This is a genomic window from Spirosoma sp. (assembly GCF_026391055.1).
In the GTDB taxonomy this organism is placed as follows: domain Bacteria; phylum Bacteroidota; class Bacteroidia; order Cytophagales; family Spirosomataceae; genus Spirosoma.
The window spans coordinates 461,371-576,713 of record NZ_JAPLET010000015.1 but is presented as its reverse complement, the minus strand read 5'-3'; the positions used below and the strand labels follow the sequence as shown (position 1 = coordinate 576,713).

The 115,343-nt window shown below is 51.6% G+C and carries 78 protein-coding genes and 1 pseudogene (2 of these 79 only partly in view); 61 read left to right on the top strand and 18 right to left on the bottom strand.

The window, feature by feature from the left end:
* On the top strand, positions 1-415 hold the end of the coding sequence (locus tag NT073_RS07895) for a TonB-dependent receptor (RefSeq protein WP_297371374.1). 2,060 nt of this gene lie to the left of the window's left edge; the window shows 415 of its 2,475 coding nt (coding positions 2,061-2,475); its start codon lies beyond the left edge, outside the window; it ends in the stop codon at positions 413-415.
* A 171-nt stretch (positions 416-586) separates the two neighbouring features.
* On the opposite strand, the gene NT073_RS07890 is transcribed toward NT073_RS07895, so the two are convergent.
* The 4 genes from NT073_RS07890 to NT073_RS07875 form a co-directional block, all read right to left on the bottom strand.
* Positions 587-2,224: a hypothetical protein gene (locus tag NT073_RS07890; protein ID WP_297371368.1), complete on the bottom strand. Its 1,638-nt coding sequence runs from the start codon at positions 2,222-2,224 to the stop codon at positions 587-589.
* Between the two features lie 47 nt (positions 2,225-2,271).
* Positions 2,272-2,973 carry a hypothetical protein gene (locus NT073_RS07885; RefSeq protein WP_297371365.1) on the bottom strand — a complete coding sequence of 234 codons (702 nt, stop codon included), beginning with the start codon at positions 2,971-2,973 and terminating at the stop codon, positions 2,272-2,274.
* Positions 2,974-3,334: 361 nt separating this feature from the next.
* Positions 3,335-3,850 (bottom strand): YdeI/OmpD-associated family protein, encoded by a 516-nt coding sequence (locus NT073_RS07880; RefSeq protein WP_297371361.1) that lies wholly within the window; start codon positions 3,848-3,850, stop codon positions 3,335-3,337.
* A gap of 98 nt (positions 3,851-3,948) precedes the next feature.
* The gene (locus NT073_RS07875) at positions 3,949-5,034 is read right to left on the bottom strand and encodes a WYL domain-containing protein (RefSeq protein WP_297371358.1); all 1,086 of its coding nucleotides are present in this window, start codon (positions 5,032-5,034) and stop codon (positions 3,949-3,951) included.
* A gap of 204 nt (positions 5,035-5,238) precedes the next feature.
* On the opposite strand from NT073_RS07875, the gene NT073_RS07870 reads away from it, so the two are divergent.
* The 5 genes from NT073_RS07870 (at position 5,239) to NT073_RS07850 (ending at position 9,505) form a co-directional block, all read left to right on the top strand.
* Positions 5,239-5,634: a hypothetical protein gene (locus tag NT073_RS07870; protein ID WP_297371355.1), complete on the top strand. Its 396-nt coding sequence runs from the start codon at positions 5,239-5,241 to the stop codon at positions 5,632-5,634.
* 77 nt (positions 5,635-5,711) lie between these two features.
* Positions 5,712-7,052 carry an ADP-ribose polymerase gene (locus NT073_RS07865; RefSeq protein ID WP_297371351.1) on the top strand — a complete coding sequence of 447 codons (1,341 nt, stop codon included), beginning with the start codon at positions 5,712-5,714 and terminating at the stop codon, positions 7,050-7,052.
* Between the two features lies 1 nt (position 7,053).
* Positions 7,054-7,302: a hypothetical protein gene (locus tag NT073_RS07860; protein ID WP_297371348.1), complete on the top strand. Its 249-nt coding sequence runs from the start codon at positions 7,054-7,056 to the stop codon at positions 7,300-7,302.
* A gap of 216 nt (positions 7,303-7,518) precedes the next feature.
* Entirely contained in the window at positions 7,519-7,971 is a 453-nt protein-coding gene (locus NT073_RS07855) for a hypothetical protein (RefSeq protein ID WP_297371345.1), read from the top strand.
* Between the two features lie 505 nt (positions 7,972-8,476).
* The gene (locus tag NT073_RS07850; protein WP_297371342.1) at positions 8,477-9,505 is read left to right on the top strand and encodes an ATP-binding protein; all 1,029 of its coding nucleotides are present in this window, start codon (positions 8,477-8,479) and stop codon (positions 9,503-9,505) included.
* Here NT073_RS07850 and NT073_RS07845 read toward each other — a convergent pair whose 3' ends face one another.
* Entirely contained in the window at positions 9,506-11,950 is a 2,445-nt protein-coding gene (locus tag NT073_RS07845; RefSeq protein WP_297371339.1) for a S8 family peptidase, read from the bottom strand. It lies immediately after the preceding gene.
* A 135-nt stretch (positions 11,951-12,085) separates the two neighbouring features.
* Here NT073_RS07845 and NT073_RS07840 point away from each other — a divergent pair, with 135 nt between their 5' ends.
* The gene (locus tag NT073_RS07840) at positions 12,086-12,940 is read left to right on the top strand and encodes a DUF3037 domain-containing protein (RefSeq protein ID WP_297371336.1); all 855 of its coding nucleotides are present in this window, start codon (positions 12,086-12,088) and stop codon (positions 12,938-12,940) included.
* A gap of 10 nt (positions 12,941-12,950) precedes the next feature.
* Here NT073_RS07840 and NT073_RS07835 read toward each other — a convergent pair whose 3' ends face one another.
* The 4 genes from NT073_RS07835 to NT073_RS07820 all read right to left on the bottom strand — a co-directional run bounded on the left by NT073_RS07835 (position 12,951) and on the right by NT073_RS07820 (position 17,453).
* Positions 12,951-13,514 (bottom strand): Uma2 family endonuclease, encoded by a 564-nt coding sequence (locus tag NT073_RS07835; protein ID WP_297371333.1) that lies wholly within the window; start codon positions 13,512-13,514, stop codon positions 12,951-12,953.
* A gap of 86 nt (positions 13,515-13,600) precedes the next feature.
* Complete coding sequence (locus NT073_RS07830; RefSeq protein ID WP_297371331.1) at positions 13,601-14,974, bottom strand: neutral/alkaline non-lysosomal ceramidase N-terminal domain-containing protein; 1,374 nt, start codon at positions 14,972-14,974, stop codon at positions 13,601-13,603.
* 162 nt (positions 14,975-15,136) lie between these two features.
* Positions 15,137-16,504: an ATP-binding protein gene (locus NT073_RS07825; RefSeq protein ID WP_297371328.1), complete on the bottom strand. Its 1,368-nt coding sequence runs from the start codon at positions 16,502-16,504 to the stop codon at positions 15,137-15,139.
* A gap of 1 nt (position 16,505) precedes the next feature.
* A complete protein-coding gene (locus tag NT073_RS07820) occupies positions 16,506-17,453 on the bottom strand; it encodes an acyl-ACP desaturase (RefSeq protein ID WP_297371325.1) in 948 nt (315 codons plus the stop codon).
* A 191-nt stretch (positions 17,454-17,644) separates the two neighbouring features.
* Here NT073_RS07820 and NT073_RS07815 point away from each other — a divergent pair, with 191 nt between their 5' ends.
* Positions 17,645-18,385: a lysophospholipid acyltransferase family protein gene (locus tag NT073_RS07815; RefSeq protein ID WP_297371322.1), complete on the top strand. Its 741-nt coding sequence runs from the start codon at positions 17,645-17,647 to the stop codon at positions 18,383-18,385.
* 100 nt (positions 18,386-18,485) lie between these two features.
* Here the strand turns inward: NT073_RS07815 and NT073_RS07810 are convergent, their stop codons facing one another.
* Positions 18,486-19,856 carry a sigma-54 dependent transcriptional regulator gene (locus tag NT073_RS07810; RefSeq protein ID WP_297371319.1) on the bottom strand — a complete coding sequence of 457 codons (1,371 nt, stop codon included), beginning with the start codon at positions 19,854-19,856 and terminating at the stop codon, positions 18,486-18,488.
* Positions 19,857-20,071: 215 nt separating this feature from the next.
* Here NT073_RS07810 and NT073_RS07805 point away from each other — a divergent pair, with 215 nt between their 5' ends.
* The 4 genes from NT073_RS07805 (at position 20,072) to NT073_RS07790 (ending at position 26,557) form a co-directional block, all read left to right on the top strand.
* On the top strand, positions 20,072-21,826 hold the full coding sequence (locus NT073_RS07805) for a glycosyltransferase family 39 protein (protein WP_297371315.1): 1,755 nt from the start codon (positions 20,072-20,074) through the stop codon (positions 21,824-21,826).
* Positions 21,827-22,010: 184 nt separating this feature from the next.
* Complete coding sequence (locus tag NT073_RS07800; protein WP_297371312.1) at positions 22,011-23,258, top strand: efflux RND transporter periplasmic adaptor subunit; 1,248 nt, start codon at positions 22,011-22,013, stop codon at positions 23,256-23,258.
* Positions 23,259-23,391: 133 nt separating this feature from the next.
* Entirely contained in the window at positions 23,392-24,069 is a 678-nt protein-coding gene (locus tag NT073_RS07795) for an ABC transporter ATP-binding protein (protein WP_012929072.1), read from the top strand.
* Between the two features lie 100 nt (positions 24,070-24,169).
* Positions 24,170-26,557, top strand: coding sequence for an ABC transporter permease (locus NT073_RS07790; protein WP_297371305.1), 2,388 nt, complete (start codon positions 24,170-24,172; stop codon positions 26,555-26,557).
* Positions 26,558-26,659: 102 nt separating this feature from the next.
* On the opposite strand, the gene NT073_RS07785 is transcribed toward NT073_RS07790, so the two are convergent.
* On the bottom strand, positions 26,660-27,103 hold the full coding sequence (locus NT073_RS07785; protein WP_297371302.1) for a hypothetical protein: 444 nt from the start codon (positions 27,101-27,103) through the stop codon (positions 26,660-26,662).
* A gap of 36 nt (positions 27,104-27,139) precedes the next feature.
* Here NT073_RS07785 and NT073_RS07780 point away from each other — a divergent pair, with 36 nt between their 5' ends.
* The 10 genes and pseudogenes from NT073_RS07780 to NT073_RS07735 all read left to right on the top strand — a co-directional run bounded on the left by NT073_RS07780 (position 27,140) and on the right by NT073_RS07735 (position 41,826).
* On the top strand, positions 27,140-29,557 hold the full coding sequence (locus NT073_RS07780) for an ABC transporter permease (RefSeq protein WP_297371299.1): 2,418 nt from the start codon (positions 27,140-27,142) through the stop codon (positions 29,555-29,557).
* 48 nt (positions 29,558-29,605) lie between these two features.
* Positions 29,606-32,044, top strand: coding sequence for an ABC transporter permease (locus NT073_RS07775; RefSeq protein ID WP_297371296.1), 2,439 nt, complete (start codon positions 29,606-29,608; stop codon positions 32,042-32,044).
* 57 nt (positions 32,045-32,101) lie between these two features.
* Entirely contained in the window at positions 32,102-34,504 is a 2,403-nt protein-coding gene (locus tag NT073_RS07770) for an ABC transporter permease (protein WP_297371293.1), read from the top strand.
* Between the two features lie 49 nt (positions 34,505-34,553).
* Positions 34,554-36,995 carry an ABC transporter permease gene (locus NT073_RS07765; protein ID WP_297371290.1) on the top strand — a complete coding sequence of 814 codons (2,442 nt, stop codon included), beginning with the start codon at positions 34,554-34,556 and terminating at the stop codon, positions 36,993-36,995.
* 141 nt (positions 36,996-37,136) lie between these two features.
* Entirely contained in the window at positions 37,137-37,307 is a 171-nt protein-coding gene (locus NT073_RS07760; RefSeq protein WP_297371287.1) for a hypothetical protein, read from the top strand.
* 42 nt (positions 37,308-37,349) lie between these two features.
* A pseudogene (locus tag NT073_RS07755) lies at positions 37,350-37,639 on the top strand (FtsX-like permease family protein); the annotation flags it as partial.
* Between the two features lie 86 nt (positions 37,640-37,725).
* The gene (locus tag NT073_RS07750; protein ID WP_297371284.1) at positions 37,726-40,161 is read left to right on the top strand and encodes an ABC transporter permease; all 2,436 of its coding nucleotides are present in this window, start codon (positions 37,726-37,728) and stop codon (positions 40,159-40,161) included.
* A gap of 51 nt (positions 40,162-40,212) precedes the next feature.
* On the top strand, positions 40,213-40,740 hold the full coding sequence (locus tag NT073_RS07745) for a hypothetical protein (protein ID WP_297371281.1): 528 nt from the start codon (positions 40,213-40,215) through the stop codon (positions 40,738-40,740).
* Positions 40,741-40,745: 5 nt separating this feature from the next.
* Complete coding sequence (locus NT073_RS07740; protein ID WP_297371277.1) at positions 40,746-40,919, top strand: hypothetical protein; 174 nt, start codon at positions 40,746-40,748, stop codon at positions 40,917-40,919.
* Positions 40,920-41,052: 133 nt separating this feature from the next.
* A complete protein-coding gene (locus NT073_RS07735) occupies positions 41,053-41,826 on the top strand; it encodes a DpnI domain-containing protein (RefSeq protein ID WP_297371274.1) in 774 nt (257 codons plus the stop codon).
* Here NT073_RS07735 and NT073_RS07730 read toward each other — a convergent pair.
* Positions 41,815-42,108 (bottom strand): hypothetical protein, encoded by a 294-nt coding sequence (locus NT073_RS07730; protein WP_297371271.1) that lies wholly within the window; start codon positions 42,106-42,108, stop codon positions 41,815-41,817. The two genes, NT073_RS07735 and NT073_RS07730, sit on opposite strands and share 12 nt — an antisense overlap.
* Positions 42,109-42,561: 453 nt before the next feature.
* Here NT073_RS07730 and NT073_RS07725 point away from each other — a divergent pair, with 453 nt between their 5' ends.
* Complete coding sequence (locus NT073_RS07725; protein ID WP_297371268.1) at positions 42,562-44,916, top strand: ABC transporter permease; 2,355 nt, start codon at positions 42,562-42,564, stop codon at positions 44,914-44,916.
* Positions 44,917-44,986: 70 nt separating this feature from the next.
* On the opposite strand, the gene NT073_RS07720 is transcribed toward NT073_RS07725, so the two are convergent.
* Complete coding sequence (locus tag NT073_RS07720) at positions 44,987-48,076, bottom strand: PAS domain-containing protein (RefSeq protein ID WP_297371265.1); 3,090 nt, start codon at positions 48,074-48,076, stop codon at positions 44,987-44,989.
* Between the two features lie 377 nt (positions 48,077-48,453).
* Here NT073_RS07720 and NT073_RS07715 point away from each other — a divergent pair, with 377 nt between their 5' ends.
* The 5 genes from NT073_RS07715 (at position 48,454) to NT073_RS07695 (ending at position 54,384) form a co-directional block, all read left to right on the top strand.
* A complete protein-coding gene (locus NT073_RS07715) occupies positions 48,454-48,855 on the top strand; it encodes a heme-binding protein (RefSeq protein ID WP_297371262.1) in 402 nt (133 codons plus the stop codon).
* Between the two features lie 91 nt (positions 48,856-48,946).
* Positions 48,947-50,137 carry a formaldehyde dehydrogenase, glutathione-independent gene (gene fdhA, locus NT073_RS07710; protein ID WP_297371260.1) on the top strand — a complete coding sequence of 397 codons (1,191 nt, stop codon included), beginning with the start codon at positions 48,947-48,949 and terminating at the stop codon, positions 50,135-50,137.
* 663 nt (positions 50,138-50,800) lie between these two features.
* Positions 50,801-51,298 carry a hypothetical protein gene (locus tag NT073_RS07705; protein ID WP_297371257.1) on the top strand — a complete coding sequence of 166 codons (498 nt, stop codon included), beginning with the start codon at positions 50,801-50,803 and terminating at the stop codon, positions 51,296-51,298.
* 721 nt (positions 51,299-52,019) lie between these two features.
* On the top strand, positions 52,020-52,418 hold the full coding sequence (locus tag NT073_RS07700) for a response regulator (RefSeq protein WP_297371254.1): 399 nt from the start codon (positions 52,020-52,022) through the stop codon (positions 52,416-52,418).
* Positions 52,393-54,384, top strand: a complete 1,992-nt coding sequence (locus tag NT073_RS07695) for a response regulator (protein WP_297371251.1) — start codon at positions 52,393-52,395, stop codon at positions 54,382-54,384. Before NT073_RS07700 ends, NT073_RS07695 begins: the two co-directional genes overlap by 26 nt.
* A gap of 156 nt (positions 54,385-54,540) precedes the next feature.
* Here the strand turns inward: NT073_RS07695 and NT073_RS07690 are convergent, their stop codons facing one another.
* Positions 54,541-56,067: a right-handed parallel beta-helix repeat-containing protein gene (locus NT073_RS07690; protein WP_297371249.1), complete on the bottom strand. Its 1,527-nt coding sequence runs from the start codon at positions 56,065-56,067 to the stop codon at positions 54,541-54,543.
* Positions 56,068-56,799: 732 nt separating this feature from the next.
* On the opposite strand from NT073_RS07690, the gene NT073_RS07685 reads away from it, so the two are divergent.
* Complete coding sequence (locus NT073_RS07685) at positions 56,800-59,235, top strand: ABC transporter permease (protein WP_297371244.1); 2,436 nt, start codon at positions 56,800-56,802, stop codon at positions 59,233-59,235.
* 147 nt (positions 59,236-59,382) lie between these two features.
* Positions 59,383-61,785: an ABC transporter permease gene (locus NT073_RS07680; protein WP_297371239.1), complete on the top strand. Its 2,403-nt coding sequence runs from the start codon at positions 59,383-59,385 to the stop codon at positions 61,783-61,785.
* 50 nt (positions 61,786-61,835) lie between these two features.
* Here the strand turns inward: NT073_RS07680 and NT073_RS07675 are convergent, their stop codons facing one another.
* Positions 61,836-63,371, bottom strand: a complete 1,536-nt coding sequence (locus tag NT073_RS07675; protein ID WP_297371236.1) for a DUF5916 domain-containing protein — start codon at positions 63,369-63,371, stop codon at positions 61,836-61,838.
* Positions 63,372-63,479: 108 nt separating this feature from the next.
* Positions 63,480-64,043 (bottom strand): carbohydrate binding family 9 domain-containing protein, encoded by a 564-nt coding sequence (locus NT073_RS07670; protein ID WP_297371232.1) that lies wholly within the window; start codon positions 64,041-64,043, stop codon positions 63,480-63,482.
* A gap of 323 nt (positions 64,044-64,366) precedes the next feature.
* Between NT073_RS07670 and NT073_RS07665 the strand changes: the two genes are divergently transcribed.
* From NT073_RS07665 to NT073_RS07600, 14 genes are all read left to right on the top strand, one after another.
* Positions 64,367-66,772, top strand: a complete 2,406-nt coding sequence (locus NT073_RS07665) for an ABC transporter permease (RefSeq protein ID WP_297371229.1) — start codon at positions 64,367-64,369, stop codon at positions 66,770-66,772.
* A gap of 117 nt (positions 66,773-66,889) precedes the next feature.
* The gene (locus NT073_RS07660; RefSeq protein ID WP_297371226.1) at positions 66,890-69,328 is read left to right on the top strand and encodes an ABC transporter permease; all 2,439 of its coding nucleotides are present in this window, start codon (positions 66,890-66,892) and stop codon (positions 69,326-69,328) included.
* Between the two features lie 52 nt (positions 69,329-69,380).
* Positions 69,381-71,804, top strand: coding sequence for an ABC transporter permease (locus NT073_RS07655; RefSeq protein WP_297371223.1), 2,424 nt, complete (start codon positions 69,381-69,383; stop codon positions 71,802-71,804).
* A 61-nt stretch (positions 71,805-71,865) separates the two neighbouring features.
* Complete coding sequence (locus tag NT073_RS07650; RefSeq protein ID WP_297371220.1) at positions 71,866-74,244, top strand: ABC transporter permease; 2,379 nt, start codon at positions 71,866-71,868, stop codon at positions 74,242-74,244.
* Positions 74,245-74,315: 71 nt separating this feature from the next.
* Positions 74,316-76,721, top strand: a complete 2,406-nt coding sequence (locus NT073_RS07645) for an FtsX-like permease family protein (protein ID WP_297371218.1) — start codon at positions 74,316-74,318, stop codon at positions 76,719-76,721.
* 107 nt (positions 76,722-76,828) lie between these two features.
* Positions 76,829-78,973, top strand: coding sequence for an ABC transporter permease (locus NT073_RS07640; RefSeq protein WP_297371215.1), 2,145 nt, complete (start codon positions 76,829-76,831; stop codon positions 78,971-78,973).
* Positions 78,963-79,388, top strand: a complete 426-nt coding sequence (locus tag NT073_RS07635) for an FtsX-like permease family protein (protein WP_297371212.1) — start codon at positions 78,963-78,965, stop codon at positions 79,386-79,388. The genes NT073_RS07640 and NT073_RS07635 overlap by 11 nt, the downstream gene beginning before the upstream one ends.
* A 108-nt stretch (positions 79,389-79,496) precedes the next feature.
* Positions 79,497-81,947 carry an ABC transporter permease gene (locus NT073_RS07630; RefSeq protein ID WP_297371209.1) on the top strand — a complete coding sequence of 817 codons (2,451 nt, stop codon included), beginning with the start codon at positions 79,497-79,499 and terminating at the stop codon, positions 81,945-81,947.
* Positions 81,948-82,008: 61 nt separating this feature from the next.
* On the top strand, positions 82,009-84,432 hold the full coding sequence (locus NT073_RS07625) for an ABC transporter permease (protein WP_297371206.1): 2,424 nt from the start codon (positions 82,009-82,011) through the stop codon (positions 84,430-84,432).
* Positions 84,433-84,630: 198 nt separating this feature from the next.
* A complete protein-coding gene (locus NT073_RS07620) occupies positions 84,631-85,200 on the top strand; it encodes a DJ-1/PfpI family protein (protein ID WP_297371203.1) in 570 nt (189 codons plus the stop codon).
* Between the two features lie 21 nt (positions 85,201-85,221).
* The gene (locus NT073_RS07615) at positions 85,222-85,347 is read left to right on the top strand and encodes a hypothetical protein (RefSeq protein WP_297371200.1); all 126 of its coding nucleotides are present in this window, start codon (positions 85,222-85,224) and stop codon (positions 85,345-85,347) included.
* A 64-nt stretch (positions 85,348-85,411) separates the two neighbouring features.
* Positions 85,412-86,032, top strand: coding sequence for a hypothetical protein (locus NT073_RS07610; protein ID WP_297371197.1), 621 nt, complete (start codon positions 85,412-85,414; stop codon positions 86,030-86,032).
* A gap of 110 nt (positions 86,033-86,142) precedes the next feature.
* Entirely contained in the window at positions 86,143-88,530 is a 2,388-nt protein-coding gene (locus NT073_RS07605) for an ABC transporter permease (protein ID WP_297371194.1), read from the top strand.
* Positions 88,531-88,720: 190 nt separating this feature from the next.
* Complete coding sequence (locus NT073_RS07600; protein ID WP_297371191.1) at positions 88,721-91,111, top strand: ABC transporter permease; 2,391 nt, start codon at positions 88,721-88,723, stop codon at positions 91,109-91,111.
* A gap of 59 nt (positions 91,112-91,170) precedes the next feature.
* Here NT073_RS07600 and NT073_RS07595 read toward each other — a convergent pair whose 3' ends face one another.
* Complete coding sequence (locus tag NT073_RS07595; RefSeq protein WP_297371187.1) at positions 91,171-91,986, bottom strand: class I SAM-dependent methyltransferase; 816 nt, start codon at positions 91,984-91,986, stop codon at positions 91,171-91,173.
* 370 nt (positions 91,987-92,356) lie between these two features.
* Between NT073_RS07595 and NT073_RS07590 the strand changes: the two genes are divergently transcribed.
* From NT073_RS07590 to NT073_RS07515, 16 genes are all read left to right on the top strand, one after another.
* Complete coding sequence (locus NT073_RS07590) at positions 92,357-94,801, top strand: ABC transporter permease (protein WP_297371184.1); 2,445 nt, start codon at positions 92,357-92,359, stop codon at positions 94,799-94,801.
* A gap of 159 nt (positions 94,802-94,960) precedes the next feature.
* Positions 94,961-95,536 carry a hypothetical protein gene (locus NT073_RS07585; RefSeq protein WP_297371181.1) on the top strand — a complete coding sequence of 192 codons (576 nt, stop codon included), beginning with the start codon at positions 94,961-94,963 and terminating at the stop codon, positions 95,534-95,536.
* Positions 95,537-95,740: 204 nt separating this feature from the next.
* Positions 95,741-96,286: an RNA polymerase sigma factor gene (locus NT073_RS07580; protein WP_297371663.1), complete on the top strand. Its 546-nt coding sequence runs from the start codon at positions 95,741-95,743 to the stop codon at positions 96,284-96,286.
* Positions 96,261-97,100, top strand: coding sequence for a HEAT repeat domain-containing protein (locus NT073_RS07575; RefSeq protein ID WP_297371178.1), 840 nt, complete (start codon positions 96,261-96,263; stop codon positions 97,098-97,100). Before NT073_RS07580 ends, NT073_RS07575 begins: the two co-directional genes overlap by 26 nt.
* A gap of 88 nt (positions 97,101-97,188) precedes the next feature.
* Positions 97,189-98,055: a DUF4097 family beta strand repeat-containing protein gene (locus NT073_RS07570; protein WP_297371176.1), complete on the top strand. Its 867-nt coding sequence runs from the start codon at positions 97,189-97,191 to the stop codon at positions 98,053-98,055.
* Positions 98,055-98,987, top strand: a complete 933-nt coding sequence (locus NT073_RS07565; protein WP_297371173.1) for a DUF4097 family beta strand repeat-containing protein — start codon at positions 98,055-98,057, stop codon at positions 98,985-98,987. Before NT073_RS07570 ends, NT073_RS07565 begins: the two co-directional genes overlap by 1 nt.
* 11 nt (positions 98,988-98,998) lie before the next feature.
* The gene (locus NT073_RS07560) at positions 98,999-100,495 is read left to right on the top strand and encodes a beta-lactamase family protein (protein ID WP_297371170.1); all 1,497 of its coding nucleotides are present in this window, start codon (positions 98,999-99,001) and stop codon (positions 100,493-100,495) included.
* 45 nt (positions 100,496-100,540) lie between these two features.
* Positions 100,541-102,019 carry a serine hydrolase gene (locus tag NT073_RS07555; protein ID WP_297371167.1) on the top strand — a complete coding sequence of 493 codons (1,479 nt, stop codon included), beginning with the start codon at positions 100,541-100,543 and terminating at the stop codon, positions 102,017-102,019.
* Between the two features lie 224 nt (positions 102,020-102,243).
* Entirely contained in the window at positions 102,244-103,416 is a 1,173-nt protein-coding gene (locus tag NT073_RS07550) for a serine hydrolase domain-containing protein (RefSeq protein WP_297371164.1), read from the top strand.
* Between the two features lie 201 nt (positions 103,417-103,617).
* Positions 103,618-106,005 carry an ABC transporter permease gene (locus NT073_RS07545; protein WP_297371161.1) on the top strand — a complete coding sequence of 796 codons (2,388 nt, stop codon included), beginning with the start codon at positions 103,618-103,620 and terminating at the stop codon, positions 106,003-106,005.
* Between the two features lie 30 nt (positions 106,006-106,035).
* Positions 106,036-106,332: a hypothetical protein gene (locus NT073_RS07540; protein WP_297371157.1), complete on the top strand. Its 297-nt coding sequence runs from the start codon at positions 106,036-106,038 to the stop codon at positions 106,330-106,332.
* A 52-nt stretch (positions 106,333-106,384) separates the two neighbouring features.
* Positions 106,385-108,925, top strand: coding sequence for an ABC transporter permease (locus tag NT073_RS07535; RefSeq protein ID WP_297371154.1), 2,541 nt, complete (start codon positions 106,385-106,387; stop codon positions 108,923-108,925).
* 262 nt (positions 108,926-109,187) lie between these two features.
* Positions 109,188-111,593, top strand: a complete 2,406-nt coding sequence (locus tag NT073_RS07530) for an ABC transporter permease (RefSeq protein WP_297371151.1) — start codon at positions 109,188-109,190, stop codon at positions 111,591-111,593.
* 80 nt (positions 111,594-111,673) lie between these two features.
* Positions 111,674-112,759 (top strand): PA14 domain-containing protein, encoded by a 1,086-nt coding sequence (locus NT073_RS07525; RefSeq protein WP_297371147.1) that lies wholly within the window; start codon positions 111,674-111,676, stop codon positions 112,757-112,759.
* 66 nt (positions 112,760-112,825) lie between these two features.
* Complete coding sequence (locus tag NT073_RS07520) at positions 112,826-113,878, top strand: DUF4097 family beta strand repeat-containing protein (protein ID WP_297371144.1); 1,053 nt, start codon at positions 112,826-112,828, stop codon at positions 113,876-113,878.
* 72 nt (positions 113,879-113,950) lie between these two features.
* Positions 113,951-114,301, top strand: coding sequence for a hypothetical protein (locus tag NT073_RS07515; protein WP_297371141.1), 351 nt, complete (start codon positions 113,951-113,953; stop codon positions 114,299-114,301).
* A gap of 171 nt (positions 114,302-114,472) precedes the next feature.
* Here NT073_RS07515 and NT073_RS07510 read toward each other — a convergent pair whose 3' ends face one another.
* Positions 114,473-115,012 carry a biopolymer transporter ExbD gene (locus tag NT073_RS07510; protein ID WP_297371138.1) on the bottom strand — a complete coding sequence of 180 codons (540 nt, stop codon included), beginning with the start codon at positions 115,010-115,012 and terminating at the stop codon, positions 114,473-114,475.
* Positions 115,013-115,112: 100 nt separating this feature from the next.
* Between NT073_RS07510 and NT073_RS07505 the strand changes: the two genes are divergently transcribed.
* A protein-coding gene (locus NT073_RS07505; RefSeq protein WP_297371135.1) for an FAD-binding and (Fe-S)-binding domain-containing protein crosses the window boundary here: on the top strand, positions 115,113-115,343 show its 5' end (the start). The gene runs 2,793 nt beyond the window's last position; only the first 231 of its 3,024 coding nucleotides appear in the window; it begins with the start codon at positions 115,113-115,115; its stop codon lies beyond the right edge, outside the window.

Sequence of the window (115,343 nt, the reverse complement as noted above, 5' to 3'; positions counted from 1 at the left end):
TACGGATGCGGGCGTCAACGGCGAGTACCTGCCGTTTATTCCACCCCTGCGCGTGACCACTGGCATTAGCCAGACGCTCCCGCTGAAACGCAGGTGGTTGTCAGACCTTACCCTGAAAGCGGATGTTGAACACAACGCCCGGCAGGACCGTTTCCTTGGGCTGAACGATACAGAAACGGCTACGGCTGGCTTCACCCTAGTCAATGCCGGTGCTGATGCGCAGCTACATGTCAGCAAAGACAAACCCGCGTTGCACGTCATATTCCAGGTCAATAACCTGTTCGATGTGGCGTATCAGTCGAACCTTAGCCGGTTAAAGTACTTCGAGTATTTCAACCAATCGCCCAACGGACATCTGGGCATGTACGGCATGGGCCGGAATATTTGCCTAAAACTGGTGGTGCCGTTCAATTAAAATGTCTTTAGATAAACATACCAGCACAAAAAAACTCAACTCCCCCCGTTAAGGTAGTAAGTTGAGTTTTTTTATGCTGTTCAGATACGATAAAGTCCGGAGCAGCGTCGTCGTTTGGCAAAAAGCCAGCGCTTTAGATTGTCCGCAGCAGCAAGCCCGGCCTTAGGTTAATTACTGATTACAGACGCTAACGTTGTCCTTCAAAACGTACATCAGGGTTCGGTCAGAATCGGCTGGTCCGGAGTTAAAGCTTTCGGAGAAAGTCCCTTCGTAGTAAACAATTGCGTTGTAGTTCGTATTAGGTTTCAGCCCTGTCAGCGTTCCTTTCCCATCGACAAACGTTACACCTGCCTTATCGGTCGAATTGCTCCCTGCTTCCTGGTAGTATACAGTTGTGGTTGGATACACTTCAATGTTCTTTCCATTTTCACAAACGGCCTTTACCGTAAAGTGGGCGTTGATTCTATCGGTAGGCGGTGTAATAATAATGGAGCTGACAGCACTGGCTCCACCACTACAGGCATTTGTAAACTGTCCTGAACGACCAATTATAGTACCACTCAACGGGTCCAGAATAGCCACCTCATAGCGCTGACTGTTATCGAGTGTCAGCGCAAACTGATCGCCCAACAAAGAACCTGTCCGCTCAAGAACCAGTGCATGGTCCTGATTAGCACCATCGTAGACAATCAATTCAGCTATATATGAATAATTGGCCGGAAGATTAGCAATCTTAAATACTTGACTACAGCCATCGGCAGGGCGTTCGGTTGTCAGGGCATAGCCGGATAGATGCGTGATCGGGACATCGGCAACCAGTGAACTTCCTTGCTGACGAACACTTGCATTACGCTCATACGTCCAGTCGCCAGTATTTTCGTTGTAGCTATACACCTCCAGCTCATCACCGCTTTTTAGCGCCTGTTTGGTTTGCGGGTTATAAACGCCCGAAGGTATACCCATCTGCACAGTTACCGGCTGGCTAAAGGTCGATACGACCTGTCCGCTGCTGTTTCTGATCTCGATAAATACGAAACTTACCGGGGCAAATCGGCCGATAACATTACTGGCTCCCTGTGCATTTTTAACGACGGGTGCCGATAAACCGCCCGGAAAGGTTTGTAAAGCATCCTGACTTTGACCAGAGTAAGCCACTACAGAAGCTGTAATGCTTCCTTTCACTGGCTGGCCTTTATCATCTTTCATTACTGTGTTTGCCGACAGCGAAACACTCATTGGCAGGGTCGATGCTGTTGCAGCTGCTGGAACAGTTACCTCGATAAGCTTATTGGTCGTTAACGCTCCTGATGTTGAAGCGGTGGCGGTGGCAGTCTGGGCGGCTACGCCCGCTGGCGTTGCATTGAGCTTCACCAGCCGAATGGTAAACGGATTGTTCAGCGATTTAGTAAGTGTCAGGTTGATGCTGGAGGCTACATAACCATCGGCATTTACAACCACCCGTAGTTCGGCCGGAGCGGACACAGTCGGCTCTGCTCCTTTCAACCCGATAAACAAGTCCCCTTTCGGGGCCGTATAAACAGTCTGCGCTTTACCGGCAAAGGTGATTGTACGACCAGCATCCTTGCCCAGAATAGCCACTTTAATCGGAATTTGCAGCGGCTCGTTCGTTTTCGCATCCAGCACTAGCCCCTGTACCTGCGTTTTGGCGGGCTGGTAGTTCAGCTTATAGACAATCCCATCAAATGGTTTGACATTGCCAATATCTTTTATGGCCTGGCAGCCCATAACCATACCCAGGATGGCCAGAAGCAGCAAATTCCTGGAGAAAACGTGTGCAGACTGATGCATAACTTTTTTCATGGTATTCTTTTGAAGACTGATGATGTAAAATGTGTTTACAGCTTGTAGGAAAGGCCCAGATTCACAACAGGATAGTATTTTAGTGGCTCAAGATTTTTTTGAATCACCGCTCCCTGGTCGGACGAGGGTTCGAGCATGCCGGTCGTTCTGAATGTTACCTGGGGCGATTGCTGATAAAAGAACCCGATATCGACCATGAATTTCAGTCGTTTGCGTGTGTAGGGATTGCCAAAACCCAGGCCAACATAAGGCGCCACCTTATTGAAATCTGCTTTACCATCCAGCGTGCCAACCTCATCGATCGTGAAGACGGTATCGTTGAACTTTACGTCTTTCGTTGGTTTTCCAAAAAAAGTAACCGTGTTAATATTGTAATAGGCCCCGCCTGTTATCCGGAATCCCGACCGTTTAAACGGATACAGATCAACCATCAAATCGGCGTTCTTCAGCTTAACACTATAGTCGAAACCAATTTGTATGTCGTCCGTGTCTTTCCCGCTTTTCAACGTACCGTCGTAATTAAACAGATTTGCCCCAACCCGAACGGCGACTGATCGATTGATTGAATAACCCACAGCAACTCCTCCTCCCGTAGACCCTGCCGAGAACATTAAGGCAAAACCAGGTCTATAAGGTGGTAAGGGGCGAGTCGCCTGGGTAGCACCAGCGAGGGAACCATTCTGGGCTGTGGCAACAACTGGCAATGCCAGCAGTAACATGTATAAGAGGTGTTTCATAAAAAGAATTGGATTGATTAGCTAAGCGTTTAGTTATAGGGTGCTGTATAGTTGAGTACATAGCTGTCAGTTACTCATCATATCAATCATACCTATATAGCTAATAGATTTATAAAAAATGGAAGCGGGAATGAATTATGCTGAAATTGGTCTGTGAATAAGTACAAATCCCCTGTTAGTAGGTTGTTATTATAGATATAAAAATATGTGTATTTGTTTTGTTACGTATACTATTAGTTAACTTTTTTATTTATCGGTAAACAAATTTTAGTAACTAATGAGATTTTAGTCCAAGCAGATAAATGCCATATAGATTCATACAGCTGGAAACAGAGACTGCAAAATCGTCAACTTTTAAGCTTTACTTCTTGAAATACCGGATCATTTCTCCGAATCCTAAACCCATGCTCAATCCCATGACGGCCTGGGTTAAGCGTTTTGTTTTTGTTGTGATGGTTTTTGCGTCTTCGATCCAGTTGCTGAAATACACCTGATGGCCTCTGGCTAATGTCTGAAAGAACGCCTTTGCAGCCGGGTCGTCGTCCAGGCAGGCCAGCAGATCGGCGGAGAGGGGCATGGGCGAGTCGTCGACGGCCAGCGTTACGCGAACCGTTGCACCCGCTTCTTTGCGAATACCCCGGCGCATGGTGGCGTTGATGGGCATGATGAACCCGCCCTCACGGTCGCCTGATTTTCCCATGGGCAGCAGCGCAACCAGGGCAATAGCGTACTTGTCCAGACTTCCCTTGACACGGAAGGACGTTTTTTGGCCGGGCTTGAGAGTTTCCGTAACATCGAGCGGGATGTCGATGTAGGTCCATCCGGTTTTCTCGCCTTTCTCGTCAAACTTTTGAAGGATGGTAGTGAATGTGTGCATGGTCAAATATAGCACGCTGATTGTACAGATTAAACGGACTTCATCGATCTAAATCCTTAGTAATCCGCTTAATCTGTATGATCCGCGTGCCATTTATTTTATAAAGAATAGCGGCTCAGCGTGGCCTCCAGCGATGCCTTGATTTCCTGCACCAGACTGGCGGGCTCCAGCACCGTTAAGTGTTCACCGTAGCTACGCAGGTGCATGAGCAGATCTCGGTTGGGAGCCAAACGCAACCGCACAACACATTCGGTTTCGGTATCGCTCAGGACTTCCTGCGTCTGGTGAATCGGTTTGGCTTTCACGTATTGACCGAACAAAGGCGAAAACGACAGCACAATGTTCTCGACCGGGCCGTGGCTGTCGGTGATGCCGTAGATGTGTTCGAACAGGTCGCTCACGTTGGCGAGAATGGCTGGGGGCACATCGCAGGGATCGTCCAGCAGCTCGAGTTCGCTCATGCGGTCGAGGGCGAAGGTTTTCTCGCCACCGCTCACGGCATCATACCCAATCACATACCAGCTGTCGGCCACTTCGCGCAGCAGGATCGGGTGAAGGATACGTAACTTAGGGCGTTCGGCCGGAATAACCGATGCGCTGGTGGCTTTGCTTTTGCGGGGTGTCTTTTTATTCGTGGCCTGCACCACATCCTCGTATTTCAGATAACGAAACGCTACCTGTCGGCTCTGGTTCACAGCCCGAATCAGGATCGGTACAAACTGACGGTTTCCGCCCAGAATCTTCTCTTCGACATACACAATCCGACGCGATGCCGCCGGGCCACCCCGGTCGTCGCTTCGTACCTCGTGGATAATGTCCAGACTCTGCCGCACTTTTTGTAGGGCATTGGTCAATTCATCGGCAACGGTGGCCCCCTGCGTAGCCGCCAATACTTCGCGGGCGTAGTCGAGCGCTTCCATGTCCTCGGGGGCCAGCATCAGATTCAGCAGCCGAAACTGCGGATTGCTGTAATAATAGCCGTTCGCGCGTTTGTCGTATTCGATGGGTGCATCGTGGTCTTCGCGCATCCGCTGAATGTCTTTTTCGAGCGACGAAATGGACCGGATGCCGCACTTATCCTGGCACAGTTCAAACAGCCGTTGTTTGGAATACCGGCGGGGGTATCGGCTGATGATCTCATCAATGAGCCGGTAGCGCTGAAAAGCGGAGCGGGTTATAGGCATGGGAATATTTTTTCAACACAGTGAAGACGGAGGCTCACACAAGTACACGCAGAAAATACCTTTGTACCCTCTGTGCGAATCTCCGTGTGCCCCATGTTTAGATGAGCAAAGTAGAGGAAAATATTTTTCAAATAAAAAGAAGACCGTAAATAGATTACGTTTTGATGGATATAGTTTTGAACCGGACAATACATAGACTATATCATGACTCATACACAGCGTCCCGACTCAAACACCCCGGCTTACACGCCCCGCCCGTCGCTCTCGACCCGGCAATTAGTTGACCTCGAACTGGGTCTGTTTCTGCTTCAGCAGGTACAGCCCTCCGCTTCGCCAACGGAGCTACCGGCCCTGCTCCGGCATGATGACACCCGCTGGCCCAGCCTGTCGCCCAAGCAAAAGAAATACCTCAACCGGGGACGACTTTTATTGTCTCACTTCGCCAATAGTCTACACTGGGAAGCCCTTTTAGATGCCTATGCCGCTGCGCCGACCCATCGTCTGGCCTTCGACCTCAGCCGCGATTACAGTCATTTCTCCGAAAAGACCGTGGGTTTCTCGCGGAATCGGCTCGGCGTTTTACGCAAAATGCTGGCTTAAACTCAACCCTAACCCTTCATTCAGGGTCTGATCCGGTACCGTCTGGGTCTGTTAACCCTCCCTGACTACTTTTCACGATGACCATGCTAAATCAGTTGTTACAACGGGTGTGGGGGCAGTCTGCACCAGCCGCTCTCCTGCAAACCTCCCGCCCTATGCCCTCTACGGCCGAACCCGTTTTGGCTTCGCAGCCAATCCGGCACCTGCGTACCATAAAACTCATGATGGTAACGGCCGAGAACAACAACAAATACTATGAAATGCGGGAGAAGGAAAATGGCACCTTCGAAGCCCACTATGGCCGCGTAGGTGGTTTCCGAAGTAAATCGGTTCATCCAATGGCGCAGTGGGAACGGAAAGTCCGCGAGAAAAAATCGAAGGGCTACACCGACCAAACCCACCTCTTTGCCACCACCCGGCTCGAAACGGATGCCAGCACCATTGCCAATCCGGAGGTCCGGAGTCTGATGGCACGGCTTCTGGATTTAGCGAAACAGTCTATTTTCCAGAACTATGTCGTTACGGCTCAGGAGGTAACCCGCAAACAGGTTGAAAACGCCCAGCAACTGCTCGACGAACTGGCCGACCTACTGGCGGTCAATATGGATACGGCGGCCTACAACGTCAAATTGCTTGAGCTATTCAGGGTTATACCCCGTCGGATGAGTAAAGTAGGGGAGCATCTGGCCGGGGCATCGCCCCAGTCGGCCGAAGAGCTACAACCCCTCCGCGACCACCTCGCCGAAGAGCAGTCTACCCTCGATGTAATGCGCGGTCAGGTTGAGCTGGCCCCCGAAGAAACCTCCGCTGACCAGCCCCAGCCAACACTGCTGGACAGTCTGAACCTGGCCATCGAGCCGGTAACCGATGCGCATGTCATCAAGCTGATCAAGCGTATGATGGGCACCGACGTTTTCAAGTTTGAAGCCGCCTTCAGCGTCCGCCACGCGGCTACCGATGCCGCTTTCGACGCCTATGTGCGTCAACAGACGAATCGGAAAACCATGGCACTCTGGCACGGAAGCCGCAGCGAGAACTGGCTGTCTATTCTGAAAACGGGGCTGTTGCTGCGTCCGGCCAATGCCGTCATTACGGGCAAGATGTTTGGCTACGGCATCTACTTCGCCGACCAGTTCAGCAAATCGATCAACTACACCTCGCTGAACGGCTCGGTATGGGCCAACGGTCGGCAGTCAGAAGGGTATCTGGCTATTTATGAAGTACATGTCGGTGAGCAGCTGGAGCTGACGAAACACGAACCCAGCCACATGCAACTGGATGGCAACGCCCTGAAGCAACTCGGCCCGCAGTATGATTCCGTATTTGCCAAACAGGGGGTCAGCCTGCAGAAGAACGAATTCATTGTGTACAACCCGGCGCAGTGTACGGTTCGGTACATTGTCAAAATCAAGGGGTAAGATGGAATTACAACGCAAAAAACTAGACCCGCTGGTCGTGCGGTTCACCGCCACCTCGCTTATTCTGGCCGAAGGCAGTACGACTACTCTGGCCGTGAAGAATGCCCTGCGCCGACGTGGCTACGAAGCCCGCCAGGCCGACGTATCACAATGGCTGTTCGTCATCAGTTTGTGGGAGAACTGGACCATCGACGACAATGGCACGTATCGGATATTTCGTTTTCCCAGAGCCGCCTTTTCGATGCAGTGATGCGACTCGCTATCGTCCTTTTTCTGGCAGATGCAGGCAGGCGAACTATTCGGACCTGCCTGCATCTGTTTTTGTTTTTTGTGAAAGTAGGAGCGAAAGTGAAGCCCGGAAATAATTTGAAATATTTTTGAGAAAAAGAGAACAACGTAAAAAGGTTACGTTCTTGTAGTAGTAAATTTGATTCAACAACAGGAACAGTAAACAACTACTACGACAATGAACACTCTTCTCTCCGCCCCCCGTGTTACCCGCCCGGCCCTTGCCAGTCTTCTTCACTGGCAGGAGCCGCTGGCAACCCGGCTGCGCTTTCGGCATGCGCTACCCGGCATGGTAGCCAACCGACTGCTCAATGTGGAGCTGGGACTTTATTTACTGGCCGAGCTGGTGCCGCTGGCTCCACCCCAGGTCCTCCCCGACCTGCTGACGGGTCACGGCGCTGTTTACCGGAACCGGCCTATCTGGTCGCCCCGGCAGCACCGGGCGTTGAGCCAGGCGCGTATCCTGCTGGCCCCCTACATGGACCGCACCGCCTGGTACAACGCGCTGGCCAAATACGCCACCCTGCCCTCCGAGTTAAAAGCCTACAATTCGCAAGGCACCCTCCGCACCGACGTAAGCGGCTATTTGCTGCGGGAGCGGCTGGGCATGTTTGCCAAGGCGGTGGCATAGAGAGAAGAGAACTGTGTAAAAAAGGAGTTAGCGGGCGTTAAGGCGTCCGCTTTTTTTGTGGGTTGTAGCTGAACATACCTTACCTATGCTATTCTGGACGATAAAGCCCTTCCAGTCAACGCAACCAGCTATAATGTCAAAACGCTATCTTAGCGAATCGAACGGATATCAAGATGAAAATTGTGACTAAACCCAGCAAAGCTTCTTCAGATAAAACACCCAAATCAAATTTAAAAGCGGCTTTGGGTAAGTATAGGAGCATTATTATAGAGAAGAATGGTTGTTGGCATGAAGACTTGAGGAAGACTATTTCTGATTGATGAAGTATTAGCTGGATGTCTAGATCTTAATCGAATATTTTAAGCTAGTTGCTAACATTTGAATTATAGTGTATCGATTTAACTAGACACTTAAACACTTTGCCTAATAAATAAGTATCCGTGTTGGGTACATGCTAGTATAATACACACGATAATCTTTGTTATTTTGCGTAATTTACAGGATAATGCAACAGATAGATTACATTAAGGAAATAGCAAAGTATGGCTTGGAGAACGACCAAGAGAAGCTTCTATTTACCCTTAATGAACTGATTGAGCACTCGAAGCAAACAAAGAAAGTCAATTTTGCCCTCCAGCTTCAATCGATTTTAAAGGATGCTATTCGCTTGCAACAGACGAATGGAATTGTCAAGCTAGGGTCTCCCAAACATATATTAAGAGAAGAAGACCGCGAGGTGAGCGATTTTATACTCGAAAAGCTCACGTCTGATTATCGGTTCTCTAATCTAGTCTGTTCAGAAACCGTCCAGTCAGAGTTAGCTTATTTTATCGAGGAACATCGTTCAATCGATCTGCTCCGTCAATATGCTTTACCTGTATCAAACAAGGTATTATTCTACGGCCCATCTGGATGCGGCAAGACATTAGCAGCCTATGTACTGGCGGGAGAGTTAGAGAAAATGATGATTGTCATCAACTTGGGAGCCATTGTGTCCTCGAAGTTGGGAGAGACGAGTAAAAACCTAGCTAAAATATTCCGGCGGGCAGCTACTGAGGATTGCATCGTATTCATGGACGAGTTCGATACCCTCGGTAAGGTAAGAGATTATAGTCAGGACCACGGAGAGATGAAGCGAGTTGTTAATACAATCCTACAACTCTTTGATTACCTACCTCAGAGTAGTATCGTTATTGCCGCTACGAATCAGAAAGATATGATAGATGACGCACTGTTGCGTCGCTTTGATTTATCCTTAAAATTGGAATTACCTGACGAAGAGCACATTAATGAACTCATTGGCAAAACACTTGCTACCTCAACTTTTACTTTCGACAATCAAACCAAAGCACAGAAAGTAATTAAAGAGTCATTAGGACTATCTTATTACACCATTCAGAAAACGCTATTGACTGCTATAAAACGAAGCTTGTTCTCGAAACATGATAAACATCATAAAGCCCAGAAAATACAAACATCTGTATGGGCTGATCTTATAAACCAAGAGCGTAGGACTTTATTAGGAGCATCTTAATTATTCAGCATCAGCTTCCGCTTCCAAATCTGCATCCAAATCAATCAAGGTGCTCAAATTATTGACTAATCGAAGTCCTTCATAAAGCGAGTCAATATATTCCCCTCTAGCTGGTCGCTCATGTACCCGAATAACTATTGTGAACTTGTTTTCCTGAGCATATTCTGCTTTCTGAGCTTCAGTTAATAGTTTACTAAATTGAGATGACAAAGCTATAACAAATGTGTTTTGCTCATCAATCAGTTCCTTTTTACCAACTACAAAGGTAGTTTTTTGTGTATTACAAAGTAGTTTACCACGATAATAAGGGTCTTGCGACCAACCAGACCTTAGCCGATGGCCTTTACTAACACGTTCTTTGCTTTCTGTATCGTATTGGTCATCTAGCTTCCCTGAAGATATCTGTTCCAACTCAGCATTTCTAAAAACGCCAAATCCAATATGTATAGGACAATATGTGCTCTGACTATGCTGAATGGGTTTAAACTTAAAGCATAGGCTTACCTGAAATTCAAGTAAGCCTGTAGCTTTCTTTGAAACTAATAAGTAGTCGGGTAATTTCAAGGAGTATGTTTGAATCTGGCCCGGCAGAATGCCATCTTCTAGAATAATTGTTGCTGTATGATCAGTGGATTTGAGGCAAATTGATTCAGATGGAATACCTTTTCCTAGAACGTTATTTAGAACCTGTTTTGAAACAGGAGCAAAAGTATCATCTAGCTTTGGTAAAGTTGCTGAGTTGATAATTATAGCCTTAACTGTCTGCATGGACAGATTCGGGTACTCCCCCAAAATTCGTGCGGCCAAATTAGCCACGAAAGGAGCGGCATAGCTAGTCCCAGTTTCCCGGACAAAGTATTGCCCAACTTTTGGCGTGAGAACACTGATACCTGTTCTACTTTTATCGCCAGTGATCTCGTGATCACCACCATAATATAGTATGTCAGGTTTAACTAGCTGTTTGTTAGCTTGATTTTGGGTCAGCATAGCGGAGTCCAAATTGATATGAAATTTGGATGAGTAGATAGCAGGAGCCGCTTTATCATTAGCAATTCCCGCAACAAATAGGTTAGCCTCCAGATTGTCGGCTATAGCACCTATTGTTAGATTATTCATACTCTCAGCTGGACTATGAATATTATTATCCGCGTCTGAGAAATGCTTTGGATAAGGCAGCATTTTTCCTGATGCATCGATCATATCCCGACGCATATTTCCGGAAGCTATGCAAATTAAAATGTCTAATTCATAAGTAAGCAAATCTAACTCATATGCTAAAGCTGAAACGGATTCATTATCATCTTTGATATTTTCGGATATCGTCAATACAAAAATCCGTACTCCTAACTGCTGATTTGCCCTACGAACTGCTTGACAAATTGCGTTATCCGAAACACGAGGATTACGAGGGCTTAAAGCTTTTATTGATAGTAATCGAGCATCTGCTTGTATTTGTCCACTGATGCGCGAATGTAACTTATGACCAAAAGCTGCTATACCTGCAACGCCGGTTCCGTGCCCCCACGTACTGTCCCAATTATCGACTCGGGCGTTTGTTCGAGTCAGATCGTATGGATCATTTTCTCTTGGATTCACAATCAATTCAGCCAAAGGCGTTTGATCACTAATACCTGTATCAATGATCCCAATTATGGGAATTTCACTGTCTGGCAAAACTGGTTGGAACCCAAAACTTCGTGATGCGATCCCGTAACGATCTGGTGAAATTACCCCAAACGCATTAGGACGCACAGACGTTACAACATCAAAATTATTGACTATTTCTATTAGTTCGGCAGATGTAACATCCCATAATTGAATGGTACTATTGCTAGTTATAAACTCATAAAGAATCTCATTTGACTCTAGGTAATTAGACAATACGCCATTAATTACCTCACGATTTGAAGCAATATCTGACTGATTATCAACCAAATTCAGTATAACAGCAGAAGGTACGCTAATTGTGGGCAGAATATCAGTTGAAGTTAATAGCTCAAATTCCTTTATAAATAGCAAATCGCTGTTGTATGGCCGTTGATCTTTCTCATGCTGCTCTGCATTGATAAAGTTCAAAATTTCATTGTGGAAATTTTGAAAGCGCTCTTCGTAGGCAATCGCAAATAATATTCGTTGATTGAATTCATCAGATAAAACTGGAACTAACCCAAAATTTGTTCGGTAACGTGATTCAAATTTGGCATTGTCGAACACGCTAAAGAAGCGAATCCGAATATAGTCTATATGGGAGGGGACGGGTAATGTACGGCTTTCTACCCGACGAGCACGATCAAGATTGAACTTCGCCAAAGACGCACTAAAGTCCTGCTGCATTGGTGCATAGTTTGGAGCAGTATTGTCTTTAGGCTTTTCGCCGGGAGCACGATTGGGTTGGATAAATTTACCAACTTGGGGAGGATTAGTATAAATTAAGTGTGGATACATTACCTTGATTAACGTCTGAACTCATGGCAATTAACAAAAAATAATCCTTTATTTATATTTGGCAACTTGACAATTATTGTCACAGTCTAAAGCATGCTCCGGGGAATTCTGCAAATGCTTAACAACACTAATCGCGTGAACTCAGTCTTTTACTATAGCGTCCTGCAATATCGGTACGCCCAGTCGCTGGGTGAGGTACTGAATATTGGCGTGTTTCTACTGTTCACTGAGCAACGCACCGCCGTTTTTCTCCACCCCGAGCGGTTAGGACGTATTCGAAAGCTGTATCCTAAATTCTCTGAAAAGGTCATCCGGTCCTATTTCAAGGGTATCGTCGCCCGTACCAATCAACTAACCAAACAGCCGGAGGTCTTTGCTGATTACGAAGCGCATCCACGTCAATTGATTGACAACGAAATTCTGATTCGGGATAGCAGTGCGCTACAGTTTAGTGAGGTGAAGACATCGGTTCTCTACACAGATGATTTGTCGGCGATAAGCGATCAATTCTATAAGCTGTATCTTTCCTTTTATGACGAAGACCAGTATCAGTCACGTCATGACGAAACCTACTTACTAAAAGAATACAAACAACTACTTCGCCAGCGGCTGGACGGTCTGTTGTCTCGCGAGGCTTTTGAACAGCCAATTACCGTTAAGCCGGAAGGAACAAGCTTTGCGTATCAGTTCCCCTTTGCCTGGCAAAATGGTAGTTATAATCTGGTGAAGCCCGTTAGTTTCGACCTGAAGTTAGAGCAGTCGATCAACGAAAAAGCAACGCTTAACGTAGGGCAATTTACAGTCCTTAATGATTATGCAGAGCAACGCAATGCCCGCTTCGATGTGCTGGTCGCCCGTCCGAAAGACCGAAAACTGTACAAGCCTTACGACCAGGCTATTCATTTACTGGCCAATCAGCCCCGCGTGAACATCGTTGAGGAAGAGAAGCTGGACGACTATTCTCAGAAAACGGCTGAAGCCTTGCGGTAGATATTTAACCTCACGCAAACATATCCGCCACTACAAACTGCAACTCGGGCACGACGGGAGCCGCCGAAATGATATCTTGCCCTTTGTAGGTCTTTGACTCGTCGGGGGAGGTGTAAGCGAAGATCTTTTGTCGTTTGGGCGCAATGTACCAGACCAACTGCGCTCCACCGTCGAAATAGTCCTGTAGCTTATCCAGAACATCATCGTACGATTCCGAGTCAGATAATAGCTCGATTGCGAAACGTGTATTAACCCGTTCTCCCCGGCGAATAGCTTCTTTTTGTTCCGTATCGATATATGTGAGATCAGGTATTCGCTTCCGGTTTTGGTCTACATAGGAGTCCATTTCAGGCAGCAGTTCATTGCCTTGGCGGAATGATTCTGTTTGAACAAATAAGCGAATGAGAAAGCTGGCAATAAATAGTTCGTCTTGTTTCATGGCGGGTTTAGGAATGATACGCCCATGCACAAACTCATAACTTCCTTCGTGCGGGTAGTGACGTTCCCACTGCTCAAACTCACCTACAGTTTGCAGATTTGTTGGTAAGGCTGGTATTGCTGGCGTTGCGATCATAACGGGTCATTCGCTTAGTTAGTCAAATTTACAAAATAGGCGGCACTAAGTCCACATCGTATATCTCTCGCTACCCACTACCCTCATCACGGCTTTAACTGAAGGCTGGCATACATCATGTCGAGCAGGCCGTTGACGATCGCATTTTCGGCAAAACCCGGTTTGAGCCTCGACGAAACGACTTCGAAGGTGTAGGTGCCAAACGCAGCATCGTGGGGAATGTAGCCCGAGCGGGCATAGCCGTTGGTCAGGGTAGTCATCAGGGTGTTGGCAAAGGGCGATTCTTTTTTTAGCCGGGTCGAAATGGGGTTGAACACTTCGCCGTTGACAGCCGTCAGGGCAATATCGCCCAAGCGGATTAACCCAAGCCGAAGGGGAATCGAGTCGGCATCGGCATAGGTACCGGCGTAACCCGCCCGACCCTCGTCCAGCCGCTTGCGTCCGGGGCAGGTGATGATGCGTTGATCGGCCTGAATAATCGGGTTGCTTACCTTCCGTTTGGTGCCCCGCATCACGTGCAGCACCTCTTCGCCCAGCAGTTGTCCCATCGACAGCAGCATCTGCTTTTGCTGCTCCATTAACTTGATCACTTTCGGGTCTTTCCGATCCAGCCCTTCGCCACCGGGAGGCATTTTATTGCTGATGTCGATTCCCCGTTTGGCATACTCCTTAACGCGAATCTCGCGCAAATCGTAGGTTTGCTGATAGTAAATGGGGTTCTGATCCCCACAAGCACCGGTCGACCAGAGGACCACGGCTTCATTGTCGAAGTTGTTTTCCAGATACCGGGAAGTGGCTCCGGGCACATCCCCGCTGATCTGATCGAACATACCGGAAATAACCCCGTGCATGGCATAGTTGTAATAGACGGCAATGGGTTTGCCGTCCAGCGATTCAAACGTGACTACGGCTACCGTTTTGTCGGATGGCCCATCGTAGTTCGGGCCTTCCCACCACCGGCGGGTTTCGGGGTCAATGATATTGCGGTTCACGTTGATGTACGACACCCCTTCGCCGTAGCCAACTCGGGCGGGCTGTAACTTATCTTTCGCCAGTTTGACGGCACTCGCAATTTTAGACTCAAAGGCGTCACCACTAATCCCGAACGGCACACTATGCGTATGGGTGGCGGTCAGCAGGATGTTTCGGGTAGGGATGCCCGCTGTGGCCGTGATTTTAGCGAGAATACGATCCGCCATTTCGTCGTTGATGCCCCCAATATCGACCGAAACGAGCGCTACGGTCGTCGTGCCATTGTTGACGACAACCGCCCTAGAGTATATGTTGTCGTTGATACCGAAATACGGCTTTTTGAGTTCGTTCGTGGCAGGGGTTATGTCCATTTTGGCCGCCCCTACCGAAAGCGACGCTGGTGGAGTCGATTGGGCCACAACCACGTTCACAGCGTTGGTTAGCGCCATAAGCAACAGGCTTATCGTAACTAGTAGCCGTTTTTTCATGTGCTTAATCAGGAAGGTTAGAAACAGGGTTGCAAATAGTAGCGTAACGTAAAGATACACCTGATAGGCAAAGCTTACTACGAGCTGGTTGCTACCCATCGCTTTACCCACTCCTTCCTAGCCGTTTCGGTTGAGTATGTGCTGATAAACGTCAGTATTTCCTCAAAACACCAGACTAAACGTGCTGCCCTCGCCCGGTACGGATTCGGCGGTGAGCTGGCCGTTGTGGAGCTGCATGATCTGGCGCGATAGACTTAGGCCAATGCCCGAACCCGTTTTTTTGGTCGTGTAGAAGGGAATGAAGATCTGCTCCAGGGCTTCGGGTTCGATCCCGGCCCCATTATCGGTAACGCGGATGACAACGCGCGTCCCCAGAGCTTCCGCTTCGATGTGGATAGCTGGAATGGGCGTTTTACCCAAGCTTTCGACGGCATTTTTTATCAGGTTAAGCAGTACCATTTCGATCTGAGCGGCATCGGCCCGGATGGCCAGTTCCGGCGATGATATTGAGATCGCCACCTGATGTTTTTGTGCATCGGCCTGAACCAGATGGGCTACGTTTCGCACCAGTTGCTCCACCGATACATCGGCGAAAACCGGCTGTGGGATGGTCGTGAAGTGCCGGTAGGCATCCACAAACTGCATAATCCCCGCGCCCCGCTGTTCAATCGTCGTGAGGGCATCGCGCAGGTCGTTTACGGATTCGGCGACAAAGGCCGATTCAGCCGGAGAGGACTTCCCGGTATATTCCGGCAACGAGAGCGGCACCAGATCCGTTTCGACAATGTCGCGCATAGTGCCCGCCAGCGACACAATGGGCGTGATGGAATTCATGATCTCGTGCCGCAGTACCTTCGTCAGGTTTTGCCAGGCTTCGAGTTCGCGCTGCTGCAACTCCGAGCGGATGTTCTGCATGGACGCCACCGTGACCAGCCGCCCCCGCAAACGGACCGCTGTACAACGAACCGACAGTTCGCCATCCGTACCGGTCTGGTACGACACGGGCGTTGAGGAAGCGGTAGATGCCCGGAGCATATCGGCCAGATCAGGATGGGTTGCCTTGAGGTCGTTGAGCGTGCGAAGCCGGTAGATGCCCAACAGCCGCAGGGCCGTTTGGTTCACCAGTTCCACCTGACCGGTCGCGTCGAAAGTGAGCAGGCCGACGCTCACATGCTGCACGATGGTATTGACGTAATGGAGGTTGGCCTCTTTCTCAGCCCGCGCCTGACGGAATGCGTCCAGCACTTCGTTGAACTGGTCGTTCAATTCGTGGAAAGACGGGCCCAGATTGCTGTCGGCGCGAAAGGCCACGGCGAAATCGGAGTAGCGCACCGACTCCAGGAAACGCGTCAGCTTACGATTCACGCTCGTTACGTACCGGTACAGATTGAACGACAGAACGATGTGCCCGATGAAGAAAGGAAAGAGCAGCAGACCGTTGGCCTGCTCAAGATAGAAATAGGTGATCGCCCCGGTAAGGCCAACGATGCCGACGATGCGCCAGCCTATACCGAGAGCGAATTGATTCATATTACCCGGCTATCCAGCTAAATGGATACTCAAGCGTAGGTACTTTGGTCCGCTCGGCAATCCGGCGAAGGCGGCCCGGTAAGGCCATCACATAATCGCGGGCACGCTGACCGGCATCGTTGAGATCGGTGATGGCATCAATCTTCCAGTCGACCAGCAGCGATTCGGCGATTTCGATGTAATCGTAGGTAGTGTAAACGCCCAGACGTTGAGCCGCATCCGAAAAATGGCTGAAAGTATCCCCAATTTTCACCCCACTTTCGCGCAGAAAATGGGCAGGCATCACAATTTTCTTGCGCATCATATCTTCAAAAGCCAGCATCATTTCGGATGGGTCGACTTCAAATATCTGACGGACAAAATCTTTATACGCTTTGGCATGACGCATCTCATCGGACGCGATGACTCCGCAAATTTTGGAAAGCTGGTTGCACCCGGCCTGTTTAGCCAGTGTGGCTGTTCGGCGGTGCGACACGTTGGTGGCTAACTCCTGAAAAGAAGTGTAAACAAAATTCCGGTAGGGGTCTTTACCGGTTCCAATATCGAAACCATCAGCAATCAGGTACTGGGTCGATACTTCCATAGCCCGCATATCGACCCGACCCGACAGGTACAGAAACTTGTTCAGCAGGTCACCGTGGCGGTTTTCCTCGGCCGTCCAGCTACGAATCCAGCGTGTCCAGCCGGTTGTGCTGCCCTGCTCAATACCTTCCATATCCATCAGCCACGATTCATACGTTGGCAACGCTTCTTCGGTAATTGTATCGCCAACCAGCACGGCTACGTAGTCGTAGGACAGTTCGCGGGTGCTTTCGCGGAGTAACTTAACTTCGTCCAAAAATGATTCTCGCGTCGAATCGGGTAACAAATCAGCAGGTTGCCAATTCGTCTCGATAGGTTTAAGGAATTCATCCACCGATGCATCGATTTTCTCACCGACGAATCGCATTACGTCCAAACGTGTGCCAGATATTATCATGTATAAGTAACAAAGAAAGGGGTCGATATATCCCAGTGTCTGGCAAAGTTCGGGGAAAAGAACCGATGTTTTTGATTCGTATTCGTTTTTCTTCCGCACTATAAACGACTCCTTGTTAATTTTGGGCTATACTAGCTGCTTCGCTGACGCCTGTAGGCCCTATGAAAAAAGTTTTAGACTACGTATTGAGCTGCGTTTACCTACTCTATTTTGGACTGGTACTGTGCATATTTCATCTTGCCCAGGCTACTGCCTTTAACCTGTTTGGCCGTCCGGCGCATAAAAAAACGGTAGACTGGATGAACGCCTGCATCGCTTATGGCTGGTACCTGACCGGTAGCACGATCCGCTTTCGCCCCCTCACAACCCTTCCCACCGACCGACCGATTATTTTCGTTGCCAACCACCAGAGTATGTTCGACATCTCGCCCATCATTTGGTTTCTGCGTCGTCATACGCCTACGTTTGTTTCTAAGATCGAACTAGCTCACGGCATTCCCGGCGTTTCGTACAACCTCCGCAAAAGTGGTGCGGCCCTTATTGACCGCAAAGACCCCAAACAGGCTATTGTAGAAATTGCCCGGCTGGGTAAACTCATTCAGCAGCAAAACATTTCTGCCGTGATTTATCCGGAGGGAACACGGTCTGCATCGGGGCAAATGCGCCCGTTTGTAACGGGTGGGGTGGCGACTTTACTTAAACGAGCTCCATCCGCACTGGTGGTGCCCATCACCATTCGGGGAACGGGTCATTTTAACCCGAAAGGTCTGTTTCCACTCCGGTCGTTTTCAAAAATGTCGTGGACTGCATTACCCGGCATCGAACCCGCTGGCCGCACACCCGACGAGGTGGTAAAGCTGGCGCAGGAAGCGATTGCGGAGGAGTTAAGCAAGACCGCTTAACTTACTGCATAATTATTTATAGCGATTAATCAGGAGAAAGTACATTTACAAAAATAACCACCTGTTTAACTCCCGACAAACGCCCTTAAGTAGTACAAACTTAAAGCCCAAATTTCTCCAGCCGCCTGTATAAAGCCTGCCGCGATACGCCCAACTCCCGCGCTACATCGGTTATACTGCCCCGATGCTTTTGCATCGCCTGTTGGATTAACTGGCGCTCCATATCTTCCAGTTGCAGGGTTTCATTGACGGGAGAAGCCGCATTACCATCTTTTCGGAACACGAAATTTCCCGGTTCCAGCAGCGTACCTGACGTCAGTTCCGGCCGTGCTAAAATAACGGCCCGCTCGACGGCATGCTGTAACTCCCGCACATTGCCCGGCCAGCGGTATTGTTTCATTTCGGCCAGCAACGCCGGACTTAATCCCGACACAGACCGGTTATATTGTTTCGCATATTTCTTCAGGAAAAATTCGGCCAGTGGCCCAATATCGGAAGGGCGCTCACGCAGGGGTGGCAGGTTAAGCTCAATAGTATTGATCCGATAGAGTAGATCCTGCCGGAAACCACGCTCGGCCACCCGCTCATTCAGGTCAGCATTAGTAGCGCAAATCAGCCGCACGTCGATAGCGCGTGCCTTGTTGGAGCCAACGCGCGTTACCTGCCGCTGCTGCAGCACCGTTAGAAGCCGGGCCTGCTGCGAAGGAGTCAGGTTCCCAATTTCGTCCAGAAAAATGGTGCCGCCGTTGGCTTCTTCAAACCGACCCGCGCGGTCGTCGCGGGCATCGGTGAAGGCCCCTTTCACATGGCCAAACAACTCACTCTCAAACAAGCTCTCCGTCAAAGCGCCTACATCGACGCTGATGAAAGGCTTGTCTTTCCGATGCGAGTTTTCATGAATAGCCCGCGCAACAAGGTCTTTACCGGTCCCATTCTCGCCCAAAATGAGCACGTTGGCATCCGTGGGCGCGACCTGTTCAACTGTTTCCAGGATAGGGCGCATGGCGTTGCCAATGATGGATGTGCTACCCGAGCTTCCTTTTTTGCGGTTGCTCTTCGGAGCATCGTCCCGCTCCTCTACTTCTTCCTTTTTTCCGTTTACGGCTCCGCGGATCGTATCCAGAAATTTGTCATTTTGCCAGGGTTTCAGCACAAAATCGACGGCTCCGGCCTTGATCGCCCGCACCGCCATTTCCACATCGCCATAAGCTGTAAAAAGCACCACCCGCGCCTTGGGGTCGATATCCAGAATACGGTCGAGCCAGGCGAATCCTTCACGACCACTGCTGACATCGCGCTGGAAATTCATGTCGAGCACGATAGCGTCGTAGCGGTTATTATTGAGGAGAAAAGGTAGTTTTTCAGGATTTTTCTCGATGTCGACCGCGCCCACGTGTCGTTTCAGCAACAGTCGGGCTGCGAGTAGTACATCGGGATCATCGTCGACGAGTAAGAGTTTGGCATCTTGCATATCCCAAAGATAGAAGTAGGAAGGATTTGTTGCACCCGGATACTGATTCAACAACGAATTACGGTTTTCTTACGTACTTTGACCCGTTAAAAGTCGTTGAGCGGTCATTAATTCGCATTGATGGTCATTATGTAGTATCAACCCCTGTAGTTGTTGCTGAAGCCTACATCCCCGGAACGACCACCTGACCTGCCGTCGACTACTCCGTATTACTGATGACTACGAATTCCTCCTCTATTGACGACCGCTGGTTTTATGCCCTTGTCGCGGTGGGTGTCCTGTTAAACGCAACCGGTTTGTTTCCGCCTATTATGGAGCTCGATGGGGCGCTTTACGCCTGTATAGCAAAACAAATGGCGCAAACCAACGACTTCGTGAATCTTTATGCGGTAGGCAGCGACTGGCTCGATAAGCCACACTTCCCTTTCTGGGTAATTGCACTGAGTTACAAAATTTTTGGCATCAATACGTTTGGCTACAAATTTCCGGCCCTGCTGTTTTTCCTTGGCAGTGTAGTATATACCTATAAATTTGCCCGGCTGACGTACCCCAAAGTCGTTGCTCAGCTTGCCGCGCTGGTTTTACTGACAGCTTTTCACGGAGTATTGTCCAACAGTGATGTACGGGCCGAGCCCTACCTGATGCCGCTGATCATTGGGGCTGTTTACCATTTTTATCGGGTGTTTCTGGGTGCTAGCGATCACAGCAATGCCACCTCTCAACGATATGGTGTTGCTAAGGGCTGGCTTCACCTCGTTATCGGCGCTCTCCTGACAGGTTGCGCCCTGATGACCAAAGGTGTTTTTGTGCTTATCCCGATCGGTGGCGGCTTAGTCATTCACTGGCTGTTAACGGGCCAGTGGCGGGAGTTGCTTAAGCCTCGCTGGTACATGGCCGTAATCCTGTCGTTTGCGTTTACCCTGCCCGAAATCTACTGTCTCTACCAACAGTTCGACGCACATCCCGAAAAGATCGTTTTCGGACGAACAGGCGTATCGGGCGTCCGGTTTTTCTTCTGGGACAGCCAGTTCGGGCGGTTCTTCAATACTGGGCCTATTAAAGGTGAAGGTGATAAATTTTTCTTCGTCCATACGCTGCTTTGGGCTTTTTTGCCCTGGTCACTGCCGCTCTACGTTGGTATCGGAAAGATGATCCGGGATATAGTCAAACGCCGAACGGCCTCTGCTCCGGCGAATTCAACCGAATATATTTCGCTAGGTTCGGGCGTATTAACCTTTCTTTTGTTCTCGCTTTCGGGCTTTCAATTGCCCCATTACATGAACATTGTGTTTCCGTTCTTCGCCGTGCTGACCGCACAGTTTCTGGTTGGCCTCGCCCCTGCTACGCTCCGTAAGTGGACCATTGGACAAACAGCTATTGGCCTGGCAATTGTAGGGCTATCCATTACTCTATTGCTATTCGTTCAGCCCGAAAATGTGGTAGGCGCGGTGGTCTTAGTTATCGTTATAACCCTGGCGATTTTTACACTCTTCCGGCAAAACACACTTTTATCACTGTTGGGACGAATGGTGGGGGCGATCCTGATTCTGGCCGGCACACTAAACCTTTTTTTATACCCGACGTTTCTGCGGTATCAGGCCGGTATGGCAGGGGCTCAGTACGTCAACGGCGATGCCAAACTCACCAAACGGCCAACTGTCCTGTACGAACCCGGCACGGGTGTGGGCGGGGGCAGTTTCTGGTCGTACGAGTTTTATGTACGCTCCCCTATCGTTTACGCCCGTTCCGATTCGGCCCTCAAGGTTCAGCTACAGTCAGGCTCACGGCAGGTATTCACCACCGGCGAGTATGCCGACTCGCTGGCGTCGCGCGGTTTCCAGGTAAAGCATTTAGCCATATTTCCGTATTACCACGTGAGCCAGCTGACGTATGAGTTTCTGAATCCCGCCACCCGCTCGCAAACCTTGGAGCCCTATGTATTGGTCGAGATGTCGTCAGTGCGTAAATAGGTCCATAAAAACGGACAATTTCCGTCCGAAAGCGGACACGGCATAAACGGGTTACTCAGCTAAGCGATTGATTATCAGAGAAGACATTTGGTTGGCATGACTATTGGCATTAGGCATAGCAGCGAATGAGCTTCGGGCCTGAGTGCGCCCCTACTCTCTTTCACTTGTTCGCTTATTAAAAGCAATGGATCGCGTACTACCTAAACGATTTTGGACAACCCAGCGCCTGGCTCTTTTTGGGGGAGGGACACTGGTTATAGGCTTACTGGCTTACACACTTTTCTTCGCCGACCGCCGATCGAAACTGAATGTCGAAAAAGACAAGATTACTGTTTCGCCCGTTTCTACGGGTCCTTTTGAAGACTTCATCGCCGTAACGGGTGTCGTACAACCCTTGAAAACCATCCGACTCGACGCTATCGAAGGCGGTTATGTAACGCAAAAGCTGGTTGAAGGCGGCAGCACGGTAAAACAGGGCGATGTGCTGCTGAAACTGGAAAACCAAAGTCTGAAACTGAGCTTCTTACAATCGGAAACTGAAGCCAACCGGCTCGTAAATGACCTGCAAAACACCCGCCAGCGGCTTCAGGTTGAGCGGTTCACTCTTCGAAAAACGCTGGCCGATCTGGATGCGCAAATCGATCAGGCCAAAGACTCTTACGACCGGCAGGCCAAATTGTATAAAGACAAAGTTGTTTCGGAAGAGGATTACCTAAAGGCCAAACGTGCCTACGAACGGCTGGCCGGCCAGCGGGTCATTGAGATCGAAACACAGAAATATCAGGAAGATAACGCCAAGTTCCAGATCAAACAATTGGAAGGCACTTTGCAACGTACGCAGAAAAATGTGGCTCTTTGGCAGCAGACACTCGATAATCTGGTTGTGAAAGCGCCCGTTTCAGGCCAGTTGTCCAGCATCGACGTAGAAGTTGGTTCGAACATCAACCGGGGCCAGAACATCGGGCAGATTGATGACCTGAATGGTTTCAAAATGCGCGTTGGGGTCGATGAGCATTACATCAGCCGGGTATTCGCCGGCTTGAAAGGATCATTTGAGTTCAACGGCAAAATGCACGAACTTACCATTAACCGGGTGTATCCGGAGGTAAAAAGCGGACGTTTTGAGGTCGACATGATTTTCCCGAAGGGTGCCCCGGAAGGTATCAAACGTGGTCAGTCGTCGCCCATTCAACTGGAGTTGGGCAAAGCGGCCAAAGCCACGCTCATTCCCGTAGGCGGCTTCTTCTCTGATACAGGCGGCAACTGGGTGTATGTTGTGGATAAATCGGGCAAGCGGGCCGTAAAACGGCAGATTACGCTGGGCCGTAAAAACCCCGAGTTCTACGAAGTGCTCGACGGCCTCCAACCCGGCGAACAGGTTATTACGAGTAGCTACGAGAATTTTGGCGATAACGAAGTATTAGAGTTCTAACATATCTGAACCGGGATTTTAATGAAATTAAACGGATTAACAGGATTGATCGCAAAGGAAACTGGTTGCATCAGATAATCTTGAGATATCCTTTCAATCTTGTTAAAATCCCGGTTCAGGCAACCTTTTCACTATGATCCAGACAATTAACCTTCAAAAACTCTTTTCGACAGAAGAAGTCGAAACCACCGCCCTCAATGGCATCAACATGGATGTTAAGGACGGCGAGTTCGTCGCCATCATGGGCCCGTCGGGCTGCGGCAAGTCTACGCTGCTCAACATCCTGGGCCTGCTGGATAACCCCAGTGAAGGCGAATACAATTTCTACGGAACGGAGGTCGCCAAAATGACCGAACGCCAGCGGGCACAACTTCGCAAAGGCTCCATCGGGTTCGTGTTTCAGAGCTTTAACCTGATCGACGAACTGACCGTGTATGAAAACGTCGAATTGCCCCTGCTGTACCTGAAAACACCCCCTGATGAGCGGAAAAAGCGCGTGGAAGAAGCATTGGAGCGGATGAGCATCATGCACCGGCGGAATCACTTCCCGCAGCAGCTTTCAGGCGGTCAGCAGCAACGGACGGCCATTGCACGGGCGGTTGTCGCCAAACCCAAGCTGATCCTGGCCGATGAACCGACGGGTAACCTCGACTCCAAAAACGGTGAGGAAGTAATGAAGCTTCTGGGCGAACTGAACGACGAAGGCACCACGATCATCATGGTAACGCACTCACCCTACGACGCCGGTTTTGCGCATCGTATCGTGAATTTGTTCGATGGCAAAGTGGTCACGGAAAATTTCCACGTATAATTGATAATGGAGAAAAGGGAGGAAGGAGAAAAGGTATTACTAACGCCACCTCCGCTCCCTTACCTCCCTCCTACCTTTTCTCCTTTCCTCCTCTCAACCCATGTTCCGTAACTACGTCAAAATAGCGTTTCGGAGTTTGATGAAGAACAAACTCTTCTCGTCCATTAACGTCTTCGGGTTGGCGCTAGGCATGTCGTGCAGTCTGCTCATTGGCCTTTGGGTAAAAGACGAGCTAAGCTACGACCGCTTTCTGCCTGATGCGGAGAGCATTCATTATGTGCGGGTCAATTTTCCCTACAACGGCGAAACGGTTACGAACACCGTCACCCCCGGCCCTTTGCAGGAAGCCATCGCCAAAGACGTACCGGAGGTAGCCGCCGTAACTAAAATTAACTTCGGCAACGAGGTGCTCATGAAAGTTGGCGAGATAACCGCCAAAGAAAAAGGGCACTACGCTTCCGCCGATTTTTTCGGCGTCTTCGATCTGCCTGCCGTGTATGGAAATCCTAAAACCGCGCTGGCGCAACCCAACCAGATCGTCATTACCAGAAAAGTAGCGGAGAAATTCTTTCCAAATGGCTTAGCCGTTGGCAAAACACTGCAACTCGACAACAACAAATTTTATGTTGTCGGCGCGGTACTGGAAAATTTGCCGACCAACTCGTCTCTGCAATTCGACTGGCTGGTGAACTGGAAAGTCTATGAGGAGGGCTGGATGAAAACCTGGGGCAACAACTCGTTTCAAACGTTTGTCCGGCTGAAGCCCAGGACTACGCTGGCCCAGACAGAGGTGGCCATGGCCGATATCTACCCCCGTTTTGCCGGTAAAAACTTCGAAACGGGCCGTCCTGTCCTGCAACCCATCACCGACTTGCACCTGCATTCCGACTACAAAAACGGCAAATCGGTAGGCGGACGCATTGAATACGTGCGGATTTTCTCAATCGTCGCGCTGTTCATGTTGCTCATTGCCTGTATTAACTTTATGAACCTCGCCACGGCTCAGTCGGCCATGCGGGCGAAGGAAGTGGGCGTCCGGAAAGTGGTTGGGGCTTTGCGCTCGTCGCTGATTGGGCAGTTCCTGAGCGAGTCGATGATCACCAGCGGGCTGGCTGTTGTGCTGGCGCTGGGTCTTGTCTGGTATGTGTTACCCACCTTCAACGCGACGTTCGAAAAACAACTTACCCTTGACCTCACTGAACCGACATTATGGCTTGCCATCGGTGGTCTGGTACTGCTTACAGGCTTCCTCTCTGGTAGTTATCCTGCCCTCTTTCTATCCTCACTTCAGCCGATCAAAATACTGAAAGGAAGCGGTCCGGCGCTCCGGCTACAAACCAGTAGTGTCCGGTCTTTTCTTAGCCCGGCTCTGTTTCGGCGGGCGCTGGTTGTGTTTCAGTTTTCGCTGTCGATTTTCCTGATTGTCGGCATGCTGGCCATTGGCCGCCAGATGAACTACATGCGTACCAAGAACCTGGGCCTCGATCGTGAAAATGTCGTTTACATTCCATTGGAAGGCGAAATAGCGCAACCCAAAAAGGTGGAGGCTTTCCGGCAGGAGGTGATGCGGCAACCGGCCATTGCATCGGCCACAACGGCCATGTCGCTCCCGGTGAATGTGCAAAGCACCTCCGGCGATCTGAACTGGCCCGGCAAAGACCCCAACCTGCAAACCAACGTATCGTGTATGTTTGTGGGTGGCGATTTCACCAAGACCATGAACATCAAACTGGTCGATGGCCGTGACTTCCGCACCGACAGCCCCGCCGATTCGACCAACTACCTTATCAACGAAGCTGCCGCCAAGCTCATGGGTATGAAAGACCCGGTTGGAAAAGATGTGCAGTTCTGGCCGGGGAAAGGGAAGGTCATTGGGTTGATGAAAGATTTTCACCTCAACTCGCTCCATCAGACTATCACACCTTTAATTCTTTGCTTCGATAGCCGGAACACAAGTTATCTGCTTGTAAAAACCCGCGCTGGTCAGGCACCAACCGCCATCGCCGATCTCGAAAAGCTAGCAAAGCAATTCAACCCGAATTACCCGTTTACCTATCATTTTCTGGATGAAGAGTTCGAAAGTCTGTATCGGTCTGAGCAGCAGGTGAACACGCTGGTCAATTACTTCGGCTTTCTGGCGATTCTGATTTCCTGTCTGGGTCTGTTTGCGCTGGCCGCTTTCACGGCGGAGCAGCGCACAAAAGAAATTGGTGTTCGGAAAGTGCTCGGCGCGTCCGTCACAAACATCGTTGGCTTGCTCTCCAAAGATTTCCTGAAACTGGTGATGATTGCGCTGATCCTGTCTACGCCCCTGGCGTGGTGGTCCCTGAGCAAGTGGCTCGAAACCTTTGCCTATCGGGAAAACCTGAGTTGGTGGATTTTTGGTGTGGCGGGTGTATTAGCCGTTGCCATTGCCTTTTTAACAGTTAGCTATCAAAGCATCAAAGCCGCGATGATGAACCCGGTCAAATCGTTGCGGTCGGAGTGATGTACACATGTACCCACGGGCCGGGGCCGCGTTCGGCTTCAGCCCGTGTTTTTATCGTGACTGTATACGTATAAAACACGGACTAAAGTCCGTGGGTACGTCTTATAGAAAGCTATTCAAATCCAGGTTAAGAATCTCAGAGAATGACGACTCGGTTGTCAGGCCACCATCGCCAAAGCGGTATCGAAGCCATTTACAGGTATGGTAATTATAAATGAAGCCTTCACGAATGCCGTAAATGCCATCATCAATGAGTTCAATCACTTTTCTGAGGTCGCCTTTTAAACCGGCGGTCTTACAGATTTCAATAATGATCGGCGTTTCGCTGGACTCGTTATCAACTAAAGACAAATCTGGAACAAGGCTGGCCTTCGCATCGTCGAGCATCGTTTCGGGCAAGGGTTCAAGGTGAATCGCCTTTTCCCGATAATAAAGAACGCCTAGGCCGACAGTTAACTTAGCGATAATCCGCTGATGATCGGCGGGAGCCCAGACGCCTAGATCTTCGCCGACAACGGAAGGACCGCCTGCAGAAGGGAAGTACATAATTTATTGTTTTTAACAAACTTAACGAAAAGAAGGATGTTCCGCAATTACCTGAAAGTCGCCCTGCGTACGCTCTGGAAACACCGCACGCATACGCTCATCAACGTTGTGGGGCTGTCTGTGGCGTTTGGTACCTGCGTGCTTCTGTTTTTGACGGCCACGTTTGAACTTTCCTACGATACCTTCCATACCGACGTCGATCGCATCTTCCGACTAAACTTCCTGTCGACCAACCGCGACGGAACGACGGATAGAGGGAGCACCATGCCGTACCCAATTTCCCCCGCCCTTAAAGCCGAATTTCCGGAGATCGAAGGGGCTACGCGCTGGTTCGACCGGAGTGCGAGTGTCCGGCGCAATAACCAGACCTACACCAAGGATGTCCGCATGGCCGATGCTGATTTTCTTCACATGTTTTCCTTCCCGCTCAAAAAAGGAAACCCCGAAACGGTCATGAGCGGCCTGAGCGACATCGTCATCAGCGAACGTATGGCGAACGATATTTTTGGGAAAGAAGACCCCGTCGGCAAACCGCTCCAGCTCCGTATGAACGGCGCCTGGCAGGCATTTACCGTGACCGGTGTGGTAAGTAATCCTCCAAAAAAATCAACCTTCGATTTCGATGCAATCATCCGCAGCGACAATGCGGGCGATTATCAGGAGTTTAAAAGCCGCTGGGACCATGGCAACCATGATGTATATGTACAGGTGAAAGCCGGTACCGACGCGCAAACCCTGCAACGCCGGACACAGGCTTTCATGGATAAATACTTCGCTAAGGATATCAAAGAGCGGCAGGAACAGGGGTATCCAAAAAATGAACTGGGATTTCAGCGAAGTCTGCTATTGCAACCCATGCGGGATGTGCATTTCGATACGGGAACAACCTACAGTGGCGGTATTAGTCGGACTTACGTCTACACGTTATTGCTCATCGGGCTGTTCATTCTCGCCATTGCCTGCATCAACTTTATTAACCTGACCATCGCCCAATCGCTCTCACGGGCGCGGGAAGTGGGCGTTCGTAAATCGCTGGGCGCCCAGCGGGCACAGTTGTTCGGCCAGATCTGGGGTGAAACACTGCTGTTATGTTTCGGTGCATTGATCATTGGCCTGGGGCTGGCGTATGCCGTGCTACCCACCTTCAATCGCCTGTTCCGAAGCTACCTGACACTGGACAACTTCCTGACACCAACCGTATTGCTGGTAACGGCGCTGTGTTTCCTGCTCATCACACTCATAGCGGGCGGCTATCCATCCTGGTTCGTGACGCGCTTCAATGCCGTGGAGGTACTGAAAGGCCGGGTGAAGGTGAGCAAGCCGGGCGTACTTCGCAATTCACTCATCATCACTCAGTTTACCATAGCCTGTCTGCTTATCGTCTGCACCATAATAGTCCGACAGCAGATCACTTATTTGCAGCAGCGACCTATGGGCATGGACAAAGAGCAGGTTATCAGCGTGCCGGTGGGTGGCGAACTGAACGGCAACGTAGCCCTGAAAGCCATGCGCGACCGGCTGGCCAACCAACCCAACATCAGCGCCGTATCCGGTTCGGGCGTGAACATCGGCGCGGGGCTGGACGGCAGTTCATCACGGATGATGTTTGGCTTTCAATACGGCAAACGGGACGTCACCTGCGACTGGCTGCGCATCGACACGGACTACCTGAAAACAATGGGCATCAAGCTCCTGAAAGGCCGCGACTTTAGCCAGGCCTTCAGTACAGACTCCAGCTCGGCGGTGCTGATTACCCAGAGTATGGCGAAGGCACTGGGCGAGGCAAATCCCATCGGCAAATTCATTAAGCCCGACAATAAATCGTACCAGATTGTAGGTGTCGTGTCTGATTTCAACCTGTACTCACTGCATGAGGAAGCCAAACCCATTACCCTGCAAATGGAGTCGAGTGCGCCAATTCAGTACATTCTTGTCCGGGTAAATCCGCAGAACCTGACGGGTGCGATGGAAACCATCAAGAGCGCCTGGAAGAGTATTGCGCCAAAACAGGAGTTTATCGGGTCGTTTCTGGATGAGAACACCGAACGCTGGTATCGGAAAGAGCAACGGTTATCGACCATCTTTTCGACCGCTGCGGGCATTGCCATTTTACTATCATGCATGGGTCTGTTCTCCATTGCTCTGCTTACCATCGAACAACGCACCAAAGAGATTGGCGTCCGGAAAGTACTGGGTGCCAGCGTCGCGAGCATCGTTACCCTCCTAACCAAAGACTTCCTGAAACTGGTATTTGCCGCCATCCTGATTGCCTCTCCGCTAGCCTGGTGGGCGATGGACAACTGGCTTCAGGATTTCGCCTATAAAATTGATATTGCCTGGTGGGTCTTCGCGGTAGCGGGTTTGCTGGCGGTTGTTATTGCGCTATTGACGGTAAGCTATCAGAGTGTAAAAGCCGCGTTGATGAATCCGGTGAAATCGTTAAAAACAGAATGACGAGGTAGAGACAACGCAGGCGTTGTCTCTACGGCAAATCCCTCTCCTATGCTGCGTAACTACCTCAAAATCGCCCTTCGTAATCTGGCGAAACACAAGGCCAACACCGCTATCAATCTGGCGGGGTTGGCTATTGGCATGGCGAGCTGCCTGCTCATTGTGCTGTATGTTACGGACGAGCTGAGTTACGACCGGCATTGGGCCAGTGGGGAACGCATCTACCGCATGGCGCTGGAACGACGGTATCCGGGTCGTAGTACGAAATACGCGATTATACCCTCCTCATACGCCCAGTCGGTGAAGAAGGAGATTCCTGAGATCGAACAGACGACGCGGGTCTTTACTTTCGGCAATAACAATGATCCCGTTCTGCTTAAAATCGACGGACGGACGGTTGAAGAACGGGGTGCCCTGGGCGTAGATTCAACGTTCTTTCAGGTGTTTCAAATGCCCTTTATCCGCGGCCAGGCCGACAAAGCCCTTACCCGTCCGAATACGGTTGTTCTGACCCAACGCACGGCTAGCCGCCTGTATGGCACGACCAATCCAATCGGCAAAATCCTGGAGATCGTGCAGGGACCGAAGCTGGAGATAACGGGCGTTTGTGCTGACCCTGTTGAGAACGCCCATTTTACCTTCAATTTTTTGGTATCGGCGCGCGGTCCGGAAGCCGAGCCACCCAACCATATCAGCTTCTCGGCCCATACCTACCTCCTGCTGAAGCCAAACACCAGCCCCGAAACGGTTGAAGGGAAGCTGCCCGCTGTTGTCGAAAAATACGCTGCCGGGGAAGTGGAGCGCACGTTCGGCGTCTCGTTCCGGGATTACCTCAAAGCCGGAAACGGGTATTTTTATTTCCTACAGCCGCTTCAACGCATTCACCTCGACTCGCACCTCGAAGCCGAACACGAGCCCAACGGCAGCCGGTCGCTGGTGTCGATTTTCTCGATCATTGCCGCGTTTGTCCTGCTCATTGCCTGCATCAACTTCATGAACCTGGCTACGGCCCGTTCGTCGGAGCGGGCGCGGGAGGTGGGTATTCGCAAATCGCTGGGGTCAACGACGGGGCAAATAGCGGCTCAGTTTCTGACAGAATCAGTGCTCTTAAGCCTGTTTAGCTTGGTTATAGCCGTTTTACTGGTGGCTATTTTACTGTCTCCGTTTAATACGCTGGCCGGAAAATCCTTAACGCTGTTTACCCTGGTTCGCTGGGAAACGCTGCCCTTGTTATTGGGTGGTGCCGTGGCCGTTGGGCTATTGGCAGGTAGCTATCCGGCGGGTGTACTGTCGGCTTTCGAGCCAATCAAGGTGCTGAAAGGGAAGTTTTCTTCGACGCGCCAGGGACATGTCTTACGCAACGGACTGGTGGTGTTTCAGTTTGCGGTCTCCGTCCTGCTTATTGTGAGCACCATTATTGTGTTCAGTCAACTGGACTTCATTCAGCGGAAAGAACTGGGTTTCTCGAAAGAGTCGGTCATTAAAATCAGAGGAGCCAATTCATTGGACAAGAATACCGAATCCTTCAAGCAGGAAGTGGCTAAACTGGCGGGTGTCAGCCATGTCGGCGCTACCAGCAGTGCCCCCGGTGAAGAAGGATTCTTCGGGATTACGTTTCGGAAAAATGGCGAGAATGAATCCGTAACCGGCAAAGGCTGTGTCGTCGACGACCAGTACCTGCAAACGCTGCGCATGAACATGCTGGCCGGACGACCGTTCACCCGGCAGTTCGATGATTCGCTGTCCGTGATTTTAAATGAAGAAGCCGTGAAGCAGGTCGGGCTGACAGACCCCATTGGCAAACAAATCACCAGTCCCGACAACTTTGCCCAGCGCGGTGGTCCGCCCGTTACCTACACGGTGGTGGGCATCGTCCGTAACTTTCATTTTGGCTCCCTGCATCAGCGCATCAGCCCGCTGTTCGTGCTGAATGACCGGCTTTTTGGCCGAAGAAACAATGAATTTGTCGTTCGGGTACAGGCCGATGCGCCGGGTAGTGTTGTTAGCCAGATCGAAGGCGTCTGGAAGCGGTATCTCCCCGACCAGCCGTTTCATTATTCATACCTCGATGCCGATTGGGGGGCGTTGTACCAATCCGAACAGGTGGCGCAGCGGATTTTCGGCGTCTTTGCCATGCTGGCCATTTTCATCGCCTGTATGGGGCTGCTGGGTTTAGCCATGTATGTGATTCGGCTGCGCACCAAAGAAATCGGGATACGGAAAGTGCTCGGCGCGTCGACACCGGGGCTTGTCGCGCTGCTTTCCAAAGACTTCCTGAAGCTGGTGCTGGTAGCCATTGTGATTGCCTCGCCCATCGCCTGGTATGTAATGGACCGCTGGTTGCAGGACTTCGCCTACCGCATCGACATCGAATGGTGGGTCTTTGCGGTAGCGGGTTTGCTGGCCATCGGCATTGCCCTGCTAACGGTGAGTTTTCAAAGTGTGCGGGCTGCATTGATGAATCCGGTGAGGTCGCTGCGGTCGGAATGATCACGAATACGTAGAGACAGGGCATGCCCTGTCTCTACAACAGAACACCAACAACCCATGCTAACTAACTATCTCCGAATTGCGATTCGAAACCTGTGGAGGAACAAGGTGTTCTCCGGTATCAACATTGTCGGGCTGGCGGTGGGGCTGGCTTCGTGCCTGCTGCTGTTCATGTACATTACGCATGAACTGAGCTACGACGATTTCCAGAAGAAAGCCGACCGCGTCGTGCGCGTCACGATGGAGTACAGCATGGAAGGCCGAGTCGCCAAAATACCCCAGACAGGTACCAAAGTCGTGAAGGAATTTGGGCGGCAGTTTCCGGAAATAGAATCGGGCGTCCGGCTCATTAACCGGGATGGAGTGGTCAATACCGGCGACCGTCAGTTCAGCGAAAAGCGGATCGTTTTCGCCGATTCTGCTTTGTTTACGCTGTTTTCGTTTCCGCTTCTGCAAGGCAATCCACGAACCGCGCTGGCTGGCCCCAACCTGGTTGTGCTGTCAGAAAGTACGGCCCGGAAATACTTTGGCGACGAGAACCCGGTTGGCAAAACGATCCGCATCAATACGGGCGGGTCGTTTCGGGATTATGCCGTTACGGGGGTGGTGAAAGACAGCCCGGCCAATTCGCAGATTAAATACGACCTGCTGACGTCTTTCCTGACATTACCCGCGGCCCAAACCGAAGAGTGGTTTTCATCCAACTACGCCACCTATTTGCTGCTCCGTAAACCCGAAGATATGGGTTCACTACAGGCCAAAATTCCGGGATTTATGAAAACCCAATTCGGCAAGGAGGAAATGTCGGCGGGGAGCTACCTGACGTATAATCTGGAGCCGCTTCGTCGGGTGCATTTGCACTCCGAGGTAGAGGGCAGTTTCGAACCGAATGGCGACCTGACCTACATCTACATTTTCGGGTCCATAGCCCTGCTGATTTTATTGATCGCCTGCGTTAACTACGTCAACCTGGCTACCTCGCGGGCGGTAGAGCGGGCGCAGGAAGTGGGCGTTCGGAAAGTGATGGGTGCCCTGCGCGGGCAACTGTTCGGACAGTTCATCGGCGAATCGGTGATCGTTACGTCCCTCGCCCTGGTGCTGGCTCTGCTGCTGGCGGCTCTGGCGTTACCGGTATTCAACGAACTGTCTGACCGGCAGTTTACCATTAGCAGTTGGTTCGAGCTTCGCAATATCCTGCTATTGCTGGGCATTGGATTGATCGTTAGCCTGATAGCAGGCAGTTACCCTGCGTTGGTACTGGCGCGGTTTGAGCCGGTGCGCGTCCTGAAAGGGCATTTGAAAACTGCCGGCGCCGGTCAGTTTCGCCGGGCGTTAATTGTCTTTCAGTTTGCCATTACCGCCTTCCTCATCATCAGCACCTTACTGGTTCGCAACCAGCTCGCCTTTGTGCAGCAAAAGAAATTAGGCTACAGCAAAGATCATGTGCTGATGCTCCCCGTCGATAAACAGGTCAACGAGAAGATAGCCGCCATAAAAAGTGAGTTTCGGCAAAATGCAGACATACAGCAGGTGTCGCTGGCGTCTGATTCGCCGGTGTTTGTTGAAGGTGGATATGGGATGCGCAGTGCCAACATGGCGGCCGATCAGCGAAAGATGGTAACCGGACTGACCATCGACGAAGATTATGTACCTACCATGAGTCTGCAACTGATTGCGGGCAGTAATATAAATGCCGCCGATATGGACCGTATTTCGCGCACGGATAATGACAGTCTCACCCGAAGCCGGTTTATTCTCAACGAGGCCGCGGTAAAAGAGCTGGGCTGGACACCGCAACAGGCCATTGGCCAGCGACTGGACGTGAGCGGGCGGCTTGGTGTGATCAAGGGCGTTGTCGCCGACTTTCACTTTGCGTCGATGAAGCAAAAGATTGGTCCACTGGCGCTTTTCCCGCAGAATGGTGGTGAGGTTCTGTTGGTCAAACTATCGGGAAGTCAGTTACCCAACACGCTCCGGTTCCTGGAAAGCAAATGGCGGACGCTCATCCCCGACCGGCCGTTTTCCTACGCGTTCATGGACGAAGAGTTCAACAAGCTGTACGCAGCCGAAACCCGAACCGGCAGCATTTTCAGCGTTTTCGCGTTCCTGTCCATCTTCCTGGCCTGCCTGGGTCTGTTCGGCTTATCGGCCTACACGACGGCACAGCGCACCAAAGAGATCGGCGTTCGCAAAGTGCTGGGCGCGAGTGTCTTCAGCATTGTGGGCTTGCTCTCCAAAGACTTCCTGAAACTCGTTGGGGTAGCGCTGCTGGTAGCCTCCCCCATCGCCTGGTATGCCATGGACAAGTGGCTGAACGACTTTGCCTATAAGATTACTATCGAGTGGTGGGTCTTCGCGCTGGCGGGTTTGCTGGCCGTGGGCATTGCCTTGCTGACGGTAAGTTTCCAGAGCGTGCGGGCTGCGCTGATGAATCCGGTGAAATCATTAAAAATGGAATGACGAGGTAGAGACAACCCATGCGTTGTCTCTACGGCAAATACCAACCCCTATGCTTACAAACTACCTCAAAATCGCCTGGCGGAACCTGCGCAAACAGCAGGGATTCGCGTTTATCAACATCTTCGGGCTGGCCGTTGGGCTGGCCTGCTGCCTGCTTATCCTGCTGTATGTGCTGGACGAGCTGAGCTTTGATCGCTACAACGCCAACGCCGACCGCATTTATCGGGTGCAGTCCGATATAAAGTTCGGGGGCAACGACATGCACTTCGCCACAACACCCGACCCGTTAGGTCCCACCCTGAAAAAAGACTACCCGCAGGTAGAACAGTTTGTCAGGCTGCACCAGCGTGGAAACTGGCTGGTTAAGAAAGCGGGGGAAACAACCAACCTTCGGGAGAGCGACATTATGTTTGCTGATTCTACAGTATTCGATGTGTTTACCCTGCCCTTCGTGGCGGGCGATCCCAAACGGGCACTGACGGAGCCGAACACGGTAGTGATCAGCGAGTCGGCGGCAAAACGACACTTTGGCAACCAGAACGCACTGGGACAGACGCTGATCTTCGCCAATAAGGAGAACTACAAAGTGACGGGCATTATGCGCGACATGCCCCGGAACGCCCATTTTCGCACCGACTTCTTCGTGACCATGCTCAGCGACAATTACCCCTGGGGACAGTGGCTCAGCAACAATCATCATACGTATATCCGGCTAAAAGCAGAACGGTCCGGCGCTCCGGCAGACCCGACCGTTTTTGCGCAGAACTTCGACGCGGTTATCGAGAAATACGTGGGGCCGCAATTGCTCCAAATGGCGGGTACGACGCTGGAGCAGTTTCGGAAAGCCAACAATAAGATGAACTTCTGGCTCATTCCCCTCACCGACATTCATCTGCATTCCAAACAACAAGTCGAGCTGGCCCCTAACGGTGACATTCAGTATGTCTACATTTTCTCGGCGGTAGCGCTGTTCATTTTGATTATCGCCTGTATCAACTTCATGAATCTGGCGACGGCCCGCTCCTCGAACCGGGCCAAAGAGGTTGGCGTCCGCAAAGTAATGGGCTCGGAACGGCAGCAACTGGTGGGCCAGTTCATGACCGAATCGGTATTGACAACGGTACTGGCGATGGTGCTGGCCATCGTAATCGTGGCCGTTGCATTGCCGGGCTTTAACAGCATTGCGGCTAAAGAAATCAGCCTGTCTCAGTTAATCTCGCCGGTGCTCTTACCAATTCTCATTGCCCTGCCGATTGTCGTTGGCTTGCTGGCGGGCAGTTACCCGGCCTTTTTCCTGTCTTCCTTCCAGCCCATTTCGGTATTGAAAGGCCGGGTAAACATGAGTTTTCGCAGTGTCAGTTTACGAAGTGGACTGGTTGTGTTTCAGTTCATGATGTCGGTCGTGCTCATTGTTGGGACTATCATCGTGTACCGACAACTCACCTATATTCAAACAACCAGCGTAGGCTTTAACCGCGACCACGTCCTGACCATCAACGACCTGTATTCGGTAGGCAAACAGGCCGAAACCTTCAAGCAGGAGGTGCTGCGCCTGCCGGGTGTGGTGAGCGGCAGCCTCTCCGGTTACCTGCCCACCCCCTCCGACCGAAATGACAACGCGTTCTTTCCGGAGGGCCAGGTAAACATGAACAAGGGGGTAAGCATGCAAAACTGGGGCGTCGATTATGACTACGTGAAAACGCTCGGTATTCAGGTGGTAGCGGGCCGAAATTTCTCTCAAGGTTTCGGTTCCGATTCTACGGGTATACTCCTGAACGAAGCCGCCGTCAAAATTCTGGGGTTCAAAGACCCAATAGGCAAACGTGTCTGGCGCTTCGATGACGCCGAAGGGAAAACCCGCAAAACGTACACCGTCCTAGGTGTGGTGAAGAACTTTCACTTCGAATCGCTCCGGCGCGATATCGGGGCGCTGTCGCTGGTGCTGGATGCCAACTCGGGGGCGGCATCCTTCCGGGTGAGCAGCACGAACCTGCCCGTACTGATGCAGCAGATTGAAGCGAAATGGAAGCAACTGGCTCCCGGCCAGCCGTTCACCTATAAATTCATGGACGATAGTTTCGACGAGATGTACCGCGCCGAACAGCGCATCGGCACCATCGCCCTGACCTTTGCGGCTCTAGCCATCCTGATTGCCTGTCTGGGACTATTCGGACTGGCGGCTTTCATGGCGGAGCAGCGGACCAAAGAGATCGGCGTTCGAAAAGTACTGGGCGCGAGTGTCCCCAGCCTCATCGGCCTGCTCTCCAAAGATTTCCTGAAGCTGGTCCTAATCGCCATTGTCATTGCTTCCCCACTCGCCTGGTGGGCCATGAATAACTGGCTCGCCGACTTCGCCTACAAAATCGACATCGAATGGTGGATGTTTGCCCTGGCGGGTCTACTAGCCGTAGGCATTGCTTTGCTGACGGTCAGTTTCCAGAGTGTGAAAGCGGCACTGATGAACCCGGTGAAGAGTTTGCGGAGCGAGTAGTGCCGACCGTCCCGGTCGGATGTGATTCGATGGCGCAAGGCCGGGCCACGTTGGCTCTAGCCTTGCGCCATCAGCGCTATTTCGTAGATTACACATGTTTATTGAGGTCAAGGCGGCATTGCATCTAACTACCCAATATTTTTGATGGGACTAATTAAAGAACATAAGCATATAGATTTATCAACAAAATCGGAGCCCTGGACAGAGCAGGAATTGGCCGACTTTAGAAAAATTATGCAAGCCATTAAAACCAAAAATGCCAAAGGCAAAGCGCGGGCTGTTCGATCAAAAAATAAGGCTAAAGCTGCCTAATTGAATTAATATATCATCAACACTACAAGCCTTCTAGAACTTAGCAAAGAAATCGGCGTTCGCAAAGTACTGGGGCGAGTGTCCCCAGCCTCATCGGCCTGCTCTCCAAAGACTTCCTGAAGCTGGTCCTGATTGCCATTGTCATTGCCTCGCCCCTGGCCTGGTGGGCCATGAACCAGTGGCTCGCCGACTTCGCCTACAAGATCGACATCGAATGGTGGATGTTCGCCCTGGCGGGTTTACTGGCGGTAGGCATTGCTCTGTTGACCGTGAGTTTCCAGAGTGTGAAAGCCGTCCTGACGAACCCGGTCAAATCATTACGATCGGAGTGATTGTTAGTGAATAATGAAAAATGTAGACTAAAAAATGAATAATTTCCCGTAAACATTTTTTAGTCTACGTTTTTCATTATCCACCCATGCTGCCAAACTACCTTAAAATTGCCTGGCGGACCATTCGCCAACAGCGGCTGTACAGCTTGCTAAACATTACCGGACTGGCGCTGGGGCTGGCGGCCTGCGCCCTACTCATTCAATACGTTCGCTTTGAACAGAGCTATGATCGGGTTGCATCTGCACCGGTCGAGGGCGACGACAAACCCATTTATCGGGTAGAAAGCCTGTTTTATGGGGCGGACCACAAGAGCGAACACTGGGCAACCAGCACGAACGGATGCGCCCCGGCTATGAAAGCGAATTTCCCGGAAGTAGAGAGCTTCACGCGCATCGTCTGGCGAAACTCGGAACGGGTGGTGCGCTACGAAAACCAGAAGTTCCGTGAAGCGCACGTCTGCCTTGTCGACTCGAACTTCTTTACGTTTTTCGACTATCCGGTGGTGCAAGGCGACCGCCGTACATTTTTGAACGAACCTAACTCGGTTGTCCTGTCCGAATCGGCCGCTCATAAATACTTTGGTTTGCAGAACCCACTGGGCAAAACGCTGGAAATTAGTACCCGTGCGCAGAAACTGACCTGTCAGGTTACGGGCGTATTCGCCGATCTACCCGTCAACTCGACCATGCAGTTCAGCATGCTGATTTCTGGTCGAACGGCTGCGCCCCGTGTCTGGCATCTCTGGTATCAGCATTCGAGTTATACGTTCGTCCAGCTCAAACCGCGTACCGACCCCGGCAAGGTTGAAGCCAAATTCCCCGCCTTTGCCGAGCAGTACAAGACCGAGCAGGCGATGCGGGATGTCAGTTGGGGCATCCGGTTAGTGCCCCTGCACGACCTGCACCTTAACCCCGCCACCCCAAACGAAATTGAAGTGAAAGGCAACCGGACGGCGGTCGATTTCCTGTCGGTAATTGCCCTCGTAATTCTGCTGATCAGTTGGGTCAACTACAGCAACCTGACCACGGCACAGGTGATGTACCGGGCCAAGGAAGCGGGTGTCCGGCGCATGATCGGCTCCTCGCGACGGATGCTGTTGTATCAGTTTGTGATCGAATCCCAGCTGCTGCATACCATTGCGCTGATGCTGGCCGTACCTATTGTGTGGCTGGCTACCCAATTGCTTCCCGATTCCCTCCACCTGTCTGCTGCACAAGGCGTTTGGACCGACCCACTTGTGGTTGGCGGATTCCTGCTGCTTTGGGGGTTGGGCATTGTACTTACGGGCCTGTATCCCGCCTTTGTGCTACTGCGGGCCTCCCCGGTCTCGGTGCTGAAAGGACAATTCCGATTCTCTAAAACCGAACGCTCTTTTCGGCAATCGCTGGTGGTGGTTCAGTTTATCATTTCGGTGATCCTGATTGTCAGCACACTGGTGGTGTATCGGCAAACGGCCTACATGATGGCCCAGCAGCCGGGTGTCCTCACCGATCAGATCGTCGTGCTCAAATCGCCCGTAAACACGCCCGACTATGCCAGCAAAGTTGAGTTATTGAAAAAGCGAATCAACGCCCTGGCGGGTGTATCGGCCGTGACGGGTTCGGGGGCTGTGCCGGGAAAAGAAGTGGGGCAATTCCTGGCCAATCGCCGGTTCGAAGCCCGCGAGGCCGACAACCAGCTGGTCGAAATGCTGAAAGTCGATTTTGATTTCATTCCCACCTATGGCCTGCGCCTGTTGGCAGGACGCAATTTTGACCGCAATCGTCCCGCCGACTCTACCGCCTTGGTACTCAACCAATCGGCGGTGAAGCAGTTCGGCTTTACCTCACCCGAACAGGCAATTGGACAAAAAATAGCACTGGAAACAACACCAAAACAAGCCAGTGAAATTATTGGCGTGGTGCAGGATTATCACCAACAGTCGCTGCATCAGCCGTTTACACCCATTATGCTGTTCATGGACCCGGCCTTCAGCTGGATTCCAACGGCCTATTATTCCATCAAATTCCGAACAGACAAACCACAGCAGTTGCTCGGCCAGGTGGAGGGAATCTGGGGGGCGCTGTTCCCGGAATCGTCGCTGGACTATTTCTTTCTGGATGAATTCTACAGCAGGCAATACCAGTCGGATCGGCAATACGGCCTGTTATTTACCCTCTTTGCTGGTCTCGCCATCTTCATTGCCTGTCTGGGTTTGTTTGGACTGGCAACCTTCAGCGCCCAGCAACGCACCAAGGAAATCGGCGTTCGGAAAGTGCTGGGCGCAACCGTCGCCAGTATCGTGGCCCTTCTCGCCAAAGATTTCCTCAAACTGGTGGTCATCGCCATTGTGCTGGCCGTCCCCCTGGCCTGGTGGGCCATGAACAAATGGCTCGCCGACTTCGCCTACAAGATTGACATCAGTTGGTGGGTTTTCGCCCTGGCAGGTTTATTGGCCGTCGGCATTGCCCTACTGACGGTGAGTTTCCAGAGTGTGCGGGCCGCGTTGATGAACCCGGTGAAGAGTTTGCGGAGTGAGTAATGAGATGTGATCAAACTGGGGCGAATCAGGTATTTTATGTAAATTAGCTTCGTGAAAATAAGTAAGCCAGTAGGTCTTGAATTTGTCATAGACAAGTTGACCAACTCAATTCAAAACACAATATCAGGTGATAGCTTTGATACAGAAGTTTTGCGTTTGACAAAGACTGATCTAAAGCATGTGACAAAAAAGAACGGCTGGAGTTTTAGTTGGAGATCAGAGTTTAATGACAATACAAAGGAAGTTTTCAAATTGACAATCGTAAACAATCCTGGTATCATCCAAGGTTTGTTAAGTTTGACGCTGGAGCCTGATTATGTATATATGCACCTACTGGAAAATTCACCGTTTAATATAGGTCAAAACAAGCTTTATGAGGGTGTAGCAGGTAATCTAGTGGCTCATGCCTGTAAAGTTTCCTTCCAGCAGGGATTTGACGGATTTGTGGCTTTCACCGCTAAGACGAAGCTTATAGAGCATTATGAGAAAACGTTAGGTGCTTACACATTAGGCGGTCCTAGAATGATTATTCCAACTCAATCAGCACAAATTCTCATTAATAAATATTTTAAATCTTAGCCTATATGGGATACATAAAAGAACCTAAAGGCATTGACTTCGTAATCAAAAGCGAGCCATTAACAGACAAGGCTCGGCAGGAAATCAGTGAATTTATTCGTAATTACAAGAGCAAGGCAGCTCCTAAGAAAGCAAAAGCAAGCACAGCGGCAAAGCAGCCGAAACCTATTCACACTTAGTCTTTCAGTTGGTGGGCCACGAACTAGCAGCTCGCCAATTAGCTTATAAAATTAACATCTTATTGTTTATGTTAACTATAGCAGGTTGTCACCTCAATTGTTCAATTACGCCAATTATTAATTCGGCTTTTTCATGAACTTGAAATTTGATGTATCTTTTTCAACTGGATACACAAGTAGTTCTCAAATAGCAAGAGTCCTTACAGAATCATGGGTTAAACAAAATGCTTTTTGTCCGTCATGCGGAAACGATGAGTTGAACCAATTTAATAACAATAGCCCAGTGGCCGATTTTTTATGCACTACTTGTAAATCAGAGTACGAATTAAAAAGCAAGAAAGATTCATTCTCTAAAAGAATTGTTGATGGAGCTTACAGTACGATGATTGAAAGAATTAACTCAGAAAACAATCCCCATTTCTTTTTTCTAAATTACTCAAGCAAAACATTTGAAGTGTCCAATTTCTTAGTTATACCAAAACATTATTTCATTGATAATATAATTGAAAAAAGAAAACCTTTAAGTTTAACAGCAAGAAGATCAGGCTGGATTGGCTGTAATATTTTACTACACAGCATCCCAAATTCAGGCAAAATCTTCTTTATTAAAAATGGCGAACTAATAAATAAGAAAATAGTTATTGAAACTTGGTCTAAAACATCATTTCTAGCAAATCAAAAAAAGGAAAGTCGTGGTTGGACAATTGAGGTATTAAAAATTATTGACAAAATTCCGTCAAAGGAATTCAATCTTGCAGACATTTATATGCTTGAAGATAGCTTTAAAGAGAAGTTTCCAAATAATAATTTCATTAAAGATAAAATTCGTCAACAGCTACAGGTACTTCGTGACAAAGGATTATTACAATTTAAAGGTAATGGACGTTATAAAAAATTAAGCGATTAATATTTCATCTTTCCAAAATTCAGCAACTCTACCATCATTAAATTCTACGCCGATCATTGGGTCATCAGGATAAGTCTGACCACAGCCACAGTCGTATTCAAAAAACACGATTACACCTTCTTTCCCAATAAACTCTACATCGAATGTATCATCTTTCGATGGATTATCGAGAATAATGACTTTAGTATCAATTTTATAGGGAGCACCTTCAATGTCGTACCTCCTATATTGAGGTTTCAAAATATAGTGAGTAATATATAGATCTAACATTTTTGTATTCATATACTCAAACTTGTTAAAATTTTATCATCCTAAAGTAAAGCATTTCAAGAAATAAATAATATTTTCGGTACGTAATATAAACAAAAAAGTAAGAGTCAGCCCAAAGACTACAACAAATTAATAATCGAGTAGAATATAACCTATCTTTACTATAATGTTCCAGATATATTCTAACCAAGATATACATATTTCTCCTGACAAAAATTTTAAACTTTTTAGACAATAGGTGCCATTACATTAAACCTCGATTGTAATGAGTTAATCACTAAAAAGACCGACGATTTTAAAGGAATCAATAGACTTTGTAAGCCGCAATACCAGTCTCTATACATTAACCAAGTAGAAGCAAGCCTTATTACAGAGACGGCCTTTAAAACCGCCCCTTAACAACTTTTAACACCTTCATAACCAACCCTTCACGCATCTTACTACTCTCCGTAAGAAACGTGAAGTATGCTCGCTAACTACCTCAAAATCGCGCGTCGTCATCTTTGGACGAACAAACTCTATACCAGTCTGAATGCCGGGGGCCTGGCCGTTGGGCTGACGGCTTGCCTGCTCATGGTGCTGTATGTGAAGCACGAATTCACTTATGACCGCTTTCATACCAAAGCCGACCGGATTGTTCGGGTCACGGTGAACCTGACCACCCCCGAGGCCCCTATAGCCGTAGCCTCCTCCTCGATCCTGTTGGCCAGCGCCCTGAAACGGGATTTCCCGGAAGTCGAAACAGCCGCCCGGTTCGAGCCGATGTCGGCCACCATCAAGTATGGAACCGATTTGCAAAATGAACCCGATGTGTACTTTGCCGAGCCGGATGTTTTCCAGGTGTTCACCTATCCCTTCGTCGAGGGGGATGCGAGACGGGCGTTGACCGAGCCAAACACCGCCGTCGTTACCGAAAGTTTTGCCCGGAAATTCGCCGGACGGACAAGCGTGCTGGGCGAGACATTCCTGTGTAACAAAAAACTGTACCGTATTACGGGCGTCATGGCCGACCTGCCGTCCAACGCCGATATGAAAATCAGCGCGTTGCTGGCCAAAGATTACTCGACCTACACCGACTGGCTGGTCGATGATTTTCCGGTGTACACGTTCGTTCTGTTCCGGCAAACACCCGATCTGCAAGCCTTCGAAAAGAAGCTGGCCTTGCTCAGCAAAACCTACATACAGCCAGAATTGAAGAAAGTGGGTGCCGTGGGTTATGCCGTGGTGTTCCAGACCGAGTTGCTGAAGGACGTCCACTTTAGTCAGGGAAAAATGGCCGACATGCCGAAGGGCAATAAGCAATACGGCTATCTCTTCCTGTTTTTGGCGGGTTTCGTGCTGGTGATCGCCTTGCTGAACTACATCAACCTGCTGACGGCCCGCGCCACCGGGCGGGCAAAGGAAGTGGGCATCCGAAAAGCCAGCGGAGCATTACGGCAGCAGTTGATCGGCCAGTTTTTGCTGGAGTCGCTGTTGTTGAGTGGACTGGCGGTCGTGCTGGCAATCGTCCTGCTGGCCTTCAGCATTCCCTTTTTCAACGACCTATTGCAAATTCAACTCGATATAACCTGGCCCGATGGTTTACTGATGGCGGGCCTTGCCCTGGGAAGTACCGCTTTGTTGGGTGGGCTTTATCCTGCTTTTGTTCTATCCGGCTTCAACCCGGTGGCGGTGTTACGGAAACAGTCGGGTGGGTTGGGGCGCGGTTTCGGGCTTCGGCAAACGATAACGGTATTTCAGTTTGTGCTGGCGGTGGGCATGATCATCGGGGTGCTGGTGGCCCATAGTCAGATGAACTACATGCAGCGTGTCGACCTGGGCTTTACGAAAGAGCAGGTGCTCACCGTTCACCTCCCCGACGATTCGCTGGCCCGAACCCAGGGCTACGCCCTCGCTCATGACCTGCGGCAACGCACCGAAATTCAGGACGCATCGCTGGGGTCGGGGATCAAGCCCGATGCCATACTCGTCAAGGCAACGACTATTTTTCAATCGGCGGGTAAAAAACGGGAAGTCATGGGCAATTACTTATCTATTGATGAGCGCTTTCTACCGTTGCTGAACCTGAAACTGGCCAGCGGCCGGAACCTGTCGGCGGGCTCGGAAACCGATAAGAACGGGGGCTTTCTGGTCAACGAAGCCTTTGTTAAACAGGCGGGCTGGAAACAGGCCCTTGGCCAGCCGATGGAAGGTTTTATGCACAAAGGCAAGGTCGTTGGCGTGATCCGGAACTTCAATTACCACTCCCTGCACACGGCCATCGAGCCGGTTGTGCTGGTGTTCAACACATCGCCACCCGCCAACCTGACGCTAAAAATGAAACCCGAACACCTGCCATTGGTACAGGCGGCCTGGAAGCAGCACTACCCGAACTACCCCTTCGACTACACCTTTCTGGACGAGGCCTTCGAGGCACAATACCGAAAAGACAAGCTCATGATTTCCCTTTTCAACGGGTTTTCGCTGCTTACCCTACTGGTTTCCTGTCTGGGCCTGTTCGGTCTGGCAACCTATTCGGCCGAGCAGCGCACGAAAGAAATCGGCGTTCGGAAAGTGCTGGGCGCAAGTGTTCTCAGCATCGTGACGCTTCTATCGAAAGATGTATTGAAGCTTGTGCTGATCGCTATCATCATTGCCTCTCCATTGGCCTGGTACGCCATAAACAAATGGCTCGCCGACTTTGCCTACAAAATTGACATCGAATGGTGGATGTTCGTCCTGGCGGGTGTGCTGGCTGTGGGCATCGCGCTATTGACAGTGAGTTTCCGGAGTGTGAAAGCCGCGCTGATGAACCCGGTGAAATCGTTGCGGTCCGAATAAAGAGGATGCCCCCGTAGAGACAACGCCTGCGTTGTCTCTACGGGGGCATAAGGTTCTGCCCATCCTGACCTCATCTTTCCTTCCGGATGGGCAAATATACCCGAAAGGTACTGCCCTGGCCGGGCTGGCTGCTGGCGGTAATGGCTCCGTTGTGCCGCTCAGCGATCTTGTAGCAAATGGCCAGTCCAATACCCGACCCGCTGTACTGACTTCGGCCGTGTAGCCGCTGGAAAACCTGGAAGATGCGATCCAGGTACTTTTCATCGAAGCCAATCCCATTGTCGGTTACCGAAATTTCAGCGAGCCAGGCTTCCGTCACTCTATTCTTTTCCAGTTTGGCCGACATCAACTTCACCGATACGTCGGAGTGCTTAACCAGTCGGCTGCTCACGGTGATGTTGGGTGTAACCTCTTTCGGGCAGAATTTGATGGCGTTGGATAATAAGTTCTGGAACAGCTGCCGCATTTGCAGCCGATCGGCCATGAGAATTGGCAACTCGCCAAGGTGGATTTCGGCGTTACTCTGCTGGATGGTCATCCAGAGCTCATGTTCCTGTAGTTCTCCAATCAACCGGGTTAGGTTGACCGGCTCGAACGAGTCCTGCCGTGTGTCGACCTGCGAGTAGGCCAGCAAATCCTGAATAAGCAGACGCATCCGGTTGGCCGATGTATTGATTCGCTTCACAATATCGGTAGCCGGTGCATCGAACTGTCCGGCATACTGGGTCGTCAGAATGTCAGCAAACGATATTATTTTGCGAAGGGGTTCCTGCAAATCATGCGAGGAAACAAACGCAAACGACTGCAGATTTTCATTGGACCGTTTGAGTTCGAGGTTTGCCAATTCCAGTTTCTGCCGGTATTCACGCATAGGGGTGATATCCTGTACGGTAAGCACAACACCATCGCCAAAACGGGCCAGGGAGAAGTCATACCAACGATCGTCCCAAGGAACTTCCAAGCGGGCAGGGTTACCTGTTTCGATGACCTGCTTACACTGCGCAAACAAGGGAGTATCGAGCGAGCCGGGAATGTACTTGGAGACGCGCCGAAACTGGACCTTATCGATTGGATTTTTCACCAGTTTGGCAGCCATCTGATTCAGCCTGACCATGCGCAGGTCAACAATTTGGCCAGCCTCATTCCGGATACTTTCGTTCAGGACAATGGCGGCAGGCGTCATATTCATAACCTGCTCAAGTAAGCTGGCGTACTGCTGCTGAGCCAGTTCGGCCTCCTTAAGCGCGGTCACATCCGTATACGTGTAGAGCAGATAGCCGTCTACGCAATTAAATGAGCCATCGAACCAGCCTTTTATACCATAAGCCTCGTAGGGAAAGGTCAGGCGCTGTGGCTGACCACTCTCCACCACCTCGGCGTACCGACGGAACAGGTCCGAACTCTGCCATCCGGGAAACAGGCTGCTTACCAGCGCATCGGTCATCTCGGCAACCGTCCAGCCCGTTGTTCGGGCGTTGTACTCATTTGTCAGCACATACCGAAAGTCGACGATCGTGCCTGACTCATCACGTTCGGGCCGGGCCAGCACCAGTCCGGCCTGGGAGTTGTCAACAACCTGCTGGAGAATCAGACCCTGTTTTACCTTTTCCCGTTCGGCTTGCCGCAAACTGCTTGTATCGAGTATATTCAGAACGAATCCATCGTCCCAGGGCTGCACCGAAAACTCAAACCAGCCGTCAAGGCCACCATTACTAAAGTGCTGTTCAAATTGATCGGGCTGGCCACTTTCGACCACCCGTACATAGCGATCAAACACGCCTGACGGTTTCAGGCTGGGCATATCTTCAAGCAGGGTTGCTTTAATTGGCTCGTTCGGCGCATGACGATGCAAATGGGAGGCCGTCGCATTCCGGAATACCGGCTGAAAGTCAACAATTGTACCCGCCGAATCACGAATGGATTTGCAGGCCGAAATGCCTATCTGCGACGTATTCTGAATGCTGTTCAGTAACTCGGCCTGTTGGCGGGCCTGCAGCTCATCCTCTTTCTGCTTCGTGATGTCGGTGTACGAAACGACGATGCCATCACCAAAGGGCGACCCCAGGCAGAGGCTCCAGTCGTCGAACCCATCATAGTGGTAGTTTACTTCGAATTTTTGTGGCTGCCGGGTTTCGATAACCTCGACCCAGCGGTGAAACACGCCCGATTCAACCATGCCCGGATAGATTTCCGTCAGGCGTTTACCCAGAAAAAAGGATTCGGGCTTACCTGCCAATCGCAATCGTTCCTGATTAATGAGGGTATAGCGCAGGTCGACGATTTTGCCGTCGGCATCCCGCACGGCTTCCAGAACCGTGATGGACGTTAACGCCGTATCCAGAATGGTTTTGTACAGTTCGGCTTGCTGCTGATACTTCTGCTCGGCCAGTCGGGTAGCTGTCAGGTCAAAACTCATGCTGATCACCCCATCGTTATGCCGGATGTATTTGGCATCGATCCAGATCTGGCCACCATCCCCTTTGTAATAGATTTCCTGCTGCTGGGTCTCGCCCGTTTCTACCACAGTCACCAAACGGTCGAACACGCCCGACGACAGCAGGCTGGGAAACAGGGGCAGCATGCGCTTGTCAATTACCTGATGCTCAAGCACCCTCATCTGGTCCAGGCTGGCCTGATTGGCCATCCGGCAGATAAAATCCTCAATTTTACCTTCAGCATCGCGAACGACCTCCATCCACTGCATACTACAGGGCGATTCGTGAAAGAGCTTCCGGAGCAAGTCGGTCTGTTGTTCCGGCACCTGTTCCGTTTGGGCAGGAAGTACGATTTCGCCGTAATTAACCAACACACCATCTTCCAGTTTAGTCACCAGCATATCGTACACCTGCACTGACTGATTGCTTTGCCGACTGTATTCCATCTCGAACCGAACAGCCCGCCCACTCTCTACCACCACGCTGAATTGCTGAAGTAAGAACTGCCGGTCGGCCACCGTAAATAGTTGACTGATCGAACGCCCGGTCAGTTCCCGCTGCGGATACCCCCACATCTCCAGCGTAGATGAGTTGAGCATAACCAGACTAAAATCCGTGATTTTCCCATCGGCGTTTCGCTGGGCATGATACAGTACCGTACTGCTAAGGTGAGAGCTTAAATCCGGACTAGGCAGTGCACGGGCGAAGGCAGAGACTGGTATCATAACACTAGGGCAAGATCGTCTGTTACGGGGGCAGGCTCAACTCTATTTTAGTGGCCTTACTATAAACAAATGTAACTAATTATAATCCACTTTTTGAATGGACTAGCGAGCCTTATCTACTCTGCATTAGCTTTTTGTTCGGGAGCATTAACGTTTAATTTAGAAGAATTATACAAGCAAAATGCATTAACACTGCTCCATTGATTTGTTTCCGTCTTATTTTTCTGTCTGCCGCTACCGCCCAAAGAATAAAGTTGAACAATAGTATTATTTTTTAGTATTATTGTTCAGGCACATTACTTACCGGTTCCTTAGTTTTTCTGAAAATCAGCAAGTAATGTACTCTATTTACTCATCGCGTTATCCAAAACTAAATCATGAGCATTACGTTAGCACAAGCCGAAACAGCCGTACAGGCAGCCAAAGTTAAAGCGACAGAACTAGGAACCCTGATGAACATTGCCATCGTCGATGCAGGGGCTAACCTCACAGCCTTTGCCCACATGGATGGTGCCTGGCTGGGTTCGATTGATATTTCGCAGAAGAAAGCCAGAACCGCCCGGTATTTCGATATGCCAACGGGCGAAATTGGCAAACTATCGCAGCCGGGTGGTTCACTCTACAACATAGAACACTCCAACGGCGGGCTTATTACCTTTCCCGGTGGCATACCGATCAAAAATGCAGACGGTGACATCATTGGTGCCATTGGTGTATCCGGTAGCACCGTCGAGAATGATCATATCGTTGCCCAGGCGGGCGTTGATGCGCTTGGTTAAGTCAGTAAGTTGGTAAGTGGCTGACACGTTAGTACGTTCTTACGTGGGAAACTTACTAACTCCTAATGCCTAACTCCTAACTCCTACTTCTATGTGTCAAAATCATGGTGTCGCGTATATCAAACCCGGTGTAGTTGAAGTACAATCCATTGACTATCCGAAGCTGGCCCTGGGCGACCGAAAATGTCACCATGGGGTTATTCTGCAAATCGTTTCGACCAATATCTGCGGCAGCGACCAGCACATGGTTCGGGGTCGGACAACGGCACCCGCCGGTCTGGTGCTGGGACACGAAATAACGGGATTGGTTATCGAAGCCGGTCGCGATGTGGAGTTTATCAAAGAAGGCGACCTGGTGTCGGTTCCGTTTAATATTGCCTGCGGGCGTTGTCGCAACTGCAAAGTAGGCCAAACGGGCATATGCCTGAATGTGAACCCCGCCCGCCCCGGTGCGGCTTACGGTTACGTCGACATGGGCGGCTGGGTTGGCGGGCAGGCCGAATACGTGATGGTGCCCTACGCCGACTTTAACTTGCTGAAGTTTCCGGATAAGGATCAGGCAATGGCCAAAATCCGCGACCTGACGCTCCTCTCCGACATTTTTCCAACGGGCTACCACGGGGCCGTTATGGCCGGTGTGGGGCCGGGGTCGATTGTGTACGTTGCGGGTGCCGGACCCGTTGGGCTGGCCTGTGCCGCTTCCTGCCATTTGCTCGGAGCCGCCGTCGTTATTGTTGGCGACATGATTCCCGAGCGGCTTGAACAAGCCAAAAGCTTCGGTTGTGAAACGATCGACCTCCGCAACGAAGCCTCGCTGTCCGACCAGATTGCCGCAATCATCGGCGTGCCCGAAGTAGATTCGGCTGTCGACTGTGTAGGCTTTGAAGCACGTGGCCACGGCGCCGATGCCGCCACTGAGCAACCGGCCACCGTGCTGAATGCCGCCATGACCATTACCCGGGCGGGCGGGGCCATCGGTATTCCCGGCCTTTATGTAACGGGCGACCCCGGTGCCTCGACAGAAGCCGCCAAAGAAGGTAATCTTAACATTCGTATCGGACTGGGCTGGGCAAAATCGCACTCATTCTACACGGGCCAGTGTCCGGTTATGAAATACCACCGGCAACTGATGAATGCCATTCTTTACGATAAAATACAGATTGCCAAAGCCGTCAATGTAGAAGTGATCAGTCTGGACAAAGCCCCAAAAGGCTACCAGGATTTCGACAAAGGAGCCGCCAAAAAATTCGTGATCGATCCCCACGGAATGATTCCCAATTAAGACAGGAGACTGCAACCGGTATGCAGCATGCCGGGCATTCAGATAAGCGCAAACGAGTACGTGTCCGCAGGTAGGTGATCTCATCTATCTGCGGACTTTTTTGTGCCGTGTCGTCATATTTTTTCAGCAAAGCGGCACAAATGCCAACTCAATCCGGCGCTTGTCCGAAATATGAGTGTGTTTGTCCGAAATGTGAGCGCCCCTGCTGACTCAATGCCCCAACTTTGCTACCGTCAATGACACACAGGCATACCGAGTAACGTATACCACACCACACCACACCAGAAACCATTACGCTTTACCCACACTATACTGTCTCTTTTTAATCGTCATACCTGGGTCGGGCACCCGGCTCAGGTATAGCTTATTACTGACTATCCCCAAAACCATAAAAGCTTTATCCAACTATCATGATGTGATGAAAGACCATTGCGGTGCAATGGTCGCCTGTTCGGGCCAGGGCGGAGGTGTAGTAACCTCCTGCCCGGCACGAGCCTCTACAATCTGCCCGTCAACAACCCCTTCAGCGTAACGGCAATACTCCCGTTGCGGGACTCCGCAAGTCGTTGAGCGGTTAGACTACCTCGAAAACAGTTACTCGTCCATTCACGCTTAACTGAAGCAGCCCCGTTAACAGCCTCCTAACTCACCCATAAACTTGTCATGAACACGCTCCTAACCTGGTACCGCCATACAGTATGGATGGGTATTGTTCTGAACCTGGGTTTGCTCCTGCAAAACGGCCCACCGACTGATAAACAAGTGAGCGTGCAGCGTGTCGAAAAAGACCTGTTGACCATCAATGACGAAGCAGAACACACGCTGCCGGTGGAGTTGGCCGAACGGCGGATCAGCTACAGATCGGTAGCACCTACCTGTACGTTCTATCATGACGGAGCCTTTAAAGGAAGGAACCTGAGCACCAACAGGCCTAAGATGCTCATGTACAATCCGACGCAGACGCCGGGTATCGAAACCTCTCAATGGTTTTCATACGACTATGCCGCCAGCAAACGCTCCGGCTCCGATACGCTCATGCGGTACATCGATCAGTTACCCGATAGGTCGTCGACCGGGCATATGGTCTACAAACACCTCACCATTCCTTTCGCCAAAACAGCGCGGCTGAAACAGCAACAGACTTACGCCTGGCAGAAGTAGTCTGAATTCATACTATGAGTCATCGCGCCTTTTAGTCTGTTCTGCTTCTGAAACCCGGAGTCACCTTACTAATGAGCTGATCGGCATAGTCTGTGACTATGTTCAACGCCTTTTATGATAAGCAGTTAACTGCCCGGCATACCTGATTGGTATGCCGGGCAGTTCCTTTTCTGAATCCCTTTAGTTCAGGAGAATGCCTGTACTATTTATGCCCGTACAACCATTCGGAGCCGTCACCTTAAAATTAGTATACGTTGAACTTTAGATTAAAACATCATTGTTACATATTCATTCAACATTTTCCTATAAATAAACCAGTTAACAGCGATTGGCCCACTACAACACTTTGCTGGTTTCTTTTTTGCTAAGGCTAACGTCTGATTATCCACAAAAACGATATAAAGTTTCACCAAAAGCACCTTATCCGGAATTGGTTTTCAACTTCATCAGAACAGTTATCCGCTCCTAACGCCAATCAGGTTCTCCATGATCGCCTTCAATAGGGAAAAGGCTATCTGCTCCCCAATACATACCCAAAACCAGTACCCACTAATCGGGACGTTGCAGGCAGGTGGTGTTCGACCGATCAACGTGCCTCGTTTCTGGATATTGGTTGTCGGATGATGGATAATGCCTACATTTAGGTGCCTATACGCACCTCGTTCTCTGGCGGATGGTAGTGCTCTTTGAATTGAGAATCCTCTTTACTAAACATCAACCCATGCTAAAGATTTTAGTTGTCGATGACGAACTGGACATCAAGCCCTTGTATGAACAACGGTTTGCCCGTGAAATCTTGAGTCAGCAGGTAGACATTCATTTTGCCCATTCGGGCGAAGAAGCGCTGGGGGGACTAGCGGACTCAGAAGTCGGGCTGATTCTATCCGATATCAATATGCCTGGCATGAATGGACTGGAACTGCTTCGCCGGGTTCGGCAGAAGTACCCCAAACAACCACCAGCCATTATGATGGTGACGGCCTATGGCGATGATGAAAACTACCGACAGGCCATGCATGCCGGTGCCGATGATTTTTTAACCAAACCACTGGATTTCAAACTACTGAAAACTAAACTCAAAGACCTGACGGCGCATGGGCACCAAAATACTGGTCATTGATGATGAACCCGATATTGAACCACTGCTTCTACAGCGGTTTTGGCTTACCATACGAGAAGGTATCTATCAGTTCAGGTTCGCCAGAGGAGGCTATGAAGCCATCTCATTAATAGAGGCCGAACCAGACTACGATGTATTACTGGTCGATATCAACATGCGCGACATGGACGGGCTAACCCTGCTCAGCTATCTGCCCGATCTGTTGCCCAATGGCCGGGCCGTGATGGTATCGGCCTATGGCGATATGGATAATATCCGAACGGCCATGAATAGGGGCGCATTTGACTTCGTTTGTAAACCAATCAACTTTAAAGATCTGGAGCTGACCGTCGAGAAAACCGCCCGGCACGTTCACCAGTTGCGTGAGTCGGCCCGAACAAAACTGGCGGCCGATCTGAAAACCCATTTCTTCGACAACATAACGCATGAGTTCCGAACGCCGTTAACCCTTATTCTGGCTCCCGTCGAACGGTTGCTGCGCCAATGGAGCGAGCACCAGGGTACCCAGCGGGACTTAATAGCCATTGACCGAAACGCCCGTCAATTACTCCGGCTGATCAACCAGCTTCTAGACCTGGCCAAACTGGAGGTAGGCCACCTTCAGGTAAACCCGCAGCCGGGTTATCTAAGCGAATTTATTGACCAGTTGGTGCAGGCCTTTGTACCCATAGCCGAACAACGCGGGATTACCCTCACTTACCAGACCGATGTATCGGGAATGTGGCTGTTCGACGCCGAAAAAGTTGGTCAGATCGGCTACAATCTGCTGGCAAACGCCATTAAGTTCACTACCAGGTCCGCTACACAAAAAACTGGTTCCACACACGTCACTGTCCGGTTGGAGAACGGTTCGCCCATTCGGCTCTCTGTTTCGGATACGGGCATTGGTATTCCGACGGCTAATTTACCCCATATCTTCGACCGTTTTTATCAGGTCAACTCACTGGTACGACCACTGGAACCCGGCACGGGCATAGGCCTGTCGATGGTTAAGGAACTAACGGTACTGATGGGCGGTACGGTGTCGGTCAGCAGCAGCACAGGTACCCCCACGACACCGTCGGGCAGTACCTTCGTTGTCGATTTACCAATAAGTCCTTTATCAACCGAAGAGAGTGTTGTCGACGACAGTTTCTCCCTACGGGACTGGTTTCCGCTGCGGGCAACTGAGCCCGATACCGAATGGGGGTCTGTGACTCCTCCAGAGGATGCTCCGCTTGTTGTAGTTGTTGAGGATAATGATGAACTCCGCACATTTCTGGCCGAAGAACTGACAAACCACTATCGGGTACTGACGGCCGCTTCGGGCGAACGGGGCTGGACAATGATCCAGACCGAATTACCCGACGTCGTTATATCCGATGTAATGATGCCGGGTATGGACGGGTATGCTCTAACGCAATGTATCAAAACCACACCGGCCACCGATCATATTGCGGTTATTTTGCTCACCGCCAAAGCAGCCAGTGACAGTCGGCTGGCCGGTCTCCAGCAGGGTGCCGACGACTATCTGACCAAACCTTTTGTTATCGAAGAACTGGTGTTGCGGCTTCGAAACCTGCTGGCTCGTCAGCAACGGTTACGTACGCTTTATCAGCAGCAACTAGCCCGCCCTGAACTGCCCCAACCTATAGAAACCGTTCAGGACGGATGGTTAAGAACCTTATTCACGGTGCTGGATGAACACCTCGACGACTCTTCATTTACCGTGGAGCGGCTGGCCGAATGTATGGCATTGAGCAGCAAAACGCTGCTCCGCAAAGTGCAGTCGCTCACGCAACTGTCGACCAACGACCTGATCCGGCGGTACCGTTTACGCAAAGCCGTCGACCTGCTCCGGGCCGGGCACGGTGTATCCGAGACAGCTTATATGGTTGGGTTCGATACGCCCTCGTATTTCGGCCAGTGTTTCAAGGAGATTTATCAGGTTACGCCTAAAGATTTCGCCATCTCAGCAAAAGCGTAATACGTTTCCCGGCGCTTTCATAACCGATACTAGTTTCGCAAAAAACCACCAGTGGTTTGGTTAACAGGGGTAAATCGTTATCCGACTAAACCCTGTTACCCAAACCACTGGTGGCTACCATCATGGCGTCCCCCTGAGACTATCGCACAACTTGACTTACTTTTTAATAAACCGGCCTTTTAGCAATTTAAGGTCGGGTGTAACAACCTGATATACGTAAATCCCCGTTGGTAACGTCCCTGTCTCCACCCGAACTTCATTAACGGGAGTAGCCGGTATTATATGGTTAACCCGCTGACCATCTATTGAATAAATACTCACTTCCGATATGGCCAGATCCGAATTTGTCAGGCGGAGGAATATTTCATCTACACAAGGCGAGGGCAATGAGGAAATCTCCCGCACCGTCGTTTCCAGTCCGGCGGTCAGCCCCGACAGTTCGACGCCTTCGCGGGCACCAGCTACCGGCTGAAACTCGTAGGCCCCAATATCTATAGCTTTTCCCTTTGGTCGACCATTACCGGCAAGGTCGGTAGTCATGGTACAGTACGTGTTCAGGATTCCTTTATCGACCAGTGGAGAGCCTTTTTGCGGCCGGTAGTTTGCATCAACGGTGCTGGTTGTTAAGGCTGTACTTAGCGAAGAGCCATAATAATTGGCCGACTGCGTTATCTGATAACCTGTTATCAGCTTGACTAACTTGCCCGTTCCTGCCTGAATTACTGCGTTGTTGGTCATGGTGGTCTGATCCAGCTTGTTATAGAAACATAACCCATCCAGCACCGAGTTAACAAAGGTATTATTGGTAACGATCAACGGATTACCACTGGGTGTTCCGGCCCGGTTGTCGCAGAACAAACCGTATCCGCCTACATCCGTTACCAGATTGTTGTAGATCATATTCTTACCGGAGTGACCAACGAATATGATCCCATTTCCACCCACATACCGCACGGTGTTATTATATAGTCGGCCCGCAGAGCCCCCCGATGCCTGAATACCGTTGTTCTGGTACTGCTGAAACGGAGAAATACCGGCATGGTTGATTACATTATTATATACCTGGTAATCCGGAGCACAGGCATACTGTATGCCTTCGGCACCGGTGCGCTCGACCAGGTTGTTGTAAATGGCCAGGCCATAAATGTTGTGCGGATAAACCACTTTGCTCACGCCATCGCAGGTCTTGGTGATGCCGCTATTCCAGAACGAATTGCCAATGTACATCCCCTCACCGTAGGTATCGTGTACGTAGTTGTCGTGTACTTTGATATTGTACATCGAAAAATTGCCCCGCCAGGTGGCCGGATCGCAGGTCGGGTCCATCTTGATCATGATGCCGGCAAAACCGGTGCCCGAGACCTCGACCCGCTCAATCTCGAAGTCGGAGCTAAAGCCCGTCACGTTGACGCCCGATGCTCCGCTGGGAGTCTTGGTGAGCTTGATGCCATACTTAAATCGACTGTCGCCCGAGCCGGTAAGCTTGACGTACTTACTGTCATAAAACTGGATACCATTGGTGCCGGTCTCAGTACCGATCGTAACGAGCCCACCGCAGTTAACAATTTTTATAGGCTGGGTAGCAGAACCAACAATATTTTTGAAGTACAGATACGGATAATTACCCGCTGCTACACAAATTGTCTGGCCAGGTTTGTAACCTAGCGCCTTACCATCATACATGGCTGCTTTTGAGATGGTAACATTACAATTACACGTTTGAGCTACCACCGAATGGCTGGTAAAGATCAGATAGATAACCGCCAGCAGAGATACACCATGAACACAGAACTTTCTTACCTTACCAATACATTTAGTTAACGTATTTAATAAACAGTTAACTCTAGATGAATCATTATACATGTTAAGCATATTATAAGTACATATTACGGTTTAAATGCATATATATGGTAATAATTTTATTAATACAAACGCTAGCAAATTAAATATATAGGATATAAATAGTTATCATTTTTATATATATTAGTAACAAATCAATATAAATCATATAGTATACTTATCTAAGCACAAAGACAAATTTTCAATAGAACGATGTTCTGTCATTTAATAGCAAAATTTACTAGATGGTCTGCTTTTTTGATCGCATTACTACCAAATAGCTCGTATTCAGTCACATTCGAACAAAGACAGTCTTGCCAGCTAGGTGGGTGTCATAGGTAATCTGACGGTAAATCTGACGCCTGCAACTTGTATGGATTTATATATCTGGCAGATTTTGACAGCTCTATCGGTTTTAAGGGATAGCTTTCTTAGGTAGTCAGGAAAAGCTTAACATATTTTAACACCCTGCTAATCAAGCTGTAGTGCGAACAAAACCGATTCCTGAATACCTTCACGGCCGTAAACGTAAACACGTTGCCCGCTGACGTTCTGGAACCCTAAACCGCTCGACTTATGCTGCATAATTATCTAAAAATCGCCTTTCGCAACCTGACCCGCAGGCGGTTCTACGCGCTCGTTACTCTGCTCGGGCTTACGGTGGGCATTACGTTCCTGTTGCTAATTGGCAGCTACATTCAGGGCGAACTGGCCGTTAATAAAACCCTCCGACATGCCGACCGGCAGTACCTGGTGCAAAGCCGCTGGAAAGTGCCCGACATGGGTATGGATATTACGACGCTGGCACCCCTGGGCCCTACGCTTAAGCAGCGCTATCCCGGTTTGGTTGCCAACTATTACCGTTTTTATGGTGTCTCAGCCAACATCTCGACAGGCGAAAATCATTTTCGGGAGACAATCCAGATCGGCGACTCTACCCTGCTGACCATGTTTGGTTTTCCGCTGTCCTTTGGCGATCCAAAAACGGCCCTGCTGGCTCCTAACTCAATGGTCATTACAGGAGCAATGGCCCAAAAGCTTTTTGGCAAAACGGATGTTCTCCGCCAGCAGCTGACCGTGCAGACACCCGTGGGGGGTAAGCAGGTGTTCACCATAACGGGTGTTTTGGAGCCACTACCAACCAACAGTGTGACGCAGTTGCTTCAGTTGCCCGATCAAATTTTCATATCGCTGCGCAACGTCAGTTACTTTACAAGCGAAGCGGGTATGCGCTCCTGGCAGAATCAGTACATCCCAACCTATCTGGAACTACAGCCGGGCGTCACGCCGGATCAGCTAACAAAACCCCTTGCTCATGTACTGACAACGGATGCACCAACGGGCTTTAGAGAAAATCTCAGCCTCGATCTCAGTCCTCTGGAAACATTTTATACAAAAGCGGGGAATGGCCTGGTCGAAAAAATGATCTTGACCTTGCTCATCATCGCCGTATTTATTCTGCTGATGGCCGTGGTCAATTTTGTAAATATCACCATTGGTATGTCGGCAACACGACTGCGGGAAATTGGCGTCCGGAAGGTACTGGGTGGCCTGAAACAGCAGGTGATTGCCCAGTTTCTGGCCGAAGCATTACTGTTGACCACAGGGGCTACCCTACTGGCGTTGGGGGGGTACGAACTATTTCGGCCTACGTTTGCTACGCTGCTGGACAAGCCAATACCGTCTCTGTTAAGCTGGTCGCCCTATGCTTTTCTGAGCCTTATGGTTCTTGTAGTGATTATCGGTTTGCTGGCCGGTAGCTATCCTGCCTTTGTGCTGTCGGGGTTGCCGTCTGTTGAGTCACTTAAAGGAAAATTACTTGCATCGGTGCAAAGAGGTATCGGATTGCGCCGGGCATTGGTTGTCTTTCAGTTTACGGTGGCCATTCTGGTTTTTGTTGGAGCGGTCGTCATTAGTCGACAGGTCTCTTTTTTCTTCAACAAAGATTTAGGTTATCAGAAAGAGCAGATACTAACCGTATCGTCGGTCCCCCGCGACTGGTCCCCGGCGGGTGTACAACGTATGATAGGGATACGCAATCAACTGGCCCGTATTCCGGGGGTTCGGGATGTAAGTTTTTCATTTGAAGTACCGGACGGTAGAAGCAGCGGCAGCAGCCAGCTATTTCCTCAGGGCCGCGACAGTACGGATGCAATAACGGCCGATGTGCTGACAACCGACGAACGGTTTGCTCAAACCTATGGGCTAACGATGCGGGAGGGAGCTTTTTTCGGTCCTACTGATGCGGATTCGTTACGCGCTGTACTGAATGAATCGGCCACAAAGGCACTTGGCTGGACCGATCCGGCAAAAGCGATAGACCAACTGGTTCGATTTCAGGGCAGCAACCGGATTTACCGGGTGAGCGGCATTGTAAAAGACTTTCATTTCGGGTCTCTGCACCAAGCCATTAAGCCACTTATTTTCCTGAACGTTCGGAGCAACACAATATACCGCAACTTCTCGTTCAAACTAGCGGCCGGTCCATCTGCTGCGGGACTGAACAGTCGTTTGCCCGAAACCATAACGGCCATTAACCACGAATGGGCACGCCTGTTCCCCGATGCCCCTTTCGAGTACTCGTTCATGGACGATACCCTTCAGAAGCTCTACAAAACCGAGATTCAATTGCAAAAGGCATCGCGCCTGGCAACCACGCTGGCTCTGATCATCGTTTTGCTGGGCGTGTTGGGACTGGTGTCACTGAACGTGACCCGCAGGACAAAAGAGATTGGCATTCGTAAAGTGCTGGGCTCTTCGACGTTCGGCATCGTCAATCTGTTCATGAAAGAATTTGTCCTGATTCTGGTGATGGCCAACATCATCGCCTGGCCTGTAGCTTATTATCTGCTGAGCGGCTGGCTCACGCACTTTGCCTATCGAACGAACTTATCGTGGTGGCCTTTTATGCTGGTAGCGGGCTGCCTGGCCCTATTAACCGGATTGATCGTGAGTGCGCAAACGATTAAAGCGGCCTTGGCGAACCCGGTAAAAAGTTTACGAACTGAGTAGAGACGCGATCCTTCGCATCTCCTACGCGTCAGCAATATGTTGCGATAGCAATCCCTTACATAAGCAATCCTTCACACCTAATGGTATAACTATTTATTGCTGACGCATAGGAGCCGCAAGGGATTGTGGCTCTACAACGAAATACCTATGCTCTACTCCTACCTCAAAATCGCCCTTCGGAACCTGCGTTCGCAACGCAGTTATACGATTTTAAACATCGTTGGCCTGTCGATTGGCATGGCCGGAGCCCTCCTAATTTTTCTGTTTCTCCGCCACCATATCGGCATTGACCGGCACCACGCCAAACTCGACCGTATCTTCCGCATTAACACCGATCTGCACCTTGATGACGGCTCGGTTGAGTACAACCCGGAGTCGCCCCTGCCTTTGGCAGAAGCCCTGCGCAAAAACTACCCGCAGGTAGAACAGGCGGCTTTTCTGATGATGAACCGTGAGCTAACCGTTAGCGTCAAACAACCGAATACGACACAATCGGCACCGCTACGCTTTCGGGAACACAAAGGCACGGGACTGGTAGAGCCCGAATGGTTCGATATATTGGATTATACCTGGCTACAAGGCAACCCCAAAACAGCCCTCCGCACCCCCAACAGTGCCGTGCTGACCGAAACCTGGGCAAAAAAATACTTCGGCAGCGCCAACCCAATCGGGCAAACGCTAACCCTCGACAACAAGACTGACGTGACGATTACGGGCGTTCTGGCCGACCCGCCACCCATGACCGATACCAATCTGGGGCTGTTCATCTCTATGACTACCCTGAAGCAATTTGACCCCCAGCATGAAGTCAATAATTGGTGGTTCCTCAACAGCACCAACCGGGTTTACGCAACCCTGAAAAACCCACAAGCGGCTACAAGCCTAGAACAATCGTTTCCCGCATTGGCTAAGAAGCATTATGGAGTCGATGCGAAGGTATTTCAGTTCAATGCCCAACCCCTGTGGGACATCCACACCGATGTAAAGCGGGGCGGTGAAACGATCCGGGCTTCGCTGATCTGGTCGCTGGGTGTCATTGGCGTGTTGCTGATTGTAGCGGCCTGTATCAACTTCATCAATCTGGCTACGGCCCAGGCACTTCGTCGTGGCAAAGAAGTGGGGGTTCGAAAAACGCTGGGCAGTTCGCGAAGGCAGTTGATTGGTCAGTTTTTGCTGGAAACAAGCCTGATCGTTTTTGCCGCTGCCGCGCTGGCCCTGCTGCTGGTTGCCCTGCTGCTCCCCCTCTTCTCGGACTGGGTTCAACTAACTTTATCCTTTCGGCCTGACGGCCCTACGATGCTGTTCATCGGGTCACTGCTGGTAAGTATCATCCTGATTGCCGGTGGTTATCCGGCTGCTATACTGTCGAGGATATCGCCCTGGACAGCGCTGAAAGGAAAACTTACCGGTGTCTCAGAGCGCGGTTTTACGGTTCGGCGGGTGCTGGTTGTGAGTCAGTTTGTTGTTTGTCAGGCATTGATAATAGGGTCGCTGGTCGTGGCGAATCAGATTCGATACATACAACGGGCCGATCTGGGGTTTCGGAAAGACAACATCGTGGTGGTTACGATGCCCGTCAACCAGCAGGCGCGTCTGGACGCGTTCAAACAAAAACTCTCTCAGTATACCGATATACAGTCGGTCAGCTTCAGTCACCGCCCACCGGCCAGCGATCAGATGTACGGCGGCTCTATTAAGTTCAATGGCAGTAACGACTGGTCGGCATTCCCTGTTCGGGAACGGATGGCCGATGCCGATTATGTGCGCACTTACGGCCTGACGCTGGTTGCCGGACGCAACATTGTACAGAGCGATACCATCCGCGAATACCTCGTCAATGAATCTCTCGCTCATCAGCTTGGCTTCCGTAATGCACAGCAGATCGTGGGCAAAAAACTACAGTACTATCACTCGCCGGTGCCTCTGCCCATCGTGGGCGTCGTAAAGGATTTTCACCAGAAATCGCTTCGTGAAGCGATAGGCCCCTGTCTGATTGCCTGCAAAGCCGATTGGTACGCCCGAGCGGGCATCCGTATGTCGGGGCAAACCCCGGCGCAAACGCTTGAGCGCATTCGGCAAGCGTGGCAACAGGTATACCCTGACGAAGTGTTCGAATACCAGTTTCTGGACGATCAGGTCGCTAAATTTTACGAAACTGAAAACCTGATCGCCCGACTCATCAACGCCTTCACGGGCATTGCTATCCTGATCTGCTGCCTGGGACTGTATGGATTGGTACTGCACATTGTGGGACAACGCACTAAAGAAATTGGCATTCGGAAAGTACTGGGGGCCAGTGTCGCCAGTATTGTAGCGCTGCTTACGGCCGAGTTTTTGAAACTGGTGGCGGTGGCCATTGTCATTGCCAGCCCGCTGGCGTGGTGGGTCATGACGAAATGGCTGCAGGACTTCGCCTACAAAACCGACATCGGGTGGTGGGTCTTTGTGCTGGCGGGGCTACTGGCCGTGAGTATAGCGCTCCTGACCGTCAGTTTCCAGAGTATAAAAGCGGCTTTGGTGAATCCGGTGAAGAGTTTGCAGTCGGAATAGAAACGACGACATAGTAGAGACAACGCATGCGTTGTCTCTACGTCACAAAATCAAAATTGTTTCAGATAGCTGATCTTGGCGATGGCGTGGTCTTCGGTCTGGGTTTTCTGCTGTAAATTCTGAAAACCCCGGTGGTTGAACACTAAATAGATGTAGGATAGCGGCTGGTACTCCCACGAGAACCGGATATTGTAGTTCTGCGACTGATTTTCTGAATTTCGCTGATAAAAACCGATCAGTTGAAGCCGAGGGTTAAGCGCAAACCGCCCTTCGATGGCATACAGATCGACGGTTGCGTTGGTTTTATCGGCCCCCACCTCAACGAAGCGGTTCCGGTTAAAGCGCCCCGACAGCGAGAAATGCGGGATGGGCGCAAACTGCAGCGTCCAGTCACCCGAGTTGAGCTTCCCACCAAAGTACGTTCCCCAGTTATAGATTGTCTGGACATTCAGAATGCGCGACGGGTCGGTGCTGGCGTAGATCTGATGACGCACATAGTTGAACTGCCCCGTTTGGATTTTGACGCCCAGCGGTTCAAATACCTCGGTAAGCTGCTGATAGGTGGGCGTGATGCTATAGCCGAAATAGGCCCCACTCTGTAGATTCAACCAGACCGGGTAAACCGTCCAGGTGCGCTCGATGAGTTTGCCAGTGGAAGCCTGGTGGTAAAACTCCGGAAAAACACTCGGCTCCCACGCCCGCAGCCACTTCTTGAACGGCAACCGTTGACCTCGATACCACCAGAAGATGCCGGGCGTGGTGGCAATGACGTCATTGCGCGAAACAAAGCCCAATTCAGGGTCGTAATCCTTCGTGACAATGGACTGCGTCCACCAGACTTTGAACTGGTTGCTCACATAGAAATACTGCGCATAAGCCGAAAAACCCTGTTTTCCCGTTCGGGACGAGGTCGAATAAGACGCCAGCGTGTTGAGCGAGTGCGATTCGCCCAGCCGGAAGAAGCCGTCTATCGTACTGACAATATTTGAGCCATCGGGCCGATCTTTCACCGTCAGCAGCCCCCCGATATGGTGCTGTTTTCCGAAATTCTCTGAAAACCGCCCGACAAAGAAGTTGGTGGCGGGCGTATCGCCAACGCCCCGCTGCCGCATCAGAATAGCCCCGATATTTCGTTTTAAGGATCTGTACACGAACCGTCCACCCACATCGATTGGGATGGGATTTCCGCTATCATCCAGACCAATCCGTCGGCTGAAGAACGGCTGAATGCGCATGTTGCCCCCTGACTCATCCAAATTCCGGCTGATACCGACCCCAAAAAGAGACGCATTTTCCAGAAAGAACTGCCGGCGTTCGGGAAAAAACACCGAAAACCGGCTTACGTTGTTCACCTGCCGGTCGGCATCGGCCTGAGCAAAATCGGTATTGGCAGTAAGGTCCAGTACGGAATTGGGATTAATGGCCCATTTGAGTTCGCCCCCGAATTTAACTTTTGTTTCTTCAGGTTTTACGGACGCATCGAAGCCGGTATAGCGGTCGTAGGACGTCAGCACATACGGCTGAATACGGATGTTAGGCTTAGGCGGTGGCGGCTGCAGGTTGGCCAAAATACCGGCATAATCCATCCTGAACGACGAAAACGAGCGTGGGTATGGCGAAAACGCGGAGATTTCGTTCGTTAGCCGGCGGTTGCGGTATATATTGAATCCCCAATGCTGAATGGCTTCGGTCGTTTACGGGTAACGCAATGTTTGCCACGGAATGGCTATTTCGGCCACCCAGCCCGAATCACTGCGGGCCGTACGCACCCGCCACAGGCCATCCCAGTCAAAGTCGTAATAAATATCATCGAATGACAGGAAATCGCGCTGAACGCCATAGGGGTTCGTGGCAAAGGCCATGGCATTACGCCGGTCATTGAACCCGTCGAACGACAGGTTGACCAGATCATGCTGCATGTAGTTGAAATCGCGCTTGAAATCGGTAGCCCGGATGGCCTTTTTGCCCAGCGAATCCCGCAGCACAATGCCCAAATAAAGAAACTGTTTGTTGTACAGAACCCGCACATCTGTTTGATGGTTGGGATTTTTCCCCTGATAGGGTTCAATCTGGATAAAGCCCGGAGACGGTTTCGTTTTCTTCCATTCAGGATCGTTCAGCAGCCCTTCAACCTTCAGAGACGATGTAATTTGCACCGCTTCAATTACCCGCCGGATCGAATCGGGCTTGAAAATAGTCGCATCCTGGGCAAACGAACGAAGGGAGATCAACAATAATAGCGTAGAGAGTCTTTTCATTCACAGAAGTTTATGGATACAAAAATCTGCAAAATGCTTAATTGTACAGCTGTCAGAACCAGGATTTATGGGATTTAAACGTTTTACCTGATTATAGCCACTCGATCAATCTAACTATTTCCAGTTTCAGCCAGCGTCAATTAGGTAAATCATTTGACTCCCATAAATCTCGGTTCTGACTGTCCGCAACTGTACGCCCTCCGTCCGTTTGCGGACATTCCTGCCTAAACCATTATGACTATTCAACTAATAACCAATATCTTAACAAATTGGTACGGCATTTGGCATAGGGTACGGCGTACCCTGCTCAACTCTGCCTGATTATGCTGCGAAACTATTTCCTTATCGCCTTTCGCAATTTGCGGAAACACAAATCATTCAGTTTTATCAACATTACGGGTGTTGCTGTAGGGCTGGCGTGTTTCCTGCTCATTGCGCTCTATGTCCAGGATGAACTGAGCTACGACCGTTACAACACCCATGCCGACCGGACGTATCGCCTTACGCGCACATTCTTGTCGTCGGAAGGCACGGCTTCGCTTCGGCTGGCGCAGGCGGCACCACCCTTCGGCCCACTCATCAAGCAGGACTTCCCCGAAGCCGAACAAGTCGTGCGAACGATTGACAACGGAGGGCTGGTAAAATACGGTGAACACTCGTTCAATGAGGAAGATATGTTCTTCGCCGAAGCCAATCTGTTCAAGGTGTTCGATTTTGACGTCACCAGTGGCAATCCTGAACATGCCTTAGTCAATCCGTTTTCGATTATGTTCTCCCGGCCAATGGCGGAGAAGTACTTCGGCCGGGATAATCCGGTGGGAAAAACCGTTCGGCTGAATGACCAGTTCGACCTGACCGTTACGGGCGTTTTTGAGCCCTTGCCTGCTCAGTCGCATTTCCACCCCAGCTTTCTGGTATCATTTTCTACGTTCAACGATAACCGCGTTTATGGTGCCGAACAGCTTCGGACCAGTTGGAGCAACAACTCATTTAATACATATGTACTCTTAAAGCCCAATGGTAATCCACAACGGATGGAAGCCGGGTTCCCGGCGTTTCAGGACAAATATGTTCCGGCCGAAGAAGGCCGCAAGGCCTCCGCTTTTTCGGTACTGAACCTACAAAAACTCACGGATATTCACCTGAAGTCGCATACCGATTCGGAGATAGAACCAACTGGCGACATGAGTTATATCTATCTGTTTTCGGCCATTGGTTTATTCATTCTGCTCATTGCCTGCATCAATTACATGAATCTGGCAACAGCCCGGTCGGCAGGGCGGGCCAAAGAGGTTGGGATGCGCAAGGTTGTAGGGGCTTTGCGTTCCCAGCTCATTGGGCAGTTTTTAAGCGAATCCATTCTCCTTGTAACGTTTGCCTTAGGCATTGCCATCCTGTTATTGGTCCTGTGCCTCCCGGCCCTGAACGCTTTCACCCAGAAACAACTGTCGTTTCAGCAACTGCTCGACCCTGTCTTTTTAAGTATCCTCGTTGGCATTACCTTACTCACCGGCCTGGTAGCGGGTAGTTACCCCGCGTTTTTCCTCACTTCCTTCCGACCACTGGGCGTGCTGAAAGGACAGATTGCCTCGACCATGCGGACGGGCAAACTGCGGCAGGTGCTGGTTGTTACGCAGTTCACTATTGCCATCGCGCTCATTATCAGCACAGTGGTGGTTTATAACCAGATGAAATACATTCAGAATTACCGGCTCGGCTACGCCAAAGATCAGGTGCTGCTCTTGTCCGACATTGGTGATTCGACAACGAATTACGAAACGCTCAAACAGCAGCTCATTCGAACGGGTGCCGTACGCGATATGGGCCGTTCGTCGCGTGTACCGTCGGGGCGGCTGCTCGATTCGTACGGCGGCATGGCCATGAAAGGCGACAGTATGGCTCCCGTTAAAATTAACCTGCGAGGATTACGCGTCGATTACGATTTCATTCCGGCCTACCAGATCGGCATGGCCGCCGGACGCAATTTCTCCCGCGACTACTCCACCGATACATCAATGGTGGTGCTGAACGAAACGGCCGCGCGGCAACTGGGCTGGACACCCGAACAGGCGATTGGCAAGCCGTTTCAGTATGGCCCTGCGAAAGGCCAAATCATTGGCGTCACGAAAGATTACCACTTCGAATCCCTGCATCAGCAGGTGGCCGCACTGGCCATGATTCTGACGCCCCGTCAGCTTAACTGGATTTCCATACCACTCAAAGGGAATGTTACGGCGAGTATTCAGCAGGTCGAATCGGTGTGGAAGCAATACTTCCCGCAACGCCCATTCGACTACCAGTTTCTGGACAGCCGCTTTGACCGGCTTTATGCCCGCGAGCAAACGCAACAAACGCTGTTTAGCATCTTTGCGGGGGTGGCTATCTTGATTTCCTGTCTGGGTTTGTTTGGTCTGTCGATGTTCATGGCCGAACAGCGCACCAAAGAGATCGGTATTCGCAAAGTGCTGGGCGCGTCGGAAGCGAGCCTGGTAGCCCTGTTCTCTCAGGACTTTATGAAACTGGTACTGGTAGCGCTGGTCATTGCCTCGCCCGTCGCCTGGTACGCCATGCACACCTGGCTCAGCGACTTCGCCTACCGTACCGACATTCACTGGTGGATATTCCTGCTTGCCGGTGGCCTGACGATATTGATTGCCTTATTGACGGTAAGTTTTCAAAGCGTAAAAGCCGCCTTGATGAACCCGGTCAAATCGTTACGGTCGGAATAGGGCGTCAACGCGCGCCTAGAGACAACGTATGCGTTGTCTCTACAACCACCTGGATGGTTTTTAACGCTAACACAACCGATACAGCCCTTAACACCCGACCGGACGGTCGGTACTACGATGCTCACAAACTACATCAAAATAGCCTGGCGGAATCTGGTCCGCAACAAAGCCTTCTCGGCGATCAATATTGTGGGATTGGCGATTGGCCTGGCGACGTGCCTCCTCATCAGCTTGTTCGTACTCGATGAGCTGAGCTACGACCGCTTCAACGAAAAGGCCGACCGGATTGTGCGGGTCGTTTTCCGGGGATCGTCGGCGGGCGGCAAGATGAACGAAGCGCACGTGATGCCCCCCACCGCTCAGACCCTTAAGGCCGATTACCCCGAAGTGCTGGATGCCACCCGGCTCCGTATGGCGGGGGCGCCGGTCATATCCGTAAACAACAGGACGTTCCGGGATGCCGCTACGGTCTTTGTCGATTCCAACTTCTTTCAGGTGTTCACGCTGCCCCTTCGGCAAGGCGATGCCCGAACGGCGTTGACCCGACCCAACACCGCCGTCATCACGCAGACGCTGGCCCGCAACTACTTCGGCAACCAGAATCCCATTGGCAAGATCATTACCATGAAGAGCTGGAAGGCTACCTACCAGGTAACGGGCGTGATCGACCAGATTCCCACCAACTCGCATTTTCATGCCGACCTGTTGCTGTCGATGGCCAGCCTCCCGGAAGCCAAAGGGGACTCGTGGATGACCTCGGAGTTTTTCACCTATCTGGTCTTGCCCGAAGGCTACGACTACAAACAGCTCCAAGCCAAACTGCCGCAGGTTGTCGAAAAATACATGGGACCGCAACTGCAAAAAGCCATGGGCATGACGCTGAGCCAGTTCCGGCAGAAAGGCAACGACATTGGTCTGTATCTCCAACCCCTCACCGACATTCACCTTCATTCCGATTTCGCCTACGACCTGACCCCAAGCGGGAATATCCAGTACGTCTACATTTCCGGGGCTATTGCGCTGTTCACCCTGCTCATTGCGTGTATTAACTTCATGAACCTGAGCACGGCCGGAGCGTCTAAGCGGGCCAAAGAGGTGGGTATTCGAAAAGTACTGGGTTCAGTAAAACAGGCTCTGACAACCCAGTTTCTGGTCGAATCTCTGCTCCTGACCGCCGTTGCGCTGCTGCTGGCTATTGGTCTGGTGTATCTGGCGCTCCCGGCGTTCAATGAACTGGCCGAAAAAAATCTGACGTTGAACTTCATGGCATCACCCTGGCTGGTGCCGGGCCTGTTGCTCTTTGGCCTGGCGGTGGGTCTGCTGGCGGGGAGCTATCCGGCGTTCTTTCTCTCGTCGTTCAAGCCCATATCGGTACTCAAAGGCACCCGGTTTACGGGTGGTCGCAACAGTATCAGTTTACGAAGCGGGCTGGTGGTGGTTCAGTTTTTCATTTCCATCACGCTCATAGTCAGCACAACGGTGGTATATCGGCAACTAGGCTATATCCAGAACAAAAAACTTGGCTACGACAAAGAGCAGGTGCTGGTATTGCCCGAAACCTGGCTGCTGGGCAAGAACGAAGAGGCCTTCCGAAATCAGCTCATGCAGGACTCGCGGGTAGTGAACGTCAGCACGTCGGGCTACCTGCCCGCCGGCCCCGGCAACAACAATAATTTCTTTGTTTACCCGGAATCCAATCGCAACGGCGACCCGGTCCCCCAGATCGTCAAAACGCTCCGCTACGATGTCGACTATAACTACATTCCAACACTGGGCATACAACTGGCGGCCGGGCGAAACTTCTCGAAAACATACGGCACCGATTCGACGGGGATCATTCTGAACGAAACGGCGGCCCGCACTCTGGGCTGGGCAAAAAATGCGCTGGGCCGCAGCCTGAGCCGGGCCAACCAGAATGGCAAAGTCATGACCTACCGGGTGATTGGTGTGGTGAAAGACTTCCACTTCAAATCCCTGCACGAGCCAATTACGCCCCTGGTAATGGTGCTGGGCAGCAGCTCCGGAACGGTCATTGCCAAGATAAAAACCAAAGACATTTCCGGTTTACTGGCCTCTCTGAAAACCCAGTGGAATCAGTTCACCACCGATGCGCCGTTCAATTATGCTTTTCTGGACGAGCGTTTCAACGCCACCTACCGCGCCGAGCAGAAGACCGGCCTTATCCTCGGTATCTTTGCGGGGCTGACCATTTTTGTCGCCTGTCTGGGTCTGTTTGGGCTGGCGACGTTCACGGCGGAGCAGCGTACCAAAGAGATTGGCGTGCGGAAGGTGCTCGGCGCATCGGTAGTCGGCATTGTGTCGTTGCTGTCGAAAGATTTCCTGAAACTCGTCGGTATTGCCCTGCTGCTGGCGGTGCCCGTATCTTGGTGGGTCATGACTAAATGGCTTCAGGATTTTGCCTATAAAATCGACATCGACTGGTGGGTCTTTGCCCTGGCGGGCGTGCTGGCGGTTTTTATCACGCTGCTAACCGTCAGTTACCAGAGCGTGAAAGCCGCGCTGATAAACCCGGTGAAATCGTTGAAATCGGAATAGGGACGCCGATGTAGAGACAACGCATGCGTTGTCTCTACCACCCACAAAAACTATGATAAAAAATTATATCACCACCGCTCTGCGTGTTTTAAAACGCAACTGGAATTACACGGTTATTAACGTGGTAGGGCTAACGTTCGGACTGGCGTGCTGTCTTGTCCTGTTTCTGGCCATCCGCTACGAACTGAGTTACGACCGGCACCACGCCAACGCCGAACGGACCTACCGGATCATCACCTACAACCAGAACTCGGGTGGCGACGGGCGCAACACGGGCGCCCCTTTACCGGTACTAGCCGCCCTGCGAGCCGACTTCCCCGAGCTGGCGCATCAGGTCACGATGGCCTATGAACTATACGGCGGGCTCGTACGTGTGCAGGATCGGCAGGGCAACAAGTTTCAGGAGAAAGAAGGTGTTATCGCCTTCGTCGAGCCTGAGTACTTTCGGGTTTTCGACTACCAGTGGGTAAGCGGCAGTCCGAAAACGGCGGTCAATAACCCACAAACGGCGGTGCTGTCAGAGAAAATGGCGCACCGGTATTTTGGCAATGCTAACCCTGTGGGCAAGACCATCCGTGTAGACAACAAGATGGATTTTGTGGTGACGGGCCTCGTGAAAGACCCGCCGGTTACGAGCAGCGTGCCATTTGAGGTGCTGCTATCGTTTGCCTCTCTGAAACAATACGGCCCCACTACCGACTGGAATGACTGGCAATCTAACTACAGTGGTGCACAGATATACATGACGTTGCCGGAACAGGTCGCGTCGGCTCAGATGGAGAAGCGGTTTGTTCCGTTCACCCACAAATACATGAAGCCGGAGCAGGTGAAAGACCTTCAGTACGAGTTGCAACCTCTCACCAACATTCACTTCGACACCCGCACGGGCAACTCGGCGGGCCGAACGGTGAGCAAACAGATGATCTGGGCGATGGGCCTGATCGGGCTGTTCGTTCTGATAACGGCCTGTGTTAACTTCATCAATCTGGCCACGGCCCAGGCCATTCGTCGGGCCAAAGAGGTGGGCGTCCGGAAAGTGCTTGGCAGTTCGCGGACGCAGCTGGTCCGGCAGTTTCTAAGCGAAACGGGTTTGCTGACGAGTCTGGCCATTATACTGGCCTTTTTGGTTGCGGATTTGTCTATACCTTATGTGTCGGAGCTGCTCGACATCAACGCAAAGTCATTAACCCTATTCGACCCCGGCGTCGTTTTGTTCGTGCTCATACTGGCGTTATTGACAACGGTGCTGGCTGGGTTCTATCCAGCGCTAGTGCTGTCGGGCTACCAGCCAGTGCTGGCCTTACGCGGCAAGATGCGCATGGCGGGTAGCAGCCAGCTCACCCTACGCCGGGGCCTGATCATATTTCAGTTTGCCATTTCGCAGATGCTCGTGATCGGCACTATCATCGCTTACAACCAGATGAAGTACGTCCGCACGGCCGATCTGGGCTACAATAAAGACGCCGTACTGACGGTAAACATCCCCGACCGGAAGCCGGGCCAGCTGGAAGCCCTGCGCGCTAAACTGGTTGGGTTGCCCAACGTAAAATCACTGAGCTACGGCATCTCCATTCCGTCGTCGGATGGCAACTGGTGGAGCGGCTTTCGCTACGAAAACGCCGATAAGGACGCCGATTTCAGCATCGTGATGCGCTTTGCGGATACATCGTACATCAACACCTATGGTCTGAAACTCATTGCCGGGCGCATGTACCAACCCGCCGACACTGCTCGGGATCTGGTTGTAAACGAGTCGTTTGTCAAGAAAATAGGGCTGCTCGACCCAAAACAAATTCTTGGTAAACGCATCAGGATTGGAGCTAATAGTCCTCAAAAGGAGATCGTAGGGGTTGTCCGCGACTTCAACACCTTCTCGCTGCATCAGGAAACTAACGCCTGTGTACTCACCAACCGCCGGGATGCTTATCATTCACTCGGCATCAAACTCTCGACGGGGCAGGGCAGCACCGAAGCCATTCATAACCTGATTGGCGAGGTAGAAACCGCCTGGAATGCCACCTTCCCGGACTTTGTCTTCAAGTATGAATTTTTGGACCAAGCCCTCAACAGCTTTTACAAGAGCGAAGAGCGCATGTATGCCCTGTTCCGGCTGCTGGCGAGTATCGCCATTTTTATCGGCTGTCTGGGGCTCTATGGCGTGGTAGCGTTCATGGCCGAAGCCCGCACCAAAGAAGTGGGTATTCGCAAAGTACTGGGGGCATCGGTGGGCAACATTGTGAGCCTGTTTTCGGCTGACTTTGTCCGACTGGTGTTCATCGCGCTGGTCATTGCCTCGCCGGTAGCCTGGTATGTCATGGGCAAATGGCTCGCCGATTTCCCGTATAAAATCGACATCGAATGGTGGATGTTCGCCCTGGCGGGTATGCTGGCCACCGTCATCGCGCTATTAACCATCAGTTTCCAGAGTATAAAAGCCGCCCTGATGAACCCCGTGAAATCGTTGCGGTCGGAATGATTGTAGAGACAGGGCATGTCCTGTCTCTACCTACCGCCCCGCGCCCAAACCCCTCTGCCCCATGCTACGAAACTATCTCAAAATCGCTTTCCGCAACCTGACCCGAAACAAGGCGTTTTCGGTCATTAACCTGCTCGGCCTGTCGACGGGCATCACCGTATGTCTGATGATTTTCCTGTTTATCAGCAATGAGTTCAGCGTCGATAATTTCCACAAAAATGGAAAAAGCATCTACCGCGTAATGCGGGGTATGGATCACGAAGGCAAAGAGGTAGGAGTCTCCTATTTGTCGGGGCCATATGCACCGGCCTTGCTGACCGATTTTAAAGGGCAAATCACCCAGGCGGTGCGGGTAAACCCGACCGATGCGCTGGTCAGTGTGCAGAACAAGTCGTTCCATGAGCGCAAGATCATCGATGTCGACCCTAACTTTTTTACGCTCTTCTCTTTCCCGCTGCTGAAAGGTGATCCGGCAACCGCATTGACAGAGCCCGCTAGCGTTGTACTCACCGAATCGACGGCCCAAAAGTATTTCGGCAGCACCGACAAGGCAATGGGCCAGGTCATCAAAGTCAACAAAGACCTGCCGCTTAAAGTCACCGGTATTGCCCAGGATGTGCCCGCCAATTCGCACCTGGATTTCGACCTGGTAATACCGCTGGAAAACTATAAGGACCGGAGCTGGATGAACGTCTGGATCAACAACGGCTTGTATACCTATGTGCAGCTGGCGCCAACGGTTAGCAAAGAACAGGTCGAGCGCAATTTCCCGCGCTTCATGGACAAGCACATGGGACAGATCATGAAGCAGGCAGGCTATCATTTCAAACTGTCGCTCACCCCCATGGAGTCTATTTACTTTGAACAGTCGGCCTTCGACAGTGTGAAGCACGGCGATAAAAAGGTCGTTTATATCTTCCTGTCGATTGCCATCCTCATTCTGCTGGTGGCCTGCATCAACTTCATGAACCTGAGCACGGTGCGGGCGGTGGAGCGATCGAAAGAGATTGGCGTCCGGAAAGTGCTGGGTGCCTATAAAGCGCACCTGGTGTGGCAGTTCATTGGCGAGTCGCTGCTGCTGGCCACGTTCTCAAGCCTGATTGCACTGGGACTGCTGGCCCTGGCTTTTCCCTTCTACAAAGAGTTGCTGGGCTATCCCCTGAATCTGGCCGTTTATGCCGGGCCGATCGCACTGTTCCTCATCGCCATCATCGCGCTGGTAGGTTTCCTGTCGGGGAGCTATCCGGCCTTTGTGCTGGCGGCCTTTTCGCCCATCCAGGCGTTGAAGGGCAGGTTACGGATGGGTAAAGGCGGCACGTCACTGAGGCAGGTACTGGTGGTGGTGCAATTCAGCATTTCGATACTGCTCATGCTCGGAACAGCCATCGGTACCCAGCAAATGAGCTACCTTAAAAACAAGCAGCTTGGCTACCAAAAAGAGCAAACCCTCGTCGTCCCCATCGACAATGATGACATCTATATGTTCTTCCTGAGGCATAAACAGGAACTGCTGGCGCAGAGCCGGGTGGAGGCCGTTTCGATGATGTCGGGTGAGCCGGGTGGTTTTTTCGATGGGCTTATGTTCGATGTTGAAGCCCATCCAAACCGGTGGAAATCCCGAACGGAGTTTGCTGATTTCGACTATGTAAAAACATTAGGATTGAAAGTCATTGCAGGCCGGGATTTCTCGCCCCAATATCCTTCCGACACCACTCGTGCGGCTCTGATCAACCGGACGGCAGCGGCCCGACTGGGCTGGACACCCAAAGAGGCCATTGGTAAATGGCTGAAAAACACCTTGCGGGACAGCACGAACCGCACGATCATTGGCGTCGTCGAGGATTTCAATTTCCTTTCTCTGAAAGAAGGCATTGAGCCGCTGGTGATTTCCCCCGCCGATGACCGTCGGGCGGCCCTGATCAGACTTAGCCCCGGCAACCTGTCCGCCACGGTCGAAACCATCCAGCAGTTGTACGCCCAAACACGCCCGGCCTATCCGTTTGAATACCACTTTTTGGACCAGAAGTTCGACCAGATGTACCAGGCCGACCTGCGCCAGCAAACCATCCTGGGCGTTTTTGCCGGCTTAGCCATCTTTATCGCTTGTTTGGGTTTGTTCGGGCTGGCCTCTTTTTCGGCCCAGCAGCGGACCAAAGAAATTGGCGTCCGTAAAGTGTTGGGGGCATCGGTCGGCAGTATCGTCAGTCTGCTTTCCGGCGATTTTCTGAAGCCCGTAGGCATTGCCATTTTGATCGCCAGCCCAATTGCGTGGTATGCAATGAATGAATGGCTGCAAAATTTTGCGTACCGCGTCGACCTCTCATGGTGGGTCTTCGCCCTGGTCGGGTTGCTGGCGGTGGGTATTGCCTTATTGACGGTCAGTTTTCAAAGCATCAAAGCCGCATTGATGAATCCAGTCAAATCGTTACGGTCCGAATAGGTACGCCGACGCACGTAGAGACAGGGCATGCCCTGTCTCTACCTACCCCCACGCACCAACCCCTCTGCCCTATGCTCACAAACTATCTTAAAATCGCCTGGCGCAACCTCTATAAGAACCGGACGTACGGTCTCATAAATGTAGCGGGGCTGGCGCTTGGTATGGGGTGCGCGCTGCTGCTCTTTGCGCTGATCCGCTCCCACTATCAGACCGACCAGCATCACCGTAATTACGACCGGATTTACCAGTTTACGTCCCGATTTAGGTCGACTGAGGGCGATTTCAACATCCGGGGCGTGCCCTACGCATTTGGCAGGGCACTCCGCACCGACCATCCTAATCTGGAGCAAGTGGCCATGGTCGATGAATGGTATGCTCCGATGTTGTCCATACCGGTAGCCAACAAAGCGGACAAAAAAATCAAGGACGGCCAGCACATGGGCGCATTTGCCGAACCGGCCTTTTTTCGCATCTTCGACTATACGTGGCTGTCTGGTGGCCCCGAGGCCCTTCAGCAGCCCGGCACTATCGTGATGAGCCGTGAGATGGCGATCAGGTGCTTCGGCACGGCAACCGGCGTAATCGGTAAAACCGTTCGGCTCAATGCCCGCACACCGGCCCGCGTGGTGGGCGTCTTTGCCGATTATCAGGACAACACCGACCTGGCCTATTCGGTTGTTGCTTCGTGGGCATCGCTGACCCAGCAGCGGGGCAGCCGTCCCGAAGACGACCGATTCGACAACACCAACGGCAGTACCCACTGTTACGCGCTGTTCGGCAACCGGTTTACGCCCACCGACTGGAATCAGGAATTGCCTTCGTTCGTCAAAAAATACAACCCGGAGCAAGCCAAAGGCACCTCCTATCCGGCGGTTGCTTTCAGTGCCATGCACCTCTCGCCCGAATATGGTGGCGTGAGCCGGGGGCTGCTACTGTCGTTGCTGACCATCGGACTTCTGTTGATTGGCACGGCGAGTATAAACTTTGTTAACCTCGCCACGGCGCAGGCCCTCAACCGGGCACGGGAAGTGGGCGTCCGGAAAGTGCTGGGCAGTACTCAAAGCCAGCTTTTCTGGCAGTTCATGGGCGAAACGGCGGTTATTGTTATCGTCGCAACGGGGCTGGCCCTGGGCCTGTTTCAGTACGGGCAAACCCTGGTCCATCAGTATATGCACGGCCCCTTCCGGTTTACGTTCTACTTTTCGCCGTCGGTGCTGGTGGGTCTGCCCCTGCTGGTTCTGAGTGTTATCGGCCTATCAGGTTTATACCCGGCGCTGGTGATGGCGGGTTTCCGCCCGGTAGTTGCGTTGGCAGGACGGTTCACCAAACAGCAGGCGGGTGGTTTCTCGGTAAGGCGGGGGCTGGTGGTCGCTCAGTTTGCCATTTCGCAGTTGCTCATCATCGGCCTCGTCGTGATCACGAATCAGCTGACCTATGTGCAGCAGAAAGACCTGGGCTTCCGTAAGGACGCTGTCCTGACCGTGCGCTTGCCCGATGTACCCGCGCAGGACCGCAGCAAGCTGAATGCGTTTCGCCACCGGGCTATGGCCTTACCGGATGTAGCCGGGTTCAGCTATTCGATGGGTGGTGCTCCGCAATCGGGCTGGATTAGTCAAACGATCGTTTGGTTCGACAACCGACCAAACAAAGAGCCTTATGCTCCGCAGCAGACGTGGGTCGATGCGGATTATGTCGGCCTGTACGGCCTTAAACTGGTTGCCGGACGTAACCTGCACCCCTCCGACACGGCCCGCGAAACGCTCATCAACGAAACGTTCATGCACCGACTGGGTATCCGTCAACCGGAAAAGGCGTTGGGTAAATTTATCCGTAAAGGCGGCATGGGTCCCCTGGAAATTGTGGGCATCCTGAAAGATTACAATCAGTCGGACCTTAAAGAAAGCATTACGCCCCTGTTCATGACGACCCTGGCTGAGGGCTACGGCTCGGCGAATATTCAGCTGCGCTCAGCCAACTTCGCTCAGACCTTGAAGCAGTTGGAAAGCGCCTATAATCAGATATATACCGATAGTTTTTTCGAACCGGCATTCGTTGATGAGCAGATTGGTTCAGCTTACCAGCGTGAGCAGACGATGAGTTTGCTAATCAACGTCTTCGCAGGAGTAGCTCTCTTCATTGGTGGCATGGGATTATATGGCCTGGTGCTGTTCATGGTTGCTCAAAAGACCAAAGAAGTGGGCATCCGGAAAGTGCTTGGAGCCAGCAGTGGCAGCATTCTATGGCTGTTCAGCCGGGAGTTTGTCCGGTTGCTCGTAGTAGCCTTTGTCGTAGCAACCCCGGTAGCCTGGTGGGTGATGGACGGCTGGTTACAGAGTTTTCAGTACCGGATTTCGCTTAGCCCCGTCATCTTCCTGATCGCCCTGCTGGCAACTCTGGTCGTAGCCTTACTAACAGTCGGTTTCCAAAGCATCAAAGCCGCATTGATGAACCCAGTCAAATCGTTACGGTCAGAATAGGTACGCCGACGCACGTAGAGACAGGGCATGCCCTGTCTCTACAATCGCCCGGATGGTTTTAACGACAATATGGCACATAACACCCGACCGAGACGGTCGGTACTACCATGCTCACAAACTACATCAAAATCGCACTGCGAATCGTCAGGAAAGATTCCACCTTCACGCTCATCAACGTGGCGGGGCTAGCTACCGGTTTGGCGGTGGCACTGCTCATTATCCAATACGTGCGGTTCGAGTTGAGTTATGAGAAGGCCTACCCGCAGGCGGATCGGTTGGTGCGGCTCACCATCGACTATCTGAACGGAGGGGCGGTGAATTCCCAGGACGCCGAAACCTACCCGCCCATTGGTGCCAAAGCCAAACGGGAAATGAAAGAGGTCGTTAGCTATACCCGCGCCTATCCTTTAGGAAGACCCAACGTGACGGTTCAGATAGGGGAGCAGTATTTCCTGCTCACTAACGTTTACGCGGTCGATTCATCTTTTTTCTCCATGTTCAGCTACCCGCTCCTGCGGGGAAGCCGTAGCGGCCTTTTTACCCGGCCACGGCAAGCTGTGCTGACCGAAGCAATGGCGATGACCTACTTCAATACGCTCGATGTGGTGGGCAAAACTCTGAAAATTCCGAAGTCGGAAGGCAGCGTTCTGATCGAAATAGCGGGCGTTATACCAAACAGCCTGGCCAGTACGCACCTAAAATTCGATATGCTTCTCTCCTATCCGACGATGCTGTCGGACTTTGGCGAACGGGAAGACAACTGGAACAACAATAACACGTATACGTATGTGCAACTGGCCGACAATAGCCCGTACGAAGGATTCACTAAATCACTGGCGGCCTTTAGCGACCGACTCGCCAGCGAAAGGAAGATAACCAACGAGCAGGTAATCGCTCAGAGGATCGGTGACATCCACTTGTATTCCCACAAGAACTTTGAAACAGAACCGAATGGTGAAGCGCGGTCTGTGTATTTTCTGCTGGGCGTCGCGTTTCTGGTGCTCCTGAGCGCTTTTGTTAACTATGTGAATCTGACCACTGCCAAAGCCCTCGACCGGGCGCGGGAAATTGGGATGAGAAAGGTCGTCGGCTCGACGCAGCGCCAGATACGAACCCAGATTTTCACCGAAACGATTCTGGTCAATCTCGTTGCCGGGGCACTGGCGGTAGGATTAGTCGTGGCTCTTCGTCCGGTATTTGTGGAAGTGGCGGGCCTGCCCAAAGGTTTCTCGGTGTTTGACGACCTCTTTTTCTGGGAGAGTGTAGGCGCGTTTTTACTACTTAGTATTGTTCTATCGGGATTTTACCCGGCCTTTATCCTGTCGTCGTTCGATCCGATCACAGTTCTCAAGGGCAGCTTTTCGCACTCGACCAAAGGCGTATGGCTGCGCAAGTCGCTTGTGATTAGCCAGTTTGCTATTACTCTGATTCTGCTGGTGCAAACGTTCGCCGTGTACCAACAGGTCAATTTTCTGCGAGAGCAAAACCTGGGCGTGAACCTCGACCACACCCTCGTGGTGAAAGCCCCCGTAGGAAAAAACGCCCGGCAAGATTATGGCCGGTTTCGGCAAATGCTGCTCGATCAGGCGCAGGTAAAGGCCGTCTCCCTTTCGGGCACGGTGCCGGGCCTGGGTTCGGCTCAGATGGGGACAACAACGGGAATCAATCTGTCGAACGCCGTCAAAAAAACGTACTACAACTTTTACCTGACCCGCATCGACACGTCGTTCATCGACCTGATGGGCCTCAAATTGCTGGCGGGCAAAAACTTCGACGCCACGACCCGGCCGGGCTTTGCCGACACAACCGACCGGCAACTGATTGTCAACGAAGAAGCGATCCGGCTCTGGGAAATACCTACGCCCGGCGAAGCAATCGGCAAGCGGGTAGACCTCTGGGGACATAAGGCGACGATTCGGGGGGTTATCAAAAACTATCATTACGAATCGCCCAAGGCAGCTCATATTCCGATCCTCCATATGTATTCGCCCGATTTTACCTCGTTCGCCAGTGTGAAGTTTGCCGGGGGCCATAGCCGGGGGCCATCCAGCCGGGGGCCATCCAGCCGGGGGCCATCCAGCCGGGGGCCATCCAGCCGGGGGCCATCCAGCCGGGGGCCATCCAGCCGGGGGCCATCCAGCCGGGGGCCATCCAGCCGGGGGCAACACCAAAGAGCAACTCACTACGCTAAAGCGGATTTACGAGGCCAATTTCCCCTATTCGCCGTTCAGCTATTTCTTTATGGACACTGAATATGACAAGCAGTACAAGGCTGACGACCGCTTCCAGCAGGTGTTTGGTGCCCTGACGGGCTTCGCCATTCTAATATCCTGCCTGGGCTTGTTCGGTCTGGCTACGTTTACCGTTTCCAAACGAACGAAGGAGATTGGCATTCGCAAAGTGATTGGGGCCAGTACGACCAACCTGATGCTGTTGCTCTCGAAAGAATTTATCCGAACCGTCCTGATTGCCATACTAATCGGCCTGCCGGTCACCTACTTTTTAGTCAAAAACTGGCTGGCCAATTACGCGACCCGTATCGAACTGAGCTGGTGGCTTTTCGCTGCCCCCGCCCTATTAATTCTGATTTTGGTCCTTATATCCATTAGCAGCAAAACCATTGCAACCGCCCTGATGAACCCGGTGAAATCGTTGCGGTCAGAATAGGAACGCCGACGCACGTAGAGACAGGGCATGCCCTGTCTCTACAATCAACCGGATGGTTTTAACGACAACACGGCACATAACACCCGACCGTCCCGGTCGGTACTACTTATGTTAAAAAACTATATCACCACCGCCCTGCGCGCTTTGAAGCGCAACTGGAGTTACTCCACCATCAATGTACTGGGCCTGACGCTGGGTCTGGCCTGCTGTCTGCTGCTTTTTGTGGCCGTCCGCTACGAACTCAGCTTCGATAAACACAACGCCAACGCCGACCGGATTTACCGCATGCTTGGCGCGAACAAAACGGACCCCAACGGCAAGCTGAATACGGGCATCACGTTCCCGGCACTGGCTGCGCTTCGGAACGACTTCCCGGAGCTGAAACACCAGCTTACATTAGTTACCCGGATAAAATCGGCAGTGGTTGCCGTACCGGGCAAGGCCAATGCCGATACCAAACGTTTTCAGGAAACGGACGGCGTAATCGCTTTTGCCGAACCGGAGTATTTTACCCTCTTCGATTATACCTGGAGAAAAGGCAGTCCGCAAACGGCGCTCTCCAACCCAAACACGGTGGTTCTTTCGGAGCGCATGGCGCATAAGTACTTCGGCGATACCAACCCGATGGGCAAAACCATTCGGATGGAAAACCGGATGGACTTTGTCGTAACGGGCATTATCGAGGACCCGCTTCCTACGAGCAGCATGCCGTTCGATGTGTTCCTGTCGCACGCGTCCGTACTGGCGTATGGCAGCACCTCGCCCCCCGACGACTGGAAGTCATCCTATGGCGGAGCCCAGATTTATATGATGCTGCCCCCAACCGCCCCCGGAGCAGAAACACCGGCGGCCCGGATGGAACGGCAGTTGGTGGGCTTCGTCAATAAATACCACGACCCCGAGGATGCCAAAACACTGGCCTATATTCTACAACCGTTGACCAGCATCCATTTTGCGACCAACATATCGAATTATGCCCAACGGAGCATCAGCATTGAAATGATCTGGGCGATGGTGCTCATTGGCCTCTTCATTCTGGGAACGGCCTGCGTCAACTTCATCAATCTGGCGACGGCGCAAGCCATTCGCCGGTCGAGGGAAGTGGGCGTTCGGAAAGTGCTGGGCAGTACGCGCGGCCAACTGGTGCGGCAGTTTTTGGGCGAAACCAGTGTGTTGACGGGTATGGCAGTTGTACTGGCGCTGCTGGTCGCTCAGGTTTCGTTGCCCTATGTGGGCGACCTGCTCAACATAAAGCCGGGAGCGGTAGCCCTCTTCAGCCCGATTGTGCTCGGGTTCTTACTGGCATTGGGTATACTGACCACCATACTGGCTGGCTTTTATCCGGCGCTGGTGCTGTCAGGCTATCAGCCTATTCTGGCCCTTAAGGGTAAGATGCAGTCGGCGGGCGCGACTAGTCAGTTGTCCCTCCGGCGGGGGCTGATCGTGGGGCAGTTTGCTATCTCCCAGCTGCTGATCATCGGCACCATCATCGCCTATAATCAAATGAGCTTCTTTCGCTCGGCCGATCTGGGCTACAATAAAGACGCCGTTCTGACGCTGCCACTACCCGACAATGATCCGGGGCCAATTGCCAATTTACGAGCTAAGCTCATCGGTCTGCCGGGTATTCAGTCGATTAGCTTTGGCATGACCAGCCCTTCTTCGACCAGCAACTGGACCACGGGGTTTCGATACGGCAACGACGACAAAGACCCCGGCTACGGCGTTCTGATGCGCCCCGGCGACACCGCCTATGTGCGTACCTATGGCCTGAAACTCATTGCCGGGCGCATGTACCAACCTGCCGACTCCATTCGTGAACTAGTGATCAACGAGACGTTCATGAAGCGGCTGGGCTTTCAGAAGCCTGAGCAGGTACTTGGGAAGCTGATGACTGTGGCGGGCGAGAACGTAAAGAAACCTATTGTGGGCGTAGTGAAAGATTTCAACATGTTTTCGCTGCGGGAACGCGTCGAGCCAAGCGTATTGACCACCCAGCGGGGCAACTACCGAACCATCGCCATCAAACTATCGACCCGGCAGGGCGGCACCGAGGGCATCAGCCAACTCATGAAACAGGTTGAAACGGCCTGGACAGCCACTTTCCCGGAGTTTGTCTTCAGCTATGAATTTCTGGACGAAACCCTCGCCAATTTCTACAAGAGTGAAGAACAGATGTACTCCTTGTTCCGTCTGCTGGCAGGCATTGCGTTGTTCATCGGTTGTCTGGGCCTTTACGGCGTGGTGGCGTTCATGGCCGAAAGCCGGACTAAAGAGGTGGGTGTGCGGAAAGTACTGGGAGCCACAACGGCCCATATTTTCGGCTTATTCTCCCTTGATTTTGTCCGACTGGTACTGATTGCGTTGGTGGTCAGTTCGCCGGTGGCCTGGTACATTATGGATAAATGGCTGCAGAAATTCATCTACAAGATCGACATCGAATGGTGGATGTTCGCCCTGGCGGGATTGCTGGCGATGAGTATTGCCTTGCTGACAATCAGTTTCCAGAGTATTAAAGCGGCATTGATGAATCCGGTCAAATCGTTACGGTCAGAATAGGTATGCCAACGTAGAGGCAACGCATGCGTTGTCTCTACACACCACCCAAGCCCCTTGCCCTATGCTCACAAACTACCTCAAAATTGCCTGGCGGAATCTGGTTCGCAACTGGTCGCTCAGCACGATCAATATCATTGGCCTGAGTACGGGACTGGCGGCTGTTATGTTCATCATGCTGTTTGTGCAGGACGAATTCTCGTTCGACCGGTTTCACCAGCAGGGCGACCAACTGTACCGGGTGGTGCTGAAAACGACGAACCCGGCCGGTGCTGAAACCTCGACTGGTGCAACGGGTCTGCCACAAGGGCCAGCGTTTAAGGCCGACCTGCCGGAAGTGGCCGACTTTTGCCGTATGCAGGGTTATGAGATGCTGTTTCGCCACAAAGACGAGGGTATTTACCAGGAGGTGATGTACGTAGACCCGTCCTTTTTTCGATTATTCAGTTTTGAGTTATTAGCAGGAGCGGATGCCCGAACGTTGCTTAGTAACCCCGGCGATGTGGTAGTCACGGACGAGATAGCTCGCAAGTATTTCGGTACGACCGACGTTCTGAACCGGTTCATGACCATCGACGCGGGCGGCAGTTTCGAGAACTACCGCATTACGGGCGTTGTGAAAGTGCCCCCCATGAATTCGAGCATCCGCTTCGATGTGCTGCGTCCGTTTGTGGCATCGCTGCCGCCAGACCGCAAAGACTGGAATGAGAACGATTGGTCGGATGGCTTCCTGAATACATTCGTACTATTGCGTGCCGACCGGAACGGCGTTTCGGCCAATCGGGCTACGGTTGAAGGTAAAATGGCCGATGTGTTTAAACGTCGCGCTAGTGAGCAACTGGCAAAGCTCAAAAGCGAGTACGGCCCCTTTAGCTCGACCTATCACCTGCAACCGTTCACGGACATGCACCTCAACAATCGCTACGAGTTGAGCAATGGGCTAATGCAGGGTTCCTCGTCGGTGTATTCCTATGTGCTGAGTGGAATTGCCGGACTGATTTTGCTGCTGGCCTGTATTAACTTCATCAACCTGACGCTAGCCCGGTCGCTACGCCGGACAAAAGAGATCGGCATCAGAAAGGCAACGGGCAGCACCCGCGCTCAACTCGTTGGGCAGTTTGTGGGCGAAACGTTCCTGCTCACACTGTTGGCGTTTGCCCCCGCCCTGCTTCTGGTGTATGTCCTGCTTCCCCAGTTCTCGACTCTGGCCAACAAGGCATTACAGCTTAGTTTTCTGCTAAATCCGCAAACCCTTGGCCTGTTTAGCAGCCTTATTATACTGGTTACGCTACTGGCTGGTTTTTACCCGGCACTGGTGCTGTCGGGCTTCAACCCAACGCAAGTTTTGTATGGGAGGGTACAACTAGCCGGGCGTAACCGGGTTGGCAAATCGCTGTTGATTGTCCAGTTCGTGATCGCTATTGTGTTGCTGATCGGGACGGCGGTTCTGCGTGGGCAGTTCAACTATATTCAGACGGCTGATGTAGGCTTTGAACGTGCCAACCGGGTTCGGGTTTACGTCCCCTGGGGTCGTGAGCAACAGGGCGAACTCGTGAAACAGGTCCTACGGGGTAAACCCGGCGTCGAGGCTGTGGCCCGAAAATCGGGCGGGCATCGAGCCGGCACGTTTTACATACAGAACAAACCCCTCAAGTCGGCCAGTGAGTATATTGATGATCAATATCTGCCCTTCGTGAATGTGCCGATTCTGGCCGGGAGAGGCCTAAGCCACACCAACACGGCTGACAGCATCTCGAATATTCTGGTCAACGAAACCTTCGTTAAGCAATTTCTTTCGGCTGATCGACCCGCTCTGGGGCAAGTCGTGCAACGCGAAGAAAACAACATTCGACACGACCTTACCGTAGTGGGCGTGGTGCGCGACTATCAGTACCGGTCCCTCCGCGACAAGCCCGAGCCCGTCCTGCTGCAACTGGGCAAGCCCGAACAGATGAACCAGTTGTACGTTAAACTCGATCCGAACCAGACAACGGCCGGGCTGCAAACTATCGAGAGCACATTCCGAAAACTGATTCCGTACCAGCCGTTCAGCTACCATTTTATGGAAGACGACCGACTGGAAAGCTACGCCGACGATGCCCGCTGGAAGGAACTGGTTACCGATGCCGCCCTGCTGGCGGTACTGATTGCGGGCCTGGGTCTGTTTGGTCTGGTATCGCTCATGATCGAACAGCGCACGAAGGAAATCGGCATCCGCAAAGTACTGGGTGCCAGCACGCTGGAGGTGGCCCGGCTACTATCCCTCAACTTCCTGAAGCTGGTCCTGATTGCCTTCCTGATCGCTACGCCCATCGGCTGGTACGCGGCCCGAAACTGGCTCGATACGTTCGTATACCGAATGGAATTGACCGGCTGGCTCTTTGGTCTGGTTGGCCTCTCGGTGCTGGGCGTCGCCTTGCTCACCGTCAGTTTCCAGAGTGTGAAAGCGGCCCTGATGAATCCGGTGAAGTCGCTAAGGAGTGAGTAAGTGAGCGGTAGATACGTCTACAGAACAACTATTGACAAGTCACGGCAAAGGAAAGCACTCCTTCGGCAGACAGCTTTCCCCTTTGTGTAGAGCTATCGTTGAGATACATGATCTGATTGACATTCCTAGTCTCTCCCAAGTTGGACGTTGTTAGCGATAATGCCTATATTTCCAGACCTTCTCCTAAACCTGCTTGCTATGAATCGCAAAATTTTGATCGTTACCGGTGATGGTGGCGAAAGTTACGAAACCCTCTATGCTGTTCACCGTTTTCAGGAAGAGGGCGATTTAGCCCTCATTGCCGCTCCCAGCAAACGGCGGCTCAACCTGGTTATGCACGATTTTGAACTGGGCTGGGATACCTACATCGAGCGGCCCGGCTATTGTCTGGCCTCAGACCTGACCATACAGGATGTTATCGTCGAGGAGTACGATGCCATTTTATTGCTGGGTGGCCGTGCCCCCGAATACCTGCGCAATCATGCTGCTCTGCTGGATGTCGTACGCGAATTTGACCGGCAGGGTAAATGGGTCTTTGCCATCTGCCACGGGATTCAGATTCTGGTCACGGCGGGGTTAGCCGCCAACCGAACGCTAACGGCTTATGAACACGTACGTACCGAAATTGAGATGGGCGGTGGAACGTATTCTACCCAACAAGCCGTACGCGACGGAAACATGGTTACGGGCCAGACCTGGCAATCCCACCCCGACTTTTATCGGGAGGTATTTGCCTGCCTCAACGAAGTGCATCAGGTGGAAAGATAAAGAAAAACTGCGCCCGCTCCATTGAGCTATGTTCCCCTCAATGGCGGCCCCCTCCGGGATCAGCGGCTGTTCCAGTTGCTGATCCCGGCAATAGGTAAACTCAACTTCCGACGAATTAATTTTCCTCCACTCGACGCAACGTACTAAAGAAATTAGTGTCTGTTAGGTAGTTGGCTCATTTCCGACAAATCCCTTAAACCCGACGACGCACATGAAAACTTTGGTAACGGCATTACTTGCCCTGTCGACCTCGCTGGTTATGGCCCAGCACAATAACTCCATCAGTCAAAGCATCAAAGACGACGGAAAGACGTTGTCGATCCGCATCAACGGCACCGTCGATGACAAACCAATCGACTACGACCGCACGTTCGATGTATCCGGCTTGAACAAAGACGAGCGGAATGCGCTACGGGAACACATTCTGGATTCCCTGCACATCAGTATGCCCGAGCCGCCCAGGATACGAACGGCACGGGTTCCCCGTGCGCCGATGGCACCCCGCGCTCCACTAGCGCCAACTTCGCCACGGCTTCATTCTCCCAGAGAACCCGGTGAGTCGGTAGCTGTCATTACCAGCAACGGCCAGACCATATCCGTGTCCGGGAACGACAACCAGGTGGTCGTTGTGGATGGTAAAGAGCCTTACACCAAGGAAGTCAGCTATAACAAGGAATCAGGGAAGCTGCACCTGCGCTACCGGTTTAAAAAAGACGAGGACGACTTCATCTATGAACGTACCATCGACGCGCCAAACAAATCCCAGCAGGAACGCCAGCGGATCATCGACGACATTGAAAAGACTATAGGCGTCCCTAAAGTCAGTCGATAACGCATAACGCCTTTCCGTACTGCCCGCTCCACCGACCAAACCAACTAGCTGTTCACTAACCAACTTCCCAAACCGGGCAGTCCGCTGCATCGGCGGCCGGTACCACAACTATGCTCCTTAACTACTTAAAAATCGCCTGGCGGAACCTCCGGAAAGATAAATTCTACAGCCTGATCAACATTCTGGGCCTAACCATTGGCGTTACCTGCGGGTTGCTGTTGTTGCTTTACGTTACGGATGAACTGAGCTACGACCGTTATCATGCCAATGCCTCCCAGATTTACCGCGTGGTGTCGCACATTACCGAGCCGGACAAGATCAACCGCTGGAGCAGTACCCAACCGCCGTTAGTCAAAACGTTGAAAGAAGATTACCCTTTCATCAAAAATTACGTTCGGTTTTTTCCTTACGGTCGGGTCATGTTCCGGCAGGGTGAGAAACGATTTTATGAGGACGATATCTATGCAGCCGACTCCACCGTGTTTGATGTGTTCAGTTATAAATTCATTGAGGGCGATGCCAGAACGGCACTGGATCAGCCGGGTAGCGTTGTACTGACCCAAAAGGCTGCCCAAAAATTCTTTGGCTCCCGAACGGCACTGGGGCAGTCGCTCCAAACGAACGACACAACCTTTTATAAAGTGACGGGCGTGCTGGAAGATGTGCCGAAGAACTCCCACTTTACGTTCAACGCCCTGCTGTCTACCGGTCAGAATGAGCGGAGCCAGGCCACCAACTGGGGTGGTTTTTACATACTGAGTTACCTGGTACTGCCCGAAAACTTCGACACCAAAATTCTCGAAAGCAAGTTTCCGCAGGTGTACGACAAATACATAGGGCCGATTTTCAAGCGGATGGGTATTAAGGTCAGTTACGAGCTTCAGCCGCTGACAAGCATCCACCTTTACTCGAACCTCGAAGGCGAATCCAACGGAAACATTGGTTACGTGTACACCTTCAGTGCGGTGGCGTTTTTCATGCTCCTGCTGGCCAGTATCAACTACATGAATCTGGCCACGGCCCGCTCGGCCAAACGCGCAAAGGAGGTAGGGCTGCGAAAGGTGATGGGCTCGGTTAGAAGTCGGCTGATGGCGCAGTTCCTGACCGAATCGGTGCTGATGACGGTGCTGGCTCTGGGAGCAAGTTTACTTCTGGTTCTCGTTTTGCTGCCTTTTTTTAACTCTGTTTCAGGAAAAGATATCCAGTACCGGGAATTGCTGCGCCCTGACTTTTTGCTTACCGGCCTGGCCATCGTAGTCTTCACCGGTTTCATCAGTGGCAGCTATCCGGCCTTCTATCTATCGGCCTTCGAGCCAGCCGCCGTGCTTAAGGGGTCGTTCAACGCCAAAGGCGGGAGCTTTTTCCGGAAAGCATTGGTGGTATCTCAGTTTGCCATCTCGCTGGTCATGCTGATCTGCACTTGGGTAGTATACAAGCAGCTTAACTTCATGCGCAACCACGATCTGGGCTACGACCAGGAACAGGTACTGACTATCGACTATCAGGACAGGCAACCAAGAGGTAGTTTCAACGCCTTGAAAAATACCTTACTCGCCAATCCGAACATTCGGGAGGTAGCCACCGCATCGGCCGCGACCAGCAACATCGGTGGCCGGGTCATCTTCACCGTCGAGTCCAATACAGGATTGAAGGAAATGGGGTTCAAACCCATGCGCGTCGATTTTACGTACCTGAAAACGATGGGCATGAAGGTGCTGAAGGGCCGTGATTTCTCCGAAAAGATTCCGTCCGATACCCTCAACTCAGTTATTATCAATCAGGCTGTGGTAGAGCGGATGGGCTGGAAAGAGCCTCTGGGCAAAAAGTTTATGCTGGGAGGCTTCCCTCAGGCCGGTCAGCCCGCTCCCCCAACGGCGCAGGTCATTGGTGTTGTGAAGGATTTTCATCAGCAGTCCCTTTACAGTCCCATAGAACCTCTGGTCATGTTGTGTAACCCGGCAAACGGCGTTGTTCATATCAAGATACAGGCGAAAAATGCGGATAAAACGATCGCTTTTATCGGGCAGAAATGGCGCGAAACCTACCCCGACCGTCTGTTTGAATACCGCTTCCTCGATCAGGATTTTGAATCGGCTTACCAGGCTGACGAACTCCGTGGCCGTATTTTCACCACGTTCTCGGCCCTGACCATCCTCATTGCCTGCCTGGGTCTGTTCGGTCTGGCGACTTTCACCACGGAGCAGCGAGTAAAAGAGATCGGCGTTCGCAAAGTACTGGGCGCGTCGGTATCGAGCGTAGTCGTGCTGCTATCTAAAGACTTTACCAAACTGGTATTGTTCTCCTTCCCCATCGCCATCCCGATTGCCTGGTACTCAATGTACAAATGGCTGCAAAACTTCCCCTACAAGACCGACATCGGTGTGTGGATTTTTGTTCTGGCGTGCCTGCTCACCCTGCTCATTTGCTGGCTAACGGTGATCTATCAAAGCATAAAAGCCGCCCTGACAAATCCGGTGAAGTCGTTGCGGTCTGAATGATGTACCTATAGAGCCGCAATCCCTTGCGGCTCTACACTACATGTCCGCAACTGAACACAATCCTGTCCAGTTTCGGACATGCGGCTTTTATACGTAAATCAACACCCTGACAAATAAGCGATTATCTTTATGGTACAACTTTTGGCATATACCTGGTATCTAGTTTAACCGAGACTATTCCTGCCTGTATATGCTACGCAACTACCTTAAAATCGCTTTCCGAAACCTCTGGAAAAACCGGCTGTTCAGCGCGTTGAATATCGTAGGTATGGGTGTGGGTATTGCCGCCGTTGGCCTGATGGTGCTGTATGTATGGCATGAACTGAGCTACGACCGTTTTCACACGAAAGCCAACCGGATTTTCCGGGTCGTTCAGTATGCACAATGGGCGGGTGGCAATCTGAAACTGGCACCAACATCGGCTCCTTTTGCCGATGCCCTGAAAAAAGACTATCCCGAGATCGAGAAAACGGTCCGCCTGAATCCGGAAGGGGGCGGATTGATTGCGTATAAAGACAAGAAAATCGAAGCCAACGACATCATGTTCGCCGATCAATCGGTGTTCGATGTGTTCACACTTCCGTTTCTGTACGGCAATCCGGCAGCGGCACTAACGCAACCCCAGCGCATCGTGCTGACCAAAAGCCTGGCCGAAAAACTGTTCGGCGATCCGGCCAGAGCCATTGGTCAGGTAGTTGAATTCAGCAATAATTTTCCGAATACGGTAGCGGGCGTCATCGCCGATGTACCGACTAATTCACATGTGCACTTCAGTGCGTTGCGCTCGTTGCCCGCCAACTACACCAACGGCTGGCAGAATTCCGATCTGTATACCTACGTGTTGCTCAACAAAGCCGCCGATGCCAAATCCCTGGAAGCCAAATTAACCGGCTTCTTTCCCAAATACCTGAAAAAGGAAATGGGCGCTGATGTGACGTACCGCATGGAACTTCAGCCGCTGCCCTCCATTCACCTGCACTCGCATCTGGACTACGAAGCCGGTGCTAACGGCAACAGCCAGACCGTTTACATTTTCGCGCTCGTAGCCGCGCTGATTTTACTCATCGCGGGCATCAACTACGTGAATCTGTATACCGTCCGGTCCATGAGCCGTTTGCGCGAAGTGGGCGTTCGGAAAGCGATTGGCTCTGTTCGCAGTCAACTGGTGGGGCAATTTATTACGGAGTCGATGCTGATGGCACTGCTGGCCAGTGTGGTTGGGGTGCTACTCGCCAATATGGCCTTGCCGCTGTTTAATGAACTGGCTGACAAGTCGTTATCCCTAACGACCTATGGTCCCTGGCTGATGCTGGGCATTGTGGCGCTGTTTGCCATGTTGCTGGGTGCTGGCAGCGGCCTTTATCCAGCCCTGTTTCTGTCTGGTTTCCGAACGGTCGTCGCCCTGAAAGGGCAAACGAGCAGTAAGGTTGGCGGCATCGGATTCAGGAAGGCACTGGTCGTTTTTCAGTTTGTAGCCGCCGTAGGTTTAATTGCCTGTTCGTGGGTTATTTACCGGCAAATGGGCTACGTGCTGCACAAAGACCTGGGATTTAACAAAGATCAGGTGCTGACGTTCCACATAGAAAGCGAAGCTCCCCGCAAACAGATTCAGTCGCTGAAAGAAGAACTACGAAAAAGCCCGCTCATCGAAGCCGTATCGGCGGCAAGTAACCCCATTGGCAACAACAATATCGGCACGAAGGGAATGATTTTCGAGCAGAATGGCGTCATGCCTACCGGTACGCAGGTCGTTCAAAAATTCGCCGTCGATGCCGATTACCTGAACACGCTACAGATCAAGCTGCTGGAAGGTCGCAACTTCTCGACCTCGTCGCCCGGCGATTTAACGGGCGCCGTACTGGTCAACGAAGCGCTGGTGAAGCAAATGGGCTGGCAGTCTGCGATTGGCAAACGGGTCAGGTCGTATGTTAGTATGGACAAGGCCGTCGACGCCCAGGTCGTTGGGGTTGTCAAGGACTTTCATACGTATTCGCTTCAGCACAAAATCGAACCGCTGGTACTACAGATTCCGGCACCCGAAGATCAGGACAATCTGTATATCCGCATCCAGTCTGGCAAGGCAGAAGCGGCACTGGCGTACATCAAAACGGTTTACCAGCAATTTGACCCGACGGCCAGCCCTGGCTTTCATTTTCTGGATGAGAACTTCTCCCGTCAGTACAAAGCCGAACAGAAGCAGGGGCAGTTATTGCTCACCTTCACCATCATGGCGGTATTGATCGCCTGTCTGGGGTTGTTTGGTCTGGCAGCCCTGGCTGCAGAAGCCCGTACCAAAGAGATTGGTGTTCGGAAAGTGCTGGGGGCTTCGGTCGTCAGTATCGTTACGCTACTCTCAAAGGATTTCCTGAAACTGGTGCTGATTTCCATCGTCATTGCCACACCCCTGGCCTGGTACGCTATGAATGCGTGGTTGCAGAGTTTCGCCTACAAGATCGACATCGACGGGTGGGTGTTTTTACTATCGGGCGTCCTCGCCATTAGCATTGCTCTGCTGACAGTTGGTTATCAAAGCGTCAAAGCCGCCCTGACGAATCCGGTGAAATCGTTACGGTCGGAATAAGTGGGCGGGGTGGGTGTAGAGACAACGCATGCGTTGTCTCTACAATTGAATTTACCCCACTAACATTGAACCGTCACACGCAGGAACGTGGCCGGAATAGAGGTGGTGTTGGTATCGGCACTTTTATTCTGGCTGTTGAACAGAGCATCCAACGCCTGGTCCAGTTCTAGTGACTTGCCGTTCCTTTCGGCGGCCTCGAACGCGTTCATGGTAGGCCCGTAATAGTTTTTAAAGGTGTTAAAGAACTCGGAGGGTGAGTAGGACGCCTTGAACGTGAACGTATCGCGAAGAAACGTTATGTTTTCCTTGGCGATACCGGCTTTTTCAAAACGCTCCGTAACGTGGCTCTCAATGCCCCACAGCATAGGACTCAGGAAACCCTCCGGCGGTGGCGGTGTATAGGCCGAACTAATCTTCAATACCTGAGCAACCAGCGTAGGATCGCCCGGAATCCAGTTTCCCATAACGATTCGTCCGCCCGGACGCGTAACCCGAACCATTTCCTTTGCGACATCAAAAGGCTTCGGCGCGAACATAGCCCCAAAGATGCTCACCACCAGATCGAACGACTGATCGTTCAGGTCGGACAAGTCGCATGCGTCACCTTCCTGAAACGTGCAGTTTGTCAGTCTTTCGGCGCTGGCTCGCTTGTTGCCCGCGTCAACGAGGTTTCTGGCTATATCGACGCCTAGCACCGTAGCGCCAAGTTTTGCTTCGGGTAGGGCCGTAGTACCATCGCCACAACCAAGGTCAAGGATGGTCATGTCTTTAGTAACCCCCAGTTGGGCAACGAGTGCCGTACCGCTTTCGCGCATGGTTGCGGCAATTCGGGTGAAGTCCCCTTTTTCCCACATTGCCTGATTCGGATTCATCATTTCCCCTGGTTAAGATTAATTAAGTGAAAACGTATACCCGAGTTCCTGCACCCTTACCAAAGGGTTGTTCTGCTGCGTTCTCAGCGATCGTATAGCGGGAACTGTTTTCCAAAGGTATCCTAGCCTTTTCGCTGAACTCATTTAATTTGAGTAACCGGCTCATAATCAATAGCGTCAACTTACTTGCCGATTCCATCCGGCTGATAGTCGGTACCGCTTCATTAGCGGACAGTTCCTGTCCATTTGCGGACATTAACTAGTCACCAATATCCCTTAATTGACTGGAATTGACTATTTTAAGATGTGGCACAAGAGTTGAACAGTATCTATCGATCGCACCGGTATATATTCGTTTACGTGTCACCTGCCTATGTTTCTTAACTACCTAACAATTGCTCTGCGTACGCTTCGAAAAAACCGGGCGTTCTCGCTCATCAACATGGCCGGGCTTGCACTTGGCATTGCCACGTTTGCGTTTATTCTGGAATACGTCGCCTACGAGCGCTCCGTGAATACATTTCATAAAAACCTGCCGACGCTCTACCGAATGCTCACGCAAACAAAAGAAGGCGACATTTGGTCGGATATGGCTCCGGCAATAGGCCCACTTACTAAACGGGAATTTCCGGAAGTAAAAGAGTTCTGCCGCATTGGCGAACACTCGGCCAATGGAATCGTGAGTTTTTCGGATGGCAAGTCGGAGAAATCGCCCCAGTCGTTCCGTGAAAGCAGGCTGGCCTATGCCGATGCCAACTTTTTCACTCTCTTTACCTTTCCGATCGTGCAGGGCGATGCCTCTGCCGCGCTGGTACAGCCTAATACAGTTGCCCTCTCGGCCTCGCAGGCCCGGAAATATTTCGGTACCAAACAGCCACTTGGACAGCAGTTTATGCTGAATAACCAATTCGGAAAAACGATGTACACGGTCACGGCGGTGTATGCCGACATGCCTCAAAACTCAGACCTGATTTTCGATGCGGTGTTTGCGCTTCAAACACTGGCTAACCCAGCCAACCTCAATGGCAACGACTGGGCACGGCTCGATGGTTTTGATGGTAATTATCTGACTACGTTTCTGAAATTAACCGGCGAAGCCCAAGCCGAAACCGTCGAGGTATTGGCCGCTAAACTCAATGTGTACAACAAAAAAGTACAGCCCGAAAGCGAAACCGTGTTTATGCTGCAACCCGCCACTAACCTGCACCTGGCAGCCTCCCTGAGCGACCGCTTCCAAACCAGCGGCAGCCTTGGGTTCATGTATCTGCTGAGCGGTATTGCCGGACTGATTCTGCTGATCGCCTGGTTCAACTACATCAATCTCTCGACCGCTGGTGCTCTCAAACGGGCTAAAGAAGTGGGCGTTCGGAAAGTAATCGGTGCAGGTCCGAAGCAGTTGATCGGGCAGTTTCTGGGTGAATCATTGCTGCTGAATATCATTGGTTTCGGGCTGGCGGTTACGCTGGTTCTTTCGTTGCAGCGCGCGTTCAACGAGTTTGTTGGCCGGGATCTTTCGCTGGCGGTGCTGAACACCGATGGCGTCTGGATAGCCGGACTGGCTCTGCTCATTGTGGGTGCGCTGGCCTCCGGCGGCTACGTAGCCTTTGCCCTGACATCCTTTAAACCCATACAGACGCTCAAGGGCGCTTATCAGGCGGGCAAGGGCGGCTGGCTGCGAAAAACGCTGGTGGTGGCTCAATTTAGCGCGTCGGTGGCTCTCGTTATTGCCACCATTGTGCTGTACCGGCAGTTACAGTATATGCAGGACAAAGAGCTGGGCATGAAGCTAACGCAACGAGTCGTGATTAAAAGGCCTGAAATTGGCGAAGGCCCATTTGCGCCCCGTGCCGTTCTGCTGGAAAACCAGCTGATGCAACTCCCTTACGTAAAAAACCTAAGCCAAACGGGCATTGTACCGGGGAATTTCTACAACTTCTCGGCGGTGGGTATTACGAAACAAAACCCACGACCCGGCGATGAAAAGAAATCGTTCTCAATGGGAATCATCGACGACCGGTTTTTAAAAACATACGAAATTGGTCTGGCAGCCGGTCGCAACTTTACCGTCCGCGAAGCCGAATTAGGCTGGGAGAAAAGCGCCAAACTGATGATCAACGAAACGGCCGCCCGCCAGTTGGGCTTTGCTTCCAGCGCCGACGCGCCCGGCAAATTCATCAACTGGGGCCAGCTTTACGAAATTGTGGGCGTTGTCAAAGACTACAATCACCAGGGCTTACAACGCGCCATCGACCCGGTTATTTTTATGCCCCGCCGGTCGCTCAGCGATATGACCATTCAGCTCACCACCGTCGGGCACATAGCCGATAAACTCGCCGAGCTGGAACGCCTGTACAAAGCCAGTTTTCCGGGCAACCCGTTCGAATTTTACTTTGCCGATGAGAACTACAATAAGCAGTACCAGTCCGAACAGCAATACGGACAGGTGTTTACAATAGCATCGGCCCTGGCCATTTTCATTGCCTGTCTGGGGCTGTTCGGGCTGGCTACGTTCATGACGGAACAGCGCACCAAAGAGATTGGCGTTCGGAAAGTGCTGGGAGCTTCGGTCACTAGTATCGTTACGCTGCTCTCGAAAGATTTCCTGAAACTGGTGCTGATCTCCATCGTCATTGCCTCACCTTTGGCCTGGTATGGCATGAACCAGTGGCTGCAAAATTTTGAATATAAAGTTGGCATCAACTGGTGGGTCTTCGCGCTGGCGGGATTTCTGGCCATTGGCATTGCGTTGCTGACAGTGAGTTTCCAAAGCGTAAAAGCCGCCCTGATGAACCCGGTAAAATCACTGCGATCGGATTAGAATGAATCCTGTCCGCTGTCGTACAGAATTTGTCCGATAGCGGACATAACACAGACACACCAACCAATAAATAGTTAATAACCAGACAAATACATAGCTGGCATGATGATGGATAGAGCAGATATACTTACCTAATCTTCTCTCTTTTTTGCCGATTTTATGAAAACGCTACTTATCCTGTTACTGCTTACGGTTGGTTTCAGCGCGTTAGCACAACGGTCGTCCAGCAAATACGTTACGACCGATGGTCGGCAGCTTCGCATTCGCGTCGACATTGAACAGACTGAGCGCTCCATTCATTACCGTCGGTCATTCGATGTAACGAATATGGACGACAAAGCGGTGAAAGCGCTCGAAAATCACATCATCGACTCCCTCGACCGGGCTTCTTCGGATGGCTCGCTAACGGTAGCAGCGGAACCAAGTCGCAGTAGCTGGCACCGGAAAAAAGAGGAAGAATCTATCGTTTATACGTCCGATCCCAACGTTCAGTCGGTTCGTCTGGAAGCCCACGCATCGTCGTCACTGTCGCCGAGTGATGTAGCGCCGTCATCGGTACTGGTTAAAGAAGACAAAGAAAACGGGCGGCTCTGGATGCAGTACACGTTTCAAAAAGATGGCGAAGAGCTGGTGATCGAGCGGACGGCAAATGTGGTTGGCAAAAGCGAGCGCGAGAAACAGGCCATCATCAGAGATACTGAACGTAGTTTTGGTATTAAAACGGGCAATCAGTAAGCGAGCCTCCACTATCCCATTGATTTCTTTTCACAATACCTTCCTTTTTTGCACAGGCCGCCCGTGGGCGGCCTTTTTGCTGGTGGTCACCAGCAACATTTTTTTTACTTTCTCTGTAACCTTCCCGAATTCACGCGGTTTCCAGTCCAAAATCCACCAGACACACTCTTTCAACGGTTGAACGCTCTAACAGATAACGCGCTCATGCTGCAGGTAAAAGCAGGCAATATGGATACGATGGGCCTGCTCTTCGAGCGGTATCATCGGCCTCTGTTCGGCTTCCTGTTTCACATGACGGGCCAGCGGGAAGCCAGCGAAGATATGCTTCAGAACGTGTTTTACCGGATGCTCAAGTACCGCCACACCTTCACTGGCGAGGGCGAGTTCCGAAGCTGGATGTACCATCTGGCGCGGAATGTACTAGTGGATCATAGCAAACAAAACAAGCGGTCGGCGCATCAGTACGACCTTGCCGAATTAGCCGACCGGATTGGCGGTGGACCAGCCGCCGATGAGCGACTTCTGAAACAACAGGAAACGGATACACTTCATCATGCTATGGCGAAGTTAAGTGCCGAACATCGGGAAGTGCTGGTATTGAGCCGCTTTCAGGAGCTGAAATACGATGAGATTGCCCAAGTGCTGAACACAACGGAGGGTGCGGTGAAAGTACGCGTGCACCGCGCCATGAACGAATTAAAGAAAATTTACCAGATGAATAACCATGAACGGACAGCCTCTAAACTGTGAACAGACCAGCGAGCAGCTAACCGACTGGTTAAGCAATCAGTTGCCTGATACGGAACGGTCTAGCCTGGAAAATCACTTGGCCCAGTGCCCGACCTGCCGGGCCGAAGCAGAATCCAGCCGCCAGCTTTGGCAACTAATGGGCAACTTGCCCACACCAGAGCCCAGCGAAACAGCCCGCGTGCGGTTTCACGCTATGCTCAATACGTATAAGGATACCGTACAGACGCAGAACGAAGGTGTATTTGAGGGACTGCTGACGAAACTACGGTCACTCTGGACGCCAAAACCCGCTTTTCAACTGGCTTATAGCGTTATTCTATTGAGTATTGGCATAGCGGCCGGATACTTGTTTCATAACCCCGGCACAACGACCGTGGCCCTCCAGCAGCAGCAGATCGATACGCTCTCGAATCAGGTGCAGGACATGCGCCAGATGATGATGCTCTCACTATTGGAAAATCCATCGGCTTCGGAACGGCTCCGGGCAGTGAGTTATACCGAAGAGATTAACAGCGTAGATGATAAAGTTGTTGAGGCTCTATTGACAACCCTTAACAACGACGACAACGTCAATGTGCGGCTGGTTACACTGGAAGCGCTGGCTAAACTAGCCGATAAGGCAGCGGTACGCGAAGGGCTGGTCCAGTCGATCACCCGGCAGGAGTCACCACTGGTGCAGTCGGCACTGGCCGATGTGATGGTGAAGCTGCAGGAGAAACGATCGATCAAACCCCTCAAACAGTTGCTTCACGACGATAACCTGAACCACTTGGTCAAGGGTAAAATCGCACAAAGCATTAAAGACTTATCATGAACCGAAGAGCGAAAGAGCCTCAGCTACCCAACCTCGTTTCTGATCTCTTTCACTCTTCGGTTCTTTCACTCTTTCACCTTTTCGCTATATGAAACGATTACTAATCCCCGCATTGGCGGGGCTGGTGCTCTCTTGTGCCCAATCGCCAGCCACCGCTCAGGAATTTAAAGAGCACATCAGTAAAGAATTTACGGTGCCGAAAGCCGCCGGCACTGTACTGGCCATCTACAACGTCAACGGCTTTATTAAAGTCGAAGGGTATTCGGGCGACAAGGTGGTGCTGGAAATCGACAAGTCCATTGCGGCCAAAAGCAACCAGGGTCTGGAGTTTGGCAAAAAGGAATTTCAGCTCAGGCTGGAACAGCAGGGCGATAGCGTCATCGCTTACATCGCTGCCCCTTTCGATTCGCGACCCCGACACAACTGGAACCGAGACAATGATCGAAACAGGGATAACGACTATGATTTCACCCTCAACTTCACCGTGAGAGTCCCTAACCGGATGAATCTGGTTGTGTCGACCGTCAATCGGGGCAACGTGTCGGTGAAAGATGTAGACGGTACGCTAAAGGCACGTAATGTGAACGGGGCTATTAGCCTGACGAACGTGAAAGGCACTACCGACGCCCACACCATCAATGGTAACCTGGACGTCGATTATGTAGCCAACCCGCCCGAAAACTCGTCGTATTATACGCTCAATGGCGATATCAACGTGAGTTACCCGGCCAGCCTATCGGCTGATCTGCAATTCAAAACTTTCCAGGGCAAGTTCTTCACCGACTTCCCCAACGCCGAAGTATTGCCGGTACAGGCGACAAAAACAACCCAGCAAACTGGCACAGGTACCGTCTACAAGATCAACAAAAACACCGCCATTCGCATCGGAAAAGGCGGTAAGACCTTCAAGTTTGAAACATTTAACGGAAGCATTTACATTAAAAAACAATCCTGATGAACGCACATACATCCACCACTGCACTGGCTGCTGATTTAAAATGGATAATGAATAATGAACAATTATCAATGACAAATCGGGGTCCCGCCAGAGCATTATCCATTATCCATTGTTCATTATTCATTTTGTTTCTGAGTCTCGCTCAGCCATCAATCGCTCAAAATGATGTAAAAGAGCAGTTGGTTGTTCCTTTGAGTGATCCTGGCAAACCCGGTTCGCTCAAAGTAGGCCTGATCAATGGCTCCATTCGTGTCATTGGCTACAGCGGTAAAGATGTCGTGATCGACATTACCAGCAGCTCAAAACGTGGACGACGCGACGACGATGATCGCCCGGATCAGTCCTCAAACGGCATGAAACGCATTGTTACGGGAATGTCGCTTGATATCAGTGCCGAAGAGAAAAACAATACGGTGAACGTTCACGCCAACACCATAAAGCAAACCGTCGATCTGACGATTAAAGTACCGCAGCGCTTTTCGCTCAAGGTCAGTACAATAAATAATGGCACAATCGAGGTAGAGAACGTAAGCGGAACGCTGGAAGCGACGAATGTAAACGGGTACATTCACCTGACCAATGTTGCGGGATCGGCGGTAGCCAATACGGTAAATGGCAACCTGATCGCTACTTTCAAATCTATTGATTCGGATACGCCAATGGCCTTTTCGACACTGAACGGTAATGTCGACGTAACCTTTCCGGCCAGCGTGAAAGCGAACAGCAAACTCAAATCCGACCGGGGTGATATTTACAGCGACTTTGATATCGACGTCGATAAAAACCAGCCCAAGGTAAGCCGTACCAATCAGTCAGGAATGTATCAGGTGAAAATAGAAGATTGGGTGTACGGCAAGATCAACGGGGGTGGCCCAGAAGTCATGATGAAGAACATGAACGGAAATATCTATATCCGCAAGGCGAAGTAATCAGCATGGCTATGAATCCATTTAGGCTGACTACCTGCTTGTTAGTATTAGTAGTCACGTTTACGTTCAGCTTTGGGCAGAGCCGCCCTGCACCAGTTGCGTCCTTTGTGGCCACGCAAAAATCGGCAGATGCGCTCGACAAATTTTTGCGTGGTCAGATGAGCCAGCTTGGCATTCCGGGCATGCAGGTGGCTGTTGTACAGCGTGGGCATCTGGTGTTCAGCCAATCCTATGGATTTGCGAACTTACAGGATTCAGTCCCAGTAACCAACAAAAGCGTTTTCGCCATTAATTCCTGCACAAAAGCGTTTACAGGTGTGGCCATTATGCAATTGGTTGAAGCGGGCAAAGTCGATCTCTCAGCTCCAATTTCCCGATACGTGGATGGCCTTCCTGCCGACTGGCAGCCAGTAACGATAACCCAGTTACTTACCCACGTTTCGGGCATACCCGATATTCTGCGCGTATTTAGTCCATTCACCCATGGCCTGGCGGCTTTGGGTACCGAAGCAGCTGCCTGGGAGAAAGTAAAGGCCATGCCTATGGAGTTCCGGACCGGCGAACAGTTTAGCTACAATCAAACCAATTATGTGTTGTTGGGGCTGGTCATTGATAAGTTTAGCGGGAAACCATTTGCTCAGGTATTCAGCGAGCAGCAGTTTCAACCAGCCGGTATGTCCAGTACGCTCTTTGGCGATTCCCGCGACATCATTCCTCATTTTGCCCCGACCTACACGTTTAAAAATAGCTACGATGGCAAAAAGCTGAATGCAGCCAGATTGACGGGTACCTATACTGAATTTCCGGGCTTTCAGCGAACAGGGTCGGGCCTGAACAGCACCGCCGAAGACATGGCCAGTTGGATTATTGCATTACAGCAGGGTAAACTGTTAAAGACGAAAGTGGCTCTCAACACGCTTTGGTCGCCCGGTTTGTATAGCAACGGTTTACCCACACAATGGGCGCTGGGTTGGGGACTGACTAAATTCCGGCCCAAACACAAGGCCGTGGGTATGTCAGGGGGCGCTCGTTCCGCCTTTCTGGTCTATCCCGACGATGATCTGGCCGTTATTGTATTGACCAATTTGGGAGGAAGCTCTCCGGAGAATTTTCTTGAAGAAATTGCGGGGTATTATAATCCAGACATTCCGGCATCGGACCCGATAACCAGCCTTCGGCTACAGCTGCAAAAACGCGGTTTTGAGCAAGCCATTCCGGTGGCGAATGAATTGCAAAAGCGTAACCTTAAGCCGAACGAAGGTGAACTGAACGATTGGGCCTACCGCCTGATGAGCAGCGGTCAGACGAGAGAAGCCTTTGAGCTTTTCAAACTCAATGTGAACCTCTATCCCGAAAGCTGGAACGTCTACGACAGTCTGGCCGAAAGCTACGAGCGGCTGGGCAATTCGGAGCTGGCGGTCAAAAATTACACGCGCTCGCTGGCCTTGAACCCCAATAATAAAAATGCGGCCGGGCATTTGAATCGGTTGGCACAGAAACATAACTAATCGCCACAACCTACACCCTTTGTTTTTATATCCGACGTACTCTCAATGATGAACATACGCTTCTTTTTCGCTTGCTGCTTACTGACGTTACCCGGTGCCAAGGTTTTCAGCCAACGTAATTCACCCACCGTCAGCAACCAGCCCGCAACCATTATTCAGCAACTGGGAACGGCCTTCGTCCAGGAAAAGTCGCACGTGGGCCTGTCCATCGGGATTATCCGGAACGGGAAGACATCGTTCTATAATTTCGGTACGACGGAGAAAGGCAAACATGAGTTACCCACGCAACAGACCATTTATGAAATCGGGTCGATCAGCAAGACGTTTGGGGGTCTGCTGCTGGCGCGGGCCGTTGTCGACAAGCGCGTCCGGCTCGAAGACGACATCCGCCAATACCTCGACGGCGACTACCCGAACCTCGCTTTCAAGGGCCAGCCTATTCGGCTGGTGAACCTGACCAACTGGACGTCGGAGCTACCGGATAACTTCCCGGATAAACCCGACGCCTATAAGCAGGCGAACCCCGACTCCATTCCGTTCCTGATTGTGAACAGATTACAGAACTACACGCGGCAGGACTTTTTCAATGACCTGCACAACGTTACCCTCCAGGCAGCACCCGGCCAGAATCCCCGTCACTCCAACGTAGCGGCCCAATTGCTGGGGTATATTCTGGAAAAAATCTACCAGAAACCTTTTGAAGAGTTGATCGCCACCCAGATTGAGCAGCCCCTCGCCATGCGGAGCACCTTTGGTTCGCCACAACCAGCGGATCTGTTCGCAATAGGCTACAGTGGAAATGGCGTCCAGATGCCCGCGTTTACGCTGAAAGCCATGCAGGCAGCCGGTGGCCTTCGCTACAGTGCAGCCGATTTACTGAAGTATGCCGCTTATCAGCTGGAAGAGCGAGACCCGGCCGTAAAAATAAGCCATCAACCTACGTGGGGCAGCCCCGACAGTCAGGCGTTTGGCCTAAACTGGTTTCTGCACAAAACCATCGCCAGCAAGCGACGGATCGAACACTCGGGCGGTACGTTCGGCTTCGCCAGTTATTGCGACCTGTATCCTGATCAAAAAACGGCCCTTGTTTTGTTCGCCAACAACTCCGATCAATCAACGCAGGGACAACTCGGCGAACTATCCAGTAAAATCATGGATGCGTTGTTCGGTAAGCCAGCTGCCCTGACGGCCCTCAACGCCGAGCTAGAAAAACAGGGTTTTGCCCAGGCTCTTGCCGTTGTGAAGGCCGTCAGAAAAAAACACCCGGAGTTATTTCTGAGCGAAGAGTACGTAAACATCTGGGGCTATACGCTGGCCGGTCAGGGAAAACTAAACGAAGCACTGGAGATTTTCAAGCTGAACGTCAGTCTTTATCCAAAGGGATACAACACCTACGACAGCTTAGCCGAAACCTATGATCGACTTGGAAATAAGGTGTTAGCCATCAAAAATTATAGGCAATCGCTGGCGCTGAACCCAGGGAATACGAACGCGATCGAGTATTTAAAAAAGGCTGGAGAATAAGGCGAGGTTCAGTCCGTGCGACCCGTTTTGGTGGTGTTGTGATGTCAATTCCTCAAAACTGACCTGCGAAGTTTCTCAAAACCTCGTTCGGCAGATAGTCTATCAGTAGGTTTTAAGAAACTGACACCACGAAACTATCAATCTAGCTGTTTGCGACAGTCACTGACGCAACCTGTTTGCTCAAACGTGCATCTATTGACAAAACTCAAACCAGACGACGGCCCATGAATGCCTGGCTTATCTCCACCCTTTTGCTTTTCCCAACGGCCCTTGTTTACCCAAAACAGTCGCCGGTGCTGCCTACGCTGTTGAGAAAGGCCCCGACGGATAATCCGCTGAAGCAACCCGTCGACGTTGTGGTTGAGCAGGCTGCTCAGCACTTTATGGCAGCACCGCAGTCGGTCGGGTTATCTATTGGCATTCTTAAAGATGGGCAAACGTTCGTCTACAACTACGGCACGGTCGATAGAGACCAGCAACAACTCCCGAACAGCCAGACAATTTACCCACTTGCGTCCATCACCAAGACGTTTACGGGGGCGTTGCTGGCCCAGGCGGTGGTGGAGGGAAAAGTAAAATTAGGAGACGATATCCGTATGTACCTGGCCGGCCGCTACCCAAATCTGGCCTATCAGGGGCAACCAATTCGGCTCGTTCACCTCATCAATCACCGGTCGGGACTGCCGTTTCTGTTACCAGACCGGCCGGAAGCGTTTGTGAACACCAGCGTGCCTTCATCAGCCATTGCAGCCGAACTTCTGCGAGACTACACCCAGGCCAACTTTTACGCCGACCTCCATAGGGTTACCCTCAACAACACGCCCGGTTCGACCTTCAGGTACTCCAACGCAGGTGCGCAGTTGCTGGGTTATATTTTAGAAAAGGTGTACGACAGACCGTTCGAGGAGCTTGTCCGGCTGAAACTGACCCAGCCGCTGGCGATGATTGACACAAAAATCACATTGACGGCTACCGATCAGCATCGTTTCGTGAAAGGGTACAATTGCGATGGTGTTCAGATGCCGGACAGCCCCGACCAGCTTCAGGGGGCAAGTGCCCTGAAATCGACCGTAGCCGATATGCTGAACTACATTCAATGGAATGTTGCCGAACAGGCAGACGCGGCTCGACTGGCTCATCAGCTAACGTGGGGAAACGAAAACGGGTATTCGGCAGGATTAAACTGGCAGATGATTCAACTAGCGGGACAACGGGTGATCTGGCAGGATGGTAACCTACCCGGTTTCAGCAGCCTCTGCGTCAATTACCCCGAGTTGAATATGGGTATCATTGTGCTATCCAATGAATGTGACCGCCGAACAGCCTCCCGAATTACAACCCTCGTAAACCACATCATGAAAACGCTGGACGAACGGGCGATTAAGCTGCCTAATTGATGGATCTTTTACCGTTCTGGTGGATGGTTTATCACACTATAAATTCGCCTGTCCGTTCCTGAACGTGCATTGTCCGATACCGGACAATGCACGTTCAGGAACATCCTTCAATCAACTGACTAGCAATCGATTATACTTAATGGTACAACATTTGGGCGGTTCTATAAACACGCAATCCCTTGCGTGTTTATAGAACCGCCCATGCTGCAAAATTACCTTAAAACTGCCATTCGGAATTTATGGAAACATAAGCTGTTTTCATTCATCAACGTCTTTGGCCTGGCATCGGGCATGCTGGTCAGTTTGCTGGCGATGATCGACATCAAAGGGGCGTTCGACTACGACTCGTTTCACCCCAACCGCGACCGAACGTATCGTATCATTACTGATGCAACGACTCAAACCAATGATATACTGAGCTTTGCCACGACTCCCCTGCCTGTGGCCGATGCACTGGTGAGGAATTACCCTTTTGTGGAGGCTGCCACCCGCGTTATACGTAGCCACGGCGAGGTAACGGCCAACGGCAAGCAGTTACCCGTGGTATTTAGTACAGTTGACCCAGGTTTTTTCCTAATTTTCGGTTTTAAGCTTGCCGTTGGCCAGGCGGCCCTGGCTCCTCAAACCGTTGTGCTTACTCAGCAAACGGCCCAGCGATTCTTTGGTACGAGCAATCCCATTGGCAAAATCATGGAGCACTCGGAGTTTGGTGCTCTCACCATAACGGGTGTTTTTGCCCAAAACCCAGCCAAATCTCATCTCGACTTCGACATGGTCGTGTCAATGGCGACCTTGTCCAGCCCGGCCTGGCGACAGGCACTGGTCGATTGGAAGCAGTACGCCAATGGCTACACGCGCACCTATACGTATGTATTGCTAAAGCCCGGCACGCGGGCCGAAACGCTTAACAGTGTGCTACCGGGATTAGCCAGCCGATCCACGAAGGGACTACGATTGGCAACTGAAAAAGGGTACACGTTCCGTAGTCAGGCCCTAACGCAGCTTTCGCCCCCGCGTGAGGATCTGATAAACTCAACCTACGAACCTACAGCCGGGAAGTTGGAGACCGAGTTAGGGGTAGGGCTGCTCACCTTGTTGCTGGCCGTATTCAATTACATCAATCTCACCCTGGCGCGATCACTGAGTCGTGCCCGTGAGGTAGGGATTCGAAAAGTATCCGGGGCGCTACGCTGGCAGTTAATGGGGCAGTTCATGGCAGAATCCGTAATTTTATCGCTACTAGGTTTAGGGTTGGCCTATGGTATGCTCCAGTTTGTAAAACCCATGCCGTTTGTGCAGCAGTGGTTAATAGGCGGGGTGGAGTGGGAAAATAACAGTACCGTATGGCTAGTCTTCGCTTCGTTTAGTATTGTAACGGGTTTACTGGCCGGACTACTGCCCGCGCGGGTACTATCAGGGTTTGAACCAGCACAGGTACTCCGCAGCCAGACGGGTCTGCGCGTGTTTCGGGGCCTCAGCCTTCGCAAATCGTTGATTGTGGCTCAGTTCTCAATCTCCCTGTTGGCCATGATTGTTCTGCTGGCTCTGGCCCGGCAACAGCACTACATGAGTACAGCCAACTATGGATTTCAGCGCGAGGGCGTACTCTCTATTCCCCTCAATGGCCTTCCATCCGGGCAACTGACCGACGAGATCAATAAGCTGGCAGGTGTAAACCGGGTAGCTGCCACGTCGGCTCTGTTTGGCAGTTATGGCGGTAGCCAGCAGATGGTTCGGCGGCAGCGGACCGGGGGCGATTCATCGGCAGCAGACGTTTTTTCCGCCAACGTCAACTTAGTGCCCACAGTAGGCCTAACCCTTCTGGCGGGCCAAAATCTGCCGGTATCCGTGGCCGATTCTGCCGGTCGGTTCGTCCTGATCAACGAAGAAGCGGTGCGCGTCTTTAAACTGGGCGAACCGGCGGCCGCCGTTGGACAAACCCTCTGGCTGAACGATGGCACCGACGTTCGGGTATTGGGGGTATTGAAAGACTTCAATGCTGCGTCGATGGCTATAAAAATCAGGCCATTGATGGTACGATACCAACCTGCCGGTTTTCGGTATCTTAACGTGAGCATTACGGGTGGCAACCCCGAAGCTGTCCGGGCTGACATTGCCCGCATCTGGAAACGGTTGAATCCTTACGAACCCTTCACCGGCGTTTGGTATGAAGATTTTCTGAACAATCGACATAGCAGTGCCGACGATCTGAACTTTATGGGCCTTCTCCTCGCATTAGCCATGTCGATTGCCTGCCTGGGTTTACTGGGGATGGTGACCTACACCACAGCCCTGCGCACCAAAGAGGTGGGCGTTCGTAAAGTGATGGGTGCCAATGTTGGTCAGGTGGTCTGGCTGCTGTCATGGGATTTCCTGAAGCTTTTGCTTATTGCCGGGGCCATTGCTCTTCCCCTGGGCTATCTGGCGGGCAGCTTTCTCCTGATGACGTTTGCGTATCACATTACGGTGGGTATTGGGCTATTAAGTGTTTGCTTCGGCACGATGCTCCTGCTGGGTGGCCTCACCATTGGCTGGCGAACGTACCGTACGGCACTGACCAACCCGGTGAATAGTCTTCGAAATGAATAAAATTAATAGCTATATCCTTTCCCTAAAACTATGTCGTACATCGCTATACCCATCTCTTCGCTGCCCGGTAAGCAGGACATCGAAATCGACGTAACCATCAACGGGCAAAAGCAGGCCCTGCATTATCGGGTCGAGCTGTTCTACTGGGGCGACTGCCGCGTGCCCACTTTCGACCGGGTTGAGTGCATCCGGCAACTGCTGGCCGAGTATGACCGCGACTGGACACTCTACTACATTGGCTCTCCAACCGATGACTTTGTCCCCATCACCTTTGTCAAAAAAGAAGATTTAGCCAAACAGCGAACCCTTCTGCGAGCCTCACTCTAGGCCACTTTCGTAAGCCATTCCTTACATCGCTACCCTTTTTATCGACCGGCCCATGATCGGAAGCTATATCAAAACATCGAGTCGCAACCTAATGCGTAACAAGCTGTTCTCGTCCATCAATATTGTTGGCCTTGCCATTAGCATGTCTGTTGGGCTATTGCTGATCGCGTTCATGCTCGACCTGCATTCGTACGACAGATTCCACCAGAATGGGGAGCGGATCTACCGCATTACCAGCATACAAACCTCCAATCAGGAAGAACGTCAGGCCGGTCAGTCAAATCCAGGCCGCGCTCGGCCCGACCGAACGCGGCCCGACCGAACGCGGCCCGGAGCCAAGTTTGCCACTACTTCGTTAAAGATCGGGAAGCTTATTCGGCAGAAGGTGACCGGCATTGACCGGTACGCAGGTGCGGACGTGACCATTCTACACAACGACTTTTCGCAGGACGCACAGGTTGGCTCTTCCATTATTCCGATCAAGGGTTTCTGGGCGGAGCCGTCTGTATTCAGGATTTTCACGTTTCCGATGTTAGAAGGCAATCCCGAAACAGCGCTGAAAGATCCGTACTCGATCGTTCTTACAGAGACGGCAGCCAAAAAGCTGTTCGGCAATGAATCAGCACTCGGCAAGGCGATCAAATTCGATACGCTCTCGTATCAGGTGACCGGTGTCATGAAGGACGTTCCCTTCTTTTCGCATATTCATTTCGAAGCCCTGGTATCGCTGTCAACGGCCGAGCAGCTCAACCGAAATAACTTCGAGAAATGGGCAAGTATGCCGTCGAACTCCGTATACCTCCTACTGCCCGAGACTGCCAATATAGCATCAATCCAGTCGCAGCTCGACGCCGTTGCCAGGGAGGAAAATCGCGCCGACGAAAACACGAAGACCCAGCTTGAGCTAATGCCTTTATACAGTGTCGTGGTCGGAGAAAGCCTCCGTCAAGCCGAAGGGGGGTCTGGCGTTGGAGGGCCACACATGCCACCGACGGTGCTTTGGATACTCGGCGGGCTTGCCCTCGTTGTGATCCTGTCGGCGTGTTTCAATTATACCAACCTGTCGATGGCACGCGCCATGCGCCGATTCAAGGAAGTAGGGCTTCGCAAAGCGATTGGTGCCGACAAGCGTCAGGTATGGCAGCAGTTTCTGGTTGAAGCCGTCATGATATCCCTGGCGGCCCTCGTTCTTTCCTACTTTATCTTTCTCCTATTGCGGCCGCAGCTGATTAACCTGGCTCCGGAGTTGCAGCGCACAGTGAAGCTCGAACTTAGTCCGGCTATGATCATCGCCTTCGTCGTCTTCTCCGTTACCGTAGGGGTTATTGCCGGCATCATGCCCGCCCTGTTCTTTTCGAGAGTCAGCGCGATCAATGCACTCAGGAACGTGTCCACCCGTAGCCTCGTCGGCGGAATATCACCATCGTTCCTGTCAATAAACGTGTTCAAACACGCAACACTCCGACAGGCTCTGGTGGTCATTCAATACACGCTCACACTGATCTTTATCACAACAACCGCCATTGGCTATGTGCAGTATAAAAATATCCTGAAATTCGACTTGGGATTCAACACCCAGAACATTCTGAATATAAACATGCAGGGTAATAAACCCGATGCATTTCTGAAATACCTTGGCGAGATGCCGGAAGTAACGGCGCTGTCGCGGTCACTGATTATCACCAGCGTCGGCAATGCCTGGGGCGGCTACATGAAATATGTCGATTCGCGCGACTCGGCGCTGGTGCTGACGAACAACGTCGACGAAAACTACCTGGATCTGCATGAATACAAACTCATTGCCGGGGGTAATTTTAAAACAAGGCCCACAACAGCCGAAGCCGCCAGCGAAGTAATCGTTAATCAGCAAGTTTTAAAACGATTTAACATTGCTAACAACGACCCCAAAAAAGCGATCGGGCAGGAGATCACATTCAGCAATTTCAGCGGAACACGCCGGATGACCATTGTGGGGGTTATGAAAGACTTTCACTATGGCAAGATCGACAACCTCGTCGGGCCGGTAGCTTTCATGAGCTGGACACCCGGCGATAGGGCCATTATCAATGCCAAAATACAAAGTACTGATCTGCTGGCATCCATGACCAGGATTGAGTCGGCCTGGAAAAAGATCGACCGTGTTCATCCTTTTCAGGCCAAGTTCTATGATCAGGAAATTCAGGATGCCTACAGTGAATTTTCTGCGATTATCAAGATCATTGGCTTCCTTTCCTTCCTTGCCATTTCGATTGCTTCGATGGGCTTGTTCGGTATGGTGGCCTACTCAACCGAAACCAGACTGAAAGAAATCAGTATCCGCAAGGTAATGGGAGCAAGCTCTGTCAACCTTATCTTCTTGTTGAGCCGTGGTTTCCTCCTGCTACTGTCGATATCGGCCCTTATCGCGCTACCCGTCAGCTATTTGTTCTTTGAAAACGCTGTGCTCACCCATTTCCCGTATCATACCCCCGTGCAGATTGCCGAGTTATTCATGGGCTTGCTGGTGGTATTGCTGATCGCCTTCATTATGATCGGCTCGCAGACGGTGAAGGCCGCGAGGGCAAATCCGGTAGATGTTCTGAAGAGTCAATAGAGTCAACTTATTGGCCGACCCGGCGAAACAACGAGCGTAATGGCAGCTATCGTCCTGAGCTAAAAACAGAGCAATCTTCACCTGAAATAGCCTGATAAATAAGTACTGGCTCAGTTTATTTATCAGGCTTATTTTACACCCAATATATATAAGAAAATTATATATATTTGATCCTATAATTAGCAGTTGAGTCAGCACGGAGTAAACTCCGTACCGGCTCGAAAGACCAGCCAAAACCAACGATCAATTAACTCTTAGCCCTATGTTGCGCAACTACCTCACTATCTCGCTCAGAAATCTATGGCGTAACCGGAAAGTTACGCTGATCAGCACAGTCGGACTTTCCATTGGGCTGGCTTGCGGCCTTGTTATCTTTTTACTGGTCAGCTACATGTTCAGCTTCGACCGCTACCATGCCAAAGCTGACCGAACCTACTGGGTTGTTACGGATATTCGGCAGGAGAATGTTGTGCCAACGGATGCCACACCCCGGCCAATGGGCGATGTGCTTCGGCAGGAACTGCCCTTTGTGGAAACGGCGGCCCGGCTCGAAAACATCTCCAGTCGGGTCATGGCGGTACCCGATGGGAAAGGCGGATTTTCGAAGAAATTTGACGAATCACGTAGCCTTTGTTTCACCGAACCGCAGTTCTTCAGCGTGTTCGATTCGGACTGGTTAAGCGGCAATCCCGCAACCGCTCTGGCAGCCCCAAACACAGTTGTTCTGACGGAACGATACGCCCAAAAATACTTTGGTTCAGCCAATCCCATGGGTAAGGTGCTGCGCTTCGATAACCAGACCGACCTGACCGTTACGGGACTGATCAAAAACCTGCCGTCCAACACCAAGCTCCGTTACGACGCCTTTATTTCCTACGCGACCGTGCCTACTCTTTCGGGCGAAGCAGGCAAACAGGCCATGCAGGACTGGAGCAGGGTATTTACCGTGTGTTTCGTTACCCTCCGCCAGGGGACGCCCGTAGAACGACTACTCGATGCCTTTCCGGTTATCCGGAAAAAGTACCTGACCACGTCCGAAGCTAAAAAACTGGACTTTCATGCCATTCCGCTCCCGGATCTGGAGCATATGCCTCAATACGGCGGCCGATCGCCGGGGCTGATTTTGTACACCCTGATTATTGTCGGGCTGTTTCTGGTGCTGGCGGCCTGTATCAATTTCATCAATATTGCCACTGCTGGTGCTCTGAAACGCGCCAAAGAAGTGGGCGTTCGGAAAGCAGTGGGTAGTTCGCGCGGGCAACTCATCGGGCAATTTATGATTGAAACAACGCTGGTTACGCTGGCGGCTGTTGTACTGTCGATGCTGCTGGCCCACCTCTGTCTGCCCATGCTGAACAACGCCCTGTCTGTTATGAACACCGACATTTCCATTACAAACCTATTCCATTCCGATTCGCTGGTTTGGTTTGTCGCTTTGCTCGTTGGTGTTATTCTATTGGCTGGCTTGTATCCCTCGCTGGTGCTGGCCCGCTTTAATCCGGTAGCAGCCCTGCGCGGGCGACTCACCACGCAACAGATTGGCGGGGTATTCGTTCGGCAGGGGCTGATCGTCACGCAGTTTTTCATCACCCAGCTCTTTATCATTGGCGTGGGCGTCATGATGGCGCAGGTACGGCACATGCAACAGGCCGATCTGGGGTTTCAGAAAGAAGCGATTTTGGCGGTGCCAGTGCCGGTCAGCAATGTCCTGAAGCAGGACGTTGTTCGTGCCCGGATGGCACAGATAGCGGGCGTCGACGCTGTGTCGTTGGGCGCTGACCCGCCTGCAGCCTACCGGCGACTGCCCGTGCCGTTCACCTACGACACCCATACGCAGCCGGAGAAATTCCCCACGGTGGTTAAAGTTGGCGACAAAAACTTCGTGTCGCTGTACGGAATCCGGCTGCTGGCCGGGCGCAACTTCCGAACCAACGATACGACGAGCAATGAAGCCCTCGTGAACGAAACAATGGTAAGAGAATTGGGGCTGCGCTCGGCCCGTGATATACTCGGCAAACGCGTTAACCTGTGGGGTGGCGACAAAACTATCGTGGGCGTGGTGCGTAATTTTCACCTGAGCGATTTACACCAGGGCATTCCGCCCGCCACCATTCTGAACTACTATCGCGAGAACCGAATGGCCTCACTAAAGCTTAATCCAACCGAAATATCGACAACGCTGAAGGCAGTTGAAAGCACCTGGAATGAGCTATTTCCTGAACAGGTATTCAAAGCCAATTTCGTTGACGATCTGCTGGCTAACTTTTACATCACCGAACATATCCTGCTGGGGTTGGCAGAAGTATTTTCACTCATTGCCGTTCTGCTCAGTTGCCTGGGTTTATATGGTCTGGTAACGTTTATGGCCGAAGCGAAGACGAAAGAGATTGGCGTTCGAAAAGTACTGGGTGCCACTCCTGCTCAACTTGTGTGGTTGTTTGGTCGCGAGTTCAGCAGGCTCGTTCTGCTCGGCTTTGCACTGGCGGCCCCGCTGGGCTGGTTTTTGATGAACGGCTGGCTACAGGGGTATGCCTACCGCATTAATTTCAGCGGGTGGCTACTGGCCGGAACCCTCGTTATAGCCAGCCTGATTACTGCCCTGACGGTTGGCTATGAATCGCTGAAAGCCGCCCGCATGAACCCGGCAAAAAGCCTTCGAAACGAGTGATTTGCCGCACATCACTTTCCTGATTATCAGATCAAAACTGATGACTAAACTAGTCATGTTTATTAAAGGAGGGCGCAGAAATGAAAGCCATCAAACTACTCAACGGAATCGTATTTTGCCTTATAGCAGGGCAGCTACTTGCTCAGCAGGGCCTGAAAGGAGAGTATTATGTGGGAACAAATTTCGAGCGAAAAGTTTTTACCCGCATTGATCCCCAGCTTAACTTCAACTGGCGGGGCCGCGGCCCTGGCCCTGGCCTGCCCGAATCGTATTATTCCATCCGGTGGACGGGTAAAGTGCTGGCACCGGTTTCGGGCGAATACAGGTTTTACGCCAAGGTAGACGACGGCATTCGGGTTTGGGTGGGCAACAAAAAGGTGATGGACTCCTGGCAACTCAACGATTCAGAAAGCTTCGGAGGTGGCGTTATTCTGGAAGCCGGGAAATTTTACGATTTACGGGTCGATTTCTTCAACGATATGCTGGAAGGCGAAATTCAGCTCTTCTGGCAACGGCCCGATGCCAGAAAAACACTCAACCCATTTGCGGCCTCCGGCACCCTGATTACAGGGCAGTTTTTGTTTCAGAAGGCCGTTCCTAACCGGGCTACAGAGGTCAACACGCCCGAAAAGCCAGTATCGACAACACCGGCCGTAGCGTCGGTCCCGCCCAAAGCTATTACACCAAAACAGCCTAAGGTTGTGGTTAAAAAGCCAGTTATCAAGCCATCTGCTCCACAGGAAGCTGCCATAATACCAACGGTACCAGCGGCTTTGACAACGGTCATCGCTACGGCCCCTCCCGCTACTAAACCTGAATTCAAAGCGGGTACCACATTGATCCTGCATAACGTACAGTTTGAGCAGAGCAGTTATATTCTGCTGCCCGAATCGTCGGCGGAGCTAGACAAACTCGTGCGGACCATGAACGAAAATCCATTGAGGAGCATCGATGTGGCGGGGCATACCGACAATGTTGGCGACCCGCGCCTTAACCTGGCCTTGTCAGAAAACCGCGTCAGAGTGGTAGCGAGTTACCTGAAACGCCGGGGCATTGCCGACGACCGCATCACGACAATTGGCTACGGCGGCACCCGCCCCATCGGCAACAACAACACCGAAGGGGAACGGGCAAAAAACCGACGCGTCGAAATCACGATCCGGTAATTTATTTGACCCCATGCAACCTTTTCAGATAGACGAACATCTTTACGTTATAAATAGACTAACCATATGAAACGCAACCAGTTTCTACTAACCCTACTTAGTGTAAGCACACTATCGCTGACATCCCTGGCGCAAAATCGTGACAACGACACACCCTACCAGACCAAGACTTTTTCCGGAAACATAAAAGCCGTGCGGGCTGAAACCTCCGGCGGCAGCCTGACCATTGAAGGCGGCACCGATATGAACGCCAAAGTCGAGATGTACGTGCGGGCCAACAACTGGAACGACCGGCTCGACAAAGGTGAAATTGAAGATCGCCTTAAAGATTACGACATTTCCATTGCGCAGGAAGGCAGCACGATTGTGGCAACGGCCAAGCGGCATAGTAATCTTACAAACTGGAAAAACAGCCTGAGCATCAGCTTTAAATTTTACACCCCACGCAAGGTTACCACCGATCTGCGCACGTCGGGCGGCTCTATTCATCTGGCCTCGCTGAGTGGTACGCAGAAGTTCAGAACTAGTGGCGGCAGCCTTCATCTGGATGACGTAGACGGCGATATTAACGGGCAAACATCGGGTGGCTCCATTCACTTCGCTGGTTGCCAGGCTGGCACATCGGGCTACCTCGATCTGCAAACGTCGGGCGGCTCCATCGAAGGCAAATCATCGACAGGCAAAATGCACCTGGTTACGTCGGGGGGCAGCATCCGGCTCACCGACCTGAAAGGCGACATCGATGCCCGCACCAGCGGAGGCAGCATTCAGGGTGAGGGTATCGAAGGCGACATCAAAGCGAGTACATCGGGCGGGGGTGTTCGGCTGGCCAACGTAGCGGGCAGCCTGGACGCCAGTACCAGCGCGGGTAGTGTGGATGTGAGCCTGACGAAAGTGGGCGAGTATGTCCGCCTGAACACCAGCGCGGGCAGCATTCACGTTCGAATGCCCCTCAACAAAGGTATGGACCTGAATCTGCGCGGCAATCGGGTGAGTTTGCCCGACAATCTGTCGCGGTTTGAAGGCAACATCGAGAAAGACCGCGTTCGGGGAAAACTCAACGGAGGAGGCATTCCGGTTGAGATTGCGGCCAGCGCGGGTAGTGTTTCCGTCAATTAGTCAGCACCTTTTCCCGCCATTTTTGTTTAACAGACAAGACCCGCCCACCAAACAGGCGGGTCTTGTTTTAACATGACTACATCCTCTTTCTTCGACCGTCGGCTGTTTTTGAACCTCGGCTTAACCCTGTTGAGCAGTATCGTCATTTTGGTTTGTATCAAGCTAACGGCTTCCATTCATCTCCCCTATTTCGTGGCTACGGCGCTGGCTACCGGGCTCGGCTTTCTGGAATCGCGCAGGGGTTGGTTTCTGGCGGTAGTGCAGGCGGTCCTCATCTGGCTTGGCTACATGCTCATTGTACCGACTCCCGACGGCCCCGCCGACCGGGATATTGAGAATTTCGGACTGTACGGGTCTATGATCCTGACCTTCGTCGGCAGTTTTATTGGCGGGCTGCTGAAGCGGGCGCTGGACCGGGGGTAGTTTATCGGCCTTGTGTCTCTTGTTCTACAGCCTCCGGCCGGTATATGCTGTTTCCTCGGTCTGTGTCCGCACAGAACGCTGGTAAATCAGCCCGATTAACCATCCGGACAGGCGGTCTGTGCGGACACAGACCGAGGATACGAAGCTAATCTCATGTAATGGATGCCTGATTCAGACATCCATTACTCGGTGCGGATACAACGGCAAATGCACTAGAACCGATTGCCTGGGATGACTTGCTCTATAGACCTCATAGCGCTGAAGCATTTTACGTTCACCAGGCGTAACCTCATAGCTAAACCTAAAATTTATTGATCCCTGAATTTTCAGTTCATCCAACGCATCCACACTATTTTTAAACGTGGCCTGCGGAGTTGGTGTAATCAAAACAATTGTGCGCCTGTTTGGCATGAGATACATTAACTGCTGCCTAAGTCCTTTGGACGAATAGTCCGTTTCGGTAAACTCAGCCCCAGAACCGTCTGGTCTGTACGTAAGAAAACCAATTCTATTATTCGCCAGTAAAAATAAAGAGGCATCAGCGTTAGGAGTGTACCAAACACAATTACCGTCGTCAGGTAATTCAACCGGCAACTCATTCGGGTGTTGCACCATCTTTAGCCAGACAAAAAAGACAATCAGCAACAGCGCGATGGACACAAACGGGGTCATGTCAATGCGGATTGGGGTGTAGGATCGGCGTGTTTTCATCGTGGTACTTATGTTTAGCCAATGGATGGCCGGAAGCAACATTTTCCACAAACGCCCGTCGTTTTAGTATCTTTACAGGACGTTTGACGCTTTTCCCGCTATGTTTCGCCTTTCCCAAAATCCTGCTTTTGCCAGCCTGTTGCCTTCGTTCGAAGGTGAACTTTATTTCGATGAGTCACCCGAGCATACCGCCCAGCGGATTCTGTACGCGACCGATGCCTCCGTGTACCAGGAAATGCCGATTGCGGTGGCCCTGCCCAAATCTGTGGCCGATATAAAGAAACTCCTTCGTTTCGCACAGCAGCATAAACTGGGGTTGATTCCAAGGGCG

Excerpts from the sequence above, each read along its gene's own strand:
- NT073_RS07890 (WP_297371368.1), bottom strand. The coding sequence starts at position 2,224 with ATGCATCAGTCTGCACACGTTTTCTCCAGGAATTTGCTGCTTCTGGCC.
- NT073_RS07885 (WP_297371365.1), bottom strand. The coding sequence starts at position 2,973 with ATGAAACACCTCTTATACATGTTACTGCTGGCATTGCCAGTTGTTGCC.
- NT073_RS07880 (WP_297371361.1), bottom strand. The coding sequence starts at position 3,850 with ATGCACACATTCACTACCATCCTTCAAAAGTTTGACGAGAAAGGCGAG.
- NT073_RS07875 (WP_297371358.1), bottom strand. The coding sequence starts at position 5,034 with ATGCCTATAACCCGCTCCGCTTTTCAGCGCTACCGGCTCATTGATGAG.
- NT073_RS07870 (WP_297371355.1), top strand. The coding sequence starts at position 5,239 with ATGACTCATACACAGCGTCCCGACTCAAACACCCCGGCTTACACGCCC.
- NT073_RS07865 (WP_297371351.1), top strand. The coding sequence starts at position 5,712 with ATGACCATGCTAAATCAGTTGTTACAACGGGTGTGGGGGCAGTCTGCA.
- NT073_RS07860 (WP_297371348.1), top strand. The coding sequence starts at position 7,054 with ATGGAATTACAACGCAAAAAACTAGACCCGCTGGTCGTGCGGTTCACC.
- NT073_RS07855 (WP_297371345.1), top strand. The coding sequence starts at position 7,519 with ATGAACACTCTTCTCTCCGCCCCCCGTGTTACCCGCCCGGCCCTTGCC.
- NT073_RS07850 (WP_297371342.1), top strand. The coding sequence starts at position 8,477 with ATGCAACAGATAGATTACATTAAGGAAATAGCAAAGTATGGCTTGGAG.
- NT073_RS07845 (WP_297371339.1), bottom strand. The coding sequence starts at position 11,950 with ATGTATCCACACTTAATTTATACTAATCCTCCCCAAGTTGGTAAATTT.
- NT073_RS07835 (WP_297371333.1), bottom strand. The coding sequence starts at position 13,514 with ATGATCGCAACGCCAGCAATACCAGCCTTACCAACAAATCTGCAAACT.
- NT073_RS07830 (WP_297371331.1), bottom strand. The coding sequence starts at position 14,974 with ATGAAAAAACGGCTACTAGTTACGATAAGCCTGTTGCTTATGGCGCTA.
- NT073_RS07825 (WP_297371328.1), bottom strand. The coding sequence starts at position 16,504 with ATGAATCAATTCGCTCTCGGTATAGGCTGGCGCATCGTCGGCATCGTT.
- NT073_RS07820 (WP_297371325.1), bottom strand. The coding sequence starts at position 17,453 with ATGCGATTCGTCGGTGAGAAAATCGATGCATCGGTGGATGAATTCCTT.
- NT073_RS07815 (WP_297371322.1), top strand. The coding sequence starts at position 17,645 with ATGAAAAAAGTTTTAGACTACGTATTGAGCTGCGTTTACCTACTCTAT.
- NT073_RS07810 (WP_297371319.1), bottom strand. The coding sequence starts at position 19,856 with ATGCAAGATGCCAAACTCTTACTCGTCGACGATGATCCCGATGTACTA.
- NT073_RS07805 (WP_297371315.1), top strand. The coding sequence starts at position 20,072 with ATGACTACGAATTCCTCCTCTATTGACGACCGCTGGTTTTATGCCCTT.
- NT073_RS07800 (WP_297371312.1), top strand. The coding sequence starts at position 22,011 with ATGGATCGCGTACTACCTAAACGATTTTGGACAACCCAGCGCCTGGCT.
- NT073_RS07795 (WP_012929072.1), top strand. The coding sequence starts at position 23,392 with ATGATCCAGACAATTAACCTTCAAAAACTCTTTTCGACAGAAGAAGTC.
- NT073_RS07790 (WP_297371305.1), top strand. The coding sequence starts at position 24,170 with ATGTTCCGTAACTACGTCAAAATAGCGTTTCGGAGTTTGATGAAGAAC.
- NT073_RS07785 (WP_297371302.1), bottom strand. The coding sequence starts at position 27,103 with ATGTACTTCCCTTCTGCAGGCGGTCCTTCCGTTGTCGGCGAAGATCTA.
- NT073_RS07780 (WP_297371299.1), top strand. The coding sequence starts at position 27,140 with ATGTTCCGCAATTACCTGAAAGTCGCCCTGCGTACGCTCTGGAAACAC.
- NT073_RS07775 (WP_297371296.1), top strand. The coding sequence starts at position 29,606 with ATGCTGCGTAACTACCTCAAAATCGCCCTTCGTAATCTGGCGAAACAC.
- NT073_RS07770 (WP_297371293.1), top strand. The coding sequence starts at position 32,102 with ATGCTAACTAACTATCTCCGAATTGCGATTCGAAACCTGTGGAGGAAC.
- NT073_RS07765 (WP_297371290.1), top strand. The coding sequence starts at position 34,554 with ATGCTTACAAACTACCTCAAAATCGCCTGGCGGAACCTGCGCAAACAG.
- NT073_RS07750 (WP_297371284.1), top strand. The coding sequence starts at position 37,726 with ATGCTGCCAAACTACCTTAAAATTGCCTGGCGGACCATTCGCCAACAG.
- NT073_RS07740 (WP_297371277.1), top strand. The coding sequence starts at position 40,746 with ATGGGATACATAAAAGAACCTAAAGGCATTGACTTCGTAATCAAAAGC.
- NT073_RS07735 (WP_297371274.1), top strand. The coding sequence starts at position 41,053 with ATGAACTTGAAATTTGATGTATCTTTTTCAACTGGATACACAAGTAGT.
- NT073_RS07730 (WP_297371271.1), bottom strand. The coding sequence starts at position 42,108 with ATGAATACAAAAATGTTAGATCTATATATTACTCACTATATTTTGAAA.
- NT073_RS07725 (WP_297371268.1), top strand. The coding sequence starts at position 42,562 with ATGCTCGCTAACTACCTCAAAATCGCGCGTCGTCATCTTTGGACGAAC.
- NT073_RS07720 (WP_297371265.1), bottom strand. The coding sequence starts at position 48,076 with ATGATACCAGTCTCTGCCTTCGCCCGTGCACTGCCTAGTCCGGATTTA.
- NT073_RS07715 (WP_297371262.1), top strand. The coding sequence starts at position 48,454 with ATGAGCATTACGTTAGCACAAGCCGAAACAGCCGTACAGGCAGCCAAA.
- fdhA (WP_297371260.1), top strand. The coding sequence starts at position 48,947 with ATGTGTCAAAATCATGGTGTCGCGTATATCAAACCCGGTGTAGTTGAA.
- NT073_RS07705 (WP_297371257.1), top strand. The coding sequence starts at position 50,801 with ATGAACACGCTCCTAACCTGGTACCGCCATACAGTATGGATGGGTATT.
- NT073_RS07700 (WP_297371254.1), top strand. The coding sequence starts at position 52,020 with ATGCTAAAGATTTTAGTTGTCGATGACGAACTGGACATCAAGCCCTTG.
- NT073_RS07695 (WP_297371251.1), top strand. The coding sequence starts at position 52,393 with ATGGGCACCAAAATACTGGTCATTGATGATGAACCCGATATTGAACCA.
- NT073_RS07690 (WP_297371249.1), bottom strand. The coding sequence starts at position 56,067 with ATGTATGATGGTAAGGCGCTAGGTTACAAACCTGGCCAGACAATTTGT.
- NT073_RS07685 (WP_297371244.1), top strand. The coding sequence starts at position 56,800 with ATGCTGCATAATTATCTAAAAATCGCCTTTCGCAACCTGACCCGCAGG.
- NT073_RS07680 (WP_297371239.1), top strand. The coding sequence starts at position 59,383 with ATGCTCTACTCCTACCTCAAAATCGCCCTTCGGAACCTGCGTTCGCAA.
- NT073_RS07675 (WP_297371236.1), bottom strand. The coding sequence starts at position 63,371 with ATGGATTATGCCGGTATTTTGGCCAACCTGCAGCCGCCACCGCCTAAG.
- NT073_RS07670 (WP_297371232.1), bottom strand. The coding sequence starts at position 64,043 with ATGAAAAGACTCTCTACGCTATTATTGTTGATCTCCCTTCGTTCGTTT.
- NT073_RS07665 (WP_297371229.1), top strand. The coding sequence starts at position 64,367 with ATGCTGCGAAACTATTTCCTTATCGCCTTTCGCAATTTGCGGAAACAC.
- NT073_RS07660 (WP_297371226.1), top strand. The coding sequence starts at position 66,890 with ATGCTCACAAACTACATCAAAATAGCCTGGCGGAATCTGGTCCGCAAC.
- NT073_RS07655 (WP_297371223.1), top strand. The coding sequence starts at position 69,381 with ATGATAAAAAATTATATCACCACCGCTCTGCGTGTTTTAAAACGCAAC.
- NT073_RS07650 (WP_297371220.1), top strand. The coding sequence starts at position 71,866 with ATGCTACGAAACTATCTCAAAATCGCTTTCCGCAACCTGACCCGAAAC.
- NT073_RS07645 (WP_297371218.1), top strand. The coding sequence starts at position 74,316 with ATGCTCACAAACTATCTTAAAATCGCCTGGCGCAACCTCTATAAGAAC.
- NT073_RS07640 (WP_297371215.1), top strand. The coding sequence starts at position 76,829 with ATGCTCACAAACTACATCAAAATCGCACTGCGAATCGTCAGGAAAGAT.
- NT073_RS07635 (WP_297371212.1), top strand. The coding sequence starts at position 78,963 with ATGGACACTGAATATGACAAGCAGTACAAGGCTGACGACCGCTTCCAG.
- NT073_RS07630 (WP_297371209.1), top strand. The coding sequence starts at position 79,497 with ATGTTAAAAAACTATATCACCACCGCCCTGCGCGCTTTGAAGCGCAAC.
- NT073_RS07625 (WP_297371206.1), top strand. The coding sequence starts at position 82,009 with ATGCTCACAAACTACCTCAAAATTGCCTGGCGGAATCTGGTTCGCAAC.
- NT073_RS07620 (WP_297371203.1), top strand. The coding sequence starts at position 84,631 with ATGAATCGCAAAATTTTGATCGTTACCGGTGATGGTGGCGAAAGTTAC.
- NT073_RS07610 (WP_297371197.1), top strand. The coding sequence starts at position 85,412 with ATGAAAACTTTGGTAACGGCATTACTTGCCCTGTCGACCTCGCTGGTT.
- NT073_RS07605 (WP_297371194.1), top strand. The coding sequence starts at position 86,143 with ATGCTCCTTAACTACTTAAAAATCGCCTGGCGGAACCTCCGGAAAGAT.
- NT073_RS07600 (WP_297371191.1), top strand. The coding sequence starts at position 88,721 with ATGCTACGCAACTACCTTAAAATCGCTTTCCGAAACCTCTGGAAAAAC.
- NT073_RS07595 (WP_297371187.1), bottom strand. The coding sequence starts at position 91,986 with ATGATGAATCCGAATCAGGCAATGTGGGAAAAAGGGGACTTCACCCGA.
- NT073_RS07590 (WP_297371184.1), top strand. The coding sequence starts at position 92,357 with ATGTTTCTTAACTACCTAACAATTGCTCTGCGTACGCTTCGAAAAAAC.
- NT073_RS07585 (WP_297371181.1), top strand. The coding sequence starts at position 94,961 with ATGAAAACGCTACTTATCCTGTTACTGCTTACGGTTGGTTTCAGCGCG.
- NT073_RS07580 (WP_297371663.1), top strand. The coding sequence starts at position 95,741 with ATGCTGCAGGTAAAAGCAGGCAATATGGATACGATGGGCCTGCTCTTC.
- NT073_RS07575 (WP_297371178.1), top strand. The coding sequence starts at position 96,261 with ATGAACGGACAGCCTCTAAACTGTGAACAGACCAGCGAGCAGCTAACC.
- NT073_RS07570 (WP_297371176.1), top strand. The coding sequence starts at position 97,189 with ATGAAACGATTACTAATCCCCGCATTGGCGGGGCTGGTGCTCTCTTGT.
- NT073_RS07565 (WP_297371173.1), top strand. The coding sequence starts at position 98,055 with ATGAACGCACATACATCCACCACTGCACTGGCTGCTGATTTAAAATGG.
- NT073_RS07560 (WP_297371170.1), top strand. The coding sequence starts at position 98,999 with ATGAATCCATTTAGGCTGACTACCTGCTTGTTAGTATTAGTAGTCACG.
- NT073_RS07555 (WP_297371167.1), top strand. The coding sequence starts at position 100,541 with ATGATGAACATACGCTTCTTTTTCGCTTGCTGCTTACTGACGTTACCC.
- NT073_RS07550 (WP_297371164.1), top strand. The coding sequence starts at position 102,244 with ATGAATGCCTGGCTTATCTCCACCCTTTTGCTTTTCCCAACGGCCCTT.
- NT073_RS07545 (WP_297371161.1), top strand. The coding sequence starts at position 103,618 with ATGCTGCAAAATTACCTTAAAACTGCCATTCGGAATTTATGGAAACAT.
- NT073_RS07540 (WP_297371157.1), top strand. The coding sequence starts at position 106,036 with ATGTCGTACATCGCTATACCCATCTCTTCGCTGCCCGGTAAGCAGGAC.
- NT073_RS07535 (WP_297371154.1), top strand. The coding sequence starts at position 106,385 with ATGATCGGAAGCTATATCAAAACATCGAGTCGCAACCTAATGCGTAAC.
- NT073_RS07530 (WP_297371151.1), top strand. The coding sequence starts at position 109,188 with ATGTTGCGCAACTACCTCACTATCTCGCTCAGAAATCTATGGCGTAAC.
- NT073_RS07525 (WP_297371147.1), top strand. The coding sequence starts at position 111,674 with ATGAAAGCCATCAAACTACTCAACGGAATCGTATTTTGCCTTATAGCA.
- NT073_RS07520 (WP_297371144.1), top strand. The coding sequence starts at position 112,826 with ATGAAACGCAACCAGTTTCTACTAACCCTACTTAGTGTAAGCACACTA.
- NT073_RS07515 (WP_297371141.1), top strand. The coding sequence starts at position 113,951 with ATGACTACATCCTCTTTCTTCGACCGTCGGCTGTTTTTGAACCTCGGC.
- NT073_RS07510 (WP_297371138.1), bottom strand. The coding sequence starts at position 115,012 with ATGAAAACACGCCGATCCTACACCCCAATCCGCATTGACATGACCCCG.